This window comes from Luteimonas rhizosphaerae, assembly GCF_002849595.1.
In the GTDB taxonomy this organism is placed as follows: domain Bacteria; phylum Pseudomonadota; class Gammaproteobacteria; order Xanthomonadales; family Xanthomonadaceae; genus Luteimonas; species Luteimonas cellulosilyticus.
Window position 1 is genome coordinate 1 of sequence record NZ_NRQR01000024.1, and the last position, 109498, is coordinate 109498.

The window sequence follows — 109498 nt, forward strand, 5'->3', positions numbered from 1 at the left end:
TGTCGGCGGTCGCCATCGGCGGCGGCGGCGCGTCGACGGCGGCCGGCGGCGGGGCGGGCTCGGCGCAGGCCGCGAGCGCGGCGGCCAGGGCGAGGGTCAGGACGACTCGGGCAGGATCGAAACGACGCATCGGGACACTCCAGTCGATGGGGAAGGCGGCAGGCCGCGACAGCGCCGCAGCATAGACCCAAGCGCGCATCCGCGCGGCCTCGGCGACGGCCTGCCGCGTGCCACGGATGCCGCGCGCGCGGGGTTCCGGAGCGACGCGCTCGACGGCGGCGGCATGGGCCGCCGTGCGGAAGACAGGCCGCAACAGCTGCGCGACGCCGCCGACGGCGACCGCGGCAGACGCGTCACGCGCGCGAGCGACCCGCAGGCGCCACTCGACCCGCTGTTGCAGGCCGGGGTCGACACGGACAGCCGGGTGACGCTGCGCCGAGCGCGCGCCCCGCACGGGCTGCCGGCGCCGTGCGCCGTCCACGTCACTCCAGCGGTGTGTCGTCCAGATACGTGTAGCCGGTCAGTCCCGCTTCCAGCGCATCCTTGAGGCGCTGCGATTCGTCGCCCGGCAGCGCGGCGCGATCGACCAGCGCGGTGTAGCTGGCACGCAGGTCGCTCAGCGCATACCCGACGTAGTCGAGCATCACGTCGGTCGTGTCGCCGCGGCGCTGCTGCACGACCCGGTACCCGTCGCCGTCGACCTGGACCTCGATGGCATCGGTATCGCCGAACAGGTTGTGGATGTCGCCGAGGATCTCCTGGTAGGCGCCGACCATGAAGAAACCGAGCCGGTACTGCTCGCCCTTGCGCAACGCGTGCAGCGGCAGCGAGGTGTCGAGGTCCTCGTTCTCGACGTAGGTGTCGATCTTGCCGTCGGAGTCGCAGGTCAGATCGGCGATCACGCCGCGACGCTCGGGCACTTCGTCGAGGCGCTCGATCGGCACGATCGGGAACACCTGGTCGATCGCCCACACGTCGGGCATCGACTCGAACACGCTGAAGTTGACGAAGTACTTGTCGACGAGGCGCTCGTTGAGTTCGTCGAGCAGCGGGCGGTGGCTTTTCTCGTCGTAGGTCAGGCGCGCGCGCACGGCATGCGCGATCGCATAGAACAGATCGTCGATGCGCGCACGATGGACCAGGTCGATCTGCCCGAGCGCGTACAGCGCCAGGCCTTCGGCGTGGTGGTGCTGGGCCTCGTGGAACAGCTCGACCGCCGGCCGGGCGGTCAGCTCGTCGTGGATCTCGCGCAGGTTGCGCACGACGGCGGGCTCGTCGTCGTGGAGGTCCGGCACGCGGCCTTCGGGCGCGCGCTCGACTTCCGACACGTTGGCGACCAGCACCGCGTGGTGCGCGGTCATCGCGCGGCCGCATTCGGTGACGATGCGCGGCGGCGTGAGACCGTGCTCGGCGCAGGCCTGGGCCAGCGGCTGCACGATGGAACCGGCGTACTGGCGGATGCCGTAATTGACCGAGTTGTAGCTGCGCGAGCGCGTGCCCTCGTAGTCGACGCCGAGCCCGCCGCCGACATCGACGTGGCTGATCGTCGCGCCGAGCTTGGTCAGCTCGACGAAGTACCGCGTGGCCTCGCGCATGCCGTTGGCGATGTCGCGGACGTTGGAGATCTGCGAGCCCATGTGGAAGTGCAGCAACTGCAGGCAGTCGGTCATGTCCGCGTCGCGCAGCTTCTTCCACAGGTCCAGCAGCTGGCGCGGATTGAGGCCGAACTTGGCCTTGTCGCCGCCGCTGTTCTGCCACTTGCCGGCACCGAGCGAGGCCAGCCGCATGCGCACGCCCAGGCCCGGCTTGACGTCGAGCGCGGCGGCTTCCTCCATCACCAGCGCGAGCTCGGACGGCTTCTCGACGACGATGAAGGTCTGCAGGCCGAGCTTGCGGCCGATCAGCGCCAGACGGATGTATTCGCGGTCTTTGTAACCGTTGCAGACCACCAGGCCGCCCGGGCGCGACAGCGCCAGCACTGCCATCAGTTCCGGCTTGCTGCCCGCTTCCAGGCCGAAGCCGTCGCCGTGGTGCGAGGCCAGCGTGCCGGCGACGCCACGGTGCTGGTTGACCTTGATCGGGTACACGGCCGTGTAGCCGCCCGGGTACTCCCACTCGGCCTGCGCCTGGGCGAAGGCGTCCTGCAGGCGCGCGAGGCGGTCACCGAGGATGTCGGGGAAACGCACCAGCATCGGCAGCTGCGCGCCGGCCGCACGCGCGGCGTCGACCGCGTCGGGCAAGGGAATCGACGGGCCGTTCGTGCCACGCGGCGCGACCACGATGCGGCCGGCGTCGTCGACGTCGAAATACCCCTCGCTCCAGTGCGGGATCGAGTACGTCTTGCGGGCGAGGTCGGTGGACCAGGCGGTCATCGGCGGCATTCCGGTCGTGCGGGGGAGCCGCATAGTCTAGGGTCATCGGGCCAAACCGGCGGTGACACCGGCGGACGACGGCTCAGACGCGGCGGCCGCGCCCGCGCCGGTAGACCGGCTCGCCGCATGCGCGACGCACCTGTTTCGCCAGCGCCGCCGCGTCGCTGCCGGTGAACACGGTGTGGCTGCCGGGGAGCCGCAGCGCATCGGACAGCGCCTGCAGGCCGGCGCTTTCGCTGGCGACCGAGCCGCGCCAATCCAGCAGCAGGACGTAGTGCGCGGACTGCTCGGCCATCGCGACCTGCTTGCGCACCAGCCACGCGGCGGCGACCCGCGCGTGCGCGGCAAGGGTGTCGTCCAGGCGCCGCAACGTGGCGGCGTCGAGCGCATGGGGCTGCAGCGCATCGCCCGCTTCGATGCCGTCGCGATCGCGCAGGTCGTCGGCGCGCGGCGCCAGCTCGGCCTGCAGCGCGGCGACCGCGGCGGCGGTGTCGGCCTCGAGATCGGGATCGCGTGCCAGGCCCGCCAGCGCGTCGCCGACCGGGCCGATGGCACCGGCATCGCGCGCGACCGCGTCGCGCAAATGGGCCGCACCCGCCGGATCGCCGGCCTGCAGCAGGCGCACGCCGAGCCGGAACGCCAGCATCGCGCTGTCGGGCCGCGCCGTGCGCGCCCGGGCCAGTACGGGCAGCGGGTCGTGATCGATCTCGATCGACTCGAACAGGCGCGCGTGCTCCACCGCCTCGTCCACCGTCAGGCTGGTCTGCCCGTCGAGCGCATGGAACCGCGCGCGTTCGCCTGCCGCGGCCGCATGCTGCGCCTGCCACTCGGGCAGCAGTTGCGCGCGCCACTGCTGGTCCAGCGTCCGCTCGATCCGCGGCAACGCCTCGCCGAGCCAGTCCGCGGCCGGTGCGCCGCGCGGACGCAACGCCGGGGCGACACCGAGCGCCTCGAGGCGGCGCGCCAGCGGCGGATGGGTGTCGTCGGCATCGACGTCGCGTTCGGCGATCGCCAGCAGGCGGTCGATGCGCGGCAGGGGCTCCGCCTGCAGGCCGGCGACCAGCGGCGACAGCACGTGCGCCGGCAGGTGCGATTGCACCCGCGCACGCGCCAGCAGCCGCGGCCACAACGTGGACGTCCAGCGCGCGCTGCCGTGTTCGAGGCGCAGCAAGGCGCTGGCCATCGCGTCCGCCCCGACGACGCGCGCCGCGGCGGCGTCGGCGCGGAATTCGTGGGCGCGTGCCAGCACGAAACTCCAGGCATCGAACAGCGGTGCATACCACGCGTAGAAGCGCGCGATCGGCAGCGCGAGCAGGAAGCCGCTGCGCGACAGACCCTCGACGGCGCGATACCAGGTGAGGCGCACGCGATAGAGCCAGCCGGCGAGGCGGCCGTCCTCGGCGCCGAAGTGGCCGAACTCGTGCGCGATCACCGCGGCGGCTTCGTCGCGATCCAGCAGTTGCAGCAGCGGCAGGCCGAGCACGAGGTAGTGGCGGTGTCCCGCCAGGCCGAGCAGGCGCGGCAGGCTGGCCGCCGCGGCATTGAGCTGGGTATCGATGACGATGCCCGCCAGCGGCGGCGCGCCGGTCGCCTGGCGCAGGCGTTCCACTTCGGCGCGCAGCGCGGGCGCCTCGTCCGCCGCCAGCAGATGGCCCTGCGGCACCGCGAAGCGCACCCACATCGCGCGCAGCAGCACGGCGATCCCCATGCCGGCGACGATCAGCAGGAATCCGGCCTGCGGTTCCAGTCGCGCGCCCTGCACCAGCACCCGCCACGCGACCAGCGCCGGCAACGCGAGCAGCGCCAGCAGCAGGCCGACGAGAAACCCGTAGCCGGCCAGCGCCAGCAGTACGACGCGCACGAGGTAGGCCTGCGGGGACGCCGCGGCGCGCGCTTCCAGGCGCGCGACTCGCGCGCGACGTCGTGCAGTCGCGGCGTCGGCCGCGCGAAGAGGCGCCATGGGCTCGGGCTCGTGACGGAGGGACGCCGCGCAGTATCGCACCGGCCCGACATCGGGCCGACATCCGGACTTCGCTACAATTCCGGCCCCGCTGGCCGCCGCGATCGACGCGCCGACCGCCTGAATTCCCCCGCATTGCAGGAACCGACATGACCGCGCCCCACTGGCTCTACGAGAACTTCGAACCCGCCGGCTCGGCCATCGGCTTCCGCGTCAACAAGAAGCTCGATGAGGTGCAGTCGCCGTTCCAGAAGATCGAGCTCTACGAATCGACCGACTGGGGCAACGTCATGCTCATCGACGGCGCGATGATGGTGACCACGCGCGACAACTTCCTCTATCACGAGATGATGTCGCACCCGGCGCTGTTCACCCACGCCGCGCCGAAGACCGTCGTCATCATCGGCGGCGGCGACTGCGGCACGCTGCGCGAAGTGCTGCGCCACCCGGGCGTCGAGAAAGCCGTGCAGTGCGACATCGACGAGCAGGTCACGCGCATGGCGGAGACGTATTTCCCCGAGCTGTGCGAATCCAATGGCGACCCGCGCGCCGAGATCCTCTTCGACGACGGCATCGCCTACATGGCGAACTGCGCCCCCGGGAGCGTCGACATCGTCATCGTTGATTCGACCGATCCGGTCGGCCCGGCCGAAGGCCTGTTCAACAAGGCGTTCTTCGAAAGCTGCCACCGCGCGCTGAAGGACGACGGCATCCTCGTCCAGCAGTCCGAATCGCCGCTGGTGCTGCTGGAGCTGATCCAGGCCATGCGCGCCGAGATGGGCAAGGCCGGTTTCACCACCTTCCAGACCCTGCCGTTCCCGCAGCCGTGCTACCCGACCGGCTGGTGGAGCTGCACGCTGGCGCGCAAGGGCCAGGGCTTCGACTTCCGCGAAGCCGACGCACGCGCCAAGCCGTTCGAAACGCTGTACTACACCGCCGACATCCACAAGGGCGCGCAGTCGCTGCCGCCGTTCGTGGCGAAGGCGCTGGGCGAGGGCTGAGCGCTCAGCAGCCGCAACCGCCCGTCACCGGACGGGCCGTGCGCGCACCGTCCTCGCGGACGCCCGAGAGGCGTCCGCGGAACTCGACACACTCGCAGCCTTCTTTCCCGTCACAGGTGCGCGTGACGAAGCCGGCGCACCAGGCGACGTAAGGTCCGCCCGCGAAGCGGGCATTGACCGGCATCCCGCACGACGCGCCCCAGGCGCGCAGTGCACCGGTGAACATGGGTAGGACACGGTCCGCGCCGTCGAGCCGCAGGACGGGGGGCGATCCGTCGTCCAGGCCCTGCATCAGCAGGGCGGGATGAACGTCGACACCCGGGGTTGTTCGCCTCGTCAGCGAACAGCCGCGTTCGGGCTGTGAACCGGCTGCGGGTCGATCCGCAAAGGACCCTCGGCCGCGGTGCCCGCGCTCGCAGGCAACGCGAGCGACACTCCCGCCCCGGGGGTGCTAGATTGCGTCTCCATCGAGTTCACCGGTGCGGATGCGCACCGCGCGCTCCAGTTCATAGACGAAGATCTTGCCGTCGCCGATCTTGCCCATGCCGGCGGACTTGAGGATGGTCTCGACCACGCGGTCGGCGACATCGTCGGTGACGACGATTTCCAGCTTCACCTTCGGCAGGAAGTCGACGACGTATTCGGCACCGCGATAGAGCTCGGTGTGCCCCTTCTGCCGGCCGAAGCCCTTGACCTCGGTCACGGTGATGCCGCTGACCCCCACGTCGGCGAGCGCCTCGCGCACGTCATCGAGCTTGAAGGGCTTGATGATCGCCATGACCATTTTCATCTGCGTAGGACTCCCCGTTGGACTGGCGCACAAGGATACGCCACGCGTCCCGGGGCGCGTTCGACGACGCCGATCGCGCGTGCGCGCTTGCGGGCACCGGACCCGCATGCTCTAGTGCCGCGCGCCCGGCGCCGGCGCTTTCCTGACGGGGGAGCGCGGCCTGTGCCGACTGCACCCTCACGCGCCGCGCGCGACGCTGGCCGGACACCGAAGGAAGCCGCCATGATCGACCTGACCCACATCGACGAACTCGCCCGCCGCCTCAGCGGCCTGGTGCCCCCGGGCCTGCGCGGCGAGGCCTCGCAGGATCTCCGCGAGGAGCTGCAGGAAAACTTCAAGGCCGTGCTGCAGTCGGGCCTGGCGAAGCTCGACCTGGTGACGCGCGAGGAATTCGACGTGCAGCGCGCGGTGCTGCTGCGCACGCGCGAGAAGCTCGACGCGCTGGAAGCGCAGGTCCGCCAGCTGGAATCGGGCCGCGACGGCAGCGCACCCGCCGTCGGCGGTCCCACGCCTTCGGCCCACTGAGGCTCCGCCCATGGGGCTGGCGCTCGTGCACGGACGTGCGCGCGCAGGCGTTCGTGCACCCGCCGTCCAGGTCGAGGTGCATCTGGCGGGCGGTCTGCCGTCGATGTCGATCGTGGGCCTGCCGGAGGCCGCCGTACGCGAAGCCAAGGACCGGGTGCGTGCGGCGATCCAGTGCGCACAGTTCGAGTTCCCCGCGCGCCGCATCACCGTCAACCTCGCGCCCGCGGACCTGCCCAAGGGTGGCGGCCGCTTCGACCTGCCGATCGCCCTCGGCATCCTGGCCGCCAGCGGCCAGATTCCCCAGGACGCACTCCACGAATGGGAGTTCGTCGGCGAGCTCGGGCTCACCGGCGAGCTGCGCCCGGTCGACGGCGTGTTGCCGGCCGCACTGGCGGTCGCCGGCAGCGGCCGCAAGCTCGTGGTGCCCGCCGCCAATGGCGACGAAGCGGCGCTGGCAGCGGATGTCGAAGTCCGCACCGCGCGCACGCTGCTCGAGGTCTGTGGCCTGCTGACCGGCCAGCGCGCGCTGCCCCAGGCGATCGCGCCACCGCAGCGGACGGTGGGCGGTATCGACATGCGCGACGTCCGCGGCCAGAGCCAGGCACGACGCGCGCTCGAGATCGCCGCGGCCGGCGGTCATCACCTGCTGCTGGTCGGGCCACCGGGGTGCGGCAAGACCCTGCTCGCATCGCGGCTGCCCGGCCTGCTGCCGGACGCGAGCGAGGCCGACGCGCTCGAAACCGCCGCCGTGCGTTCGATCAGCGGCCACGGGCTCGATCCGACCTGCTGGCGCACGCGGCCCTTCCGCTCGCCGCACCACACGGCCAGCGCCGTCGCGCTGGTCGGCGGCGGTGCCGAGCCGCGTCCCGGCGAGATCTCGCTGGCGCACCACGGCGTGCTGTTCCTCGACGAACTGCCCGAGTGGGACCGCCGCGCGCTCGAAGTGCTGCGGGAACCGCTCGAGTCGGGCGTCGTGACGATCTCGCGCGCCGCGCGGCAGAGCGAGTTTCCAGCGCGCTTCCAGCTGGTCGCCGCAATGAACCCGTGCCCCTGCGGCTGGGCGGGTGATGTCTCCGGACGCTGTCGCTGCAGCGGGGACGCAATCCGACGCTACCGCGCACGCATTTCCGGCCCCCTGCTCGACCGCATCGATCTGCATGTCGATGTGCCCCGCCTGCCGCCTGCCGCCTTGCGACCGGACGCGCCGGAGGGTGAAGCCAGCGACCGGATCCGGTCGCGCGTCGACGCGGCCCGCGCGCGGCAACTCGCGCGCGGCGGCGCCATCAATGCACGCCTCGACCAGAGCGGCACGATGCGCGTGTGCCGCCTGCAAGCCCGTGACCAGGCCCTGCTCGAGCGCGCCATCGACGCCCTGCATCTCTCCGCGCGCTCCATGCACCGTATCCTGCGCGTCGCCCGTACCATCGCGGACCTCGACGAGAGCGAGACCATCGCATCGGGACATCTCACCGAAGCGCTGGGGTATCGCGGTGCCGACCGCTGCCTGGATTCAGAAAAGCGGGTCTGAACTTTGGGGGACCAACGGAGACTCTCGCGCTAGATTGCGTCGCCGCGCGGCGTGCCACGCCGGTGGCGCAGAGCATCGAGCGTATCCTCGCGCGCCTCTTCTCTCGATGCCGCAGTACGACATACCCGCGTGGACCGATTGCTGCCGATCTGCTTTTCGTTACGGCAGACCATCTTTTCTTCCGGCTGTGATTCCCTTACCTCGGCCGGCACGACAGGCGGCGTCGGAGTCGGCGAAACGACGGTGGCGGAGGCCTCGACCTCTTGCGCAGAGGAGATCGAAACCCCAGCCAGATTAAGGCCGATAAACAACATAGCAAGACCGATTGGGCGCATGGCATGCTCCTAAAGGTAGAGATCGCTGTCGACCCTACTTCTTTTTTTGCCGCTCTGCATCATCGACACGGACGCAGCACCGATCGCCGATCGTCCCCGGACACCCCTTTAGGATCCCTTCGATCACTCAGTCTCTAAAGCGTGATTTAGCATCCGCCAATGGCCCCGCGAGAGGACCTCAGATCTGGATATCAGGCACGGGTTGACTCTTTTTCCGACGCATCGCCTCTTCGGCTGCCCGCCTTTCAACGCGCGCTTCCTCCGCAGTCCTGCAAAGGCGCGTCACCCGGTTGCTGCCGGTCTGTCTCGTCCGCGTGCAGACCAGTGCTTCCTCCTCATTCGCGACGCGGGTTTCGGCAGGCGTCGCCGCGTCTCCGGACGCCTGAGGCGCCTGGGCGAAAGCCGTTAACGCCGCAGGTGCGAGCAAGAGGGCGGAAATTGCAACCGCAACGCGAAAACGAGTCATCCTGAACTCCTAGCAGTCAACGAAGCTCAACACTATCCCGGGAACGATCCGTGCGCTTTGCTTTTTTTGCCCGTAACCGGGAAACGCGCCCGCATCCGCCTCAGGCCGCTTTCGTTCCGTAGAACTGCGCTTCCTCCGTCGACCCCGTCAGCGCAGTCACGCTCGACACGCCGCCCTGGATCACCGTGGTCACGTCGTCGAAGTAGCCGGCGCCGACTTCCTGCTGGTGCGAGACGAAGGTGTAGCCCTTGTCGCGCGCGGCGAACTCGCGTTCCTGCACCTGCTCGACGTAGTGCTTCATGCCTTCGCCGCGGGCGTAGTCGTGGGCGAACTGGAAGCTGTTGAACCAGTTGATGTGGATGCCGGCCAGGGTGATGAACTGGAACCTGTAGCCCAGCGCGGCCAGGTCCTCCTGGAAGCTCGCGATCTGGCGGTCGTCGAGGTTCTTCTTCCAGTTGAAGCTCGGCGAGCAGTTGTAGCTCAGCAGCTTGCCGGGATGCCTGGCATGCACGGCCTGGGCGAATTCGCGGGCGAAACCGATGTCCGGCGTGCCGGTCTCGCACCACACCAGGTCCGCATAGGGCGCGTACGCCACGCCGCGGCTGATCGCCTGCTCCAGGCCGTTGCGCACCTTGTAAAAGCCTTCCGCGGTGCGCTCGCCGGTGACGAAGGACGCGTCGTTGGCGTCGAAGTCGGAGGTCAGCAGGTTCGCGGCTTCGGCATCGGTGCGCGCGAGCACGATCGCGGGCACGCCGAGCACGTCGGCGGCCAGGCGCGCGGCGACCAGCTTCTGCACGGCCTCCTGCGTGGGCACCAGCACCTTGCCGCCCATGTGGCCGCACTTCTTGACCGCGGCCAGCTGGTCCTCGAAATGCACGCCCGCAGCGCCGGCGACCAGCATGTTCTTCATCAGTTCGTAGGCGTTGAGCACGCCGCCGAAGCCGGCTTCGCCATCGGCGACGATCGGCAGGAAGAAGTCGATCGCCTCAGTCTCGTCGAGCTTGCCGTCGGCGATGTTCTTCCACTGGATCTCGTCGGCGCGCTGGAAGGTGTTGTTGATCCGGCGGACCATCGTCGGCACCGAGTCGTAGGCGTAGAGCGACTGGTCCGGATACATGGTCTCGGAGCTGTTGCCGTCGGCGGCGACCTGCCAGCCGGACAGGTACACCGCTTCCAGGCCGGCCTTGGCCTGCTGCATCGCCTGGCCCGCACTGATCGCGCCGAAGGCGTTGACGTAGCCCTTCTTCGCGTCGCCGTTGACGAGGTTCCACAGCTTTTCGGCGCCGCGCTTGGCGAGCGTGTGCTCCGGCTGCACGCTGCCGCGCAGGCGCACGACGTCAGCGGCGGAGTACGGCCGCTGGATGCCGTTCCAGCGCGGGTTGGTGGTCCAGTCGTGCTGCAGGGCGTCGATCTGTTGCGGGCGGGTGGTCATGGCGGGTCTCCGGAAGACAGCGTGTCGCGGTGGTTCGGAAGGGGTCGGTCGGCGTGCGGCGTCAGTCAGAGCCGCGCATAGGCCGGCAGGGTCAGGAAGTCGACGAGCGTGTCGCGCCAGGTCAGGTCTTCGAGCAGGGCGATCGCGTCCTGCACCCGGTCCGCGCCGGGCAGCGTCTGCCCGGCGAGGCGCGAGGGCAGGTTCAGCAGCGCGCGGTCGAACAGCGCGTCGTCGATCGCGGTGCCGTCGTGCAGCCGCAGGGGTTCGGCGCCGTCGTCGGTGAAGTGCAGCCACTGCCACAGCTGGGCGCGGGCGATCTCGGCGGTCGCGGCGTCTTCCATCATGCCGTGGATCGGCACGCAGCCGTTGCCCGAGAGCCAGGCGGCGAGATAGCGCACGCAGACTTCGACATTGCCGTCGAAACCGGGCCGGCTGATCGTGCCGAGCGGCGGCTCGATGAGATCGTCGCGCGTGACCACGACCTCGTCGCGACTCAGCGCGTGCTGGTGGGCGCCGGGCATGCGTTCGTCGAAGATCTGGCGTGCGAGCGGGATCAGCACCGGGTGCGCGACCCAGGTGCCGTCGTGGCCGGCGGTCACCTCGCGCAGCTTGTCGGCGCGCACGCGCGCCATCGCCGCATCGTTCGCCGCGTCGTCTCCGGCGATGGGAATCTGCGCCGCCATGCCGCCCATCGCATGCGCGCCGCGGCGATGGCAGGTCTGGATCAGCAGCTCCGAATACGCGCGCAGGAACGGCTGGGTCATCGTCACCTGGCCGCGCTCGGGCAGCACCCTGTCGCGGTGGCGGCGGAAGGTCTTGAGGTAGGAAAAGATGTAATCCCAGCGACCGCAGTTGAGGCCGGCGATGCGGGTCCGCAGCGCGTGCAGGATCTCGTCCATCTCGAACGCCGCCTGCAGGGTCTCGATGAGCACGGTGACCTTGATCTGCCCGTCTGGCAGGCCGAGCGCGCGCTCCAGATGGCCGAGCACCCGCTGCCACAACGCGGCCTCTTCCATCGATTCCAGCTTGGGCAGGTAGAGATACGGGCCGCGGTCCTGCGCCGCGAGCGCGTGCGCATTGTGGAACGCGAACACGCCGACATCGAACAGCGATGCCGACATCGGCTGGCCGTCGAGTTGCGCGTGCTTCTCGTCGAGATGCCAGCCGCGCGGGCGCACGATCAGCACCGCGCGCTCGGCGGCGGGCTTCAGCGTGTAGCGCTTGCCGCCCGGTCCGTCGAAGCGCAGCGTGCCGGCGACGGCGTCGCGCAGCGCGCGCTGGCCGGTGAGCAGGTTGTCCCAGGTCGGCGACGTCGAATCCTCGAAGTCCGCCATGTAGCAGTTCGCGCCCGAGTTCAGCGCGTTGATGACCATCTTGGGATCCACCGGCCCGGTGATCTCGACCCGACGGTCGCGCAGCGCCGCGGGCAGGGGCGCCACCCGCCAGTCGCCGTCGCGCAGGGCGCGGGTGTCGGCGCGGAAATCGGGCAACGCGCCGGCATCGAAGGCCATCTGACGCTCGCGGCGGGCCTGCAGTCGCTGCCGACGGTCGCCGTCGAAGCGGCGCTGCAGGTCGGTCAGCAGGGCCAGCAGCTCGGGCGGAAGGAGATCCGACGGCGTGTCGGCCGGAACCTGCAGGTCAGGGGCGGTGGGGCGGGGCTGGAGGACGGCGGACATCGGGCGGTTCCTGGCGGCAACGGCGTATTGCGTTGCAGCAGACCCTCCACCTGCATCGATTATTTGACAATACAGTTTTGGCAATGTTACCCATGATTTGAACTTATACAGTCTTCCCGATGGCACCCAAGTCCCCGCCCGAGCTGCGTTTTCCCTACAAGGCCGACCGCCTGAAGCCGCTCCGCGCGTTCTGCCAGACCACGCGACTGGGTTCAGTCTCGCGGGCGGCCGAGGCGCTCTATGTCAGCCAGCCGGCCATCACGCTGCAGTTGCAGGCGCTGGAACGTGAGCTGGGTGTCAGGCTGCTCGAGCGCAGCGGACGTCGCCTGGTCCCGACCCGAGAGGGCGAAGTGCTCTACGACCTGGCGGTGCCGCTGGTGGAGGCGCTCGACGGGCTTCCCGCCGCGTTCCGCCGCGGCCTCGACGGGCTTGATGCCGGCGAGCTCAACATCGCCGCCAACAGTTCGACGATCCTGTATCTGTTGCCGAAGATCGTCGAGAATTTCAGACGTTCGCACCCGGATGTGCGCCTGGTGCTGCACGATGCGATCACCGCGGACGGCACCGACCTGCTGCGCGCGGACGCCGTCGATCTGGTCGTCGGCTCGATGGTCGACGTGCCCGGCGACCTCGGCTATGCGCCGGTCTACCGCTTCGATCCGATCCTCATCACGCCGCGCGACCATCCGCTGACCCGGGTGCCGACGCTGACCCTGCAGGCGCTGGCCCAGTACGGCCTGATCCTGCCGCCGAAGCGCCAGATCACCTACCGCCTCGTCGACCAGGTCTTCCAGCAGGCGCGCGTGCCCTACACGGTGGCGCTGGAGGTCGGCGGCTGGGAGGTCATCAAGCGCTACGTCGCGATGGACATGGGCATCTCGATCGTCAGCTCGATCTGCCTGGATGCCAGCGATGCGTCGCGGCTGGCGACGCGGCCGGTGTCGGACTGGTTCCCGGCGCGCAGTTACGGCGTGGTGGTGCGCAAGGGCAAGGTGCTGTCGCCGCAGGCACGCGCCTTCATCGAGCTGATCCAGCCGGAACTGTTCGTCCGCCGCGACGACCAGAGCAGCGGCCATTCGGAACGCTGACCCGCGCACACGTAAGCGCGCCGTTGCCGGCGACACCCTCGCGAGGTCGACGTCGGGCGGCACGCCGTCCCCGCAACGGGCACGGCCGTCCGCCAAGGCGACTCAGCGGCGCGCGGGCACCGTCTCGTCCTCTTCGGACGCCGGCGCCGGGGTGTCGCGCCGCGAGGCCTTCTCCAGCTCCGCCAAGGCCACCACGCCGGCCGCTTTCGCCGCCATGGCCTTCTGCTGCACCGAGCACAGGGTCTGCATGTGGTCGGCGTCGAAATTCAGGCGCTCGATCAGGAAGTCGACGAAGGCGCGCACCTTGGGCGAGACCAGGCGGCCACCGGCGAACACGGCGTTGAAGTCCATCTCGGGCCCGGTCCAGCCGGCCAGCACGCGCTGCACCAGGCCCGCTTCGACCAGCGCCTTGGCCATCACGTCGCCGGTCAGCAGCAGCCCTTCGCCCTGCAGCACCGCCCAGTTCAGCGCGGAGGGATCGTTGGCGACCAGCTGCGGATTGACCGGGAACTCGCGCAGCGCCTCGCCATCGGTCAGCGACCAGACGTAGCGGTTCTGCGGATTGCGGCTCTTGCGCATCACGAGCGTGCGGTGGTGCTGCAGATCGTCGGGATGCAGCGGCTCGCCGTGCTGGGCGATGTAGCCGGGACTGGCGAAGATCTGCGTGCGCAGGCTGCCGAGCTTGCGCGCGACGAGGTTGGAATCGGGCAGCGTGCCGACGCGCAGCGCGAGGTCGGCCTCGCCGGCGATCAGGTCCAGCTTCTCGTTGCCCAGATGCATGTCCAGCGAGATTTCCGGGTACTGCGCCTGGAAATCGCCGAGCAGCGGCGCGATCCAGGTGATGCCTATCGAATACGGGACAGTGAAGCGCAGCCAGCCGCGCGGCCCCGACTGCAGCTGGCCGACGGCGCTCTCGGCCTCGTCCAGTTCTCGCGCGATGCGCTGGCAATGCTCGTGGTAGACGCTGCCGGCCTCGGTCAGGCCGAGGCGGCGCGTGGTCCGGTGCAGCAGCCGCGCGCCGAGGCGCTGTTCGAGCTCCTGCACCTTGCGGCTGACCGTGGTCTTCGGCAGACCCAGCGCGTTGGCCGCGGCGATGAAACTGCCCTGCTCGACGACCTTGACGAAGATCAGGGTGTCGTTGAGATCGTGTGCCATGAGGTGCCTCGGGGGATTGGACCGGTCGAGGGATAATTATTCCCTGGAAATCGGACTAATCAAGTCCTGTTCCCGCGCCTAAGGTAAGCGTCCTCCCCCCACAGGACGCTCCGCATGTCGCAGTCGCCCGTGCTGACCTACCGCCGCAACGCCGCCCCGTCCACCCCGGCGCGCAGCCGCGGCAAGGCGCTTGAAATTCCGCCGAATCAATCGTCTAGCGCCGCCGTAGGTGCCCGTCGGCAGGCGCGTGGCGGTGCGTTCGCATGGGGCTGGCTGACCGCCCTGTTGCCCCGCTCCACCCCCGCCACGACAGCCGGCGCCCGGTCCGGCCACGGGGTTTCGGGAAACAAAATCCCGAGGACGGGACAATGAGAGGCCCCTTGCTGGTGCTGGGTGCCACCGGTGCGATCGGCAGCGCCGTCGTGGCGAGCGCGCTGCAGGCCGGCGCTCCCGTGATTGCGGTGGCCCGCGACGCGGACCGGCTCGACGCCCTGCGCGACCGGCATCCGGGCGCCGCGTTGACCACGCTGGCCGCCACCGTGGCCAGCGATGCCGACGCCGCGACGCTCGCCGCGCAGCTGGCCGCGTTGCCGGGGCCCGCGTTGTCCGGCGCGATCGCGGCCATCCGCGGCAGCGCCGAGCGCGGCCGTCTGCTCGATGCGCCCGCCGACTTCCTGCGCCGGCGTCTCGACGAGGACCTGCTGCCGCATCTGTTCATCGCCCGCCACCTGCTGCCGCTGCTGGCCCCGCAGCCGCGCAGCGGTTACGTGCTGGTCGGCGGCCCGGGGGCCGACTATCCCTGGGCCGGCTACGGGCACCACTCGATCGGCGCCGCCGCGCTGCGCATGCTGGCGCGCGTGCTGCACGACGAAGCCCGCACCCTGCCGGTGCGCGTGCAGATGCTGGCCGTCGATGCGCCGGCGCGCACCACCGAGCACGCCCGCCATGCCTGCAGCCAGTGGCCGGCCGCCCATGCGATCGCGCAGGCCGCGCTCGACATGCTCGCGCGTCACGACCTGCCGGCCCAGCCGCTGGTCCGGTTTCCGATCGCCTCCGCGATGCCCGGGCTGACGCTGTCGGACGACATCGACATCGCCGAACGCCGCTGTACGCCGGTCCGCCAGACCCGGACCGCCGCCCCGTCCGCCGACGACCTTTCCGCCGCACGCACCTTGCTGCGCGGCCTCGCCACTTCCGCTTCCGCACAGGACCACCCGTGATGACCCGCTCCCCCCACCCGATGTCCCGCCGCGCGCCCCGTGCGTTGCTCCTGCTCACCCTGGCCGCGACGATCGCGGTCGTCGTCGCCGGCTGCGACAGCCGCGCCGACGATGCCGCCGCGCCGCCCCCGCCCGAGGTCAGCGTCGCCCCGGTGCTGACCGAACAGGTCCGCCAGTGGGACGACGCCACCGGTCGCATCTCCGCCGTCGATTCGGTCGAACTGCGGCCGCGCGTCAGCGGTTACGTGCAGCGCGTCGCGTTCGACGAAGGCGCCGAGGTCGACCAGGGCGACCTGCTGTTCGTCATCGATCCGCGGCCCTATCGCGCGGCACTCGACCAGGCCGAGGCGAACCTCGCCCGCGCCCGCGCCGAAGCGCAGCTCGCCGGGACCCAGGACGCGCGTGCCAAGGCCCTGGTCGACGCGCAGGCGATCTCGCGCGACGAGTTCGAAACCCGGCGCGCGGCGAGCGCACAGTCCGGCGCCAGCGTGCGCGCCGCGGAAGCGGCCGTCGCCGCGGCACGGCTCGACCTGCAGTTCACCGAAGTCCGCGCGCCGGTCGCCGGCCGTGCCGGCCGCGCGCTGGTGACCGCCGGCAACCTCGCCCAGGCCGACGCGACCCTGCTGACGACCGTCGTCTCGCAAGACCCGGTGCACGTGTACTTCGAGACCGACGAACGCGCCTTCCTCGGCTACCAGGCGCAGGCGCGCGCCGGCACCCGCGCCGACGACGGCAATGCGGTGCGCATCGGACTCGCCGACGAGACCGGTCATCCGCACGCCGGCATCGTCGACTTCATCGACAACCAGGTCGACCCCGCGACCGGCACGGTCCGCGCCCGCGCGGTGCTGCCGAATCCGGACCGCGTATTCACCCCGGGCATGTTCGCCCGCGTGCAGCTGGAAGGCGCGGCCGCGGCGCCGGCGATCCTGATCGACGACAAGGCCGTCATCACCGACCAGGACCGCAAGTACGTCTACGTCGTGGGCGAGGACAACACCGCGCAGCGCCGCGACGTCGTGCTGGGCCGCATGGTCGAGGACCTGCGTGTCGTGCAGTCGGGACTCGCGGCCGGCGACCGGGTGATCGTCAACGGCGTGCAGAAGGTCTTCATGCCGGGCATGCCGGTCGCGCCGAAGGCGGTGACCATGCGCGGTGATACGCCTGCCGACGCCGTGGCGAAGCGCTGATCGCCGCTGCGCCTCGTCACCCCCGCCACGTCATTCCCGCGCACGCGGGCCGCGCTTTTCGACCGCGCTTTCCGCGGGTCATCCAGGGACTTCGATTTCGTCTCACGCCCCTGGATGACCCGCCGCCCGGCTGCTGAAGGACGACGCCCGCCTGCGCGGGGATGACGCGTTCGTTTTCCCGTTCTCTCTGCGGCGCCCCGCCGCCCACAAGGAATTTCCCCGTGGACTTCTCCCGCTTCTTCATCGACCGGCCGATCTTCGCCGCGGTGCTGTCGATCCTGATCTTCGCCGGCGGCCTGATCGCCATCCCGCTGCTGCCGATCGGCGAATATCCCGAGGTCGTGCCGCCCTCGGTGGGCGTGCGCACCGTGTATCCCGGCGCCAACCCGAAGGTGATCGCCGAAACGGTGGCGACGCCGCTGGAGGAAGCCATCAACGGCGTCGAGGACATGATGTACATCAAGTCCGTCGCCGGCTCTGACGGCGTGCTGCAGCTCACCGCGACCTTCCGGCCCGGCACCGATGCCGACGAGGCCGCGGTGCGCGTGCAGAACCGCGTGGCCCAGGCGCTTGCGCGCCTGCCCGAGGACGTGCGACGGCAAGGCGTGACCACGCAGAAGCAGTCGCCGGTGTTCCTGATGGTCGTGCACCTGACCTCCGAGGACGGCCGCTACGATTCGTTGTACCTGCGCAACTACATGCGCCTGCACGTGCGGGACGAACTGGCCAAGATCACCGGCGTCGGCGATGCGCAGCTGTTCGGCGGCGGCGACTATGCGATGCGGCTGTGGCTCGATCCCGACCGCATCGCCGCACGCGGCATGACCGCCAGCGACGTGCTGCGTGCGGTGCGCGAGCAGAACGTGCAGGTCTCGGCCGGCCAGCTCGGCGCCGAGCCGATGCCCAACGGCAGCGACTTCCTGCTGCCGATCAATGCCAAGGGTCGCCTGGAGAGCGTCGAGGAGTTCGGCGACATCGTGCTGAAGTCCGGCGACGACGGCGAACTCGTGCGCCTCGCCGACGTCGCGCGCATCGAGCTCGCGGCCGGCGACTACACGCTGCGCGCGCGCCTCGACGGCAAGAACGCCGCGGCGATCGGCATCTTCCAGGCCCCGGGCGCGAACGCGCTCGAGATCCGCGACGGCGTCGTCGCGAAGATGGAGGAACTGCGTCCGTCGCTGCCGCCGGGCGTCGAGATCCAGTCGATCTACGACACCACCATCTTCGTGCGCGATTCGATCAAGTCGGTCGTCGTCACCCTGCTCGAAGCCACGCTGCTGGTGGTGCTGGTGGTGATCCTGTTCCTGCAGACCTGGCGTGCCTCGATCATCCCGCTGCTGGCGGTGCCGGTGTCGGTGGTCGGCACGTTCGCGGTGCTGTACCTGCTGGGCTATTCGATCAACACGCTGACCCTGTTCGGGCTGGTACTCGCGATCGGCATCGTCGTCGACGACGCGATCGTCGTGGTGGAGAACGTCGAGCGCCACATCGAACTCGGCGCATCGCCGCTCGAGGCGGCGCACCTGGCGATGAAGGAAGTCTCCGGGCCGATCATCGCGATCGCGCTGGTGCTGTGCGCGGTGTTCGTGCCGATGGCGTTCCTGACCGGCGTGACCGGCCAGTTCTACAAGCAGTTCGCGGTGACCATCGCGATCTCGACGGTGATCTCGGCGATCAACTCGCTGACCCTGTCGCCGGCGCTGGCGGCGATCCTGCTGAAGTCGCACGACGCGCCGAAGGATCGCGGCTCGCGCCTGATCGACCGTCTGTTCGGCTGGCTGTTCCGTCCGTTCAACCGCTTCTTCAACCGCAGCTCGGCGCGCTACGAGAGCGCGGTGTCGCGCTCGCTGGGCCGACGCGGCGCGGTGTTCCTGGTGTACGCGGTGCTGCTCGCCGGCGCGGGCCTGATGTTCAAGGCGGTGCCGGCCGGCTTCATCCCGGTGCAGGACAAGCTGTACGTGATCGCCGGCGTCAAGATGCCCGAAGGCGCGTCGATCGAACGCACCGACGCGACGCTGAAGAAGATGGCGGCGCTCGCGAGCGAGGTCGACGGCGTCGCCAGCGAGATCGCGTTCCCGGGCCTCAACCCGCTGCAGTTCACCAACACGCCCAACAACGGCGTGATCTTCTTCACCCTCGATCCCTTCAGCGAGCGCTCGCGCACCGCCGAAGAGATCACCGCCGAGCTCAACCAGAAGTTCTCGACCATCCAGGAGGGCTTCACCTTCGCCTTCATGCCGCCGCCGATCCAGGGCCTGGGCAACGGCTCGGGCTGGTCGCTGTTCGTCGAGGACCGTACGCGTCTGGGCTATGGCGAACTGCAGAACGCGGTGCAGGCCTTCCAGGGCGCGGCGTCGCAGACGCCCGGCATGGGCTTCCCGATCAGCAGCTACCAGGCGAACGTGCCGCAGCTCGACGCCGACGTCGACCGCGAGAAGGCCAAGGCCCAGGGCGTGCCGCTGACCGAGCTGTTCGACACGCTGCAGACCTATCTCGGCTCGGCCTACGTCAACGACTTCAACATGTTCGGCCGCACCTGGCAGGTCATCGCCCAGGCCGACGGGCAGTTCCGCGACGAGGTCTCCGACATCGCCAACCTGCGCACGCGCAACGACGCGGGCGAGATGGTGCCGGTGGGGTCGATGGTCAACGTGCGCCAGACCTACGGACCGGACCCGGTGATCCGCTTCAACGGCTACCCGGCCGCCGACCTGCTCGGCGAAGCCGACCCGCGCGTGCTGTCGTCGGGCGAGGCCATGGCCAAGGTCACCGAACTCGCCGAGCAGGCGCTGCCGGCCGGCATGGGCATCGGCTGGAGCGACCTGAGCTACCAGCAGTCGACCCAGAGCGGCGCGGCGGCGATCGTGTTCCCGCTGGCGGTGCTGCTGGCGTTCCTGGTGCTCGCGGCGCTGTACGAAAGCTGGACGCTGCCGCTGGCGGTGATCCTGATCGTGCCGATGACCCTGTTGTCGGCGCTGTTCGGCGTGTGGCTGGCGGGAGGCGACAACAACGTGTTCGTGCAGGTGGGTCTCGTCGTGCTGATGGGCCTGGCCTGCAAGAACGCGATCCTGATCGTCGAGTTCGCACGCGAGCTGGAACTGCAGGGCAAGGGCATCGTCGAGGCCGCGCTGGAAGCCAGCCGCCTGCGGTTGCGCCCGATCGTCATGACCTCGGTCGCGTTCATCGCCGGCACCGTGCCGCTGGTGCTCTCGTCCGGCGCCGGCGCGGAAGTCCGCTCGATCACCGGCATCACGGTGTTCGCGGGGATGCTGGGCGTCACGGTGTTCGGGCTGTTCCTGACGCCGGTGTTCTACGTCGCGCTGCGCAAGCTCGCCAACCGCAAGCTGGTCTCGCATGGCCCGGCGCACACCGCGCCGCATGACGCGCTGCCGACCACGCAGCAGTCCTGACCCTCCCGTTCTTCGACAGGAATTCCCCATGACCACCTCCCCCCGCGTCGCCCTCGTCACCGGCGCCACCCGTGGCATCGGCCTGGAAACCGTGCGCCAGCTGGCCGAAGCCGGCGTGCACACGCTGCTGGCCGGGCGCGATCGCGACCGCGCCGTCGCCGCCGCGTCGACGCTGCAGGCCGACGGCCTGCCGGTCGAGGCCATCACGCTCGACGTCACCGATGCCGCGAGCATCGCCGACGCCGCGCGCGACATCGAGCAGCGCCACGGTCGCCTCGACATCCTGGTCAACAACGCCGCCATCCTCGCCGACGATCCGCAGCTCGGCGTCGCCGGGCAGTCGCTCGAGGCCTGGCGCTCGACCTTCGACACCAACGTGTTCGGCCTGATCGCCACGACCCAGGCGCTGTTGCCGCTGCTGCGCAAATCCGAGGCCGGTCGCATCGTCAACGTGTCCAGCGCGCTGGGGTCGTTGACCCTGCACCAGGACCCCGCATCGCCGGCCTACGCCATCAAGGCCATCCCGTCGTACAACGTGTCCAAGAGCGCCGTGAATGCATGGACCGTGCACCTGGCGCATGCGCTGCAGGACACCGGCATCCAGGTCAATGCGATCCATCCCGGCGCGGTGAAGACCGACGGCAATCCCAACGGCGACCTGCCCGTTGCCGAGGGCGCGAAGACCGGCGTCGCGCTCGCACTTCTCGGCGCCGACGGTCCGACCGGCCGCTTCCTCCACTTCGGCGACGTGCTGCCGTGGTGACCCGGCGCGCGACGACAACTCCCCTCTCCGACTTCCCCACCAGGACCCCCTCCCCATGAACACGTCTTCTTCCCGCATCGCCCTCGTCACCGGCGCCACCCGTGGCATCGGCCTGGAAACCGTGCGCCAGCTGGCCGAAGCCGGCGTGCACACGCTGCTGGCCGGGCGCAACCGCGACCGCGCCGTCGCCGCCGCGTTGAAGCTGCAGGCCGAAGGCCTGCCGGTCGAAGCGATCGCGCTCGACGTCACCGATGCCGACAGCCTCGCCGAGGCCGCACGCAGCATCGAGCAGCGCCACGGTCGCCTCGACATCCTGGTCAACAACGCCGGCATCCAGATCGAGGATCCCCAGGCGGGCGTCGCCGGCCAGTCGATCGACACCTGGCGCACGACCTTCGACACCAACCTGTTCGGCCTGATCGCCACCACCCAGGCCCTGTTGCCGCTGCTGCACAAGTCCGCGGCCGGCCGCATCGTCAACGTCTCCAGCCTGCTGGGGTCGCTGGCGCAGCATCAGCAGCCCGGATCGCCCATCTACGACATGAAGGGCATTCCCGCCTACAACGTGTCCAAGACCGCGGTGAACGCATGGACCGTGCACCTGGCGCATGCGCTCCGGGACGACGGCATCAAGGTCAACACGATCCACCCGGGTTACGTCCGCACCGACATGAACAAGGCCGGCGACACGCAGAACGGCGAACTCGAGATCGCCGACGGCGCGCGCACCAGCGTGAAGCTGGCGCTGATCGCGGACGACGGCCCGACCGGCGGCTACTTCTACCTCGACGAGGTGCTGCCATGGTGAGCCGTCTCGCGATCACCGCGCTGGCGAGCGCCCTGCTCGCCGCCTGCGCGGTCGGCCCCGACCATGTGCGGCCTGCGATGCCGGTGCCGGCGACGTTCGCGTCGGAATCGACGGCCGCCACGTCGCAGGCCGGTGCGGACGGGCGATCCGCAGCTGACCGCGCTGGTGCAGACCGCACTGGTCGCCAACCACGACCTGCGCATCGCGTTGTCGCGCTACGACCAGGCGCGCGCGCTGCTGCGGCAGTCGCGCCTCGACGTGCTGCCGACCGTGACCGCACGCGGCGAGGGCGCGAGCACGCGCGCCAGCGCCGACCAGCTGCCCGGCGTGCCGCGCGCCGATCGCGACGGCGAGGGCTACAGCGCCGGCATCGACGCCAGCTGGGAACTCGACCTGTTCGGCCGCGTGCGCCGCGGCATCGAGGCCGATCGCGCCGATGCCGCCGCGACCGCGGATGCGTTGCGTGCGACCCAGGTCGCGATCGTCGGCGAGGTCGCGACCGGTTATCTGCAGTTGCGCGGCCTGCAGGAACGCCTGCGCGTCGCCGAGGACAACGCCCGCACCCAGCGCGACACCCTGCGCCTGGTCGAGGCGCGCGCCGCCGCCGGCCAGGACAGCGCGTTCGACACCGCGCGTGCGCGTGCCCAGGTGGCGTCGACGTCTGCGCGCATTCCCGCGCTGCAGGCCGAGGTCACGGCGACGATGCATCGCCTCGCCGTGCTCACCGGGCGCACGCCGGACGCGCTGCTCGCCGAGCTGTCGCCGGTGCGCGCACTGCCGACGGTGCCGGCGACGATCGATCCCGGGACGCCGGGCACGCTGCTGCGCCGTCGCCCGGACATCGCCGCGGCCGAGCAGCGGCTGCACGCCGCGACCGCGCGCGTCGGCGTCGCCACCGCCGACCTGTTCCCGCGTTTCACCCTCGGCGGACTGATCGGCAGCCAGGCGATCGACACCGGCGACCTGTTCTCGCGCGACAGCGAAACCCGCCTGGTCGCGCTCGGCATCGACTGGTCGTTCCTCGACATCGGCCGCGTCCGCGCCCGCATCGCCGCGCGCGACGCCGAAGCCGAAGGCGAGCTCGCGCGCTACCAGCAGACCGTGCTACTGGCGCTGGAGGATGCCGAGAACGCGCTGGTCCGCTTCGACCGTGCGCGCGAGGAGGACCGCCAGCTGGAAGACGCGGCGATCGCCAGCGCGCGCGCCGCCGAGCTCGCGCGGCTGCGCTTCGACGCCGGCGCGACCGGTCTGCTCGACGTGCTCGACGCCGAACGCACCCGCCTGCAGGCGCAGGACGCGTTCGCCGACGGCCGCACCCGCAGCGCGACCGGCGCCGTCGCGGTCTACCGCGCGCTCGCCGGCGGCTGGCCGCAGACCCTGCCACAGCGCGAGGCACTGGGCTCGGCGGTGTCGCAACGCTGACGCGGATCGCTCGTGTGCCGCCGCGCGCAGGCCCGTACCGGATCGCGCGGCGTCGGCGGCGTGACCGGTCGATGGCTGCAGGGATCCGAGGACGGGTCGATGGCCCGCGGCGTGACCGCGGCAGACATCGTCCAACGCGGGAGATCGTGGCTCGCGTGCCTTCCCGGATCGGGCGGTCTGCCGCCTGCTCCGGCAGACCGTGGGACCGCGCTGTGCCCTGAAGCGCGTCAACGCTCCAGCTGGGGGGCTGGCATCTCCTGCGCGGGGTCCGGCGTGCGCAGCGCCGGATCGAAGGCATGCGGCGCCAGGCCGGCCCGCCCGGAGTCCAGCCAGCGCTGCCCGGCGGGGCCTTGCAGGCGTTCCCGGGCGATCTCGAGGACCGACGCACCATCGCCGTCACGCGCGGCGCCCAGCAGTCGATCGACGAAGACCCCGTCGTTCGCACTCGCGCGGTTACCGGGCACGGGGCCGATCTCGACCCGTTGCCAGGTCAGCGACGCGGCCATGGCCTCGTTGCGCGGCATCGCATCGCGGCAGTCGAGCTGGCACAGGATGGGCGGGGCGAGCAGATCGATCTGCTCGCGCTCGCCGGCGCGCTCGAACTTCGACGTGCCATACAGGCCCGCCAGGTGCTGCTCGGAGCGATGGACCACGTAGGCCTCCGGGTCGTGCGGGATCGACCGCTTCTCCAATGGCGATGGCGAGATCTGAGCGGCAATGTAATCAATCGCCAGATTGCCGCTCTGCACGGCCAGACCATCGCGCTGATAACCACCACCGATGTCGCTATGCGCTCCTGCAACGACGACATTCAAGAAGCGGCCGTCCGCCGTCACGCCGGGATCGATGATCGACGTGCTCGGAAACGGGTTGCGGCGCTCGTCGGCCGCTGTAATCTGAAAACCGGAGACCACCGACGCCGCGAGACGCCGGTCGTGCTCGAGCGGCTTTCCCGTGCCAACCGGATCGAAGAGCACGACAGACTGGATCACGCGCCCAGGCGCCTGCAACGGCGGTTGCGGGTAGACGGCCTGCCCGATGATCTGGCCATCCTGATCGCGACGGACGTTGGCGCCTTCAGGATTCTGGATCCCCCGCGTTTCGACCATTCGCGTAAACCCAGCCGCTTGCTCGCCGCCGCGGCTGAAGCCCGTGACCAAGATGCGGATGTCCGCTGCAGGATCCTCCTTCAGCCAGCGATCGGCCCGGGTCACGAACTGCAGGTACATGTCTTCGAGCCGCGCTTGGTAACTTGCGCCTGTCGCCTTGTCGAGCGTGCGGCTCAGCCAGCGCTCCTGTGTGCCGGGCCCTTCGACGTAACCGGCTTCGATCGGCGTGTAGCCCAACTGATCGCTGTAACGGGCTGCTACTTCGCGCAACTGGTCATCGAGAAGCGCGACATTGGTCATCTTGCCGGGATCCTGCTTGCTGTTTCCGGTTCCATCGAACGAGGCAATGAACAACCTCTGTTCCGGGCGATCTAGATCCAGCAGCACCGGTGCCGAAAATGCAGCCAGCTGCTGCTCTGCAGCGGCATAACTCGCAAGTTGGGCCTCGGTCGCGACCTCGGCACGCACGCCATCTGGATTCCGATTGCCGCCCATGTCCAACCTCCTGTCAGACAACTTTCAGTCGATCAATAGGTCCTGCTCCAGACGAGCACCAGGTCGTCGCGATGGCCGCTGTAGACGTTGCCCGGAATCTGAAGTTCCTTGGTTGGAATGAAAGCTCGCATGTAGACACTGATCGTCCGGTCGTTCACTTCCATCACGATGTCCGGGTTTCCGATGGAAACGCCTTCCCGGATATCCTCGCGCGGCGTCTGGTGAACGATCAGCTCGTCCTTGAAGATCTCGCCAATATCGACTTCCGCCTGGAGTGGCGTCCCGTCGCGGCTGCGCCATTTCACTTCGGCGGGCGGGGGGAAGTTCCTGATCGAGATGTGACCGGCGCCGGTACTGGCGAATGCATTGGGGTGCACGTCTTCTCGTGCGGGTCTCGGGCCCCCTCGCGCACCGCCCCGCTCATGAAGACGCCCTGCGTAGAACACCGAGCATTCTTCAAGCGCGTACGTCGCGATGCCGAAATTGTGTCGCAGAAAACGCAGGGGCCAATCGGTCACGGTGTTGTGCGCGCCGGTGGGATTCGCCGGTGTCGGTTCGTTCGGTGTCATCGCCATCCCCTGGCATCCTGTGGCTGAGAGCGCGACTGCAACCGTCGCGAGTGCGAGCCGCCGCGCGGCGCCGCGAGGTCGACCGTTTTCCGTCCGCTGGACCATCGCATCGAACTCCATGTTCCGGGCATGTCGCAGGTGTCCGAGCATGACAGTTCGCGCCCGGCTGTCCATCAGAGTTTTCCCTTCGCTGTCGCGCCGCGTCCACTGGCGGAGGGACGATTGCGCTCGCGACGTGTCTTGCGCCGACCGCACGGCGTTCTGCTCGCGGCCTCGCGACATTGACCCCGGCCATACTCCCCGGCATCCCGCGCTGGAGGCCGCCACATGTCCCGATCCCTGGCTGCCGCGCTGCGCGACGGTCTTGCCCTGGCGCCTTTGCGCCGGGCGCGCATCGCCGGGCTGGCGTTCGTGTTCGTGTGGTTCTTCGTCGGTGGCCTCGCGCATTTCGTGCTGACCGAGGTCGAGATGCGGATCGTGCCGCCCTGGATGCCATGGCCGCGCGAGGCGGTGCTGGTCAGTGGCGTGTTCGAGCTGCTCGGTGCCGCCGGCCTGCTGTGGCATCGCACGCGACGCGCGGCCGGCGTAGGCCTGTGCCTGCTGACGCTGGCGGTGACGCCGGCGCATGTCCACATGCTGCAGCGGCCGGAGCTGTTCGACGTGCCGCTGTGGGCGTTGTGGCTGCGGTTACCGGTGCAGGTCGCGCTGCTGGCGCTGATCGTCTGGAGCACGCCGCCGCCGCGAGCCCGCGTCTGATTGCGAGGGGCGCGTATGCCGGTTGCGATGGTGTGGGCGACCACACGACGTGGCCAGGCGCGGCCGCACCTGCGCGAGCGCGAGGCCGGCGGCAGGAAAGCCCCACGTCCTTCGACGGGCAGGCATGACACGCGCGACCAGGGCAGATGGCCGGGCGCCCGACGCAGGTGGCCCGGGTCCGGTTCCCGGCAGCGCGCACGTCCATCGCACGCGCCGCGTCGACGCCAGTCTGGAACACCCTCGCCCGCCCGCAGGCGAGCGAGGACGTCCGCGCCTGTCGCGACGGCTCAGCCGGCGGCCAGCAGCCGGTTCATGCGCTGCACGAAGGCGGCCGGATCGGGCAACGGCGCACCGGCGGCGATCTCGGCCTGTTCCAGCAGCAGCGTCGCGAGATCGGTCGCCCGGGCGTCGTCGGTCTCGGCCGCCACGCGCTGCAGCAGGGCGTGCGCGGGATTGATCTCCAGCGTCGGCTTGCTCTCGGGCACGTCCTGCCCCGCTTCGCGCAGCAGGCGCGCGAGATGCCGGTCAGACGCGCGGAGACCCGCACGTCGCCGACGCGGTCGCCGAGCAGGGACTTGATCCGCTCGACCAGCGGCGCGGCATCCTTCGAGGCTTCCGCCTGTTTCGCCTTGTCGGCCTCGTCGAGCGGCAGCTCGCCCTTCGCGACGTTCTTCAGCGACTTGCCCGCGTACTCGTGCAGGCTGCCGAGCATCCACTCGTCGATGCGGTCCGACATCAGCAGCACTTCGATGTCCTTGGCGCGGAACGCCTCGAGCTGCGGGCTGCCGGCGGCGGCGTTGTAGCCGTCTGCGGTGATGTACCAGACGGTGTCCTGGCCGACGGCCATGCGGCCCACGTAATCGTCGAGCGACACGGTCTGCGCGGCGCCCTCGCCCTTCGTCGAGGCGAAACGCAGCAGCTTGGCGATGCGTTCGCGGTTCGACGGATCCTCGCCGATGCCTTCCTTCAGCGTGTTGCCGAACGCCTTGTAGAACGCGGCGAACTTCGCCGGCTCGTCGCGCGACAGCTTTTCGATGAGGTCGAGCACGCGCTTCACGCAGGCGCCCTTGATGCGGTCGAGCTGGCGGTTGTGCTGCAGCAGTTCGCGGCTGACGTTGAGCGGCAGGTCGTCGGCATCGACGACGCCGCGCACGAAGCGCAGGTAATTCGGCAGCAGTTCCTCGGCCGCGTCCATGACGAAGACGCGCTTGATGTAGAGCTTCAGGCCCTTGCGTTCGTCGCGGCCGCCCATCATCAGGTCGAACGGCGGCTTCTCGGGCAGGTACAGCAGCGTCGTGAAGCTCTGGCTGCCTTCGACGCGGTTGTGTGTCCACGCCGCGGCGTCGTTGAAGTCGTGGCCCAGCGCCTTGTAGAACGACTGGTATTCCGCGTCGCTGATCTCGGACTTCGGCCGCGTCCACAACGCGGACGCATCGTTGACGGTCTCCCACGCCGGCGCGGCATCGGCAGGCGCGTCGGTTTCGCTGTCGTCGGCAGGCGCCGGTGTGTCGGCGGGCATGCGGATCGGGAACGCGACGTGGTCGGAGTACTTGCCGATCAGCGAGCGCAGCGTCCAGTCGGCGAGGAACTCGTCCTCGTCGGGCTTGAGGTGCAGCACGACGGTGGTGCCGCGCTCGGGCAGTTCGACGGTGTCGAGCGAATACTCGCCGCGACCGTCGCTTTCCCACTTCACGCCCTCGGCGGCCGGCGCATCGGCGCGGCGCGTCAGCACGGTCACGCGCTCGGCGACGACGAAGGCCGAATAGAAGCCGACGCCGAACTGGCCGATCAGGCGCGCGTCGGCCTTCTGCTCGCCGCTCATCGCCTCGAGGAAGCGGCGCGTGCCGGAGCTGGCGATCGTGCCGATGTTGGCGACCACCTCGTCGCGGGTCATGCCGATGCCGGAATCGCGGATGGTGATGGTGCGCGCGTCCTTGTCGGCCGACACGTCGATCTGCAGCGCGCCGTCGCCGGCCAGCAGGTCCGGATTCGCGATCGCCTCGAAGCGCAGCTTGTCGCAGGCATCGGACGCATTGGAGATCAGCTCGCGCAGGAAGATCTCCTTGTGCGAGTACAGCGAGTGCGTGACCAGGTGCAGGACCTGGGCGACTTCGGCTTCGAACTTGCGGGTTTCGGCGGGTGCGGTCATTGCGTGCGGCTTCCGTGTGGATGTGGTGCGAGCCGGGGATATTGGTGTCGCCGGCCGGGAATCAAGGCGGCGGCCATGCGCCCGTATCGGGCCGCAAGTGGTCCCTCCCGGTAGGAGCGCGCTTGCGCGCGAGCGGGGCGTCTGGCGCACCGGGTGTCCGCGACCGTCGCGTCTCGCGCTTTGGGAATCCCTCGAACAACCCGCGCGCGCGAAGACGCTTCGACCAGGATCGCGTCGCGATCAGGATGCGGGGGCCTGCGCGCCGCGCAGCTGGCCGACGTCGCGGGCGGGCGGGGCGCCGAAGCAGCGCGCGTAGTCGCGGCTGAACTGCGAGGGGCTTTCGTAACCGACCCGGAAGCCCGCCGTCGCGGCATCGCAGCCTTCGCCGAGCATGAGGCTGCGCGCGGCCTGCAGGCGCAGCTGGTTGCGGTACTGCAGCGGCGACATCGTGGTGACGTCGCGGAAATGCTGGTGGAAGGTCGACGGGCTCATCCGCGCCGCGTCGGCCAGCGTGCGCACGCTGCAGGGCGACGCGTAATGGGTCTTCAGCCAGGCGATCGCATGGCCGACCCGCGCCAGCCGGCTGTCGCCGCTGGCGATGCGGCGCAGGGTCGCGGCCTGGTCGCCGCGCAGCAGCCGGTAGAGGATCTCGCGCTCGGCCAGCGGCGCCAGCGCGTCGATGTCCTCGGGCGTGTCGAGCAGGCGCAGCAGGCGCGTTGCGGCGTCGAGCAGGCCCGGTGTCATCCGCCCCAGCACCAGCCCGGGGCCCGCGTCCGGCGCGTCGGCCAGGCCCCCCATCTGCAGCAGCAGCTCGCCGAGCAGTCCGGGATCGAATACGAGCTGCATCGACAGATAGGGCGCCGCCTCGCTCGCGGTGACCACGGTGCCGATGACCGGCAGCTCGACGGCGCAGACCAGATAGGTCGCCGGCTCGTAGACGAGGGCGCGATCGCCGAGCACGACCTGCTTGCGGCCCTGCGCCACCAGGCACAGCGAGGCCTCGTAGACCGCGTGCACCGGCGTCGTCGGCGCGGCGGATCGTATCAGCGTGACCCGCGGCAGGCGGCTGGGCTGCAGCCCGTCGCCACGGGTGTGGCGGTCGATCAGGGACGCGAGTTCGGACGAATCGGCCATGGCCGCGTTGTCCCACGCCGGCGCCGGTGCCGCAAGGGCCGGCGGCCGGATCCGGAGGATCGTGCAAGGACCCCGGCCGCCTGTGCTACCGGCGGCGCTTCGCGCGGTGGGACCGTGACCCCACGCCGGATGTCGGCATGCCACCCCAGGAGACGCCCATGACTTCCCCCCTCGCAGACCGGATCGTCCTCATCACCGGCGCCAGCAGCGGCATCGGCGCCGCGGCCGCGCGCCTGCTCGCCGCGGCCGGCGCCACGGTCGTGCTCGGTGCGCGGCGCCGCGACCGGCTCGATGCGCTGGTCGCCGAGATCACCGCGGCCGGCGGCACCGCCCGGGCGCACACGCTCGACGTGACCCGCCGCGACGACGTGCAGGCCTTCGTCGATGCCGCGACCGCCGACTTCGGCCGCGTCGACGTCATCGTCAACAACGCCGGCGTCATGCCGCTGTCGGCGCTGTCGGCCGGCAAGGTCGACGAATGGGACCGGATGGTCGACGTCAACATCAAGGGCGTGCTGTACGGCATCGCCGCGGCGCTGCCCGGCATGCGGGCGCGCGGCAGCGGTCACGTCATCAACGTCGCCTCGACCGGCGGCCACGCGGTGTCGCCCACGGCGGCCGTCTACTGCGCGACCAAGTACGCGGTGCGGGCGATTTCCGAAGGCCTGCGCCAGGAAGAGGACCGGGTGCGGGTGACGATCATCTCGCCCGGCGTCACCGAATCCGAACTCGCCGACAGCATCACCGACCCGGCCGCGCGCGACGGCATGCAGACCTACCGGCGCACGGTCATCGGCGCCGACGCGGTGGCGCGCGCGATCCGTTTCGCGATCGAGCAGCCCGAGGACGTCGACACCAGCGAGATCATCATCCGGCCGACGGCGGTGGCGTGGTGAGCGGCGCGACGCGCACGCGCCCCGACGCGCCCGCCGCGCCGCAGGGCGCGGGCCTGTCGGCGCATCTGGTCGGCGCGCTCGGGATGACCGGGGCACTGCTGCTGCAGGCCGGGACCGGTGCGGCGCAGACGCCGCCGGCGTCGCCGGCCGCGGCGCAGGCCGCCCCGCCCGAGACGGCCTCGCACCCCTATGTGGGCATGTGGGTCACCGCCGACGGCAGGATCCGCCACGCGTTGTTGCCGAACGGGCGCTACGACGAAGCGCGCGGCCATCGCGAGAGCGCGTATCGCGGCCGCTACGTCGTCGACGGCAACGCGATCGATTACGTCGACGATACCGGCTTCACCGCCGACGGCGTGTTCGTCGACGAGAACACCCTGCACCACGGCGGCATGGTGCTGTTCCGCCGCTCGCCCTGACGGCACGCGCGCGGCCGGTCTCGTCCGATCGACGGCCGGCCGTGCGGTCGCTGCATACCGATCACCGGTTCCTGCGTCTCGCCCTGGAACCAGTTTCCTTCCCTTCGTCTCGATGGAGTTGTCCGATGCGTGTTCTCTCCGAACGTCCCTGGCGGACCGCCACTGCTACCGTCCTCGCGTTGCTGCTCGCCGCGCCTGTCCTCGCCGTCGCCCAGACGCGCGACGCGACCGAAACCCGCAACCACGCCTTGGTCCACGACGCGTTCGCCGCCTGGGCGCGGGGCGAGGGCCAGGTGTTCGACCTGCTCGCGCCCGACGTGACCTGGATGATCAAGGGCTCCGGTCCGTCGGCGCAGACCTACCGCAGCCGCCAGGCGTTTCTCGACGACGCCGTCGCGCCCTTCGCCGCCGAACTCGCGTCGCCGCTGGTGCCGACGGTGCGCCGCATCTGGAGCGACGGCGACGAGGTGCTGGTGTACTGGGACGGCGCGACGACGCTGCGCGACGGCACGCCCTACCGCAACAGCTACCTGTGGATCTTCACCCTGCGCGGCGCGCAGGTGGTCGAGGTCACCGCCTTCCTCGATCTGCCGGCCTACGACGCGGTGCTGCAGCGCGCGCAGACGCGGCGCTAGTCGACGCGCGCGGGAGTCCGCGGACGATCGACGGGGCGGTGCATGGGTCACCCGCGCGAACGCTCGCATCGACCGGTCGTCCCTGCAGCGCGGATACCGCGCACGACGACATCAGACGTAGGCGATCCACTGCCGCAGCAGTGCCTGCAGCGCATCCGCGCGCGCATCGACATCGGCACGGTCCGCGAATGCCACCCGCGCGCGGTCCGCGGCGAGCCAGGTCAGCAGGCGTGCCGGATCGGGAATGACGAGTCCACCTTCAGGCAGTGCACGCGCCTTCGCACCGAGATGCAGGATCAGTCCGATGCCCGAGGGCGCACGCAGGTGCGTCGTCGCGAAGTACTCGGTCGTGCGCCAGCTCGGCGCGTTCCACTTCACGCCTTCGGCGACCGCCGGATCGGCACCCGTCACGACGGCACGCAGGCGTTGCACCGCATCGAGATGCGGATGGACGAGCGTGGCGAGCAGCGCGTCGACGGCGGCCGCGGTGTCGGCCGGCGTGCGGTGTCGCGAGTGTGCGGCGTTCGCCATGACAACGCGCGACGGGGAACGACGCCGCGCGACTCAGGTGCCGCGCGTGTCGGGATGGGTGACGGGCGTAACCGCATCCGGTGCCTGCGGCCCATCGATGGGCGCTGCGCGCGATGCGCCGCGCGCCATCGCCTCGAACACGCCGTCGCGCCGCACCCAGGCATGGAACAGAGCCGCCGCCAGATGCGCGAGCACGGTCGCGAACAGCACCAGCGCCAGCCAGCCGTGTGCGGTGCGCAGCACGGTGTAGACGGTCGGGTCGTGCGGCGCGATCGGCGGTAGCGCGACACCGGACCACAGCACGACCGGATTGCCGGCCGCCGACACCATCGCCCAGCCGATCAGCGGCATCGCGAACAGCAACGCGTACAGCGCCCAGTGCGAGGCGTGCGCGGCGGCCACCTGCCAGCGCGGCAGGTCGGCCGGCAGCGGCGGCGGCCGATGCAGGCACCGGTTGACAAGGCGCACGACCGCCAGCAGCAGGATCGCAATGCCGAGCGGACGGTGCAGGTCCAGCAGCACCGGCCGCAGCGTCATCGACGCGACCATGCCCACGCCGACGAACAGCATCGTCAGCACCATCACCGACATGCTCCAGTGCAGCAGCCGGGCGAGTCCGTTGAAATGGCGTGGCGCGCTCATGGCGCGCCCTCCGTCACGGGTGTCTCGCCGGTCGTCGCCGCCTCGCCAGCGCCGGTCGCGATCTCGCGCTCGCGCCGGTCGAACGACGATGCGTAGACCGCCGCGCGTGCGGCGAGGATCGGATCGTCCGACACCGCCACGCCGGGCGGCAGCACGGTGGGATCGAAATTCAGATCGCGGCAGGGACCCGTGGCCTGCGGCTCGGCGCGTTCGATGACGACGGTGCCGATCACGACCTGTTCGCGGTCGTCGGGCCAGGCGGTCGACGGATCGGCGCTGTCGTCGCCCGGTCCGGCGATCGTGGCCACCATGTCCCAGCGCAGCGGTCCGTTCGCAAGGCGCGTCTGCAGTTCGCGCTGCAGGTAATCGTCGCCGGCGGCCTCGCGCTGCGCGGCGGGCAGTTCGACGAACGGCGCCTGCGGGCGCATCGACCAGCGCACCAGGCGACTGCCGCCGCCGGCATCGTCGAAGCGGAACGCGTGGATGCCGTTGTACTGCGTGTTGGCGAAGCTGTCCGACCACGGCGCGGACTTGGCCCACGCGGCGAACTTCGCACTTTCCGGATGGGCCTGGGCGAAGGCGGCCATGCGCGCGGGGTCCGGCTTGCCGGTCGCGGGGTCCGGCGCGGACGCGAGCGTCTGCGCGTGGAAGGCCTCGATCGAGGCGACGCCGAAGAACGGGAAACTGTTCATCGCCATGCGCCATTCCTGGCCGTCGTCACCGCGCAGCACCAGCGCCATGCTGCGCACGCGCGCCTGCGCGTCGAGGCCGTAGGGCGACCCGCCACCGATCGACATGCGGCCCAGCAGCGGCGTGCGTCCCGGCGCCAGCACGCGCGCCTTCGACAGGGCCGCGGCGGCCTCGCTGCCTTCGAAGTGGCCGGCCACGCAGACGCCCTTGGCGTGCGCGCGGCGGAACCCCGGATACGGCTGTGGCGACGTGCCTTCGATCGCGTCGGTCATGCGCGCCGGCGTCAGCCGTTGCGGCGTCAGCCAGCCCGCAGTCCAGGCGAAGAGCAGCGCCAGCGTGGCGACGATCGCGGCGATGGCGAGATAGGCCCCGACGGGGCGGGCGGCCGGCGTGCGCGGCGGCGGATCGACGGAGGGCATCGTGGCGTCCCGGAGGTGGCTGCGGCCGAGCATACGCCTGTCGCGCGGCGAATCGGCCCGCCTGCCGCGGCCCCGGACGCGCGCGCCCCGTTGCCGCGTCCCGAGTGGTCTACAGCGGCCACACCAGCAGCAGCATCGGCATGGCGACCGCGATCACCACGAGCTGCACCGGCAGGCCCAGACGCCAGTAATCGCCGAAGCGGAAGCCGCCCGGGCCGAGGATCAGGGTGTTGTTCTGGTGCCCGATCGGGGTCAGGAACGCGCACGACGCGCCGACCGCTACGGCCATCAGGAACGGATCCGCGCTGACGCCCAGCGTGGTCGCCGCACCGACCGCGATCGGGCACATCACCGCCGCGGTCGCCGCGTTGTTCATCAGGTCCGACAGCGTCATCGTCACCACCAGCACCAGCGCCAGGCCGATGACCGGATGGCCCTGGGCGACGGTGTCGAACAGGAAACGCGCGATCAGGTCCGCGGTGCCGGTCGCCTCCATCGCGCTCGCGACCGGCATCAAGGCGGCCAGCAGCACCACGACCGGCCAGTCGATCGCGGTGTAGACCTCGCGCGGCGGCACCGTGCGCAACACCATCGACGCGAGCACGCCGAGTGCGAACGCGATCGCGGCGGGCACCAGGCCGAACGCGGCGGCCGCGACCGACAGCGCGAGGATCGCCGCGGCGGTGATGGCCTTGCGGCGGTCGGGCATGCGCAGTTCACGCTCGGCCAGCGGCACGCCGCCGAACTGCGTGGCGAACGCGGCGATCGACGCCTGCGTGCCCTGCAGCAGCAGCAGGTCGCCGGCACGGAACATTCGAGAACGCAGCCGCGTCGTCGAGCGCTGGCCTTCGCGCGCGATCGCCAGCAGGTTGATGCTGTGCTGGGTGCGCAGCGCCAGGTCGGTCGCCGAGCGGCCGGCGAGACCGGAGCCCGGCAGCACGGCGATTTCCTGCAGCACGATGTCGCTACGCGGGGTGCGCGCGTCCTCGTCGGTGGCGTCTTCGTCGGCGGCGTCCGCGTCGTGCTCTTTGTCCTGCGACGGCTCCGCATCGGGGCCGGTCCCGGCCTGCGTGCGCGCTGTCTGGCGCGCAGGCTCGCGGGGCGCCGAGGCGTCGGCGCGTGCGTTGGCGTCGCGGGGCGCGTCTGTCGCCTGGGCCGCATCCGGCGCCGCGGTCTGCGCGGCCGCATCGTCACGCGCATCGCCGACCTCGCTCCCGTCTTCGTCGTCGTCGTCGCTGACCGCTTCCTCGAGCGCGAGGCCGAGGCTCGACAGGGCGCCCGCCAGCGCGTCGGCTTCCGCTTCCAGGACCAGGATGTCGCCGGCCCGCACCACGCGCGCGAGGTCGGGGGCGTGCACGCGGAACTCGGCCTGGACCATGCCGACGACCTGGGCGTCGTGTTCGTCGAGGATCGCCTCGATCTCGCGCACGGTCTTGCCGACGGCCTTCGCGCCCTCGGGCACGCGCGCCTCGGTGAGGTAGGCGCCGGTGTCGAAACTCTCCGCGCCCGCGTTCTTGCGCGCCGGCACCAGCTTCCAGCCGCCGAGCACGATCAGCAGCACGCCCGCGACCGCGACGGCGACACCGACCGGCGCGTAATCGAACATCGTGAACGCACCGGCGTCGGTCTGCTGCCGGAAGCCGGACACGATCAGGTTCGGCGGCGTGCCGATCAGCGTGGTCATGCCGCCGAGGATCGACCCGAAGGCCAGCGGCATCAGCACCTGGCCCGGCGCGAGTTCCTGCTTGCGCGCGATCTGGATCGCCACCGGCATCAGCAGCGCGAGCGCGCCGACGTTGTTCATGAAGGCCGACAGCACCGCGGCGAGACCGGTCAGGGCCGCGATCGCCAGCATCGGTCCCGCCTTCGCCGGCAGCACCACGCGGGTCAGCGCATCGACCGCGCCGGACGTCTGCAGGCCACGGCTGAGCACCAGCACGCAGGCGACGGTGATCACCGCCGGATGGCCGAAGCCCGCGAACGCGCCGCTCGCCGGCACCAGGCCCACCAGCACGCACAGCAGCAGCGCCGCGCCGGCCACCATGTCGTGGCGCCAGCGTCCCCACAGGAACATGCCGACGGTCGCGGCGAGGATGGCGAGGATCAGGATCTGGTCGGTCTGCATGGGACGCCGTGCGGGAGAAACGGGGGACAGCCTAGAGCACGCGCGCGTCCGTGGCAGGTGGCGGGCGTCGGATGCGCGCCGCGGGGGATGTCGACGCCGGCGCATGCGAGGCGCGGACGCCATGTCGGCGCGCTCGTCAGCGCGGAACCGTTCGGCGCTGCGCGAAGTCGGGTGTTTCGGCGCCATCGCATGAGACCGTGCGCAGGGCCGGCACCCGCCGCGCGTCGCGACGCAGGCATCGCACCCGCGCCGCGACTCACCGCGGACCGATGGCCTCGCCGTCGGGAATGTCGTAGTAGTCGCCTTTTTCGGCGGTGTAGATGTGCAATGCGATCCTGCAGCCGGTCGACGTGTCGAGCGCGCCCATCGCGATCGCGATCCAGGCATGTTTGGTGGTGTCCAGAGGATCGAAGAACAGCGTCGACCCGCAGGTGCCGCAGAAGCCGCGCCGCGCCTTTGCCGACGACGCGTACCAGCGCACATGCGCCGCACCCGTCACCGTCAGCGCCGTGCGTGGCACCTCGATATTGTCGAACACATGACCGGTCCACTTGCGGCATTGCACGCAGTGGCAGACCTCGACCGGACCCGCATCGGCGGTCGACCGGAACGACACCAGACCGCACAGGCAGCGTCCTTCGAGCATCGCGGGCACCTCGGACACGTCGCGACACGCACGCGATCACGGCCGCGCGGCATCGCCTGGAGTTGAGGACTGCCGCCGCGGTGCGACGGCAGTCCGGTCACGCCATCAGGGCTGGTAGCACGCGCCCGACGGATCGACCTCGATCTGGATCAGCTCGCCGCCGGCACCGCCCCAGACATTGCCACCGGTGAAGATCAGGCAACCCTCGTCGCGGAACAGCACCTGCATCCGCGTTGCGTCGTTGCCGAAGTAGAACGGGATCCAGCGCTTGCCTGATTCGTATGTGTGGGACCGGTCCGGCGCGCTGTCCATCAGCTCCTGCACGTCCTGCATGCTCATGCCGATCTGCAGCTGCGCGAATTTGCTGCCCTCGGCCGGCGTGCCGACGATCTCGCCGGTGAACGAGCCGTCCTGCGACTGCACTTCCCGCGTCTGTCCCTCGTTCGCCGCCGTCGTCCCGGCCGCCCCCAGTGCCAGCGCCAGTGCGGCGCCGATTGTCCATGCCTGCATTCCAGTCCCCTCCCCAACGTCGCCGGAATGGCGACGGCGGGGCGATGCTAGCAGGCGACCACGGCCCGGGCGATCCGGAAGCGGCGCCCGGCTCCGGCGTTGCGATGCGCGGTCGACGCGCTGGATTGTGTGCCCGTGGCGGACGACATCGGTCCGAGGATCGCGTCGCGGTCGTGCCGCCGCCGCGGCGACGCGCATCGGATGAGGCACGGCGACGGCGACCGTCGCGCCACAGGGTGATGCCGGACAGCACGCCGACAGCGACGTTCAACGCCGTGCGCGGCATGTCGACGACGTGAAACGGCGGCGTGCTCAGCTGCAGGTGGCGGTGCCCTGCGTCGCCCGGCCCAGCGCAAGCGCCAGCACGACAGGACGGACGAGCGCCCCGGGGTGTCATCGCGGCAGGGCAAAGGCTTGCGGGCGCGCTGCAGGATGCGGCGAGGCCGCGCCCGTCACGCGCGAGACCGCGGCGGTCTCGTGGCGAAGCACCGTCATCAGGAACTCCAGCACGCGCGCGCCGTGTCCGTCGCGGACGAGGTCCGCGGCCGTGCTGCCATCGAGCGCGGCGATGGGGTCGTCGTGGTACCAGCGCCGCGCTTCGGAGGCGTCGGTGACCATCGCGGCGGCCGACAGCACGCAGCGCTCGACGTCGTGGCCGCTCACGCCGCGTGCACCTGGTGCCGCGGAATCGCGACCACGAAGCGGGCACCACCGCCGTCGGCGACCTCCACCGTGATCGTCCACTGGTGCGCGAGGCAGATCTCGCTGACGATGGCCAGACCGAGCCCCGCGCCGTTCGTCGCGGTGGACGCACGCCAGAACCGCTCGAACAGATGCGCGCGGTCGCCGGGTGCGACGCCCGTGCCCTCGTCGGCCACGACGAAGCCGCGAGGCGCGACCTCGAGGGTCACGCGGTTGCCCGTCGGGGTGTGGCTGATCGCGTTCTCGAGCAGGTTCTTCAGCAGCACGAAGACCGCGCCGCCATCCGCGTCCACCCAGGCGTCGGGTTCCTGCCGTTCGACCTGCAGCCGCACGCCGTGCTGCTCGGCCACGCGCGCCATGTAGCCGCCCGCTTCCTGCGCGAGCGCCCACAACGACACGCGCGCGAAGCGGTAGTTGCGATCCTCGCTGACCTCGGCCAGGTGCAGCAGCTGGTTCACCTGCCGCGCCATCAGCTGGGTGTCGTGCAGCATCGCATCGCGGTCCATGCCCTCGCCGAGCTCGATCTCCGCACGCAGCAGCGTGAGCGGCGTCTTCAGTTCGTGCGCGGCCGTCGCCAGGAAATCCTGCTGGACGCGCAGGCCGTGTTCGAGCCGTTGCAGCGCGAGGTTCAACGCCTCGATGAGGGGGCGCATCTCCGACGGCATGCCGTCGGTGCGCAACCGCGCCGAGACCGTGCGCGGGTTGATCTGCGCGGCCAGTTCCGACGCCTGCTGCAGCGGGCCGACGGCGCGCCGGATGGTCAGGTAGATGACGATGGCGAACACGGTCAGGGCGCCCAGCGCCGCGACGATCGCCGATTCGCGGTAGAGGCCGTGGGCATGTTCGGCGAGGCGCTGCTCCATGCGCTGGCTGCGCGCGACCTGGATGCGGTAGTCCATGTCGCGGCCGGCCACGTGGCGTTCGGCCACCTGCAGGGCCACCGGCGGGCCGTCGCCGCGGACCTCCACGCGATCGCGACCGGGCGGCATGCGCTCGAGTGCGGCGAGCGCGGGGCCGCGCGGGCTGTGCACGACCACGCGGCCCGTCGCATCGGTCACGCGATAGGCGATATCGCGGCGCAGCGCATCGTAGTCGCCCGCGAACCAGGTGCCGCCGAGTGTCTCGCTGTCGAACCGGCCGGCGAGGATCTGCTGCTCGATGACCGACAGGTCGTCGTGGTTTTCCTGGCGCACCTCGTAGTCGGTGCCGCGCAGGTGCGCCAGCGCGGCAAAGATCGCGATCGCCACCGCGCCCGCGGCGAGCATGCCGACCAGCGCCGACAGCAGCAGCCGGCCGACCAGGCTAGGGGGCCACATCGCCGACGCCCAGTGAGAATCCGTGGCCGCGGCTGTTCACCAGGGCCAGCGCGGATCCGATGGCAGCGAGCTTGCGCCGCAGCCGATGCACGGCGACGTCGAGCGCATTCGGCGTCACCGCGTCGGTGAGGCCCCAGGCGGCCTGTTCGAGGCTGCTGCGCCGCACCGTGCGTCCTTCCGCCTGCAACAGGCACACCACGATCTGCAGCTCGGTGGGCGACAGGGTCACCACCTCGTCTCCGCAGCACAGGCAGCCGGCCTGGGGCAGCACGCGCAGGTCGCCGTAGCGCACCTCGTTGGGCTGCAGCGACGGCGCCCGGCGCAACAGCGCCCGCACGCGCGCCACCAGTTCTTCCATCGCGAACGGCTTGGGAAGATAGTCGTCGGCCCCCGCTTCCAGGCCGTCGACGCGGTCGCGCAACGCGTCCCGCGCGGTGAGCACCAGGCACGGCGTGGCCCGGCCCGCCGCGCGCAGGCGCCGTACGAGATCGAGGCCGTCGCCGCCGGGCAGGCCGCGATCGACGAGCAATGCGCCGTACTCGCGTTCGTTGAGCGGTCGCCACGCGGATTCGGCGGTGCCGAACACATCGGAGGGGATACCCGCGGCCAGCAGGCCGCGCGCGATCAGGCCGGCGATGCGGTCGTGGTCCTCGACGATGGCGACTCGGTTCATCGCAGGGTCCGGTCAGAAACCACGTGCCACAGCGATGAAGGCCTGCGCCACGCCGTCAGTATCGCGTTCCAGCAGCGGGCTGTCGGCGAGTTCGTCGGGCAGGTGCTGGTACTGCAGGCGGCCGATCACCTGCCACTTGCCGCCGAGCGGACGCTGGAACGTCACGCTGGCCGCGGGCACGACGGCGGCGCCGGGCGCGTACGCCGCGCCGTTGAAGGTTTCGGATGCCCGCACGCCGTAGTAGTAATCGGCCACGTCCTCGGAGAGCCACTTCACGCCGATGCCGGGAATGACCGTGGTCCTGCCCAGGCTCAGGCGATACGTGTAGTCCAGGGCCAGTTCGTATCCGTCGCTCGTGCCGGTGACGTCGGCGACGCCGCGCACGGCCAGTGCGTTGCGTCCGAGGCGCCACTGCGCGGCGAGGCCTGCGTCCGCCGCGTCGTCGCGGTCGACCAGTCGATCGAGATCCACGCCATTGCCAGCCAGGGCCGCGCGGCCCAGGTCGTCCCGGTCCACGCCGTCGAAGCGGCCGGACACGATGGCATCGAGCACGAAACCATCGGTCGCCAGCAGGTGGACGCCCACCGTGTCGGCGCGCCAGAACAGCCGGTCGCCTTCGTACGTCACATAGGGCAAGGGCCGCGTCCGCACGCCCTCGCCCGCGTAAGGGCTGTCGACGACCGACGCGCCGAGCCCCAGGGTCCAGCGATCGGGTTGCGGTGTCTGGCTGAGGGCGGGTTCCGCGCCCACGGGCGTCTGGGCCGCCACGGTGACGGGGAGAAGGAACAGCAGGGCAAGTGCGGCACGGGACATGGGGGAACGCCGGTCGGGGGGGTGCCGACCATGGTCGTGACCGCGACTTACACCGGACTTACGCATTGGCGGTCATGTCCGGAGCAGGGCCGGGGGCGCAGTCGCCGGCGCAACGGCGCTGCAGGTCGTGGCCGCGACGCGGCACCGACGCGCGGTACCCGCCGGTCAGGCGGCCGCCGCGGCGATGGCGCCGTGGAAGCGGCCGACGAAGTCGTCCATGCCCACCTCGCCGAGGTCCACCGCCTTGGCGCCGCCGGCCGCGACGACCGTGACGTCGTCGATGCCGATCACGCCGAGGACCAGGCGCAGGTACTGGACGGCGATGTCGCGGTCGCGGATCGGCGAGTCCCGGGTATAGACCCCGCCGGAGGCGACCAGCACCGTCGCCCGGGTCCCGGTCACGAGCCCGCGGCCGTCCATGCCGAGCGTCAGCCCCTTGCGGACGATGTGGTCGATCCAGGCCTTCAGCGAGGCCGGCACGTTGTAGTTGTAGACGGGCGTCGCGATGACGATGTGGTCGGCGGCGAGCACTTCGGCGACCAGCGTGTCCGAGCCCTGCATCCGCGCGCGCATGTCCGGCGTCCACTGGCCGGGCGGGGTGAAGTACGCCGTGAGCCACGGCGCATCGACGAACGGCAGCGGGGTGGCCGCGAGATCGCGGTGGACGATCTCGCCCTGCGGATGCGCCTGGCGCCAGCGGTCCACGAAGCGGCGGGTGAGGTGGCGGGAAATCGAACGATCGCCGCGCGGGCTGGTCTCGACGACGAGGAGTCTGGACATGGGGGTGCCTTCGTTGATGGGAGCGGCGCCCATGCTGGCCGCCGTAGTCCCCCTGCGGAAGCGATAAAATTCCGATCAATTCGATCGGTCGAGGTGATGGATGATCGGCAACTTCACCCTGGACCAGCTGCGCATCCTGGTCACGATCGCGGACACCGGCAGCTTCTCCGCTGCGGGGCGGGCGCTGGGACGAGTGCAGTCGGCGATCAGCCAGTCGATCGCGACGCTGGAGCACGTGCAGGGCGTGAGCCTGTTCGACCGCAGCACGCACCGGCCGCGCCTCACCGACGTGGGGCGTGCGCTCGTCGCCGAAGCGCGCACCGTGCTGGCCAGTGCCGCGCGCTTCGAGGCGCTCGCCGCGGGCACGCGCGCCGGCGTCGAACCGGAACTCGCCATCGCGGTCGATCCGCTGGTCCCGACGGAGGCGTTCATCGACAGCCTGCGCGCGCTGCGCGTGGCGTTCCCGTCGCTGCCGGTCAGCTTCTCGACCGAAGGCCTCGGCGGTGCGGAGCGCCGGCTGCGCCGAGGCGACGCCGCCATCGCGTTGTGCACGCTGCTCCCCACGGTGCCGCAGGACCTGGCGGCGTTGCCGCTGGTGGCGGTGGAACTGGTGCCGGTGGTCGCGCACGACCATCCGCTCGCGGCGCTCGGGCGCGCCGTGGACCGCACCGATCTCGATGCCCACGTCCAGCTGATCCTGTCCGACCCGTCGACGCCGGACGGCCCGAGTTACGGCGTGCTGAGCACGCGGACCTGGCGCTTCGTGGAGCTCGGGCGACGTCTCGACTTCCTGCTGGCAGGCCTCGGCTGGTGCCGGATGCCGGCCCTTCTGGTGGCACCCCTGATCGCCCAGGGCCGGCTCGTGCGGCTGGCGATCCACGACGACCCGGCCCCCGCCCCGGGTGCCCTGACGATCTACGCTGCCCACCTGCAGACCCGGCCGCCGGGACGGGCGGGACGCTGGCTGCTGGAGGATCTCCGGGCGCGCTTCGCGCCGGACCGGTAAGCGGCGCGCTGCCAGGTCACGATCGCGAGGTCGCGGATGGCGGCACCGGACCGCCGCCGGCGCGACACCATCCGGAGCGGGCAGGCGTCCACCGGATCCGGCCCGTCCGCGGAACGTCGCGGCCGGCGAGGCTGCGCGCGTCGGACGGGCGCGCTGCGCAGCGCCGTTCGTATCTCGAAAGCGCGACGAGCCCGTCGACCTGCCCGGCCCGTCCCACTAGAGTCGGGCGTGCGCACGCCCACCACGCGCGACGGGGTTCCACGGCGCTGCCAGGCGGGTGCGGACACGTCCCGCCCCCCGTTCCAACGTCCACAACGGAGACGACAACGATGCACGTCCTGATGGTGCTGACCTCGCATGACCGGCTCGGCAATACCGGCCGCAAGACCGGCTTCTGGCTCGAAGAGCTGGCCGCCCCCTACTACGTGTTCAAGGACGCCGGGTACGCGATCACCCTCGCCTCGCCCAAGGGCGGGCAGCCGCCACTCGACCCCAAGAGCAACGAGCCCGATTTCCAGACCGACGACACCCGTCGCTTCGAGGCCGACGCCGACGCGGGCCAGGCGCTGGCGACGACGGTGATGCTCGCCGATGTCTCGGCGGACGATTTCGACACGGTGTTCTACCCCGGTGGCCACGGCCCGATGTGGGACCTGGCCGAGAGCCCGGCGTCGGCGCGCCTGATCGAAGCGTTCCTCGCCGCCGACAAACCGGTCGCGCTGGTCTGCCACGCGCCGGGCGTGCTGCGCCACGTCCAGACCCCGGACGGCCGTCCGCTGGTCGAAGGAAAGCAGGTCACCGGCTTCACCAACACCGAGGAAGCAGCGGTGGGCCTGACCGAGGTCGTGCCGTTCCTGGTCGAGGACGAACTGCAGGCCAAGGGTGGCCTCTATTCGAGCGGCCCGGACTGGAGCCCGTACGTGGTGCAGGACGGCCTGCTGATCACCGGCCAGAACCCGGCCTCGTCGGCCCCCGCCGCGCAGCGCCTGGTCGCCGCCTTGCGTTGACCCCTGGCGGGAGGCTCACGCTGGTCGCGCGGCGTCGGCGTGGCGTGCGCGGGCGGGACGTGCGTCGCCCGCCGCCTGCGAGGCACGACCGGGCTGCGGGCGCCCGGCTGCACGGACCTGCGCGCATCCGGTCACGCCGAGGCCCGCGGCCCGCGCGCGCTGCGCGCCCTGAACGTCGCCGCCTTCTGCCGGTTGCCGCACTGGGCCATGCTGCACCACCGCCGCTTGTGCGACTTCGTGCGGTCGTAGAACCACAGAATGCAGTCCGGGTGTTCGCATTGCCGGACCAGGGCGAAGTCGCCCTCCACCAGCAGCTGTGCCGCGGCCTCGGCTACGGGGCCGAGCAGCGCGGGCACCGCGTCGCTGCACGCGGTCCGGGCGAGTGCGAAGCCGCCGTCCGACGTGCGCTTGACGGACGGTGCCGTCACGTAGCGGTGCAGGAACTCGTTGAGCACCGCGAGGTCCGGGTGGTCGCCCGCCTTGCGCGCAACGACCAGAGCACGCACCCGCGCCCGCAGGGTCCGGCCCTGGGCCAGCAGGCCCGACGGCGGCGGCGTGCCGGCCGCCTGCCCGATGCCGTGGCGCGCCAGCCAACGGACGACGTCCGCAGCCGTGGCCCAGTGGTCGATCAACCCGCCCTGGCTGCGCGCCTCGGTATTGAGCAGATCCAGCGCCAGGTGGTCGACATGCCCGGCGGCGTCTCGCGCTTCGGTCATCGACATAACCTCCAAAAATATATTTGACAGGTTACCACGCAGCGGCTAGCCTGCGGCATAGTAACCTTCAATATTTGATTTTTAAGGTTACGCGCAGTGCCCACTCCGAGGATCCCGCCATGCACATCGCCCCGCTCGTTCTCGCCGCCGCCACGCTCCTGGCCGGCGCCACGTCTGCCGCGGCGTCCGACCCCGCGGCCACGGTCCACTACCGCACCACGGACATCCGGGGCGTCAGCGTCTTCTATCGCGAAGCCGGCCCGGCGGATGCGCCCGTCGTGCTGCTGCTCCACGGCTTCGGCGCCTCGTCGCACATGTTCCGGGAGCTCATTCCGGCCCTGGCGACGCGGTATCGGGTGATCGCGCCCGACCTGCCCGGTTTCGGTCAGACCACGGTCGCGCCGGGCGTCGCGTTCGACTACACCTTCGACACGCTGACCTCGGTCATCGAGGCCTTTACCGTCGAGAAGGGCCTGAACCGCTACGCCCTCTACGTCTTCGATTACGGCGCGCCCGTCGGCTGGCGACTGGCCGTGGCGAATCCCGGGAAGATCACCGCGATCGTCAGCCAGAACGGCAACGGCTACGAGGAAGGCCTCAGCGACGGCTGGGCCGACATGCGCAAGGCGTGGGCATCCCCGACCGCCGACAACCGCGAGGCGCTGCGTCGCTTCAACACGCCCGAGATGATCCAGTGGCAGTACACCGAAGGGGTCGAGGACACGTCGCGGATCGCGCCGGAGAGTTACCAGCTGGCCTCGGCGGCGATCGCGCGGATCGGTGTCGAACCGCAGATGGACCTGCTGCTCGACTACGGCAGCAACGTCCGCCAGTACCCGCAGCTGCACGCGTTTTTCCGCCAGCACCAGCCGCCGACGCTGGCGATCTGGGGCCGGCGCGACCCGTTCTTCCTGCCGGCCGGCGCGGAGGCGTTCCAGCGCGACAACCCGAACGCCGAGGTCCGCTTCCTCGACGCCGGCCACTTCGCGCTCGAAACCCATGGCGGCGAGATCGCGGCGGCGATGCTCGAGTTCCTGGATCGCAGCATCGCACGTTGAACGCCGACGCGGCCTGCGATGCCCCACCGGCATCGCAGGCACGTTGCGCCGGCACCGCGCGGGGACCAGGTCGATCCCTCCAGGCCCGCGGGTCCTGGCGTCCCCGCGATCAGGCGTTGAAGCCCGCATCCACCGTGACCACGGATCCGGTCATGAACTGCGCCGCGGGACTGGCGAGAAAGCTCACCGCGGCGGCGATGTCGGCCGGCGCGCCGTAGCGGCCGAGCGCGGTCAGGCGCGTGTTGGCCTCCGACCACTCGCCATCGGCCGGATTCTGGTCGGTGTCGATCGGGCCGGGCTGGACCAGGTTCACGGTGATGTTCTGCGGCCCCAGCTCGCGCGCCAGTCCGCGGTTGAAGGCCAGCAACGCGGACTTCGACATGGAATAGACGGTCAGCCCCGGATAGGGAACGCGCTCGCCCAGGGCGGAGCCGATGGTGATGATGCGGCCGCCGCCGGCCAGGTGCGGAATCGCCGCCTGCGCAGCGAGCACCGCCGCACGCGCGTTGACGTCGAGGACGTCCTGGATGACCGCCAGGTCCATGTCGACCAGCGGGCCTGCGCGCGAGATGCCGACGTTGTTGACGAGGATGTCGAGCCCGCCGAGTGCCGTCACGGTCTCGGCGACCGAGCGCCGCACTGCGGCGGGATCGCCGCTGTCGGCCTGGATCGCGAGGCCGCGACGACCAGCCTGTTCGATGTCGCGCACGACGGCCGCGGCCTTGTCCGCGGACTGCAGATAGGTGATGGTGACATCGGCGCCGCGGCGCGCCAGGGCCAGCGCGATGCCGGCACCGATGCCGCGCGAGGCGCCGGTGACCAGCGCGCGTTTGCCGCGCAGGTCCTGCGGCGGCGTGTCGCCGTCATTGCCGCGGCCACGTGTCGCCGCGACGGCCAGTGCGGGTGCGCCGACTGCGGCCAGCCCCTTCGCCACGCCGAGCAGCAGGTTGCGCCTGCTGATGCCGTGATTGCCGATCTCTTGCATGTCGTTCTCCTGGAATCCGGCCATTGCCGGTCGTTGTGGGACGTGGTTGTGGTGGGCCGATCGCGTACCCGCTGCGATCACTTGGGGGAGGCGTTGGCCGCTGGCCGGTCTGCGCAGCGGGTTCAGACGCGAGGCCAGGCGGACGTTGCAGGCCCGGACCTCTGCGCTGACACGGCTGCAGACAGGAAGAAGACGGGTGACAGCGCAATCTGGAACATGGGAAAGCTGTGCGTGGTCTGGACGATGGTCTTTGTCACGACTTACGCAGGACTTACACGCGGTTGCCAGACGGCGAGTTGTGCATGCATCCGGGCTTGAATCTGCCGGCTATGTCCCGCGGGCGAGCGCGGCCCGGCGCAAGCACTCAACCGAGGCGTTGCCGCTGCCCGGTCTGCGCCGCGCGCTCGACCGCCGCGATCAGGCGGGCGTTGTGGCGCGCGTGCGCGAAGCCGGGCGTGTCGTACGTGCCGGCGGCGATGTCGCGCGCCAGGCTGGCGTAGACCTCGCCGACGTTGATGGCCGCGCCGTTCCAGACGTCCGCCGCCGTCGGGCCGACACCCGTCGCGACCGGTGCGTCGGGCGCGTCGAACGGCACGCTGGCCCACAGCGTCAGGTCGCCGACCTGCACGCCGGCCAGGTGGTCGCCGCGCAGGGTCAGCAAGCCCTGCGTGCCGCGGATTTCGAACACGAATCGCGGCGCATTCTCGACGCCGGCCAGCACCTGCACCGACACGGACGCGCCCGAGGCCGTGGCGCCGATCAGGTCGATGTGATCCGGGATCTCGCGCACCGATGTGTCGCCGGTATCGACCAGCGTGATCTGCGGCCACAACAGCGCGGTACGCGCGTCGACCTCCGTGAAATCGCCCAGCACGCTTTCGACGATGTCGAGGACGTGTGCAGTGGTGATCGTCAGGAAGCTCGCGCCGGACGCCGCTTTGTTGAAATAGTCGTAGGCGCTCGGCGAACTCGGGCCGAAACCGAACGTCGTCGCGCGCACGTTGGCCGACAGCAGCCGGCCGAGCGCGCCGGACGCGACGAGGTCCGCGGCGCGCCGCACCGACGGGTTGGCACGCCCCTGCAGGCCGATCGCGGTGTGCAGTGCACCTGCGGCGTCGGCCATCGCCTCGGTCTCGGCCAGCGTCGCGCCGAGCGGCGATTCGCAATAGACGGCCTTGCCCGCGGCCAGCGCCGCGCGCACCAGGTCGTGGTGCGCCGGCACTTTGACCGCGACGGTGACGATGTCGATCGTGTCGTCGGCGATCAGGGCATACGGATCGGCGTACCAGCGCTCGGCGCCGAACGCCGCGGCGGCAGCGCGCGCGCTGTCTTCGCGGCGCGTGGCGACCGCGGCCAGCACGAGATCGGGATGGGCCTCGATGGCAGGCACGTGCGAGGCGCCTGCCCAGCTCGCCCGGGTATCGGCGCCGATGATGCCGACGCGTAAGGGATGGATGGACACGGTGTGGCTCCAGAGGTTGGGGGAGGTGAAAGCGATGAGGCCGTGCGCGGCAGGGCGCGCGTGGATGTCGTCCCGCGCGCGACGGCATCAGCTGCGGCGGTCGTCCGACTGGGCCAGCAGCCAGCCGGGATACTCGGCCGGTAACCGGCTGGCGGCATCCAGTCGCGCCAGCGCGGCGGCATCCAGGCGCAGGTCGGTCGCCCGCACGTTGTCGGCGAGTTGCGCGACGCGTTTCGCGCCGAGCAGCACCGTGGTCACGACCGGCTGGTGCAGCAGCCAGGCGATGGCCACCTGGCCGGGCGTGGCATCGTGCTGCTGCGCGACGGTGCGCAGCACCTCGATCAGCGGTTCGCCACGCTGGCGGTCGATCGGCGGGAAATCGAGGTCCGTGCGCCGGCCATCGGCGCCGTCGCCACCGCTGGAATACTTGCCGGTCAGGTAGCCACCGGCCAGCGGGCTCCAGACCATCAGGCCGACGCGCTCGGAGGCCAGCATCGGCGCGATCTCGCGTTCCAGGTCGCGGCCGACCAGCGAGTAGTACGCCTGCAGCGAGACGATCGGCGCGAGTCCGCGCGCGCGGCCGATACCGAGCGCCTTCATGACCTGCCAGGCGGCCCAGTTCGACAGGCCGACGTAGCGCACGTCGCCGGCGCGCACCAGGGTGTCGAGCGCGTCGAGCGTTTCCTCGATCGGCGTGGCCGGATCGAAGGCGTGGATCTGGTAGAGGTCGATGTGGCCGACGCCGAGCCGCTGCAGGCTGGCCCGGCTCTGGCCCAGCACGTGCCGGCGCGAGCCGCCGCGCATGTTCGGTCCCTCGCCCATCGCCGATGCCACCTTGGTGGCGATCACCACGTCGTCGCGCGCGACGCCCAGGTTGCGCAGCGACTGGCCGAGCATCGTCTCGCTGCGGCCGTCGGCATAGGCGTTCGCCGTATCGAAGAAATTGATGCCGGCGTCGAGCGCCGCGCCGACCAGGGCATCGGCCTCGTCCTGGCCCAGCCGGCCCACCTGGCCCCAGATGCCGCCTTCGCCGCCGAGGGTCATCGCGCCGAAGCACAGCTCCGACACGAACAGTCCGCTGTCGCCCAATGTGCGCATCCGCATGACACGTCTCCTCATCCGATCGAGGTGGTCACCGTACGCAGCGGATTGGCTGTCCAGAAGACCGCAAACCGCACATCAGTCGTAAGCACGGCTTTACAATCCGCCGATGGATCCGTCGCAACTGCCGTCGCTCGCCTGGTTCGCCCACGTCGCCCGCCATGGCAGCTTCACGCGCGCGGCCGAGGAGATGAGCGTGTCGCGCGCGGCGCTGTCCCAGCACGTCAAGGCGCTGGAAGCACAGCTCGGCGTGCGCCTGCTCTATCGCACGACCCGGAACATGTCGCTGACCGAGGCCGGGCAGACACTGTTCGACGCGCTGGCACCGTCGCTGGGCGGCATCGAGAATGCGGTCCAGCGTCTGGGCGAGGTCCGCGACACGCCGTCTGGCGTGCTGCGGGTGAACACCTCGCGTCTCGCGGCACGCGCGCTGGTCGAACCGCACCTGGTCGAATTCCACGCGCGCTATCCGCAGGTCACGCTCGAACTCGCGATGGCCGACTCGCTGTCGAACATCATTGCCGACGGCTGCGATGCCGGCATCCGGCTCGGGCAGAGCCTGGCGCCGCACGTCGTCGCGGTGCCGATCAGCCCGCCGCTGTCGATGGCGGTCGCGGGCTCGCCGGATTACCTCGCGCGCCACGGCCTGCCGAAAACGCCTGACGACCTCGCCGCGCACCGCTGCATCAACTACCGCTTCGCGGGCACGGGCGCGCTGCACCACTGGGATTTCAAGGCGCGCGGCCGCCACGGACGCCACTTCACCCAGGCCGTCACCGGCCCGCTGATCTGCAACGACGACCAGGCCATGGTGCGCGCCGCACTGCAGGGCATCGGCCTGCTGCAGATCGTCGACCTGTCGATCCAGCCGCAGCTCGCCGACGGCAGCCTGGTCCGCGTGCTGCAGGACTGGACGCATCCCCTCGCCGGCTTCCATCTCTACGCGCCCTCGCGCGAGCACATGCCGTCGAAGGTGCGCGCGCTGATCGACTTCCTGGTCGAGAAGCGGGATGCGGTGGTGGTGCCCTGACCGCGACGCGGATCGCGCGCTCAGAACATCGTGTTGTCGTGTGCTGCCTGCACGGGCACCGGTTGCAGCACGTCCCAGTGTTCGACGATCTTCCCGTCCGCATCGAAGCGGAAGATGTCGATGCCGGCCCAGTCCGGGTGCGCGTCCGTCGGCCAGTGCTGGTGGCAGTGCAGGACGACGAGATCGCCCTCCGCGACGACGCGCTTGAACGTCACGTGTTTGCGCGGGTAGTCGCGTGCCATGCGTTCGAAGTACGCGATGAAGGCCTGTGCACCGTCCGCGACCTGCGGGTTGTGCTGGCGGTACGTCGCGCCGACATAGCGGGCCACCGCCTCGGCAGGGCGACCGTCGTTGAACATCAGGCGGTAGAACGCCATCGCGGTCGACTTGTTCTGCGCGGGGGTGGTCGGCATGGCGAGGGTCCGGTGCGTCGCAGTGGCCTGCGCGTAGTTCGTGTCGGGCGACGTCGGGGCGCCGGAGGATCGGGGCGTGGATCGGCGCGGGCGACGCGCGCTGATTCTGGTATCAGCCGCCCGATGCCCCGGAATGCGGCTGCGGCGCCGGACGCTGCGACGGTGGCGACCTGGCGCCCAGCGTGCGCGCCGTCGCCAGCGCCCACCAGCCGAGCAGACCGCTCATGACGATCCGTGCGGGAAAGTAGAGCAGCGCAGGCAGCGCGAACAGCCAGGCGACGACATGCGCCGGCAGCACATGGGCGGCCACGGCCTTCACCCAGAGCAGGGCCGGCAGATGCGCCTGCAGCAGCGCGCCGACCTGCAGGCCGGGGTCGTCCCAACCGGACGCGGCCACGACCCACAGCGCGTACAGACCGATCGCGCCGTCGCCGATGCTGCCGACGAACGAGGACCAGCCGAGGACCAACAGGAACATGCGCATCGGGTCGCCTTGTGCGATGGATCGGAGTCGTCGGGCGGGCGTATCGCGGCGCCCGCGCCGACGGACACGCGATCATGCCGCGCTCGCCGCGTTGGCGTCTCAGGTGACCTGTGTGCCGACCCACCACGTGGTGCCGCCGGCATCGGTGAATCCACCGCGGCGGTCCTCGTCGTCGCCCTGCGCCGGCGCTTTCACCGGCGTCGCGCCGGCGGCGATCGCACGCTGGTACGTGGCGTCGACATCGGCGACGTAGACGTGCACGTGCGCCGCGACCGCAGGCCACCCCGCGGTCGCCTCGCTCAGCATCAGCACGGTGTCGTCGATCCGCGCCTCGGCATGCAGCAGCGTCCCGTCGTCGCGCGCGTAGCGCCGCAGCGGCGTGGCGTCGAAGACCCGGACCAGGAAGTCGAGCGTCGCCTGCGCGCCGTCGACGACGAGGTACGGGGCGACCGAGGTGTAGGCGTCGGGCTTGAACGACATGGCGGCTCCTCGCGAACGGCGTGCTGGCGTGCATCCGGATGGCGCATGTACCGGCCATGCGGCGCCGCCCGATGCTAGCGCAGGGCCGCGGCGGATCCGCACGGATCCGCGACCGTCCGTCGGCGCGCGACGTCGAGATCCGCGCGACCGCACCCGTGTGGGGTCATGCGCCGGCTTCCGCCCGGTCGCGCCCGACACGCGCGACCGGCATCGACGCCAGGCAACGCGCTACGGCGCCCGCGTCGGCCCTTCGCCCTCGACGACACTCTGCGCCGCGCCATTGCTCTGGCCGATCGCACCGATGGTCGCGAGATCCACGCCCTCGATGCAGGCGAGATTGAAGCCGTACTCGGTCGGCACGCTGCGACGCTGGTGATGCGTGTAGATCCCGCAGACGCCGCAGAACCAGTGCTTCGCGATGCCGGTATTCCACTGGTAGAGACGCAGCGCGTCGGCGCCGCGGATCACGCGCAGGCGGTCGAGGGTGACCCCCGCCATGACCGCGCCCTTGCGACGGCACAGCGAACAGTTGCAGCGCCGCACGTTCTCGAAGCCGTCGATCAGATCGACTTCGAACGCGACGGCCCGGCAGTGGCAGGTCCCGGTGACGGTTGGCATGGCGTGGTCCGATCCTCGGTGGCGGCGGCCGGATGCTCCCATGCGGGGCGGTGCTGTCCGCACGCCATGGGCCGATGGTCGCGCGGCCCAAGCGAAACCCGCGCAGGATCGGCCCGACCGCGAGCTAAACTTCGGCGCTGCGGAGCCGATGGGGTGTTGCGGGCCGACCGCAACGGGGGAGACATGCGCTGGGGCGTGGGAGGGGCGCTGCTGCTGCTTCTGGCAGCTGTCGGGTGCGTGGAGGTCCCGGCGACCTCCGCGGCGACCTCGCTGCGGTCCGCGCGGCCGCGGGCTGGCAGGACGCGGGTGATGCCCTGCGCCGCCGCGACGACGCGCGCTGGTGGCGGGTGACGGTCGACGCCGGCCCGGCGCCCGACGCCGGCGAGTGGATCGTCTCGATCCGCGAGGCCTACGATGCGCGCCTCGTCGTCTATGCGCCGCCCGACTACCGGCCGCGTGCGCTGGCGACGTTCGACCCCGCGGCGACCCAGATCGGTTCACGCCAGCGCCTGACGATCCCGGTGCCGGACACGGCGCTCGACCGGCCCGTCTTCATCGAAGTCGTGTCCTCGCGCCATCAGCCGATGCGCGTCGAGGCGCAGCCGCTGCAGGCCTACCTCACCGCAGACTACTCGCGCGTGCGCTTCAGCAGCGCCGTCCTCAGCGCGCAGCTGCTGCTGGCCACGGTGGCGGCGATCTTCGCGTTCGCGCTGCGGCGCTGGATGCTGCTGCTGTTCTGCGTGTGGGTGCTCTCGGTCGCGGTGTATCTCGTGGTCATGCGCGGCGAAGTGGTGGCGCTCGCACCGTGGCTCCCGCCGGCACATGCCATGCGCGTCGCGGGCGTGGTCATCAGCCTGGGCCTGCTGTCGGTCTATGCATTCCTGTTCGCGCTACTGCAGGTCGGCGAGCGGTTTCCGCGGATCGCCCGCGCCTACAAGCTGACGCTCGCCGCGTGCGCACTGTTGGTGGTGCTGATTCCGTTCGCGCCAGCCTCGGCGATGACGACGGTGGCCCCGGCGGTCGTCAACCTGCTGCTGCTCGCACTCGGCCTCACCACCCTCGGCATCGGCCTGCGGCGCGCGATCGCCGGCGATCGCGAGGCGTTGTATTTCCTCATCGGTTGGGGCCTGGTCTCGGTCGTCGCGATGGTGCGCACCGTGTACTTCATGCGCTACGCCGGCACGCCCGACTGGCTGGAATACCTGCATCCCGCCGCCGATGCGACCGGCGCGCTGATCCTGGTGCTGGCCACCGCGCGCGCGGCCCGGTATGCGGAGCGCGAGATGGCGTCCGCGCGCCTCAGCGCAATGACCGATCCGCTGACCGGCCTGCCCAACCGCGCCCAGCTCGACGCCGGCGCCGCGCAGTTGCTCGACAGCTCGACCTCGGGCGCGCAGGCGCTGTCGGTGCTGTTCGTCGATCTCGATTACTTCAAGCAGGTCAACGACCGCTTCGGCCACGACGTGGGCGACGCCTGCCTGCAGGCGATGGCCGGCATCCTGCGCCGCCACGTGCGCGCCAGCGATCTGGTCGCGCGCTACGGCGGCGAGGAATTCGTGCTGGTGCTGGCCGGCGCGGACACAGCATCCGCACTGCGCGTCGCGGAATCGCTGCGCACGGTGGTGGAAACCGAAGGCCGCGAGGTCGGCGGGCGCGAGGTCGGCCTCACCGTATCGATCGGCGTGGCGACACGTCGCCCGGGCGACGACGTCGCCAGCCTGTTCAAACGCGCCGATGCCGTGCTCTACCGCGCCAAACACGCGGGCCGGAACCGCATCGTGCTCGACACCGACGCCCTCACCCTTCTCGACCCGGAGCCTGCATGACCCCGTCCATCGATCCCGCCACGCTGCGCCCGGGTGACGTGCTGCTGATGCGCGGCATCGGCCCCGTGTCCGACCTGATCGCGTGGTTCGGCGACTCCACCTACAGCCACGCCGCCGTGCTCGTCGACGACGGCATGCTGATCGAAGCCGCGGCGCCGGTGTCGCGTCGCGTGCCGCTGGCCACCCGGCTGGCGCAGGGCGCGTACTACGACTTCATCGACGTGCTGCGCCCGACGCGCGCGAGCGGCGAACCGCTCGACGACACCGAACGCGCGGCGATCGTGCAAGGCGCGGTCGACTGTCTCGACGTGCCCTACCCGCTGGACGCATTGCTGCAGATGGCCGTGTTCGCGACGCTGCGCAACCGCATTCCCGCCGACGCCGGCGTCCGCTGGCTGCTGCGCGAACTCGTCGAGCATCTGATCGCCGACGACCCGTCGCACATGGTCTGCAGCGAGCTGGTCTACCGCAGCTTCCTCGCCGCGGACCTGGCACCCGCGCTCATCGTCAGCGCGCAGCTGGACCTGCCCTTCCCGAAGATCGATGTCGCCGAACTGATCCGCGAATGGCGCGAGGCCAGCGGCAAGACGCACGCGGCGCTGGCCGCGCCGTCCCCCGACCCCACGATGGGCGCGAGCGAGGATGCACTGACCGAATCCTTCGCGCGCCTGCGCGCAAGCCGCACCACGGCCGTCGCCACGCTCGGCATGCCACCCGTGCTGCGCCCGAGCCCGCGCGACGTGATGCCGGTGGACCTGGAGACCAGCCCGCAGCTGCGGCGACTGGGGCGGTTGCCATTGACGGTGGCGGCCTAGCCAGCGATCCGGAGCGACCCGGATCCGTCGCCTCTGCGCGCGCGTCGAAGCATCATCACTTTTTGACGAGCACCACCGACGCCCACAGGTTCCGCTCTAGCGAGGCAAGGCCAGCAATACGTTGGAATCAGGAGTTTCAAATGCGTTTCCAAGGAAAGCGTCCAATACCTAGGTTTCTGCGTTTTTTTGCGACGCAGTCATGCGCCGCTGGGTATCAGCGACGGCCAGCCGATTCGCTCGGTTCCGCGCGTCGACTTTGCACGCGGAATCGAACTGCCGGAATGGTTGTCCTGTCGCTACTCGGATTGGTAGGCGCGCCAGCATTGGCTGCTCATCAGACATCCTCGCTTGATGCCAGCGCTGTCATTGCCGCCGGCGAGCGGTTCAGTACCATGGTCGCCAAATCTCGGCAGCGCAACGATATGCCGCGGCTTTCCGATCCGGCCGTGGCCAGTGTGTTCGATCGCATGGCCAGCCCGCGTCTTCTCGCTCAGGATCGGTACACAGCTGGCGATTTCGGCGCTGTTACCGCCATCTGTGACGTGGCGAACCGCATCAACTCCGCTTATCTGCTGTTCGGAGTGGAAACGCGCATTGGTCCGCAAACAGAGCCGACAGAGGCTGCGCGTCAGATGCAGGTACTGTCCTTGGAGAACGGCACGCGCTTCCACGACGAAACTGTGGCGATGGCGCCGTTTCTGATGCGCTGCGTCGCTGTCCAAGCACAGCTACTGACCGACGCCTTCGGAACATGGGCGACAGATGAGCTGACGCCAGTCCGCATCGGTGGGCTTCGGCAGGCTCAAGCAGGAGCAACCGCTGCAGTGTTGGGCGCTTTGAAGATCCTCGCGGACGCAAATGTGACGCCAGCGCATCACGCGCAATTACTGCGAGAGCTCGGCAGGGCAGCGGCGCCGGTGGCAAACATGCTGCCTTACCCAGCGCGGCACCAGGTGTCGGCGTTGGCGCTTCAGGTGGAGACAGCGGCAGCGCCGGAACTGCGCGCGGCGTTAGGGAGCATTCGACAGACCTTCGCAAGCGACGTCTGCGCCGGACTTTGCGCGCTTGCCGACGTTGATCGCTGACTAGAGCATCGCGGGCGCGTTCCACGTGGATGTCGCGGCCGGGAATGCGCCGCGCCGACCCGATCAACCAGCGCGTCGGCGGTCCAGCAGAATGCCCACGGCCATTCCGAGCGACAGTCCGACGATGCTCCAGGGCAGGGTCGACCCGGTCTGCCAGTAAGCCAGCGCGCCGCCCGTGAACAGCCCGGACAGCGCGCCGATGGTCAGCCATTTGATGGCGGGAAACCGCCGGCCCCGGACGGCGGCGAGTGCCGTCGCCCGGGCGCGCTGTGCCTCCTTCCGGTCGCGCAGTAGCGCGTCCGATGCGGCCTCGGCCTCTTCTGTCGTGCGCATCGTCTTTCTCCTCGTGTCGTGCGGTCCGCATGCCGGCGAGGCACGCGTCCGATCCTGGAGCGGAACGCCGTCCAGTTGCGGCAGGGTCGTCCCCGATGTGGCGCACCGACGCCCTGCTGCATCGGCGCGCCGGTGGCGTCAGCTGTCGACCTGGAACCCCGGGTTGAACACGACCTCCCAGACGTGCCCGTCCGGATCGGTGAAGTACCCGGCATAGCCGCCATAGAACGTGTCGGCCGGCGCTTTGACCGGCTCGGCGCCATGGGCCGTTGCCTGTTCGAACGCGGCGTCGACGTCCGCTTTCGAATCGACGTTGTAGGCGATGGTGATCGCGCCCGTGTGGGCCGACGGCACCGCAAGCGCGGTGTCGTGCGCAATGCTGGCCAGCGGCCACGCGGCGAGCTTCAATCCCGGGTGGATGTCGAAGAAGGCGACCGCTCCGTACTCGAGCTCCGCACCCACGATGCCGTCCGTGTTCAGGCCCAGGCCATCGCGATAGAACTGGACCGCCCGTTCGAGGTCACGGACACCCAGCGTCAAGACCGTAATTCCAAAGTTCATGTCGCTCTCCGAAGTGAGTAAGAGAACTCGGAACGACAACGGCGCCTTCTGAAGACTGCACACACACGACCTTCAGCCGACGCGAGTCGGTCCAAGGCCGCGGGGCCACAAGGGCGCAGAGCTCCACCAACGGAGCGGCTGGACTAACCATACCAGCCTGTCTTTTTCGGCCCGGTCAGCTTATGCAGCGCCGGAAGCGATTGCAACGCGGCTCGGCGGCGCCCGCGTTCCCGAGTCCGGCGCGCGCTCCCGACAGTACCGTTCGCGTCTGCGCGATCCTGCCTGCGCGTTGCAGATCGACGTCGGCAACAACCAGATGCCGCTTGACTGTCCCATGCGTGTCCGCTCGACTGGATCCGCGCCGCGCAGGCGTCGACAAGCAGACTGACTGACACGTCAGCCGGCGCGCGGCGCGAATGCCTCGAACAAACGCCTCTGTTCCGATGAGAAGACGCGATACGGCAGCGGCATCGCGCCGCCTTCCTCGAGTTCGATGAGATAGGCGCACGACAGACGATGCACGACGCCGACCTGGTCCCAGGTGCGGCTCGCAGTGTGGCCGCGGCTCGTGCGGGAGAGGCCGGACGCACTGAAGGTGAACGCACAATCGCCGACGCGCGCCATCTTCCAGCGGAAGACCACCGGCACGAACACGTCGAAGATCGCGATCTGCGAGACGGGCCAGTTCCACGGCCACCAGCGGTTCGGCGGCGTGACGGGCAGCGTGTGGCGCAACGCGATGGACTCGCGCAGCACCTGCTTGTATTCCCGCAGCTGGTACCTGACCGCCACGTCGATCTTCGGTGCCGTATGTTCCATGTGCTCCGCGTCCATGCACCCCGCCTAATCGTACTGCGCGATCTCGTCCGCGAGCCGCACCCAGCCGTGTTGCCGCATACCGTAGACCGACGTGGTCGGCGGTGGGAACGCCGGGTCGGCGAAGACGCCGAGCGGGATCGCGACCTGGCCGGGTTCCGCCTCCAGCCGGTACAGCACCGTGACGCCGCACACGGGGCAGAACGTGAACCGGGCCACGCGGCCCTCGTCGTTGACGCGCACGTACTCCCTGCCCGCGCCTTCGACAGTGACGTGCGCTGCAGGAAACCGCGCCTGCGCCGCGAACGCGCTGCCCGAGCGTGTCTGGCATGCGAGGCAGTGGCAGACCGACACGCGGACCGGTTCGCCTTCGGTGTGGACCGCGAGGCCACCGCAACTGCAACGGGCGTGACGGATGTGCATGGCATCTGGTGTCCGATTGGGCCGCTCCGCGGACGCGGCGCAGCGCTCTAGGCGCGACGCGGCGGTGCGCCCGCGCGCCTACTTCAGAATACGCCGCTGTCCGGCGCAGGCGTCGATGAGTTGCGCCAGGCGGCGGGCACGGGTCTCCGGGCGCTTGGCGCTGACGATCCAGTGGGTCATGAGGTTGCGGTAGCCCGGTGGCGATGCCACGAAGTACTGCCACGCCAAGCCGTCGCGCTGGAAGGTCCGCGTTTCGTCCGGCGCCAGCACTGCGGGCGCCGCGCGTTCGAACGCGTAGACCCCCGACCTGCTGTCGTCCCGCGCCGCGTATGCGGCAAGCCCGGCCGGCTGCATGCGCTGCTGCGCGATCAGCGCTTCGACCTTCGCGAGATTGACCCGGCTCCAGATCGAGCCGCGACGACGCGGCGTGAACCGGATCTGGTACGACGCATCGTCGATGCGCTTGCGCACGCCGTCGATCCAGCCGTAGCACAACGCCTCGTCCACCGAATCCGGCCACGTCATGCTGGGACGGCCGGACCCCACCTTGTGGAAGCCCACGATCAGCTCGGTCGCGGTGTCGTGGTGTTGCGCCAGCCAGGCGCGGAATTGCAGGGCGGTGTCGAAGAAGGTGGGCGACATGGGATTCGATCCGATGGGTGTCGCGCCCTTGGCGCACGGCGCGATGTGCAGCAGCTTGCGGCCAGCACGGCCGCTGGAGCAACGGGACCTGCACACCCGTTTCCCCATGTGACGCGGCGACCGTCCGTCGGATCGGCCCCGTGCAGGCGAGCAGGCCGCGGCGGCAGGTCTAGACTCGATGCCGCGGCCTGCGGGCGCGCGGCAACGGGAGGTGCGGGATGCGGACCTGGTGTCTTGCGGCAATGCTGGTGATCGGCGGTGTGGCACCGGCGTCGACGTTCGCCGCGGGCGACACGCCCCCCGAGCCGGCGCAGATCATGGCGATTCCACCGGAGCTGCACGACGCACTCCGCCAGGCGGTCGCCGAGCGCAGCACATCGCCGCAGGCCCGGCTCGAACTGCTGATGACCTTCCTGTTCGACCGCGAGCGCGGCCTCGGGATGGCCTACGACCACACGGCCACGTTGACCGTCGAAGAGGCCTATCGGACGCGCCGGGCCAACTGCCTCACCTTCACGATCCTCACGCTGGCGCTCGCCCGCGAACTCGGCCTCGACGCGCAGGCCCACCACCTCGACGAAGTGCTGTCCTGGCGGGAGGAGAACGCGAATCTCGTGCGCACCGACCACGTCAATACCGGCGTGCGCTTGCAACAGCGGCGGTACACGATCGATGTCGCGTCGAACGACATCCTGTCGCGGGCCTCGCCCAACCCGATCCGCGATGAGGTGCTGCTGGCGATGTACTTCAGCAACCGGGCCATGGAGCTCGTCATCGACGGCGACTACCTCGGCGCCGCGCCGTACATGGCGACGTCGCTGGCGCTCGATCCGGACTCGGCCGACAGCCTGAGCAACGCGGGCGTCGTGGCCCTGCGGACGGGCGACCTGCCGGCCGCGGAGCGGCACTACCGCGCCGCCCTCGCACGCAAGCCCGATCACCTCGGCGCACTCGCCAACCTGGCGCAGCTGTACGACCGGCAGGGGCAGGCCGACCGTGCGCAACAGCTGCGCACGCGCAGCGCCCGCGTGCTCGCGCGCGACCCCTTCCATCACTTCATGGCCGGCCATCAGGCCGAGGCGACCGGCGACTACGACACGGCCGTCGATCGCTACCGGCGTGCGGTCCGGCTCCATCCCGCCGAACACCGCTTCCACTTCGCGCTCGCCCGTGCGCTGCTGCAACAGGGCGACACGCGCCAGGCGATCCGGGTGCTGACGCAGGCGCGCAGGCGGGCCGACCAGGACAGCAGCACGCTTTACCAAGCGAAGCTCGATCTGTTGCGGTCAAAGGCGGCCAGATAGCACCGCATGGCGCATCTAGGTAAGTGAACCTGGCACCGTTATCTGCACCGTTATCTCCGCACGTCACAGACCTGATCGCATGAAGGGACCGCCGGCGTGGGGTGTGGTGTGTCGTCGGTCGCCTGTCCGAGGGCTGCACCGACACGTCACCACTTCAGTAGCCGGGTCAGAACAGCAGTGTGCCGATGACGAAGACGGCCGGAATCGACAGCAGACCGTACGTCACGAGGGTGGCGCGATAGGCCGGTGTGTCCGGGCTCAGTCGCCTACCCCAGGCCCGCATCGCCAATGCGACCCCCACTAGCGCCGGGAGAAAGAGCAGGGCCGACAGGTATCCGGAGCTCCCTTCGAACTTCGATGCGCCCGCGATGTAGGGGATGAGGAACGAAATCGCACCTGCCACTGTCACTGCGGCCAGCACTGAACAACATCGATGTAGGGCGCTTCTTTTCATGAGATTCCTGGGAATGACGTAGCGCCGCGCCCTTCGCAGTCGATGCCTTGCGAGACGCTCCCGCTAGAAATAAGTGAACCTGACCCCGTTATCTTCTGTCCGCTCACCCAGATGAAGCGGTTCTGCGAAGTCATTCAGAACGAAGGGCGCACTAGTTACCTAGCGCGACTGATGAAATTGGTGTGCCAATCGGGAGTTCTTTAACTTGCGACTGAATCTTACCGAGGCCACTAAAATGCACTATTAAGTCGCTCGCATAAAAGTTGTCAGGCTTGAAATCGCCACCGAGAGTCAGGGGAATCTTGTAGCTAAAACACTGACCAGAGCCAAGGCTGTGGCCAGCAGACAATAGGTCGCCCACAAGCTGAGGTGCAAACCATTGATCCGCTAGCTCCGGCTCCCGGCGCGAATCGTCGAATTTCTTTCTGCTGTCCGCTATGCGGGTTAGCTCTGCTCCACCAGTGTCGAGCCAGTAGATGGCGCCGGAGGCATCCTCCAAGAAGGCATCACCTAAAGCTGAAACCATCCGAAGCGACAAAGCTTCAGGGACGAGCCAGCGCCACTCCCTCATCAGGTCATCAGATGACTGACCTGACAGATCTACTGCCAGTTCCCGCCAAGTAATCTTCATGTACGGCCTGACACTTGAGTTAAGCCTAGCCACGGCGCGGTGTCGGCGTGAATGAATTCTCAGACGGATCACTTCGTGCAATAGACAACCGCAGTGCGGTCGTCTACCGGAGTACGCACCACCTTGCCCCTGGCGGCGTACTAACCCCAAAAAATTGAACTCTGACCCCTGTTTTCATCGATTACGCGAGTGCAATCAGTTGAGCGCCCTGCATGCCGAAACGGCATTGTTCGGGCCCGGGTCGTCCACGATACAGATCACGAACTTCGCGGACTTCTCAAGCGTGAACGTAAATCTGTTCCGGCTGTCCGACTCGTAGTTGGCACGCACGATAGCGCTCGACGTAATGCGCCAACCATCATTGAGTAGCGCTTCCATCGAGCTTTCCAGAGGCGCTCATCTCGTTGAAATAGCGTTCGATGCAAGAGCGCTGAATGCTGCTATGGAAGTAGCAAGGCCCACGGCGGCGACGAGTATATTCATTGCTTCAGCTCTCCAAAGATTAAGTTAACCTGACCCCGTTATCGTTACGCGACGCTTCGACCAGAATTGAGTGAACCCCGCACCGTTATCGCTTTTTAAGGGGATACGTCCTTCAACTCTCTTGATGTATCTAGCTTATCCAAGATGTGAAGAATCACGATTTCTCTTGCCTTGTCGGCCTTATCTCGCCGCTCCAACTCAGTCAGCGTCGTATCGGCCTCAATTGAGGCCACCTCGCTTTTTGCGCGCTCCAGCTCTTTCGAAATCCCAGCCAAAGATGCTGATAGATACGCTTGCTTTTTGGCATTGAGAATCTGCGCCCTCATGGATACAGCGGCTCCAATCATGCCGCCCGAAAAGGCACCGACAACGATGTTGAGCAAGCTCGATGCCATCTTAAGATCAGCCAAATGATCTTGGCCTGGTTGCAGCTTGGTGAGCGCATGCGAAACGTTCTCGACGGACACTTGGAAAAAGAAAGCTAGCGTTAGCGCGGTGATGGCCGGAACCAAGAAGCGCCAAGGCCTCGCTTGCATTTTTTCATTCACCGCAATGTGCATCGCGGCAGCGGCTCCAATCACTAAAACGACTGCCACTAGAAGGGTCGTCAGCATCGGATTTCCTCCCCCTAAAGATTGAAGTAAGTGTTAAGGCTCACCCGAGTAGCTTTCGCTTGCCTACTCGAACAAAATCTTCGTAAAGCGGCACGAACTCACGAGACTTTTGGTTCAAAACGCTCGCGTCCTCGAGGACAGAGGGAGGGCGCGGCCCCTCAGCCCGAAGCGCGTCGGGAAAGACCGAGGATTTATCCCCGTTTCCTACTGGCACCGTGCGCCTTGCGATTTCCATGCTCAGCTCCTGCGCTGCCTCGAAGAGTGCTTTGCGCTTTTTGTCCAGCGCACTATCTAAGAACTCTTTATCGACGTCACCCCATGTGGCCGCGAAGTTGAAGAATGGCCTTATTTGAGAAGACCAGAACGAGTTTCCGAAGTCGTGCTCTTTCAAAACGTTCAACGTGGGTTCGACCGGGAAATCTGTCAAGAATTTCTGGAAAAGCGCCCGGTCGTGATCCCGAGGGGGCTGGCCCACATTTAGCTGGTCTTTGACGTAGTCTTTCGCAAAGAAAGCGGCAATTGCCCCGACAAAGGCGATTGAAGCGTCCCAGCTTGGCTTGTTGTTAAAAGCGCCGTGTAAGAACCACGCTTCAGCGAGCATGAGTATGGTAACGGCAAGAATGTTCTCTACGCTGAGTCGCATGTCAGTGAGCCCTAACAGCCGAGTTAAGCCGCCCCGCGAAGCGGCGAGGACTTCCTTCGAAAAAGTGGACACCTTCTGGTTAGGCGCAAGTGCGTTCGTAGTCGGCAGGTGTGTGGTAATCGAGCGCCGAGTGTAGGCGCTGGTGGTTGTAGAAATCCGCGTAACCGCGAATGGCTGCCTGGAGCGAGTGGTCGCTGTTGAAGGTGTGCCGGTGATACAGATCGGACGCGGTGACGCCATGCAGGCGGCACAGCGACCTTACCGGGGCGGCTTCCGGATGGTGGGCGATGAAGGCGAAGATGTCGGCCTTGGATTGGAAGTGAACGCGATGGCTTTTTTAAAAGTTCATGCTCGACCTGCAACCGCTCGTACTTCCGCTTCACTTCGCGCAGCGCCTTGAGCTCTGCGGCCACCGTCTTGTCGAGTTCGATTCCCTTGGTCACGATCGCTCCCTCACGGGCCAGTTTTCGCCAACGAGACAGCATGAAGCGATGGATGTAAAGCGATTCGGCGATGTCGCGTACGGAGACGCCGGCGAGCTCGCTCAATCGCACGGCCGTCGCCTTGAAATGATCGCTGTAGCGATGGGTTGTTCTGGGGCCTGGTGCTGGCATGAAGACACTCCTAATCGTTAGGTCAGGGTGTCCACTAAACCGAAGGAACTACCGCATCGGCTTGGATGAATTGTTATGCGCTAGATGTGTACTAGGCGATGTTGTATGGCGTAGTGCTTCCCTTGTTCAGACAGGTAGAGATCACCGTCTTGATCCGTAGAGATGAGGTCCTGCTTGATTGCTTGGGCGATCAAAATGTCCAAGTAGATGCGCGAGATCCCGACCTGGCTGACGAGATTCTTGTAGATGGTGTACGTCGCCCCAGTCTCGAAGTCGGCTACCACTTGGCGCATGAGCAATTTGATTGGGTCGCCCGTCTTGTCGGGGCTAACTTCAGAAGCCGGCTGAAAAGGGTTGTTTCCAATTGGAGGCTTCTCAAACAGAGGTGCGCCATGAATTGTGCGCACAAGCTCATCAAATGAAAACTCCATTTGATCATCGCTCGAAAAGTCGATGTATAGCTTGCTCTTCAAGAAGGTAGGCACATCTGATGTGCCGAATTGCCTGATGATTGGAATGACCTTGCTCGAATCGATGTCACGCATCAGGTCTGACGTGACAATCATCTTCTCGTAGCCGACGCCACCCTTGCCAGAATTAGCCTTTTCTACATACGGGGCCGTGCACACCATCAAGACACGATCCGCCGTTCGGAGCTTGTTCTCCATGAAAGCAGGAAGATCGTCGCCGGGCCGTAGATCCCATTGGTCCAAGCTTGCATCCACGCCGCTGTTGCGGAGCTTGATGCCCAGATCGAGCACCCACTTTTTGTGCTCCAAGCTGTCGTGGGAGTAGGAAACGAATACCTTAGGGATGTCCATCGATGCTTCCATAGCGCATAACACTGAGTAGCGCCCAAAAAGCGCGTTATGCACATGGTGTTCCGGCCAAGCGCCGGCGGTCAATCGCTTCTCTCTCGGTTCTGAATTCAATCGCTAGCTGCCGATGCGTGAGCGATCGGTCGCGTTCGCTCCACGCGTTATCTCAGGATTCGCCTGATAACGCGGAGTACTTCGAGAAGTTCGATATGCACGCCTCCCAACGCAATCGGGGCGACCCGAAGGCCGCCCCGATGCGCAGACCGCATGACGCGCAGGGCGCGTCAGTCAGCTCACTTCAACCCACGATGCTCCAGCAGCGGCTCGACGCTCGGGTCCTGGCCGCGGAAGTCACGGTAGGCGGTCGGCAGGTCCTGCGAATGGCCGATCGACAGGATCTTGTCGCGGAAGGTCTGGCCGTTCTCGCGGGTCAAGCCGCCGTTCTCGCGGAACCACTGGAAGGCGTCGTGGTCGAGGACTTCGGCGCCGAAGTAGGCGTAGTAACCGGCCGCGTAACCGCCGCCCCAGATGTGGCTGAAATAGCTGGTGCGGTAGCGCGGCGGTACCGCCGGCAGGTCCACCTTGTACTGCGCCAGCGCCTGTTTCTCGAAGGTGTCGACGTCCTGCTTCGCGTCACCCGCGGGCAGGGTGTGCCAGGCGAGGTCGAGCAGCGCGGCCGACAGGTATTCCGTCGTCGCGTAGCCCTGGTTGAAGGTGCGGGCGGTGGCGATCTTGTTGACGAGGTCCTGCGGCATCGCCTCGCCGGTCTGGTAGTGCTTGGCGTAGTTGGCGAAGACGACGGGGTCGAGCGCCCAGTGCTCGTTGAACTGCGAGGGGAACTCGACGAAATCGCGCGGCACGTTGGTGCCGGCGAGGCTCGGGTATTTGGTGTCCGAGAAGAAGCCGTGCAGCGCGTGGCCGAATTCGTGGAACAGCGTGGTGACGTCGTCGAAGCTCAGCAGCGCGGGCTGGCCGGCGGCGGGTTTCGTGAAGTTCTCGACGTTGTAGACCACGGGGATGGTGCCGGTCAGGCCGTTCTGCTCGACGAAGTTGCCCATCCACGCGCCGCCCTGCTTGCTGTCGCGCTTGAACGGGTCGAGGTAGAACAGCGCGAGCTGGGTGCCGTCGGCGTCCATGATGTCGAACACGCGCACGTCGGGGTGGTAAACGGGAATGTCCTTCCGCTCCTTGGCGGTGATGCCGTAGAGCTGGTGGGCGGCGAAGAACACGCCATCAACGAGCACGCGGTCGAGCTCGAAGTACGGGCGGATCTGCGCCTCGTCGAGATCGAACTCGGCCTTGCGCACCTGCTCGGCGTAGAAATCCCAGTCGGCGGCGCCGGCGGTGAAGCCGCCGTTCTGCGCGTCGACAACGCCCTGGATCTTCGCCAGCTCGGCGCGCGCACGCGCGGTGGCCGCGGGCACGGTGTCGGTCAGCAGCTTCAGCGCGGTCTCGGGCGTCTTCGCCATCTGGTCGGCGATGCTGTAGGCGGCGTAGTTGGGGAAGCCCAGCAGCTGCGCCTTCTGCGCGCGCAGTTCGGCCAGGCGCTGGATGGTGGCGCGGGTGTCGTTGTCGTCGCCCTGCTCGGTGCGGGTCATCGACGCGTTCAACACGCGCTCGCGCAGCGCGCGGTTCTTCAGCGCGCCGAGCACCGGCTGCTGGGTGGTGTTCTGCAGGCTCAGCAGCCACTGGCCGTCCTTGCCGGCGGCCTTGGCGGCATCGGCCGCGGCGGCGATCGCGGCGTCGTCCAGGCCGTCGAGCTCGGCCACGTCGGTGACGAACACGCCGCCGGCGTTGCTGGCGGCCAGCAGCTTGTTGCCGAACGCGGTCGACAGCGTGCTTTCCTCGATGTTGAGCTTGCGCAGCGCGGGCTTGCCGTCCTCGCGCTCCGACAACTGGGCGCCGGCGCGGACGAAGCTGTCCTGGTAATGCTCGACGAGGCGCTTCTGCTGCGGATCGGTCAGCGTGTCGCGGGCCTCAAAGATCGTTTCGACGCGGGCGAACAGCGCGGGATCGAGATAGATCGCATCACTGTGCTCGGCGAGCTTGGGCGCCAGCGCTTCTTCGGCGGCCTGCAGCGTCGGGTTGGTGTGGGCGCCGGTCAGCATGAAGAACACGTTGGCCGCGCGCGTGAGCAGTTCGCCGCTGCGCTCCATCGCCTCGATGGTGTTCTCGAAGGTCGGCGGCTCGGGGTTGTCGGCGATCGCGCGGATCTCGGCGAGGTGCTGCTTCATGCCTTCTTCGATCGCCGGCTGGTAGTCGGCGTCTTTGAGCTTGTCGAACGCCGGCGCCTGGAACGGCAGCGTGCTGGCGGCGAAGAGGACGTTGTCGCCCGTGGCGGGGGCGGCGGTTTCGGTGGTGGGCATGGGGGCCTCGGGCGCGGGGCGGTCGCCGCAGGCGGCCAGCGCCAGCGCGATCGCGGAAGACAGGAGCAAGGTACGCAACATGGGAGGGAACTCCGGAAAGACAACACGGGGCTGACGTCTGCCGCGCAGCTGCGGCCCGCCAGCCGCGCAGCGTGCGCCGATGGCGCGCGGCTGGGAATGTGCCGTTGGTTGGTCGGTTCAGCGGGTGGCGGGCGCGCGGGTGCTGGCGGCGAAGCGGGTGTCGCTGCAGGCGCCGGGCTCGATGTCGTCGATGCCGCCGTCCACGCGGATCGCACCCGGCTCCAGGCTGTCTGCGTCCGGCACGACGACCGCCGCCGTCAGCTGCGCGGCGCGGGCGCTCTCCGACGCGGTGGCCGCGGCCTGCAGCGTGGCGAGCTGGCGCGCGACGTTGAGGGCAGTCGGGTGGTCCGGGGGCAGCGTGGTGATCGCCGGATGCCGCGCCAGCACCGAGAACCAGGCGAGCGACTGGGCGAGGTCCGGCGTGGTGGTCTGGGCGAGGAAGGGACGCCAGTGGCCGCCGTCGCTGTCGGCATAGGCCATCGCCAGCGCGTAGATGCTGGCCGCGTCGCCCTGCATGGCCGCGCGCCGGGCGATGGCTTCGGCCTCGCGCCGGTAGGTCTGCAATGCGGGCAGGGCATCCATCAGATCGTGCCAGCGGAAGGCGTTGCCGATGGCGTAGTGACGCATCGACGGCACGTGGCCGGCCAGCGCCGCCTGGCGCCAGTAGCGGGCCCGGGCGTCGGGCGACAGCGGCGCGATCTCGTCGCATTGCGCCACGAACTGCGCCTGTTCGCTGCGCGCCTGCAGCTGCTGCACGCGCATGGCCTCGACATGCGCACGCGCTTCGTCCGAGTCCGCAGTGCCCAGACGCCGCGTCTGCCACGCGGGGTCCTGCGCGTCGCGCGCGACCATCGAGCGCAGCCGGGTGCGTCCCGTTTCGCAGCGCTGGTGCTCGACCGCCAGACGGCAGGCCGCGCGGGCCTCGCCATTGGCGGCGCGGCGCACGAGATCGTCGTGGATCTGCGCGAGCGGCGTGTCGAGGTCCGGCAACGGGGCGGCGATGTCGACGGCGGCAGCGGCCACGCGCGCGGGACGCGGGCTGGCGGCTGGGGTGGCCTCGCGCTGGGCATCGGCTGCGGCGGTCCGGCTCGCGTCGGCGTCCGGCCCCGTCAGCAGCCCCGGACGGCCGAGCAGAAACCCGAGGCCGCCGGCCAGCAGCAGCGCGGCGACGATCAGCAGAAAGCGAGGAGCCATGCGGCGCGATCCCTGTGCCGGTGACGGGTCAGACGGTGCCGCGGTTCTTGCCCATCCACGGCGCGTACCACGCGCGGATCTCGGCCATGTCGGCATCGGGATCGTCGCCGGGATGGAACAGCGGACCGAAGCCGATGACCTTGTCGGGGTAGTGGAAGTACATGCGCAGGATCGGCACGTTGGCGGTCTTCGCGATCTTGAGGAAACCCGGCTTCCAGCGTTCGACGCGCTTGCGCGTGCCTTCCGGCGCCAGGCCGTACCAGAACGGTTGCGGACCGTTGATCGCGGCGGCGGCCTGCTGGACCACGCCGTAGGCCTTGCTGCGGTCGACCGGGATCACGCCGAGCTTGCGCAGCACCCAGCCGAGCACCGGGATGCGGAACAGCGAATCCTTGCCGAGCACGCGGATGTCGAGGCCCAGCGCAGCCTTCGCGGCGAAGCCCCAGACGCCGTCCCAGTTCGAGGAATGCGGCGCGCCGATCAGCACCAGACGCGGCTCGTCCGGCAGTTCGCCGATCAGGCGCCAGCCGCCGAGACGGAGGATGTTGCGGCCCACCCAGCGTGCGAGCCGGCTGGGTTTGACGCGTGGCGCGCGCGGCGGCACGGCAAGCAGATGATCGTGGGTCGGTGTCCTCATGCGTCCTCGGCGCTAATCCCAGTCGCGCACGGCGCGACCCTTCTTGATGGTACTGCGTTCGCGTTTCGCGCCCAGCCGCCGCTCCTTCGAGCCGCGCGTCGGCCGCGTGGCGATGCGCTTGCGCGGCGCCTGCAGGCCGCTGGCGATGAAAGCGTCCAGCCGCTCGCGCGCGTCCTGGCGGTTGCGTTCCTGGGTGCGGAAGCGCTGGGCGTTGATGACGAACACGCCGTCGTCGGTGAGCCGCCGGTCGCGCTTGGCCAACAGCCGCGCGCGCACGTCCTCGTGCAGCGTGGGCGAATTGGCGATGTCGAAGCGCAGCTCGACCGCGGTCGCGACCTTGTTGACGTTCTGCCCGCCCGGCCCGCTCGCGCGCACGAAGCGCTCGACGAGTTCCTGTTCCGGGATGGCGGGCGGCGTGGTCATCGGCGGCGATTGTAGTCGCTGCACGCAGCGCGCCGGTGAGCGCGGCAGTGCCGCCGGCCTGCGGCTAGAGTAGGCGCCCACCCTCGACATGGAGATGCCACATGGCACGTCGTTTTCAGCTGCTCGCCCTGCTCGCCCTCGTCCTGACCGCTCCCGCGGCCTTCGCCGCGCCGCCGAGCGCGGCGCAGATCGACCGGCTGCTGGAGGTCATGCGCGCCGAGCAGACCGTGACCACGATGATCCCGCAGGTCGCGGCCTCGCAGCAGCAGATGCTGGCGCAGCTCACGCAGGACGCCGACCCGCAGCAGCGCGAGGCCGCGGCGCGCGTGGCGAAGGCCTCGTTGCGTTCGATCGAGACCGCATTGTCGTGGGAGGCGCTGCAGCCGCTGTACCACGACATCTACGCCAAGACGTTCACCGCCGAGGACACCGAGGCGATGACCGCGTTCTACAGCAGCCCGGCGGGCCAGAACCTGCTCGACAAGATGCCGCTGCTGATGCAGAACACGATGGCCGCGGTGCAGACGCTGCTGCTGCCGATGCTGCAGCAGCTGGAGCAGGACCTGCGCGAGGAACTCGAGGCCACGGCGCCCGCCGCGGACTGAGGTCCTGCCGGCACGCCGCCCTCAGTCGGTCGGCGTGCCGGGAAACAGCAGCAGCGCCCGTGCGAATTCCGCGTCGGGCGCGGCGGCGACCGTCATGCGCGCGCTGGTCTGCGGATGCGTGAAGCCCAGGCGCTCGGCGTGCAGCAGCATGCGGTGCAGGCCGAGCATGCGGAAGTGGCGGTTGTGCCGGCCGTCGCCGTGGCTGGTGTCGCCGATCAGGTGATGCGACAGGTGCTTGAGATGGCGGCGGATCTGGCGGAAGCGCCCGGTCAGCGGTTCGGCGCGCAGCAGCGCGTAGCGCGAGGTCGCGAACCCCGACGACGGCAGCGCGAGCTCGGTCGTCGCCAGCCGGGTGAAGCGGGTCTGCGCAGGTTTCTTCAGCGGCTTGCCCGGGCCGCCGTCGAGCGGATGGTCGACCAGCAGATCGGCGTCCGGCCAGCCGCGGCAGATCGCGAGGTAGTGCTTGTCGACGCTGCGCGACATCAGCTGTTCGCCGAGCGCGGCCGCGGTGTCGCGATCGAAGGCGATCAGCAGCACGCCGCTTGTCGCGCGGTCGAGCCGGTGGGCGAGGAAGATCTGGCGACCGAACTGGTCCCGCAGGTGGTCGGCGAGGAATTCCTGTTCGCCGCGCGCCAGCTTGCTGTCGTGAACCATCATGCCGGCCGGCTTGTCGACCACGGCCAGCCAGCGGTCCTCGTACAACACCTCGATCATCGCGTGCATCCGTCGCGTGCACGCGGCGGGGCGCCGGATGCGGTCTGCTATTTTCGCCGATCTTCGTCGTCGGGCAGGGCTGTCATGGGAATCGCGTGTCGCTGGACTGTGGTGCTGCTGCTGGCGGGCCTCGTCACCGGGCCGGCGGGGGCCGCGCCGGCGCGCCTCGAGGCGCCGGTGCACAGCGCCGACGGCATCGACGAATACCGCTTCGACAACGGCCTGCGCGTCGTGCTGTTCCCCGACGCCAGCAAGCCGGTGACGACGGTCAATCTGGTCTATCGGGTCGGCTCGCGGCACGAGCACTACGGCGAGACCGGCATGGCCCACCTGCTCGAACACCTGGTGTTCAAGGGCACGCCGGCGCATCCCGACATCCCGGGCGAGATGCGCAAGCGCGGCATCCGCTTCAACGGCACCACGTGGCTGGACCGCACGAACTACTTCGCCAGTTTCAGTCGCGATCCCGACACCCTGGCCTGGCTGCTGCAGCTCGGTACGCAGCTGCGGCATGGTGATGCGCAAGGGCAAACTGCCGTCACCGCAGGCGCGCGCGTGCATGGACCTGATCCAGTCCGACCTGTTCGTGCGCCGCGACTACTACGACAGCGGGCATTCGGAGCGGTGATGTCGCTGGCTGAAGCGGCGGAGGCTACGCTGCCCACCGACGATCGCCCTGCGCTCCCGTCGCCGGTGCGAGGCCGGAGTTCCGCCCTCAACGGGTGATTTCGACGGGATCTTGCGTGCGTTGCGCCGCATCCGGTCCGTGGCGGGTCTGTTCCTGTTCCCGCAATCGTTGCTCCCCGGCCTGCAGCCACGCTTGACCGGCCTCGCCATCGAGATACTGCCGCGAGGTCACCTCGATCGCCCCGCCATTCCCCAGGCGCGCCTGTTCCAGCAGGCGTTCGACGAAGGCGCTCTGCCCGGACGCCGCCTGTTGCACGTCCGGGGCGACCGGCACGGGCGCGATGGCGACCGGCCGCCAGGCCAGGCCCGCCGCCAGGGCCTCGTTGCGCGGTTCGGCATCGCGGCAATCGATCCGGCACAGCGCTGGTGGGGCCAGGTCTTCCTGGTGGGCGCGCGTGCCCAGTCGATCGTAGATCGACGTCCTGTAGAACACCTGGTGGTCCTCGGACCGGTGGATGACGTTGCGCGCGGGATCCGACGGTTCCTCGCGTTTCTCGAGGAACGGCCGGTCGCTCAACGCATTGAGGTAGTCGACCATCAGGTTACCGCTGCGGATCGATAGTCCGTCGAGGGTATAGCTGCCGCCGATGTTGCTGTGCGCGCCGGCCACCTGGACGTTGAGGAAGCGCCCGTCCGCCGTTGCGCCCGGGTCCAGGATCCGCGTGCCCTGGAACAGGTTCCTGCGCTCGTCCTCGGCCGTGATCTGGAAGCCCGACACCACGGTCGCCGCGAGCCGCCGGTCATGGTCGCGAGGTGTTCCTGTTCCGACCGGATCGAACAGGCCGGCCGCCTGTACGACCGACCCGGGCTCGCGGAGCGGCGGGCGGGTTGGTTCGATGCGTTCGATCAACCCATCGCGTCCGCGCACGACTTCCGCGCCCTCCGGGTTCCAGATGCCACGTTCCTCGACCAGCTTGGTGAAGCCCGCGGTCTGCTCGGCTCCTCGACTGAAACCGATGGCCGCAACGCGGATGTCGGCGTCGGGGTTCTGCTTCAGCCAGGCATCCGCCTGCAGCATGAACCGCAAGTACATTTCCTCCAGCCGCGCCTCGTAGGTGTGTCCCGACGCGAGGTCCCGGGTTCCGCCGAGACCACCTTGGGTACCGACGCCTTCGACATAACCGGATCCAATATTGACGATGCCTTCTTTTCGCCGCTCCTCGACCTGCTGGTGAATGCGCGCCACATTCGTGTGGTTCTCCGGTGCATCGCGGAACATGCTGTTTCCGGTGCCATCGAAGGCCGCAACGAAGAGTCGATCATCCTGATTGCCACTATTGATCAGCAGTGGCGCGGAGAAGCCAGCCAGCTCGCGACTGGCACGTACGTAACTCTCGATGTCTTCAACCGTTGCGGGGTAGGTCGCTACGCCGTCAGGATGTCTATCAGCACCCATGGTTTCCCTCCATGATTTTCCACAGGATCAGTAGGTCCGAGTCCAGGCAAGAATCAACTCGTGTCGTGAATACCCCCTGCGCCCTTCAACGACTTGCTCTCCCTTGGTCGATACGAACGCCCGCATATAAACGTTGATGGTACGGTCGTTGACTTCGAGTACGACTTCGGCCGTTCCAGGGCTTCCATCGACCTCCTCGCGCGGGACGTTATGAAGGATGACCTGGTCCTTGAAGATTTCGCCGATATCTACTTCCGCTTGATGCGAAGTGCCATCCTTCGACCGCCAGCTCACATGTGCTGGAGGCGGAAAATTCATGATCCCCAAGTGTCCTGCGGAAAGGTTTTCAGGGTATTTTTCTCCCAACGAATCCGAAGATATCTGCAACTTGTCGTTTGGCTCGGTCCTGCGGTAACCCCCGTATGAGATCTGGCACGCGTAGGTTGAGTAGCAAAACGCACCGAAGCTATGCTGCACAAACTTCAGCGGCCAATCGGCGACGGAATTTTCCGCCTTGCGCGATCCGGAGGAAGACGCATCCTGTGTGGTTGTGGCCATGCCCTGGCACCCTGTGATTGAAAACACTGCTGCAACGATCGCGGCCGCGAGCGGGCGCGTCGATGCGCCGCCGGCCCGCGTCCTGGTCGATGGCTGCCCCATTTTCTGCTCCATTTCCTTCCGACCACGTGGCCGTTGGCGAAAATGACATTAGCGATTAGTGCAGCCGTGATCAAACCTTGCTTTGCAAGGCCGATGATCGCGACAACCTCGCACCATCGAACGTCCCAAGCGACGATGGCCGCATAACTGTGTCAGCGCCGGTCCGGCATCCGGACCAGAGGCTCAAACCGCGCCGCGATCCCTCCCCTGCCACGGCCGGTATCAGGCACGCAGCGCCGGCATGTCGCCCTTGATGTGGAACAGCGTGCCAATGCCGATAACCCGGTCCGGGTCATGAAAGTACGTCGGTAGGATCGGTACCTCCGCGCTTCGGGCGACTCAAGGGGCCGGTCTTCCGGAGGCGCACCTCGCGCGCCAACGACGGCGAACTGATCACGCTGGTGGCGGCGAATCTCTACCTCGACCGCACCCTCGCCTACTCCGCCGCATTCGAGGAACGCCTGCGCGCGCTGACGCCGGCCGACGTACAGGCCGCGATGGCGCGGCACCTGCGGCCGGAGGCGCTGACGGTCTTCATCGGCGGCGATGTGCAAGCGGACGCCGGTGCGGGCACTGGCGCCGGCGACGATTGAGGGCGCGATCGCGGCGCGGAATAGCGGCGTGGCTGCGAGGGTGGTTAGGGTCGCGTTGCGTCTACGACTACGTCGCTGCATTGTGCGCGCGGTCGAAGCTCCGACATGGGTGGCGAGCGTGCGCCCTCCATGCCCTGCAGGAGCGCGCTTGCGCGCGAACCATGTCACAGGTGGCGATGACTGCGGTTGCGTAAGAGGTCTGCGAATCCCGGCCAGGAGACGGTGCGCGTGGGCCGACTGTCGCGCGCGAGCGCGCTCCTACAAAAGATGCGCTGTCTCATTGCTGCAAGCCCTGCGGGCGCGGGCTCGCGTGCGAGCGCATGTTGCGGATGGCGAGCGCTGTGAACCGTGGTGTGGCGCGCGCCAGACCGTATGCCAGATACGGCTAATGCGCGTTTCCTATGCGGATGGTTGTCGCGCGCGAGCGCGCTCCTACAACAGGCGGCTCCTGTAGAAGCGCGCTTGCGCGCGACAGGAGGTTGCCGATTGCGACTCCTCGCGCATTCGACACGACAACTGCGACGAACGGCACTCACGGACCGATCGACACCCCGGCTGCCCAACAAAAAAACGGGCCGTCACCGGCCCGCTTCGTCATTGCGGTTGGGTGGCGGCTCAGCCGGCCGGCGGCTGCGCCGCCATCTGCGCGAGCTCGTCGCACATCTGCTGCTGCTGCGGCGCGGTCGCGCCTTCGAACTGCGCGCGGACCTTGTCGTAGGCCGAGGTGAACTCGGTTTCGAAGGTCGTCGCGTCGCCGCCCATCTGCTCGAAATTCTGGCGCTGCTGCTCTTTCGCGTCCGCGAGCTGCGCAGGGTCGTGCGTGGGCTCGCAGCTTTCGACGGCGGCGTGCATCGCGCCGCCGAGGCCGGCGAGCTGGGTCAGCATGGGATTGCCGCCGGCGACCGGATCGGCAGGATCGGCGGCGCCCGGCATGCCCGGCTGCGGCGCGGCATCGGCCGGCGGCGCCGCGGCTTCGGTCTCGGCCGGGGTCGGCGTGGCCGCGGCGTCGGGCGTGGGCTCGGCCGTGCCGCCACAGGCAGCCAGGGCGAGGGTGAGCGCGGTGGCCAGCAACGCCGGCGCAGTACGGTGGAAACGCGGAATGCGCATGTCGATCCTTCACATCGAAAGTGGAATCGAGCCTAGCAGACGCCTGCGTCACCGGGCGCGACCGCGCACGCGGTCACGGCGTGTCCGGCGTCGCGCGTCGCGACGTGTAGGCCTGCAGGTGGCACCACGCGGTCGCGAGCCGCGGCGCATCGATGCCTGCCGCCTGCGCGCGATGCCACAGGTCGCCGACGATGTGCGCGCCCTCGACGTCCTGCCCCGCTTCGAGGTCGCGCAGCATCGACGCGGTCGTCGTCGACTCGGCCTGCGTCAGCAGCTTGCGCGCGCCGGCGCGCACCTGGCCGGGCACCGGGTACCCGGCCGCCGCCGCAACCGCCAGGCATTCGTCGTGCAGCGCGGCAAGGAAGTCGGGTCCGCCTTCGCTGGCGACGATGCGGCCGATGCTCGCGCGCATCGTGCAGGTGGCGGCGGCCAGCGTGGTCAGGAACGCGAACTTGTTCCATGCCGCCTGCAGGAAGGTCTCGCTGCAGACGTGCTCGAAGCCTTCCGCGCGCGTGCACAGATCGGCCAGCGCGCGGGTGCGTGCGCTGCCGTTGCGCGCGGGATCGCGTTCGCCGAAGGTCATCGACGGCGGCGAAGGAAGATGCACGATCTCGCCGTCCGCGCCCTTCATCGCGCTGATGAAGCACAGGCCGCCGAGCACGCGTTCGGCGCCGAAGCGCGCGTCGAGCGTCGCGTAATGCAGCAGCCCGTTGAGGATCGGCATGACGGCCGTGTCCGCGCCGACGGCGGGCGCGATCGCGTCGATCGAACTGTCGAGGTCGTAGGCCTTGCAGCTCAGCAGCACCAGGTCGAAGGGACGCTCGGCGGCCAACGCCGGCAGCGCGTCGGCAGTGACGTGCGCGACGGCGAGGTCGGCGTCGCCGAGCGCGCTGCGGATGCGCAGGCCATCGCGCGCGAGCTGCGCCGCACGCGGCGGGCGCACGAGGAAGGTCACGTCGGCGCCGGATTGCGCGAGGCGACCGCCGAAGTAACCACCGGTGCCGCCGGCACCGAGAACGAGAATACGCATGAGCGGACCATTGAGCCGACGTGGGGCAGTCATGGTGACCAGACCGCGGCGCCAGAGCAATTGCATGGCCTGCGATTGGCACGGTGCAGATCATCCACTCCCGCCATCTCGACGTTTCTCGCCCTCGTCCGATCGCGCAGAGGCGCGCGCCGGGTCCCGAATCAGATCGGGGCTGCAACAGGTTGGACTACGGTCGCCGCACCAGCTCGACGCGACGGTTTGCAGCGCGACCCGTCTCATCGGCATTGTCTGCAACCGGGCGACTGTCCCCATGGCCCACGGCATCGAGGCGATCGCTGGCAATACCGGCTTCGGTCAGCGCCGCGACTACCGATGCGGCGCGCGCCTGGGACAGTGTGCGATTGCGAACAGGGTCACCGGTGTTGTCGGTATGGCCTTCGATCGACAGCGCCAACGCGTCGTCCGCCTGCAGCAGCTCAACGACCTGCACAATCTGCGGCTGCGAGTCAGCCAGGATCTCGGCGCGGTCGGTCGCGAAATGCACCTGCAGCGCGACGCGACCCGTATCGGTCAATGCCTGTTCCAGCGCGCTGGCGGGCAGCAGCGTCGAGGTCACCTGCAATGCCTGCTCCTGCACGACGATCAGGCCTGCGAAATTCCCGGCGCGGCAGGTGCGGACCCAGACGTTGCCGTCGTCACGGCGCAACACGAAGATCTGCTCCGGACTGAAGCCGTAACAGTTCGCCTCGGTGCGGTACTGCTTCATCACACGGGAGATCTCATCGCCCACCTCGCGCGGCGACTGACCGGCGAACACCTCGACGCCGCCGGCGGCGGTGACGACGCGCTCCAGATTGCGGACGACCTCCAGGTCGGAGAACTGCTTGTCCTTCGACTGGTCGCGATCGACGCCAATGCCGGTCGCATAGACGCGGCCCTCGACCCGGTGGACGCCCGATCCTGTCCAGAATGCAGCCTCGCCGAAATCCAGGCGTCGGGTCGAGTTGAACGCCTCGCCGTAGCCTTCGGGAATCGAGAAGAACGGGAATTCGCCCAACACCTGCGTCGACAATGGCAGCGCATCGATGTTGAATCCGGCCGGCGCGGCGTCGCGATCCGCATCCTGCACGGGGGCATCCACGGACGCCGAATCGTCGGCGTCGCCCTCGGCGGGCGCGGCCCGTTCGACCGGCGCATCACCCGGCAGGACCTCGGCCGGCGCGTCGGACGGCTGCGCGCAGCCTGCAATCAGTACGGCAAGACCCGCCGCCAGCACACGATGTGATCCCGACATTCCCTGTCTCCTCCATCCGGTTAGGACGGAGACCTTAGCAAATGCGCGGACGCTCAGCTGCGCAATCCGATCCCGCGCTTGAGCAGCCACAGCGCCAGCGCGCCGAGCCCGACGACGAAGCCGAGCATCAGCGCGAACGACACGCCGACCGACACGTCGCTGACGCCGAGCAGGCCGTAGCGGAACGCATTGACCATGTAGAAGATCGGATTCGCGTGCGTCGCGGTCTCGGCCCAGCCGGGCAGCAGCGAGACCGAATAGAACACGCCGCCCAGATACGTCAGCGGGGTCAGGATGAAGATCGGCACGATGGCGACGTCGTCGAACTTCTTCGCGTAGACCGCGTTGACGAAACCGGCCAGCGCGAAGATCGTCGCGCCCAGCAGCACGGTGGCGAAGGTCACCAGCGGATGCGGGATGCGCACGGTGGTGAAGAGCATCGCGATGCACAGCACGATGACGCCGACGGCGAGACCGCGCGTGACCGCGCCGATCACGTAGCCGCCGAGGATCACCCAGTTGGGCATCGGGCTGACCAGCAGTTCCTCGACGTGGCGGCCGAACTTCGCGCCGAAGAAGCTCGACGAGATGTTGCCGTAGCTGTTCTGGATCACGCTCATCATCACCAGGCCGGGGACGATGAAATCCATGTAGCGGATGCCGTCCATCTCGCCGACGCGCGCGCCGATGAGGCCGCCGAAGATCAGGAAGTACAGCGTCATCGTGATCGCCGGCGGCACCAGGGTCTGGCCCCAGATGCGCAGGATGCGGACAATCTCGCGGCGCGCGATGGTCACCAGCGCGACCCAGTGGCGCTGCGCGGTGCCCTCGACGGCGGCGACGTCGGTGTGGGTGGTCTTGGCGGTCATGCCGACGGCTCCTGTTGCGAGGCGGCGTTGGGGCCGGTCATGCGCACGAACAGTTCCTCGAGGCGGTTGGACTTGGTGCGCATCGAGCGCACGCGGATGCCGGCGGCGTCGAGCGTGGCGAACACGCGGTTGAGATCCATCGCGCGCGGCATGTCGATGTCGAGCGTGTGGTCGTCGGTGGCGACGAGGGTCGCACCCTCGATCGGCGGCAACGTCGCCGGGAGCGAGCCGTCGATGTCGAGCAGGAACCCCTCGACGTCGAGTTTCGACAGCAGCACGCGCATCGGGCCCTGCTCGACGATGCCGCCGCGATCGATGATCGCGAGGTTGCGGCACAGGCTTTCGGCTTCCTCGAGGTAGTGCGTGGTCAGGATGATCGTCGTGCCGGCGGCGTTGATCTCCTTGAGCGTCTGCCACATGCCGCGGCGGATCTCGATGTCGACCCCGGCGGTGGGCTCGTCGAGGATCAGCAGGCGCGGGCGCGTCATCATCGCGCGGGCGATCATCAGCCGGCGCTTCATGCCGCCCGACAGCGTGCGCGACATGGTCCGCGCCTTGTCCCACAACTGCGCGCGCTTGAGTTCCTCTTCGGCCCGCACCATCGCCTCGGCGCGCGGGATGCCGTAGAAGCCCGCGTAGTTGACGAGGATGTCGAAGGGCTTTTCGAACAGGTTGAAGTTCAGCTCCTGCGGCACCAGGCCGATCAGGCGCATCGCTTCGTCGCGGCGCGTGTGCAGGTCGGTGCCGAACAGGCGCACGTCGCCCGAGGTCTTGTTGACCAGCGAAGAGACGATGCCGATCAGGGTCGACTTGCCGGCGCCGTTGGGACCGAGCAGGGCGAAGAAATCGCCGGGCGCGACGTCGAGCGACACGCCCTTGAGCGCTTCCACGCCACCGGCGTAGGTCTTGCGCAGATCGCGCACCGACAAAGCCGGCACTGCGGCCGGCGTGGGAGTGGTTGGCATCATGGTCCAGTGCCTGTGCCGCGGAGCGCGCGGCGAAGGCGTTAGTATAGGCGCCCGGTCGCGCCCGACCCTGCGATGCAGTGTTGCGCGCGTTCCTCCGGGCGTTTCCGCCCGGCCCTCTCCCGCTTCGCTCCGGTTGACTTCGTGGCCATCCAGCAGTTCCCGCTCAAGCTCATCGGCCGTCGCATGATCGCGCCGACCGTCGCCCATCTGTCGTTCGTCCGCGACGACGGCCTGCCGCTGGATTTCATCCCCGGCCAGTTCATCCAGGTGCATTTCAGCTACGCCGACGGCACGGCGCCCAAGCGCTCGTATTCGATCTCGGTGACCACGTGCAGGCCAGCGGGCCGTTCGGCCGTTTCTGCCTGATGCCGCAGGACACCAACCGGCGTTACCTGCTGGTCGGTACCGGTACCGGTGTCACGCCATACCGCGCGATGCTGCCGCAACTGGAGAAGGCGATCGCCGAGCGCGGCGTCGAGGTCGTGCTGCTGATGGGCGCGCGCACGCCGGAAGAGCTGCTGTACGGGGACGATTTCCGCGCGTTCGCCGATCGCCACCCGGCGTTCCGTTTCGTGCCCTGCTTCTCGCGCGAGCTGCCGGAGGCGCCGCATGCCGACGTGCGTCATGGCTACGTGCAGCAGTTCCTGCCGGAGTTCGCACCGTCCGCCGAGGGCGACATCGCCTACCTGTGCGGCAATCCGAACATGGTCGACGCGACCTTCGATGCGTTGAAGGACGCGGGCCTGCCGATTCCGCTGATCCGCCGCGAGAAATATGTCAGCAGCAAGTGACGCTGTCGCCGACGCATCGCCTTCGGCACGCAGCACGCGCAGCGGGAAGTCCGGCGCCGGCACGTAAAGCTGGCGCATAGACGCGGCGTCACGCGCGCATGCGTGAACCCGCAGGCCCGTACCAGATGCCGGCGGACCGGGTGGCGGCACTGGACCACAGGACAGGAAGAACCGGCATGGACACCGCCGACGACCTCATCGACGCCCCGGACATCGCCGCGCTGATGCCGCCCGCGCCCGGCGCGCCTGTCGCGCGGCCGCCCCTGTGGCGTCGCCTGTTGCCCGTGGTCGGCGGGTTCCTCGGCGGTGGCCTCGTCGGCGCGGGTGTCGCGGCCATCGCACTGCCGATGCTCGACGCGTTGCCGGCGTCCGCCGGGATCGCACTGCTGGCCGGTGTCTTCCTCTCGCTGTGGCCGAACATCGTGCTCCACGAGGCCGGCCATGCGCTGGCCGGGCTGTCGCGCGGCATGTCCGCGATCGCGTTCGGCGTGGGGCCGCTGCGCTGCGAGCGCGGCAGCGATCACCGCTGGCGCGTTCGCCACGGCGGCGGCGTGCGTGGCATCGGCGGGTTCGCAGCGCTGTTGCCGCGTGGCGAGCGCGGCCTGTCGCGCGTCGACCAGATGGTGTTCCTGTCGGGCGGACCGCTGGCGAACCTGCTGACGACGGCGGTCCTCGTCGCACTCGTGGCGTGGGCGCCGTTGCCGGCGTGGCTGGCCGGCGCGCTGCTCGGCACGGCGTTGGGCGCGGCGACGCTCGGCCTCGGCAATCTGGTCCCGCTGCATCTGCACGGCTGGCGCTCCGACGGGCGCGGCCTGCTCGACCTGCTTCGGCGCACGCCCGATGCGGCGCTGCAACTGCAGATCAACCAGCTGATGGCATTGAGCCTGGCCGGCGTACGCCCGCGCGACTGGCCGGCCGCCGCGCTGCCCGCGAGCGAGGGCGCGATCGCCAGCACCGGCCTGCGGCAGTCGGCGCAGATGCTGCGGCTGTCGCACGCGATCGATGCCCGCGATGCGGCCCGCGCGCGGCCCGATGCGCTGGCGTTGACCGCCGCGTTCGCCGACGCGCCGCCGGTGTTCCAGAGCGCCATCGCCGTGTCGCTCGCCAGCCATGCGGCCCTGCTGGTCGGCGATCGCGGTCTGGTCTCGGCCTGGCGGCTGCGCTGCGAGGGCGGGCTGATGGACCTGTCGCCGTACCGCGCGTGGCTGGATGCGGAGATCGCACGCCTCGACGGCGACCGCGCTGCCGTCGCGTCGCATGTCGCGCGCGCACGCGCGCTGGTGGGACGGGTACCCGATGCGGCGAGCCGTCTGCTCGTCGACGAGCGGCTCGATGCGCTGCTCGACCCGGTCCCGTAGGCGCGTGCCGGCGCGCGCGAGGCATTCCCATGGCGGCCCGTCGCGCGCGAGCCCGCGCCTGCACACGTGCTCGTGTGTAAAGGCTGCTTGACACGCAAAGATCGAGCGACGATGCTCGCTGTCAAGCTCACTTGACACCCGGTGCCTTCATGACGTTCCGCTCCGCCACGCGTCCTCTGCTTGCGACCTCCCTGCTGCTGCTCGTGGCAGCGCTCGCCCTGCGGCTCGCGGTGCCCGCGGCGCCCGACTGGACCAGCGGGCTGCTCCTGCTGTCGGGCGCGGCGCTGGGCGGGCTGGTGCTGTCGCGCCGCGCGGGGAGCTGCGCGGCCGCGCCGCCGGCGCTGCAGCGGCGCTACACCCGCGACATGCTGATCGGCATGGGCGCTTACGTCGCGTTGCTGGTCTGCTCGCTGCTGCTGCTGCGCCATGTCGAGGCGCCGGCGCTGCGCGCGCTGGTCGCGCTGCTGCCGGTCGCGCCGATCGCCCTGGTGTTGCGGGCGATGGTGCGCTTCATCCGCGGCGTCGACGAGCTGCAGCAACGCATCGAGCTGGAGGCGGTCTGCATCGCCGCCGCCGTGGTCTCGTTCGCCTACATGACCGGCGGCTTCCTGCAGGCGGCGCGGGTCATCGACGTACCGGCGAGCGCGGCGATGCTGTGGGTCTTCCCGCTGGTCTGCGGCGGTTATGGCGTCGCCAAGGCCGTCGTCGCGCGGCGCTACCGTTGAGCACGCGGCGATGAAGAGCCGGGTCCGCGACCTGCGCGAGGCGCGCGGCTGGTCACAAGCGCAGCTGGGCGAACGTCTTGAGGTTTCGAGACAGACGATCAACGCGATCGAGACCGGCAAGTACGACCCCAGCCTGCCCCTGGCGTTCCGCATCGCACGCGAGTTCGCCGAACCCATCGAATCCATTTTCCTGTTCGAGGACGCTTCATGAGACAGACGACCTCCCTCCTGCTGGCCCTGGCCGCGACAGCCTGCGTCGCGGGCTGCGCCGACAGCGGTCCCGCGCCGGGCGCCGAGCCCGCCGCCGCGACGCGCCTGTTCGGCGACCTCCCCTTCCACGGCTGCACGCTCGACGGCGGCATCGCGTCGGCGCGCGTCGAGGCGCAATGCGCGACGTTCGAGGTACCCGAGGATCCGGACGCACCCGAGGGCCGCCGCATCGGCCTCAACATCGCCTGGCTGCCGGCGGGCGGCGATGGCGGCACGGGCGATCCGGTGTTCTTCCTCGCCGGCGGTCCCGGCCAGGCGGCCACCGAGCTCGCCGCGCACATCAACGGCGCCCTGCGCGAAGTGCGGCGCCAGCGCGACATCGTGCTGATCGACCAGCGCGGCACGGGCCGGTCGAATCCGCTGGACTGCGTCGATGCCGCGGGCGATCCGCTGCCGCTCGACGCGTTGACGGTGCCGACCGCCGCGGAGCTCGACGCCTACGTCGGCCGCTGCGTCGACGGGCTGGCCGGGCGCGCGGATCCGCGCTTCTACACCACCGGTCACGCGATCCGTGATCTCGACGCGGTGCGCGAAGCGCTCGGCGCGGAGACCGTCAACCTGATCGGCGGCTCCTACGGCACGCGCGTCGCGCAGCAGTACGCGGCCGAATACCCGGCGCGCACCCGCAGCCTGGTGCTCGACGGCGTGGCGCCGAATGATCTGGTCGTCGGCGGCGAGTTCGCGCACACGTTCGAGGACGCGCTGCGCCTGCAGTCGGCGCAGTGCCAGGCCGATGCGACCTGCCGCGCGCGCTATCCGGTCGACCTGCAGCGCCAGCTGCGCGGCCTGATGACCACCCTGGCGGCCGCACCGGCCGAGGCCGCGTTTCGCGATCCGACCAGCGGTGCGCAGCGCGCGGGCACGGTCACGCCGGACACGGTGACTGGCCTCGCGTTCCTGTTCTCGTATGCGCCGCAGACCGCGTCGCTTCTGCCGCTGATGCTCGACGAAGCCAGCCAGGGCCGCTACGGCCCGCTGCTGTCGCTGTCGCATCTGATGAACGACAACGTCGCCGGGCAGATGACGCGCGGCATGCAGTGGTCGGTGATCTGCGCCGAAGATGCGGGCCGCTATCGCGAGGACGCGCGCACCGCCGACACGATCCTCGGCCCGGAGGTCGCGCAGATGTTCTTCGGCGCCTGCCGCACCTGGCCCACCGGCACCCCGCGCGCCGACCACACGGCGCCGCTGCAGTCGGATGTGCCGGCGCTGTTGCTGTCGGGCGAACTCGACCCGGTGACGCCACCGGCCTACGCCGAACGCGTGCTCGCCACCCTGCCCAACGGTCGCCATCTGGTGCTGCAGGGCCAGGGCCACGGCACGCTGGCGCTGGGCTGCATGCCGAAGCTGCTGGCGCAGTTCATCGAGTCCACCGATGCCACGGCGCTCGACGCCGCCTGCCTCGACACGATGCGGCCGGTGCCGCCGTTCACCAGCTTCAACGGCTGGGAACCATGACCCGCGCGTCCGCCGCGGCGCGCGCGGCCCGCCCGCGCATCGCCTGCGCCTTCTTCCGATCTTCCATTGCGAGCGCCTGCCCATGATCACCGCACAGCAGCTGCACAAGACCTTCAAGACCAAGACCGGCCCGGTCGCGGCGGTCGACGGCGTCGACTTCATCGCCGAGGACGGTCGCATTACCGGCCTGCTCGGCCCCAACGGCGCCGGCAAGACGACGACGCTGCGCATGCTCTACACGCTGATGAAACCCGACAGCGGCCAGGTGCTGGTCGACGGCATCGACGCCGCGCAGGATCCGGCCGCGGTGCGCCGCGTGCTCGGCGTGCTGCCGGATGCGCGCGGCGTCTACAAGCGCCTGACCGCGCGCGAGAACATCCGCTACTTCGGCGAGCTGCACGGCCTGTCGAAGGCGGAGATCGCCGAGCGCACGCGGGTGCTGTCGGCGCAGCTCGACATGGACGACATCCTCGACCGCCAGACCGAAGGCTTCAGCCAGGGCCAGCGCACCAAGACCGCGATCGCGCGCGCGCTGGTGCACGATCCACGCAACGTGATCCTCGACGAGCCGACCAATGGCCTGGACGTGATGACCACCCGCGCGATGCGCGAGTTCCTGTTCCGCCTGCGCGACGACGGCCGTTGCGTGATCTTCTCCAGCCACATCATGCAGGAGGTCGCCGCGCTGTGTGACCGCATCGTCATCATCGCCAAGGGCCGCGTCGTTGCCGCCGGCACCGCCGACGAACTGCGTGCGCGCTTCGGCATGGAGAACCTGGAGGACGCGTTCGTGCGGGCCATCGGTTCCGAGGAGGGCCTGCTGGCATGAGCACCCATCGCAAGACCTCGAACCTGACCGCACTGTGGTGCGTGATGCGCAAGGAACTGCTCGACATCGGCCGCGACCGGCGCACGCTGTTCATGGCGCTGTTCCTCGGGCCACTGCTGTATCCCTTGATGATGTTCGGCATGAACTTCATGGCCGAGAAGCGCATGACCACCGGCCAGGACAGGATCCTCGAGGTGCCGGTGGTCGGCGCCGAGCACGCGCCGAACCTGGTCGCGCATCTCGCGACCCTCGGCATCCGCGCGATCGATCCGCCGGCCGATCTCGATGCGGCGATCGCGCGGCAGGATGTCGACGTGGCGATCGCGATCGACGCGGACTTCGCCGACGACTGGCACGCCGGACGCCCGGCGACGATCGAGATCCTCAGCGACAGTACGCGACGCAGTTCGGATGTGCCCACGGCGCGCGTACGCGCGGCGATCGGCGGCTACGGCGCCCATCCGTCGGTGATGCGGCCGATCGGCATCGGCACCCGCGACCTGGCGACCGAGGAAGCCAAGCGCGGCGTGCTGCTGGCGGTGCTGCTGCCCTACCTGCTGATCCTGTCGAGCTTCATCGGCGGCTCCTATCTGATCCTCGACGCGACCGCGGGCGAACGCGAGCGGCAGTCGCTGGAACCGCTGCTGGCGACGCCGGCGGCGCGTGGCGCGATCGTCAGCGGCAAGATCGCCGCGGCCTGCGCGATCGGTGTGCTGTCACTGCTGTTGACGCTGCTCGCCTTCAAGATCAGTGCGCAGATGGGCACGAGTGCGGCGCGGATGCTCGACGTCAGTTTCCTGGCGATCGGCAAGATGCTGGTCGTGCTGCTGCCGATGCTGTTGATCGGCACGTCGCTCCTGACCTTCCTGGCCGCGACCGCCAAGAGCATGAAGGAGGCGCAGAGCCACATGGTGTGGCTGATGCTGTTGCCGATGGTGCCGAGCTTCATGTTGATGATCAATCCGATCAAGACCGAGCTGTGGCAGTTCGCGGTGCCGTTCCTCGCGCAGAACCAGCTGCTGCTGAAGGTGATCCGCGCCGAGCAGATCCCGATGCAGGTCTGGGGGATCTACCTTACGGCCAGCGTCGCGCTCGCGGCGCTGCTGTGGTTCGCCGCAGTGCAACGCTACCGGCAGGAGCGCCTGGCCGTCGCCGGCTGACGTCGCAGGTCACGGCTCCGGCGCAGGAGGCGCCAACAAAAAAGCCCGGCACTGCCGGGCTTTTTTTGTCCACTCGCGCCGCCCTGCGGCGACGCGGCCAGCCTCAGTTGCCGCTGGGCGAGAACCCGATCGACCGGCGCGTGGTCACCGGTGCGGGCACCGGTTCGAAACGCCAGCGACGCACGGCATTGAGCGCTTCACGGTCGAAGGTGCGCGGCGGATCAGCGCGCACGACGCGGGCGTTGGTCACCGAGCCGTCGACACCGACGGTGAACTCGACCTGCACTTCGCCGGACGTGCCCGCGCGCAGCGCCTCGGGCGGATAACGCGGCGCAGGCGTGTTGACCGGACGCAGCTGCGCCGGGGTCGCGGCGGCGGGCGCGGCCGGCGTCGGTGCGGCCGCAGCCGGCGGTGGCGCGGCGGCCTGTTGGCGGGCGGCTTCCTGGCGGGCGGTTTCGGCGCGGGCCGCGGCCTCGCGGTTGGCTTCCTGCTCCGCAGCCTGCTGCTGGGCCAGGGCCTGCGCGGCGGTGGCCTGCGCCTGCTGCTGCTGCTGCGCGCGCTCGCGCTCCAGTTGTTCCTGCCGCTGCGTTTCCTGCTCGGCGGTGAGCTTCTGCTCCTCGGCGCGGCGGGCATTCTCTTCTTCGGCGGCGACGATGCTCGCGCGCAGTCGCTCGACCGCCGGATGCGCCGCGTCGGCGCGCTCGATCAACCCGAGCAGACGCCGCGCTTCGGCGAAGTCCCCGCGGTCGCGGCTCTGCTCGGTCGCAATGACCGTCATCGGCAACAGGTCGATCAGTGCGCTGGACGCGGCAGCGTCGCCGGCTTCCTTGTCGCGCAGCGCCAGGTAGTACTCCATCGCGCTTTCGCCGACCGGCGAGTACAGCCGGCTTTCCTGGTAGGCCTTGTTGGCCTCGGTGCGCAGCTGCTCGACCGACAGGCCGGCGAGCGAGGCGTCGGCCTGCTGCTGGGCCTTGGCCGCTTCTTCGACCGCCTGCGCCTGCACGGCACTCGCCGCCGCAGCCGGTGTGTCCGCCGGTGCGACCGGTTCCTCCTGCGAGCCACACGCGCCGAGTCCCGCCACCAGGCAGACTCCCCCCATGACGCGCAGCCAAGCCGCCCGCGAAGGCGTCGATTGCGATGGATACATGATCTTTCCCCAAGGATGCATGTCTGCAAGACTGCGTAGGACGCGACAGCGGGCGCGATTTGTCAACTGGCACGCGCGATCGGCGTGCGTGGGCTGTCGACACGATCACGGATTGTTGCCGGACGTTGGCCCCCGTTCCGTATGATTCCGACGCAGGTCGGCGCCGCGTGCGCGCTCACTTGCCGATGCAGAAACTCGAGAAGATGTGCCCCAGCAGGTCGTCGGGGAGCACCCGGCCGGTGATCTCGCCGGTCGCGTCGTGCGCCTCGCGCAGGGCCTCGGCGGTCAGCTCGAGCACGTCGGCGCGCAGCGTGACGCGGGCAGCGGCCACCGCGTCGCGCGCACGACGCAGGCCGTCGATGTGCCGACTGCGCGCGGTGAACGCGCCCTCGCCGGCGTCGTGCGTGCCGCCCGCGTGTGCATGCAGCGCCGCCCGCAGCGCGTCGAGACCGGCGCCGGTCCGCGCCGACACCGCCAGCACGCCTTCGCCCAGCGGCGCGGGGTCGTCGAGCAGGTCGCACTTGTTGTGCAGCCACAGCGTGGCCGGCACGCCGGCGATCGCGTCGGCGATGGCGGCCGTGCCCGCGGCCGGCGCGCGCGCGTCGAGCACGACGAGCGCCAGGTCCGCGCGCTGCAGTTCCCCGCGCGCGCGTCGCATGCCTTCACGTTCGATCGCATCGCCGTCCTCGCGCAGGCCGGCGGTGTCGACGAGGGTCAGCTCGATGCCGTCGATGCGCACGGTTTCCTGCAACAGGTCGCGCGTGGTGCCGGCGATGTCGGTGACGATCGCGCGGTCGCTGCCGGCCAGCGCGTTGAGCAGCGAACTCTTGCCGGCGTTCGGCGGGCCGACGATCACCGCGTGCACGCCGTCGCGCAGCTTGCGGCCCTGCTCGGCGTCGGCCAGCAGCGCGTCGAGCCGCTCGACCAGCGCATCGATGCGTGCGGCGACGACGTCGCCGCCGAGCGTGTCGATGGGCTCGTCGGAGAAATCGATCATCGCCTCGACGTGCACGCGCAGTTCGAGCAGCGCCGCGGCGATGGCATCGACCTGCGCCGAGAACACGCCATCGAGCGCGCGTCGCGCCGCGCGCGCCGCGCGCACGTCGCCGGCGGCGATCAGGTCGGCGACGGCTTCGGCCTGGGTCAGGTCGAGCCGTCCGTTGAGGAAGGCGCGTTCGCTGAACTCGCCGGCCCGCGCGAGCCGGGCGCCGAGCGCACGCGTGCACGCCAGCAACTGCTGCAGGACGACCGGGCTGCCGTGGGCCTGCAGCTCGACAACGTCCTCGCCGGTGTAACTGGCCGGGGCGACGAATGCGAGCGCCAGGCCGTCGTCGAGGACCTGGCCGTCGGCGTCGTGGAAACGCACGTAGTGGGCATGCCGCGGCGTCAGTGCGCGCGCGCAGATGGCCCGGGCGATGTCGCGCGCCGCTGGCCCCGAGAGCCGCACGATGCCGACGCCGCCGGCGCCGGCGGGCGTCGCGATCGCGGCGATGGTGTCGGTGTCGTGCATGGCGCGATTCTCGCAGAACGCACAAGCCCGCCGGGCGGCGGGCTTGTGGAAAGGACGGTGGCGGGTGCGGCCCGCCGCATGGGGTCAGGCCTTGGCCGGCGCCTCGCTGTAGCGCTTGATCATCCACCACTGCTGCAGCAGGCCGAGGCCGCCGTTGGTGACCCAGTACAGCACCAGGCCCGAGGGGAAGAAGACCATGATGACGCCGAAGATCAGCGGCATGAACTGCATGATCTTCTGCTGCATCGGATCCATGCCGACCATCGGCGTGAGCTTCTGGGTCGCCCACATGATCGCGATGTTGAGCACCGGCAGGATGAAGTAGGGATCGCGCGCGGTCAGGTCCTGGATCCACAGCATCCACGGCGTGTGGCGCAGTTCCACCGATTCCAGCAGCACCCAGTACAGCGCGAAGAACACCGGCATCTGCAGCAGCACCGGCAGGCAGCCGCCGACGGGATTGATCTTTTCCTTCTTGTAGAGCTCCATCATCGCCTGCTGGAACTTCTGCTTGTCGTCGCCGTAACGTTCCTTGAGCTGGGCGATGCGCGGCTGGAACTTGCGCATCTTGGCCATCGACTTGTACTGCGCGACCGACAGCGGATACAGCGCCAGCTTCACCAGCAGCACCAGGCCGATGATCGACCAGCCCCAGTTGCCGATCAGACCGTGCAGCTTGGCGAGGATCCAGAACAGGCCCTCGCCGAGCATCGCGAAGATCGAGAAGCGGCTGTAGTCGACGACGCGGTCGAGCCCGCGCACGCCTTCGGCGCGGATCAGGTCGACCTGCTTGGGTCCGACCCACAGGCGCGCCGTGGTGGCGACCTGCTGGCCGGCGGCGACCGAGACCGGCGGTCCCATTTCGCGGATCAGGTACCGCGGCGCACCGGTGCTGGCGTCGACCTGCATCGAGACCGTGCTGACGCCTTCGGGCTGCGGGATCCAGGCGCTGAAGAAATGGTGCTGGACCATCGCGACCCAGACCTGGCTGTCCTGAGCGTTGAGCGGGCCGTCGTCGGCGAAGTCGGCGAGCTGGCGGCGACCGTAGCCGATCTCGTCACCGAACCAGGTCGCGCCGACCAGGCTGTAGGACTCGGGATTGGTCATGCCGCGCTTCATCGCCGGCGCGGTGCGCGTCAGCTGGCGGTAGGCGAAGCCCTGCCACGGCGCGCCGCTGGCATTGACGACTTCGTCGCGCACTTCGATGGCGTACCCGCCACGGGTCAGGATGAAGCTGCGGCGGATGGTCACGCCGTCGCCGTCGGTCCAGACGAACGGCACGACCACGGTGTTCTCGCCGTCGACCAGGGCGACGGTCGCTTCCGGGCGTTCCGCCGCGAAGCCGGCCTCGTGCGTCGGCGCCGCATTCGCGCTGCTGACCCAGCCGCTCTGCGCGGCGTAATAGTGCAGCGGGTCGGGATCGAACATCCGCACCGGCGGGCTGCCGTCGTCGCGGGTCTGCGGATAGGCCAGCAGGTCGGCCTGGACCACGTTGCCGCCATCGAGCACGACGCGCAGCACGTCGGTCTGCACGACGACCTGGCGGTTGGCCGCGGGCGGCGCGGCGACTTCGGTCGGCGCGGCGCCGGGCACCGCGGGTGCGGCCGGGGCATTGGGGATCGCGGCGCTGCCGGCCGCGGCGGTCGCCGACGGCACGGTGGAGGACGCGGCCGTCTGGCTCGTGGCCTGCGCCTGCGGCGGCGCGGCCTGTTCCTTCCCCCACTCCATCCACAACAGCACGGCGACGGGTCTGGTTCATCAGGCGGGCACGCTCATGCGCCGGCGGACGCCGGCGGGGATGGGAGGATCGGGGCGGCCGGCATTGTGCCGCCCATGGCCACGGGCGGCAATGCGCGGGCACGGCGCAACGCGCCGACGAAGGCCTCGACGATCGAGGAATGGTCGGCCTGCGCGGCGGCCGGACGCGCCACGACGACATAGGCGCCGGGCGGCAGGTCCGCGCGGAGCTGGCGAAACTGCTCGCGCAGGATGCGTTTGATGCGGTTGCGGCCGACGGCGCGCTTGTCGACCTTGCGCGAGACCGCCAGACCCAGGCGCGCGCCGCCAGGCTCGCGCAGGATGTGCACGGCGAGCAACGGGGTCGCGGTGCGCTTCGCCTCGGCAAAGACGCGGTCGAATTCGGCGCGCAGGCGCACGCGCGCGCTCCGCGGGAAGCGGACGGCGGCGTTCATCGGATCAGGACAGCAGACCGGTGGGCGAGCACGCTCCCCCACCCGGCGGACTTCAGGCCGAGAGGACCTTGCGGCCCTTGGCGCGGCGGCGCGCGAGAATCTTGCGGCCATCGGCCGTCGCCATGCGGGCACGGAAACCGTGGTCGCGCTTGCGCTTGAGGTTGCTGGGCTGGTAGGTGCGCTTGGTAGCCATGGTGAGCCTTCTGGGGGCGACGCGACAAATAAGGAACCGGAAATTCTAGCGGCGCCCCACCACGACGGTCAAGCCGATGTGACGAATCACCCGCGCCGCCGGATGCGGCCCCTGCCGCGCGGGATGCCGGGGCCGGGAACCAGATGATAGTCTGCCTGCCCTTCCCCCGGTGCCCGGAACGCGCAGTGCGCGGCGGTGCCCGCTTTCCGAATCCCGCGCAATGATGGATGCCTGGCCCCGCTGCCTCCTACGTCTCGAAGCCGAATTTCCGGCCGAAGACGTCCACACCTGGCTCAAGCCGCTGCAGGCGCAGGCGCATGCCCAGACCACGGTGCTCTATGCGCCGAACGCCTTCGTCCGCGACGAGGTGCAGGCCCGCTACATGCCGCGGATCCGCGAGCTGCTGCAGCATTTCGGCGGGATCGAGGAGGTCAGCCTGCAGGTCGGCTCGCTGCCACGGATCGCGGTGCCGGCGCCGACGCCCGCGGCCGATGCGGCCCGCGCCGCCGCGCCGATGCCGATCGAGGCCTTCGCCGGCAATCTCGACAATCACTACACCTTCGACAACTTCGTCGAGGGGCGCAGCAACCAGATGGGCCGCGCCGCCGCCTGGCAGGCCGCGCTCAATCCGGGCGAGCGTGCGCACAACCCGCTGCTGCTCTACGGCGGCACCGGGCTGGGCAAGACCCACCTGATGTTCGCGGCCGGCAACGAGATGCGCCGGATCAATCCGCGGGCGCGGATCCTGTATCTGCGGTCGGAAGAGTTCTACAGCGCCTTCTTCCGCTCGATCCAGGAGAAGACCTCGGACCAGTTCAAGCGCCAGTTCCGCCAGATCGACGCGCTGCTGATCGACGACATCCAGTTCTTCGCCGGCAAGGACCGCACCCAGGAAGAGTTCTTCCACACGTTCAATACGCTGTTCGACAGCAAGCAGCAGATCATCATGACCTGCGACCGCTATCCGCGCGAAGTCGAGGGTCTGGAGCCCCGGCTCAAGTCGCGGCTGTCCTGGGGCCTGTCGGTGGCGATCGATCCGCCCGACTTCGAAACGCGTGCGGCGATCGTGCTGGCCAAGGCGCGCGAGCGCGGCACCCAGATGCCCGACGACGTGGCGTTCCTGCTGGCCAAGAAGATGCATTCCAACGTGCGCGACCTCGAGGGCGCGCTCAACACGCTGGCGGCGCGCGCGAACTTCATGGGCCGGGCCATCACCGTGGAGTTCGCCCAGGAGACCCTGCGCGACCTGTTGCGGGCCCAGCAGCAGGCCATCAGCATCGCCAATATCCAGAAGGTCGTGGCAGACTACTACGGCTTGCAGATCAAGGATTTGCTGTCGAAACGGCGCACCCGTTCGCTGGCGCGTCCGCGGCAGGTGGCGATGGCGTTGTCGAAGGAACTGACCGAACACAGCCTGCCGGAGATCGGCGAGGCGTTCGCCGGTCGCGACCACACGACGGTGCTGCACGCCTGCCGGCAGATCCGCACGCTGATCGCCAGCGACGGCAAACTGCGTGAGGACTGGGACAAGCTGATCCGAAAACTCAGTGAATGAGGCGGCGGATCCTGTGGAAAACGGCCGGTACACAAGCTGGCGGTGAGAGGTGGACAAGCTGTGGATGGTTTGGGCCCCTTGAAGTTGTCCACAGCTTCGTCCCCGGTTCCAGGGCGTACTGTCCACCGGGTTGTATCGCGAAATTTGTCTTTCAGATCAGTCGGTTATCGCAGATATCACCTGATTTTCCGGACTCCAAGCACCACCATTTTTAGATTTATCTCTCTGATTAAAGAAGCATTGGACTAGGGGATAACACCGACATGCGTTTCAGTCTGCAACGCGAAACCCTGCTCAAACCGTTGGCCCAGGTCGTCAACGTCGTCGAGCGGCGCCAGACCCTGCCCGTGCTGGCGAACCTGCTCGTGCAGGTCGTCGATGGCCAGCTGTCGCTGACCGGTACCGATCTCGAAGTCGAGATGGTGTCGCGTCGTGCGGTGGACGACGCCCAGGACGGCGAGACCACGATCCCCGCCCGGAAACTGTTCGACATCGTTCGCGCGCTCCCGGACGGCAGCAAGGTCGTCATCTCCCAGTCCGGCGACAAGATCACCGTGCAGGCCGGCCGCAGCCGCTTCACGCTGGCGACGTTGCCGGCAGGCGATTTCCCGTCGGTGGACGAGGTCGAGGCCACCGAGCGCATCCGGGTGCCGGAAGCGGCGCTGAAGGAGCTGATCGAGCGCACCGCCTTCGCGATGGCGCAGCAGGACGTCCGCTACTACCTCAACGGGCTTCTGTTCGATCTCGGCGACATGCGCCTGCGCTGCGTCGCGACGGACGGACACCGTCTCGCGCTGTGCGAGACGACCCTTGAAGAGACCGTGCAGACCAAGCGGCAGATCATCCTGCCCCGCAAGGGCGTGACCGAGCTGCAGCGCCTGCTGGAAGGCGGCGACAAGACCCTGGAGCTGGAGCTGGGTCGCAACCACCTGCGGGTCAAGCGCGACGATGTGACCTTCACCAGCAAGCTGATCGACGGCCGCTTCCCGGATTACGAAGCGGTGATCCCGATCGGTGCCGACCGGGAGGTCAAGATCGACCGCGAGGTGCTGCGCGCCGCGCTGCAGCGCGTGGCGATCCTGTCGAACGAGAAGTACCGCGGCGTGCGGCTGGAAGTCTCGCCGGGCACGGTCAAGATCAACGCGCACAACCCCGAACAGGAAGAGGCGCAGGAAGAAGTCGAAGCGGACACCAAGGTCGATGACCTGGCGGTGGGCTTCAACGTCAATTACCTTCTGGACGCGTTGACCGCGCTTCGCGGCGAGCAGGTGATCCTGAAGTTGCGCGATGCCAGTTCCTCGGCGCTGGTGCGCGAGGCCGCCGACGAACGCAGCCGTCACGTGGTGATGCCGCTCCGTCTCTGACCCGTCGCTATAGTGCGTGGCCCAGTGCCCGCGCCTGATGTTTCACGTGGAACATGACGCCCGGCCCGCGCCGGGCGTCTTCCGTTGTGCCGATCGCCTCTGCCAGGATCCGTCGTGCTGATCACCCGTTTGGACCTCCGCAATCTGCGCAATCTCGCAGACGTCACCCTGCAGCCGGGTCCAGGCATGAACCTGCTGCTGGGCGACAACGGCGCCGGCAAGACCAGCGTGCTGGAAGGTCTGCATCTGATGGCGTACGGGCGCAGCTTTCGCGGACGGGTCCGGGATGGTCTGGTCCGCCGCGGCGCCGATGCGCTCGAGGTGTACGCGGAGTGGCTGCCCGCCGCCGCCGAGGCCCGTCCACGTCGTGCCGGATTGCGGCATACCGGCAGCCAATGGGACGGACGGCTCGACGGCAATCCGGTGCCGCATCTCGGCGAGCTGTGCGCTGCGCTGATGGTCGTGAGCTTCGAACCGGGCAGCCATGCATTGATTTCGGGCAACAGCGAGGTCCGGCGCCGGTTTCTCGACTGGGGCCTGTTCCACGTGGAACACGAGTTCCTGCCGCAGTGGCGCCGCTACGCACGGGCGCTCAAGCAGCGCAATGCATTGCTGAAAGCGGGCGCCGGTGGCGCGCAGCTGGATGCCTGGGATGCCGAGCTCGCCGACGCCGGGGCTCCGTTGGACAGCCGACGGGAACGCTATCTCCAGCGTCTGCAACAGGGCCTGCAGCCGATCGCCGCCTTGCTCGCACCGTCGCTCGGTCCCCCGCAACTGACGTTCCAACCGGGCTGGCGCCGCGCGGACCTGTCGCTCGCCGACGCGCTACTGGTGGCGCGCGACCGGGACCGCAGCATGGGCTACACCTCCGTGGGGCCCCACCGTGCCGACTGGCGGATCGTGTTCGCGGACCGCCCCGAGCAGGCACTGTTGTCCCGCGGGCAAGCTAAACAGGCGGCGCTGTGCGCCCTGCTGGCGCAAGCTGCGGATTGCGCGGCACATGCCGCCGGCGCCTGGCCGGTGATCGCGCTGGATGATCTCGCTTCCGAACTGGATCGGCATCACCAGGCGCAGGTCCTCGCGTATCTGGCCGAGGTCGGTGCCCAGGCCTTCCTGACCGGGACCGAGATCCCGGCGCACTGGCCTGGCAGCATCACGCGGAACGCCGCATTGTTCCACGTGGAACACGGTCTCGTGACCCGCGCGCAGGACCGTTCGAAGGAGGAATAGAGACTCTGCCAGGCTTCGGAGTGTCGGGCGAAACGCGCACTGGGTTTCCCGCAACACAGCATTCGCGGCACACCTCGTTACCCGCATGTTCCACGTGGAACATGCGGGCCCATCCCTCCGGGCCGCGCCGGCCGCCGATGCTATAATTCGCGGTCTGCGGCCCAGCGATCCCGAGCCGCGCGCCGCCGCCTTGCGGGCCGGACGCGCCCGGGTCGACGCCGCGCTCCGGCAGACAGCGAACCGAATGAGCGACGAGATCATCCCCGGCGATATCCCCGCCAACACCGAGTACGACTCCAGCCGCATCACCGTGCTGCGCGGGCTCGAAGCCGTCCGCAAGCGCCCCGGCATGTACATCGGTGACGTCCACGATGGCACCGGTCTGCATCACATGGTGTTCGAGGTCGTCGACAACTCGATCGACGAAGCACTGGCGGGCCATGCCGACGATGTGATCGTCACGATCCACGAGGACGGCTCGGTCTCGGTGTCGGACAACGGCCGCGGTATTCCGGTCGACATCCACAAGGAAGAAGGCGTCTCGGCGGCGCAGGTCATCATGACCCAGCTGCATGCCGGCGGTAAGTTCGACGACAACAGCTACAAGGTGTCGGGCGGCCTGCACGGCGTGGGCGTGTCGGTCGTCAACGCGCTCAGCGAGAAGCTGACGCTCGACATCTGGCGCGACGGCCATCACCACCAGCAGGAATACGCGATGGGCGAACCCGTCGCGCCCGTCGCGACGCTGGAGCCGAGCACCAAGCGCGGCACCCTGCTGCGGTTCTGGCCAGCAGTGGAGACGTTCTCGGACGTGACCTTCCATTACGACATCCTGGCGCGCCGCCTGCGCGAGCTGTCGTTCCTGAACTCCGGTGTCCGCATCCACCTGATCGACCTGCGCGGCGACGGCCGCCAGGACCTGTTCCAGTACGAAGGTGGGATCCGCTCGTTCGTCGAGCATCTGGCGCAGCTGAAGACACCGCTGCATCCGAACGTGATTTCCGTGACCGGCGAGATGAACGGGATCACGGTCGACGTCGCGCTCCAGTGGACCGATGCCTACCAGGAAACGATGTTCTGCTTCACCAACAATATTCCGCAGAAGGACGGCGGTACCCACCTGATCGGATTCCGCGCGGCGCTGACGCGCACGCTGACGAACTACATCGAGCAGAACGGGATCGCCAAGCAGGCCAAGGTCGCGCTGTCGGGCGACGACATGCGCGAGGGCATGATCGCAGTGCTGTCGGTCAAGGTGCCGGACCCCAGCTTCTCGTCGCAGACCAAGGAAAAACTGGTCTCGTCCGAAGTCAGGCCGGTCGTTGAGAGCACGTTCGGTGCACGATTGCAGGAGTTCCTGCAGGAAAACCCCAACGAGGCCCGTGCGATCGCCGGCAAGATCGTCGATGCCGCCCGTGCACGCGAAGCGGCGCGCAAGGCGCGCGACCTGACCCGGCGCAAGGGTGCACTCGACATCGCCGGTCTCCCCGGCAAGCTGGCCGACTGTCAGGAAAAGGATCCGGCGCTGTCGGAACTCTTCATCGTCGAGGGTGACTCGGCGGGTGGCTCCGCCAAGCAGGGCCGCAACCGCAAGACGCAGGCGATCCTGCCGCTGAAGGGCAAGATCCTCAACGTCGAGCGCGCGCGCTTCGACCGCATGCTCGCCAGCGCCGAGGTCGGCACGCTGATCACCGCGCTCGGCACCGGCATCGGCAAGGACGAGTACAACCCGGACAAGCTGCGCTACCACCGCATCATCCTGATGACCGACGCCGACGTCGACGGCTCGCACATCCGCACGCTGCTGCTGACGTTCTTCTACCGGCAGATGCCGGAGCTGATCGAGCGCGGCCACGTCTACATCGGCCTGCCGCCGCTGTACAAGATCAAGCAGGGCAAGTCCGAGATCTATCTGAAGGACGACGCGGCGCTGGATGCCTACCTGGCCGGCAACGCGGTCGAAGGGGCGGCACTGACGCCGGCAGCCGGCGAACCGCCGATCGAGGGCGTCGCGCTCGAGAAGCTGCTGCTGATGTACGCCACCGCGCGCGATGCGATCACCCGCAATGCGCACCGCTACGATCCTGCCGTGCTGGAGCTGCTGATCGATGCCGCGCCGCTGGTCGGCGACGACGCGACGATCGACACCGCGCTGCGCGGACTCGAAGCGCGGTTGAACCAGAAGGGCCTGGGCCGTCCGCGCTACAAGTTCTCCGTGCAGCCGGCGACCGAAGCCCGCGGCGCGGTGCTGGCGATCGAGCGGCGGCACATGGGACTCGACCTGATCCAGCTGCTGCCACTGGCCTCGCTCGAGACCGGCGAACTGCGCACGCTGGGCGAGACCGCCCGCGAACTGCATGGTCTGATCCGAGACGGTGCGCAGATCGTCCGCGGCAACCGCGCGCAGCCGATCGAGCGTTTCGCCGATGCGCAGGCGTGGCTGATGGACGAAGCCAAGAAGGGCCGCCAGATCCAGCGCTTCAAGGGCCTGGGCGAGATGAATCCCGAACAGCTGTGGGACACCACGGTGAACCCGGAGACCCGGCGCCTGCTTCAGGTGCGGATCGAGGACGCGGTCGCCGCCGACGAGATCTTCAGCACCCTGATGGGCGATGTCGTCGAACCGCGCCGTGCCTTCATCGACGACAACGCGCTCAAGGTCGCGAACCTCGACATCTGAGCCGGGTGTGCGACCGTGCCGGCATTCGCCGGCGCGGTTTGACGGGACATTAATCTTTCCGGCCGTACAAGAGACGCTGGAACAGGGAGGACTGCCATGACACGACTGACCGCGGCGATCGCGACGACGCTGCTGCTCGCCGGTTGCGCGACGACCACCTCGCCGACCGGGCGTACCCAGTACGTCGGCGCGGTGACGGCCCAGCAGCTCAACCAGATGGGCGAGCAGGCGTTCGCCGAAACCAAGACCAAGATGCGGCAGTCACCGGACGCGAGACAGCAGGCCTATGTGCGCTGCATCGTGACCGACATCGTCCGCGAGCTACCGGCCGATGCGCAGCGTCTTAGCTGGGAATCGGTGGTCTTCGTCGACGACAACCCGAATGCGTTCGCGTTGCCGGGCGGCAAGGTTGGTGTCCACACCGGCATCCTCGGCGTCGCCAAGAACCAGGACCAGCTGGCGGCGGTGATCGCGCACGAGATCGGCCACGTCTACGCCAACCACCACGACGAGCGCATCACCCGCCAGATGGGCGCGCAGGGCGCGCTCGGCGTCGCCGGTGCCCTGCTCGGCTCGCGCTACGGCGAAGGCGCGACGCAGACGACGAACCAGCTCGGTGGCGCGGCGCTGCAGGCGACGTTCCTGCTGCCCGGCACCCGCACCCAGGAAACCGAAGCCGATGTCGTTGGCCAGGAACTGATGGCGAAGGCCGGCTTCGATCCGCGCGCGGCCGTCGGCCTGTGGCAGAACATGATCGCCGCCAGTGGCGGCAGCCAGTCGCCGCAATGGCTGTCGACCCACCCCAATCCCGAAAGCCGCATCAGCGAGCTGCAGGGACGCGCGACGACGCTGCTGCCGACCTACGAGCAGGCACGCGTGGCGGGTCGTCGTCCCAACTGCGGCTGACCGTCGCGTCCGCAACACGCCCGGTCGTGTCATGCGACTCGTTCCATCCAATTCCGATGACTCCGGCGTCCGCAGTGACGGGCGCCTTTCTGCCAATCGAGGTGATGAGATGTTGAAGTCCCGCGTATCCCATCAGGCGCTTGCCGCCGCCATTGCGACCGCCCTGCTGGTGTTTGCCGCACCGACGACATTCGCGCAGAGCGAGGGCGGCAGCCAGCGCAGCGGCACGCCGGCCGAGCGTCGTGCGGAACGCCGCGCTGCGCGTGAGCAGGCCGAGGCCGCCCCGCAGGACGAGGCCCGCTATCCGAATGCGACGCGCGCCGAGCCTGGCCTCGCCGCAAGCGAGCGCCTCGTCAAGCAGCTCAACGCGCTGTCGGAGGCGTACAACGAACAGGACGCCGCCAAGGGCCTGCCGCTGGCCGATGCGCTGATCGCGAACGAACGGGCCAATGCCTACGACAAGTCGATGGCGGCCCTACTCGCCGGCCAGCTGCTGCTCAACGACGACAACGCGCGCGCGACCACGTATCTGCAGCAGGCGATCGATTTCGGCGGTCTCAAGAACAACGATCATTTCCAGAGCATGCTGATCATCGCGCAGCTGCAGGCGCAGGAAGACCAGTACACCGAAGCACTGGCTTTGCTCGAGACCTATCTCGCCGAATCGGGATCGACCGATCCGGCCGACCAGGCGCTCAAGGGCAACATGCTCTATCGCCTCGAGCGCTATCCGGAGGCGGTCGCGACGCTCAAGCCGCTGGTCGATGCCGGCGGTGAGGTCAATCCGCAGTGGACCCAGATCCTGATGGCGTCCTACGCCGAGCAGGGACAGACCGCCGAGGCCGCGCAGCTGGCCGAACAGATCGCCGCCAGCGCACCGGGCGACAAGCAGTCGCAGATGAACCTCGCGGTGTCCTACCTGCAGACCGATCAGAACGACAAGGCGGCCGAGGTGCTGGAGCGCCTGCGCGCGAGCGGCCAGCTGACCGAAGAGGCGGAATACCGCAACCTCTACGCCGTCTACATCAACAGCGACAACAAGGAGCGCGAGGCGATCGCGGTCATCAACGAAGGCATGGAAAAGAACATCCTGCCGGCGGATTTCCGTACCCTGTCCGCACTCGCGCAGGCCTACTACTTCTCGGACCAGATCGCCCCGGCGATCGCGACCTACCAGAAGGCGGCGCCGCTCGCTGAGAACGGCGAGACCTATCTGAATCTCGCGAAGATCCTGCATCAGGAAGGTCGCACCGCCGAAGCGCAGGCTGCAGCGCGCCAGGCCATCGACAAGGGCCTGCGTTCGAACGTCGATGCGGAGCGCATCCTCTCAGCGCGTTAAGAAAAAGTTGTAAGTGCCACGGATGGCGTTTCGCAACTTGCTTGGTATAAGCTTTAGGGTTCCTGCCGCCCGCAAGGGTTGTAGTTCGACTTTTCCACCGGCGCATCTTTCGCTCCGGCCCCACTAGAGTTCTCCGCATGACGCAACGCTCGACGACCGACAGGAACGACGAAGACGAAGGTCTGAACTGGGCCCGTATCACCGGCTTCACGATGGTGGTGGCGTTCCACGCCGCCGCCGTGATGCTGCTGATGGCACCGGTTAACCCGCCGACCGAAGCGCCCCCGGAAGAAGCCGCGACGCGTGTGGTCATCATCGAACCGCCGCCGCCCCCGCCGCCGCCGCCGCCGCCGCCGCCGGAACCGCCGAAGCCGCAGCCGATCAAGGAGCTGTCGCCGCCGCGCCCGACGCCGATTCCGCCGCCGCCCGAGCAGCCGCCGGTCGTGTTCGACGAGCCGTCGCCGATGGACGTGCCGGCCCCGCCGCCGGCCCCGCCCGCACCGCCGGCCCCGGCGCCCGACATCGGCGCCAGCGTCGACATCTCGTCGAAGAACATGAACCCGCCGCGTTATCCGCCGGCCGCTGCGCGCGCGCAGATCGAAGGCACTGTGGTACTGGTCATCGACGTCGATGCCAACGGCAACGTGACCAACGTATCGGTCGAGAAGTCCAGCCGCAACCGTGACCTCGACCGCGCCGCGATCGAAGCCGCACGCAAGTGGTCGTTCGCGCCTGCGACCAAGAACGGACAGCCGGCCGCCGGTCGCGTCCGTGTCCCGGTCGACTTCAACCTCGGTTGACCGGTCGCGCTCCGCATCGAACCTGGCGTCCGCGTGGCGCCTGCTAGAACCGCTTCACCGTTTCAAACTCCAAACCACAACATCTAGAAGGTAAGCGTCATGCTGCAGGAATCTACCAACGCCCCTGTGTCCGGAGCCGCCAACAATGCTGCAGGTCTGCAGCAGATGGGCTTCGCCGACATGCTTCAGCACATGGATGCTGTCGGTTACGTCGTGCTCGCCACGATGGTCGTCATGTCCGCCATGTCGATCTACTGGATCATCTACAACGTCATCAAGAACATCCGCCTGCGCGGTAATTCGGATCGCGTGATCAACACGTTCTGGGAAACCCCGAACGCGCAGGACGCCATCCGTTACATGGAAGAGCAGCCGAAGAGCGATCCGTTCTCCAAGGTCGCCCTCGACGCCGCCCAGGCCGCCGCGCATCACCAGCGTCATGAAGGTTCGCGTCTGGTCGAGTCGCTGAACCGCTCGGAGTTCGTGGACCGCGCCCTGCGCCAGGCCGTGACCCGCGAGTCGCTGAAGCTCGAGAACGGCCTGACCGTGCTCGCGACCGTCGGTGCGACCGCGCCGTTCGTCGGTCTGCTCGGTACGGTCTGGGGCATCTACCGCGCCCTGATCCGCATCGGCGCCAGTGGCCAGGCCGACATCGGCGCGGTTGCCGGTCCCGTCGGCGAGGCGCTGATCATGACCGCGATCGGTCTGGGCGTCGCGATCCCGGCCGTGCTGGGCTACAACTTCTTCGTCCGTCTGAACCGCGGTACGAACAACAAGCTCGACACCTTCGCGCACGATCTGCACGACTTCTTCGCCACCGGTGCCCGCGTCGGTGACGCCGTGCCGCCGCCGGCCAAGGTCTGATCAGAACGTTAACGACGACGGAGTCCCGATATGGCTTTCAGCTCAGGTGGTGGCGGTAACGACAAGGTCAACGCCACGATCAACATCGTCCCGCTTGTCGACGTCATGCTGGTGCTGTTGATCATCTTCATGGTCACGGCACCTCTGATGGCGCACAAGGTCCAGGTCGAGTTGCCGCAGGCCAATCTGGACGAACGTCCGGAGACCGCGCCGCCGACACCGCCGATCACGATCGCGGTGTCGGAGAACGGCGAGATCTGCAGCCGCCGGTCAACATCCGTGGCGACTCGACGACCAAGTACCGCACGATCAACGAAGTGGTCAACGTTGCGCAGGCCCAGGGCATGCGCAAGGTCGGCTTCGTCGCGACGCGCGAAAACTAAAACCGGAGCAACACGCATGGCATTTTCATCCGGTGGCGAAGGCCCAATGGCCGACATCAACATCATTCCGCTCTGCGACGTGATGTTGGTGCTGCTGATCATCTTCATGGTGACGGCGCCGCAGCTGTCCTACCCGATCGACATCGATCTGCCGCAGCGTTCGGCGACTCCGCCGGATAACCCGGTGGAACCGCCGGAGCCGATCCGGCTCCGCATCGACGCGTCGGGCCAGACCTTCTGGAACGACAGCCCGACCCCGCTGTCCGCGTTGCGCAACATGATGGAATCGGAAGTCCAGCGCGATCCGACCAACCAGCCGACGCTGGAGATCGACACCAGTGAGGACGCCGATTACGGCGTGCTGGCCAAGGTGCTGGCGGAAGCCAAGAACGCGCAGATGCAGAAGATCGGTTTCGTCAGGCAGTAACCGCAATCCCGTCAGGGCGTGCCTGCAGCGCGTCCGGCGCTTACCAGATCCAGTTTCGACGCCGCCTTCGGGCGGCGTTTTTTTTGCCCTGTCTCCGTACGTTCGTCGGCCGACGCTGTTGCAAGCGGAGCCCCCGGGCGGCATGCAGCAGGTGAGCGGACTGATCTCCAATGCGAGCGGACGAGACACAAGAAGGCAGGGAAGGCGACGGCGGTCATGCGAAGCGTCTCTCGCTATACGGACTCGGGACGACCGCGCGCAGAAACTCAACGCGCACGTCAGCTGGATTCGATCGTGTTTCTACACGTGATCGCGGCACACTCGCGCCGCAGCAATGCGGATCCTTCGCAGGCGCGATCCGCCGCTCAATGACGGACCAACGCTGCGCGGAGCTGCCCGAGCGGCACGCGGACGGGCTAGCAGCCTGCTGGTCTCCAATGGAAGCGGACAGACCGGCAGCAATCCGCATCTGTGCGTGCTGCGATACAGGCGCAGGCTCAGGTCTACCGCGCCGCGTCGTGCAGGATGTCGAGGTAACGCGCCACGGTCGTCGACAAACCGTCGTAGAGCGCCTCGCCAATCAGGGCATGCCCGATCGAGACTTCGTCGACGGCGCCGAGACCCGCGACGAACGCGCCCAGGTTCTCCTGGCTGAGATCGTGTCCCGCATTGACGCCGAGGCCCGCCGCGCGTGCGGAGGCCGCCGTCGACGCGAACAGGGGCAATACACGCCCAATGTGGCCTTCGGCATGTGCCGCGGCGTAGGGGCCGGTGTAGAGCTCGATCCGGTCTGCGCCGATCGCCGCCGCGTCAGCGACATCGGCGCCGGGATCGGCGAACAGGCTGACGCGGCAGCCGAATCCACGCAGGGCATCGACCAGCGGCCGCAGCGCGGCCGCATCGCGGGTGAAGTCGAAACCGTGATCGGAAGTCAGCTGGCCGTCGCCATCGGGCACGAGAGTGACCTGCGCCGGTCGCGTGCGTTCGCACAATGCCAGCAGACCCGGATAGCCGGGGCGGGGCGGGGCAAAGGGATTCCCCTCGATGTTGAACTCGACGCCGCGCGCCGTCGTGAGGACCGACAGCCCCAGCACATCGTCTTCGCGGATGTGCCGCGCATCGGGCCGCGGGTGCACGGTGATGCCGTGCGCGCCGGCATCCAGGCACGCATGCGCGGCGCGCAGCACGTCGGGCTCGCGGCCGCCGCGCGAATTGCGCAGCACGGCGATCTTGTTGAGATTGACGCTGAGCCGCGTGCCAGCTCGCGCCGGACCACCGGTCATGATGTACGGGGCCGCATCGGCATGTCAGACACCGGTCTGCGGACCGGACGCGGGCGGCGGCTCGGCCGCGTTGCGGCGTGCATCGGCCTGCTCGCGCAGCCGCCGCAGTTCGGCCGGATCGACCATCATCGCCTCGCTGCGTGCCTGGTTGCCGACCCGCTGGGCCAGAAGGCCGAGCACGCCGAAGACCACCAATACGAGCGAGAGCAGCAGGGCGATCGCGGCGAGTGCGACCGAGGTTGTGGAGAACGCGAGTACCAGCGCGCCGAGCGCGAGCAACAGGAACAGCCAAGGCATGGACGGTCTCCGCCGGACGTGCGGACCAGTCTACCGGGTCGCTGCGCACGGCGGCAGCGCCGGCCGTCGCGTCGACGCCGCCGACGGTCGCCCGATGGCCGCCGCCGTCACAGCAACGGCGAGCACAGACGCGCCAGTGCTTCGGGCAGGCGCGCGGTCAACAGCGGACGATGGCGGCCGCGCTGCACCCGCGGCGCATTCGCGAACTCGCCGTTGATCAGCGACTCGAGGCCGGCGGCGACGTCGGCGTCGTCGAACAGCACCGAGACCTCGAAGTTGAGCCGGAAGCTGCGATGGTCGAAATTCGCACTGCCGATGATCGCGATGGTGTCGTCGACCAGCAGCGATTTGGTATGCAGCATCCGCGACCGGTATTCGTAGACCTTGACGCCCGCGACCAGCAGCTGGCCGAAATACGAACGCGCGGCGCAGGTGACCAGGCGCGAATCGCTGGTGTGCGGCACAACCAGGCGTACGTCGAGCCCGGCCAGCGCAGCCGACGTCAGTGCCATCATCGCCGCCTCGCCCGGCACGAAGTAAGGCGTCGTCATCCAGACGCGATGTTTCGCACCGTGGATCGCGCTGACGTGCGCGCGATGGATCGCTTCCCACGACGAATCCGGACCGGAGGTCAGCACCTGCGTGCGGATGGGGCCGGCGTCGACCGGCGGCGTCTGCCGCTCCACTTCGGCGAGGAAATCGCGACGACCGGTGGCATATGCCCAGTCCTCGGCGAACACCAGCTGCAGCACGCGCACCGATTTCCCGGTCAGCCGCAGGTGCAGGTCGCGGTACGCATCGGCGCGACGCGATTCGTCCTGCTCGTCGGTGACGTTCATGCCACCGGTGTACCCGATGCGGCCATCGATGACGACGATCTTGCGATGCGTGCGCAAGTTGGTCCACGGTCGCTTCCAGAACTGGCCGAAGCGCATCGGATGGAACCAGGCGAGCTCGCCGCCCGCCTCCAGCAGCGGCGCGAAGAACCGGCGCGCGGCCGACGACCCGACCGCATCGAGCAGCAGGCGGACCCGCACGCCATCGCGCGCGCGCGCGACCAGCGCGTCGCGCAGCGCTTCGCCCGTCGCGTCGGGTTCGTAGATGTAGTACTCGAGATGCACATGCTGGGTCGCCTGCGCGATGTCCTCGAGCAGGGCGCTGTACTTCGCATGGCCGTCGATCAACAGCCGCACGTCCGCGGACGATGTCACCGGCAGGCCGGTCGTCGCGGCCGACAGGCGGATCAGTTCGGCCGCTTCGCCTTCCTCCGCTTCGATCTGCGCCGGCGTCATCGTCGAGCGACTGCGCGCACGCCGCAGCCGGTTGCGGCGGATCTTCTGCGGGCCGAACACGTGGTAGATCAGGAAACCGAGATACGGCAACAGCGCGAGACCGAGCAGCCAGCTCAGCGTGGCGACCGGCTCGCGCTTCTGCAGCACGATCCAGCCACCCAGGACCACGAGGTAGGCCACCCAGCCCGCGGTCAGCAGCGCGATCAGATGCGGAGTGGTGACGAGCGTGTCCCAGCCCCGTTGGAGAACGTCGAACATGGTGGCCCTGTGCGATGACGCCGGATGCGCCGTGCGACAGGGTACTGGCGTCGTGGCATTCGCGGCGCTGTAACGCGTGACAGCCCGGTGTCACGACGGCGATACACCCCGCACCGATGCGCCGGGCCGCGATGCGGCGCGGTTCCCGGGCGTCCAGGCGTCGCCACCTGTAGCACCCGACCTGCATCGGCACCGCCCGCAGCCAGGCAAGCGTGTCAAGCAAGCTTCTGATTTTATTGAATAAGTAAGGATGGCACGGTGCGTGCGTTGTCTTCTCCGCCTGAGCTGGAGGGGACTCCCATGCACCACATCGTTCGCACCTGCGCCCTCGCGTTGCCGGGCCTGCTGCTGCTCGCCGCATCTCCGGCGCATGCGGCCGGCGCGCGCATCGGCGTGCAGGCCAACCACGGCGAGATGACCCTGCTGCGCGACGTCAACGCGCGGCACGCGGTGCGCCCGGTGCCGCCGAGCACGGCGCTGATCGTCGATCCGACGCCGACCCGCCAGCTGCAGCCGCTGATCGGCGGCGAACTCAGCGATGCCGACTTCATGTCGCTCGATACCGGCAACCGCATGACCGGTGCGGACCGGCCGGCAAGCGGCGCGATCGCCACCACGGTGACGTCGACCCTCGGTGGTGTCCTGCACGGCGGCAGCACCCGCGACGCCGGCGGCGGCGGTGTCCTCGGCACCGGCCCGGGCAGCGCGCTCGGCGGTTCGATGGGCGCGGTGACCGGCGCGACGCGCGGCATCGGCGCGCACGTCACCGGCGCACTGGCGCAGTTTCCCCTCGGCCAGCCGGCCAACGGCGGTGGGCCGTGAGGCGTCGCGCCGTCCGCCGCTGGCTCGCACTCGCGCCGCTGCTGGCATTCGCCGGCGTTGCGGCCGCGACGGACGACTACCCGGCGTTGCTGGCCTATCTCGCCGAGACGCGCATCGACGGCGAGGCCTTCGCGGGTGCCAGCGGTGCCATCGCGATCAACCTGGCCGCCGGCGACCCCAACCAGCAGACCAGCGCACGCAGCATCGCCATCGGCGATACCGCGCTGGCATCGACCGACCTGCGGCAGCAACGGCAGGCCGACGTCGCGACCGCGCCCGACCACGCGTCGGCGGTCATCGCCGGCGAGGCGCTGTCCGGCGCCACTGGCGTCGTGTCGATCAATCAGGCCAGCGGCAACGCGAACACCGCACTCAACGCGGTGGCGCTGTCGCTGGCGCAACAGGGCATACGTGAAGCCGACGACGACACCGCGTTGTCGTCGGCTTTCGCGTCGGCGGGGCAACAGCACGTCGTCGGGGCAGGGGGCGCGACCACGCTCCGCCGCACGGCGGCCGTGGAGGCCACTGCGTTGCAGGGCTTCGACGGCGTGCTGCAGCTCAATCAGATCGCGGGTTCGGGCAACGACGTCGGCAATGTCCTGTCGATGTCGGTCCAGGCCGGCCCGTGAATCACTCCAACGGGAACAGAAGACCTTAAGGCGAGAGAGAGCACATCATGAAGATCAATCCGAAATGGACGGTCCTGGCGCTGGCCGTCACCGCGGCGGCCACCGGCACCGCGCAGGCGCAGAGCGTCGACTGGCAGATCGTCGACTACGACATCACCATCGACGACACGCGCAACTACACGACCAACGTAGACGACACGCGCAACTACGAAACCAACATCACCAACACCAACACCGAGGTCAACCAGACCGTCGACTGGACCCAGACCGTCGACCAGAGTCTGTCGGAGTCCTACGACATCAGCGTCAGCGAGTCGTACAACGCCGAGGTCAACCAGACCATCGACCAGAGCCTCGACGAAGCGCACCGCATCCGCACCAACCAGGTCGTCGAGACCATCGACCGGACCGAGAACGTCGACTCCGACGTCCGCCGCGAGCGCAACGAACACGGCGTCGCGGTCAACCTGGAGAAGGACCTGTCGCTGAGCTCGGACATCAGCTTCAGCGGCGATCCGACGATCAGCGGCGACATCGATCTCGACTCGGCCGCCATCGCGGTCATCGACAACCGCCAGTCGGTCAGCGGCAACCTCGGCCTCAACGACAAGCTCGACAACGACGCGTCGATCGCCGACGACGTCGGTTCCGAAGCCTCGGGCAACCTGCTGTTCAACGTCGCCGCCGGCGACAACAACGTGCAGGACAACGCCGCGGCGCTGTCGGCCGCCGATGCGGGCTTCGCCTTCGGCCTTGCCGACGCGGAAGTGTTCGTCAACCAGGCGGGCAGCGGCAACGTCACGATGAACGAAGGCGTGACCAACAGCGCCAGCATGGGCGGCAACGCCTTCTCGGCGGCCAGCGGCAACATCGGCGTCAACATCGCGTCGGGCAACAACAATGCGCAGAAGAACGCGATGGCCGCCTCGGTCGCCACCGCCGCCTATGCGCAGGCCAGCGTCAGCTCCAACCAGGCCTCGTCGGGCAACATGACCCACAACGAAGGCAGCTACCGCGCCCTGACCGACACGACCCAGGTCAGCCTCAGCGGTCCGGTCAGCGGCTGGAGCCTGTCGGCAGGCGTGGGCGGATACGAGGGCACCACGTCGGGTGAAACGGCGTCGCGTGGCAACGCGTACCAGCAGAGCAACTTCTACGCCGACATGTGGGAAGGCGAACAACACCCCGAAGGTCCGGTCATCGGCCATGCCGATTTCGATGGCGAATCCCAGGGTGCGGTCGACAATCCCTACCGCGGTTCCGACGAGCATGGCCCGATCGGTGGCCTGGCGTTCGATACCGACGCCGAGGGCAGCTACGAGGGTTCCGAGTCGGGTGACCTGGCGTTCCTCGAACTGGGCTACAGCGAGCTCGAGGCCAGCCTCAGCGGTACGGTGACGACGACCCGTTGGGTGGCCGTCGCGGCGACCAACACCGCCAGCCTCTCTGGCAGCGCCTTCAGCCAGGCCTCGGGCAACATCGGCGTCAACGTGGCTGCCGGCACCGGCAATCTGCAGGCCAACAGCCTGGCGATGGCGGTGGCGCAGCCGAGCACGGCCGCTCCGCCTCCGGGCGGCGGCGGCGAGTAACCGCGCCGACCAGGTGTGACGCCCGGCCTGCCCCCTTGGCCGGGTTTCCCCGGAAGCCCCGCGCCACATGCCCCGTGGCGCGGGGCCTCCTTCTGCGGAGGTCCCATGTCGATCCGCCGTTCCCTCGCCGCCGCGCTCGCGGCCTGTCTGCTGCCGATGTGCGTGACCGCTTCTGCGGCCGACGTCCGCTTCGCCGGCATCCTGCCCGATGGCAGTCTGCACACGATGCCGGTCGAGAGCATGCGCGAAGCGCGCTTCCGCCACCTCGTGCGCCAGCACACCGATTACAGCTGCGGCGCTGCGGCGCTGGCGACGATCCTGAAGTTCGCCTACCGCCTCGATGTCGACGAGGCCACCGTCATCGAAGGAATGATGGGCCTGTCGGACCCGGCCGTCGTCCAGGAACGCGGCTTCTCGCTGCTGGACATCAAGCGCTACGTCGAATCGCTCGGCATGCGCGGCCGCGGCTACCGCGTCGATGCCGACAAGCTGCGCGCGCTGCGCGTGCCCGGCCTGGTGCTGATGGACGTCCGCGGTTTCCGCCACTTCGTCGTACTCAAGCAGGTGACCGGCGACATCGTCGAGGTCGCCGACCCGATCCTGGGCAACCGCAGCGTGCCGATGGCGGAGTTTCTCGACTCGTGGCCGTCGCGCGCCATTTTCATCGTCATAGCCAGTGATTTCGATCGCAACACGGTGCTGCTGCAGCCAGTCGCCCGGCCCAGTGCGAAAGCGCTGTTCGCCCGGCAGGGACCGGTGACGGATGCCGAGCTGCTGGACTTCGGATTCACCCATGCAGACCTGTTCTGACGGAGACGTGTGATGCGTGCCATTCCCCTTTCCCTGCTGGCGGCGTTGCTCGCCGTCGGCGCGGCGCTGCCGGTCCATGCGCAGGCGCCCCAGACCGCGCCGGCGGCCGGCAACGGCCTGCGCGAGATCCCCGATGCCGAACTCGGCGACATGCGCGGCCGCTACATCGTCGGCGACAACCGCATCGCCTGGTTCGGCGTGTCGATGGTGTCGACCTGGCTGACCGGCAGCGGCCAGGCCGTCCAGGGCGCGATGAAGATGGGCTTCGACGTGCGCGGCAACACGCCGGTCGTCAGCTTCACGCCCAGCGTCACGATCACCGAGGGCGCGCCTGCGCTGGCGGCGACCGGCGATCGCGCCATCGATTCGGCCGGCCTGGCGAACGTCGACGGCCTGGTGCAGAGCATCCAGGTCGCGGGCGACGCCAACGCCGCGCGCAACGGCACCACGCTGACCATCCGCGATGGCGATGCACCATCGGCGAGCGCGCAGGACATCGCTCCCGCGACCGCGTTCGCGCAGTCGGGCGGCGTCACCGCGCAGGCCGGCGTCGACAACGGCGCTGCCCGCGTGCTGCTGCAGATCGCCGGGCAGGGCGCCACCGAGCAGTGGATCGGCGCCAACGCCGTCGGCCAGAGCATCCGCATCGCCGGCGATGGCCAGTCGGTCAGCAACCAGCTGCAGCTCGACCTGGTCCGCCAGGCCCTGCCGAGCGGCCAGAGCATCCAGCAGAGCGTGGCGCAGGCCATCGTGATGTCGCGCGGCATCGGGCTCTGATCCGCGCCGTGCCGATCCAACACCGTCGATCCGGGAGGGGCACCTTGAACTCGACACCCACCATCGCGCACCGGCCGCTGGCCGTCGCGCTCGCACTGGCGTTCGCGCCGATCGCACCGCTGCTGGCGCAGGACGCGCCACCTCCCGCGGTCCCGCAGGCGATGACGGAGGCCGATCGCGAAGCGATGCGGCAGCTGCTGCAGGACCTGGCGTCGATGAAGCAGAGCTACGCGCAGGAAGTGCGGCGCCTGCGCGAACTGGACATGCAGATCCAGGCGCTGCAGGCACGGGTCGGCGGCCTCGCACCGATGCAGGCCACGGCCCAGGCGCAACCCGCGCGTGCGCTGGTCGTGCAGGCCGCGCCGCCTGCCGGCCTGCCGCCGGCGCCGCCCGCCGCCGCGCC

The 109498-nt window shown here is 69.1% G+C and carries 109 protein-coding genes and 5 pseudogenes; 48 read left to right on the forward strand and 66 right to left on the reverse strand.

Translation table 11 applies throughout. From position 1 onward, the window contains the following. The 3 genes from CJ022_RS11765 to CJ022_RS11775 form a co-directional block, all read right to left on the reverse strand. On the reverse strand, positions 1–481 hold a 481-nt coding region (locus CJ022_RS11765; RefSeq protein WP_199171533.1), incomplete at its 3' end, for a hypothetical protein. A gap of 1 nt (position 482) precedes the next feature. Further along, positions 483–2372 (reverse strand): arginine decarboxylase, encoded by a 1890-nt coding sequence (speA, locus tag CJ022_RS11770; protein WP_101926932.1) that lies wholly within the window; start codon positions 2370–2372, stop codon positions 483–485. 82 nt (positions 2373–2454) lie between these two features. Continuing rightward, positions 2455–4332, reverse strand: a complete 1878-nt coding sequence (locus CJ022_RS11775; RefSeq protein WP_101926844.1) for a M48 family metallopeptidase — start codon at positions 4330–4332, stop codon at positions 2455–2457. 149 nt (positions 4333–4481) lie between these two features. On the opposite strand from CJ022_RS11775, the gene speE reads away from it, so the two are divergent. Next, positions 4482–5333, forward strand: a complete 852-nt coding sequence (gene speE / locus CJ022_RS11780) for a polyamine aminopropyltransferase (protein ID WP_101926845.1) — start codon at positions 4482–4484, stop codon at positions 5331–5333. 4 nt (positions 5334–5337) lie between these two features. Here the strand turns inward: speE and CJ022_RS11785 are convergent, their stop codons facing one another. Together CJ022_RS11785 and CJ022_RS11790 are read right to left on the reverse strand one after the other, a co-directional pair. Continuing rightward, the gene (locus CJ022_RS11785) at positions 5338–5625 is read right to left on the reverse strand and encodes a hypothetical protein (RefSeq protein ID WP_101926846.1); all 288 of its coding nucleotides are present in this window, start codon (positions 5623–5625) and stop codon (positions 5338–5340) included. A 159-nt stretch (positions 5626–5784) separates the two neighbouring features. Further along, positions 5785–6123, reverse strand: coding sequence for a P-II family nitrogen regulator (locus tag CJ022_RS11790; protein ID WP_101926847.1), 339 nt, complete (start codon positions 6121–6123; stop codon positions 5785–5787). A 222-nt stretch (positions 6124–6345) separates the two neighbouring features. Here CJ022_RS11790 and ubiK point away from each other — a divergent pair, with 222 nt between their 5' ends. Further along, on the forward strand, positions 6346–6648 hold the full coding sequence (ubiK, locus tag CJ022_RS11795) for a ubiquinone biosynthesis accessory factor UbiK (protein ID WP_101926848.1): 303 nt from the start codon (positions 6346–6348) through the stop codon (positions 6646–6648). Between the two features lie 10 nt (positions 6649–6658). Next, the gene (locus tag CJ022_RS11800) at positions 6659–8176 is read left to right on the forward strand and encodes a YifB family Mg chelatase-like AAA ATPase (protein ID WP_101926849.1); all 1518 of its coding nucleotides are present in this window, start codon (positions 6659–6661) and stop codon (positions 8174–8176) included. A 29-nt stretch (positions 8177–8205) separates the two neighbouring features. On the opposite strand, the gene CJ022_RS16790 is transcribed toward CJ022_RS11800, so the two are convergent. From CJ022_RS16790 to aceB, 4 genes are all read right to left on the reverse strand, one after another. Further along, complete coding sequence (locus tag CJ022_RS16790) at positions 8206–8511, reverse strand: hypothetical protein (protein ID WP_143703949.1); 306 nt, start codon at positions 8509–8511, stop codon at positions 8206–8208. Between the two features lie 178 nt (positions 8512–8689). Then, positions 8690–8977, reverse strand: a complete 288-nt coding sequence (locus CJ022_RS16795) for a hypothetical protein (RefSeq protein ID WP_143703950.1) — start codon at positions 8975–8977, stop codon at positions 8690–8692. Between the two features lie 100 nt (positions 8978–9077). Further along, complete coding sequence (aceA, locus tag CJ022_RS11805) at positions 9078–10409, reverse strand: isocitrate lyase (RefSeq protein ID WP_101926850.1); 1332 nt, start codon at positions 10407–10409, stop codon at positions 9078–9080. A gap of 65 nt (positions 10410–10474) precedes the next feature. Then, positions 10475–12085 carry a malate synthase A gene (aceB, locus tag CJ022_RS11810; RefSeq protein WP_101926851.1) on the reverse strand — a complete coding sequence of 537 codons (1611 nt, stop codon included), beginning with the start codon at positions 12083–12085 and terminating at the stop codon, positions 10475–10477. A gap of 119 nt (positions 12086–12204) precedes the next feature. On the opposite strand from aceB, the gene CJ022_RS11815 reads away from it, so the two are divergent. Further along, positions 12205–13173, forward strand: coding sequence for a LysR family transcriptional regulator (locus tag CJ022_RS11815; RefSeq protein ID WP_101926852.1), 969 nt, complete (start codon positions 12205–12207; stop codon positions 13171–13173). Between the two features lie 102 nt (positions 13174–13275). Here the strand turns inward: CJ022_RS11815 and CJ022_RS11820 are convergent, their stop codons facing one another. After that, on the reverse strand, positions 13276–14328 hold the full coding sequence (locus CJ022_RS11820; RefSeq protein WP_101926853.1) for a LysR family transcriptional regulator: 1053 nt from the start codon (positions 14326–14328) through the stop codon (positions 13276–13278). A 368-nt stretch (positions 14329–14696) separates the two neighbouring features. Between CJ022_RS11820 and CJ022_RS11825 the strand changes: the two genes are divergently transcribed. The 6 genes from CJ022_RS11825 to CJ022_RS11850 all read left to right on the forward strand — a co-directional run bounded on the left by CJ022_RS11825 (position 14697) and on the right by CJ022_RS11850 (position 23141). After that, positions 14697–15548: an SDR family NAD(P)-dependent oxidoreductase gene (locus CJ022_RS11825; protein ID WP_158238408.1), complete on the forward strand. Its 852-nt coding sequence runs from the start codon at positions 14697–14699 to the stop codon at positions 15546–15548. A 20-nt stretch (positions 15549–15568) separates the two neighbouring features. Continuing rightward, a complete protein-coding gene (locus CJ022_RS11830; RefSeq protein WP_199171542.1) occupies positions 15569–16738 on the forward strand; it encodes an efflux RND transporter periplasmic adaptor subunit in 1170 nt (389 codons plus the stop codon). 221 nt (positions 16739–16959) lie between these two features. Continuing rightward, on the forward strand, positions 16960–20148 hold the full coding sequence (locus CJ022_RS11835) for an efflux RND transporter permease subunit (protein ID WP_101926856.1): 3189 nt from the start codon (positions 16960–16962) through the stop codon (positions 20146–20148). 28 nt (positions 20149–20176) lie between these two features. Continuing rightward, positions 20177–20911, forward strand: a complete 735-nt coding sequence (locus tag CJ022_RS11840; RefSeq protein ID WP_101926857.1) for an SDR family oxidoreductase — start codon at positions 20177–20179, stop codon at positions 20909–20911. A gap of 55 nt (positions 20912–20966) precedes the next feature. Further along, positions 20967–21719, forward strand: coding sequence for an SDR family oxidoreductase (locus tag CJ022_RS11845; RefSeq protein WP_101926858.1), 753 nt, complete (start codon positions 20967–20969; stop codon positions 21717–21719). A 132-nt stretch (positions 21720–21851) separates the two neighbouring features. After that, a complete protein-coding gene (locus tag CJ022_RS11850; protein WP_199171535.1) occupies positions 21852–23141 on the forward strand; it encodes an efflux transporter outer membrane subunit in 1290 nt (429 codons plus the stop codon). Positions 23142–23368: 227 nt separating this feature from the next. Here the strand turns inward: CJ022_RS11850 and CJ022_RS11855 are convergent, their stop codons facing one another. Next, a complete protein-coding gene (locus CJ022_RS11855; RefSeq protein WP_101926860.1) occupies positions 23369–24745 on the reverse strand; it encodes a phospholipase effector Tle1 domain-containing protein in 1377 nt (458 codons plus the stop codon). Between the two features lie 32 nt (positions 24746–24777). Continuing rightward, on the reverse strand, positions 24778–25488 hold the full coding sequence (locus CJ022_RS16800; protein ID WP_143703951.1) for a hypothetical protein: 711 nt from the start codon (positions 25486–25488) through the stop codon (positions 24778–24780). 153 nt (positions 25489–25641) lie between these two features. Between CJ022_RS16800 and CJ022_RS11865 the strand changes: the two genes are divergently transcribed. Continuing rightward, positions 25642–26070 carry a DoxX family protein gene (locus CJ022_RS11865; protein ID WP_199171536.1) on the forward strand — a complete coding sequence of 143 codons (429 nt, stop codon included), beginning with the start codon at positions 25642–25644 and terminating at the stop codon, positions 26068–26070. A 287-nt stretch (positions 26071–26357) separates the two neighbouring features. Here the strand turns inward: CJ022_RS11865 and htpG are convergent. Beyond that, positions 26358–28219 (reverse strand): annotated as a pseudogene (gene htpG, locus CJ022_RS11870) (molecular chaperone HtpG). Between the two features lie 240 nt (positions 28220–28459). Further along, positions 28460–29353: an AraC family transcriptional regulator gene (locus CJ022_RS11875; protein WP_101926862.1), complete on the reverse strand. Its 894-nt coding sequence runs from the start codon at positions 29351–29353 to the stop codon at positions 28460–28462. A gap of 158 nt (positions 29354–29511) precedes the next feature. Here CJ022_RS11875 and CJ022_RS11880 point away from each other — a divergent pair, with 158 nt between their 5' ends. From CJ022_RS11880 to CJ022_RS11890, 3 genes are all read left to right on the forward strand, one after another. Further along, positions 29512–30249, forward strand: coding sequence for an SDR family oxidoreductase (locus CJ022_RS11880; RefSeq protein WP_101926863.1), 738 nt, complete (start codon positions 29512–29514; stop codon positions 30247–30249). Between the two features lie 53 nt (positions 30250–30302). Then, on the forward strand, positions 30303–30668 hold the full coding sequence (locus CJ022_RS11885) for an Atu4866 domain-containing protein (RefSeq protein ID WP_425490857.1): 366 nt from the start codon (positions 30303–30305) through the stop codon (positions 30666–30668). A gap of 125 nt (positions 30669–30793) precedes the next feature. Next, positions 30794–31303: a nuclear transport factor 2 family protein gene (locus tag CJ022_RS11890; protein ID WP_101926864.1), complete on the forward strand. Its 510-nt coding sequence runs from the start codon at positions 30794–30796 to the stop codon at positions 31301–31303. Positions 31304–31414: 111 nt separating this feature from the next. On the opposite strand, the gene CJ022_RS11895 is transcribed toward CJ022_RS11890, so the two are convergent. From CJ022_RS11895 to CJ022_RS11945, 11 genes are all read right to left on the reverse strand, one after another. Then, complete coding sequence (locus tag CJ022_RS11895) at positions 31415–31834, reverse strand: DUF1801 domain-containing protein (RefSeq protein ID WP_101926865.1); 420 nt, start codon at positions 31832–31834, stop codon at positions 31415–31417. 33 nt (positions 31835–31867) lie between these two features. After that, entirely contained in the window at positions 31868–32476 is a 609-nt protein-coding gene (locus CJ022_RS11900) for a cytochrome b (RefSeq protein WP_101926866.1), read from the reverse strand. Further along, positions 32473–33585 (reverse strand): catalase family peroxidase, encoded by a 1113-nt coding sequence (locus CJ022_RS11905; protein WP_101926935.1) that lies wholly within the window; start codon positions 33583–33585, stop codon positions 32473–32475. The genes CJ022_RS11900 and CJ022_RS11905 overlap by 4 nt, the downstream gene beginning before the upstream one ends. Before the next feature lie 109 nt (positions 33586–33694). Next, positions 33695–35710 (reverse strand): SLC13 family permease, encoded by a 2016-nt coding sequence (locus CJ022_RS11910; RefSeq protein ID WP_101926867.1) that lies wholly within the window; start codon positions 35708–35710, stop codon positions 33695–33697. 256 nt (positions 35711–35966) lie between these two features. After that, the gene (locus tag CJ022_RS11915) at positions 35967–36356 is read right to left on the reverse strand and encodes a GFA family protein (RefSeq protein WP_101926936.1); all 390 of its coding nucleotides are present in this window, start codon (positions 36354–36356) and stop codon (positions 35967–35969) included. A gap of 105 nt (positions 36357–36461) precedes the next feature. Next, positions 36462–36866 carry a hypothetical protein gene (locus tag CJ022_RS11920; RefSeq protein ID WP_101926868.1) on the reverse strand — a complete coding sequence of 135 codons (405 nt, stop codon included), beginning with the start codon at positions 36864–36866 and terminating at the stop codon, positions 36462–36464. 393 nt (positions 36867–37259) lie between these two features. After that, on the reverse strand, positions 37260–37529 hold the full coding sequence (locus tag CJ022_RS11925; protein WP_101926869.1) for an antitoxin Xre/MbcA/ParS toxin-binding domain-containing protein: 270 nt from the start codon (positions 37527–37529) through the stop codon (positions 37260–37262). Then, positions 37526–38884 carry a sensor histidine kinase gene (locus tag CJ022_RS11930; protein ID WP_101926870.1) on the reverse strand — a complete coding sequence of 453 codons (1359 nt, stop codon included), beginning with the start codon at positions 38882–38884 and terminating at the stop codon, positions 37526–37528. Before CJ022_RS11930 ends, CJ022_RS11925 begins: the two co-directional genes overlap by 4 nt. Then, on the reverse strand, positions 38871–39557 hold the full coding sequence (locus CJ022_RS11935; RefSeq protein WP_101926871.1) for a response regulator transcription factor: 687 nt from the start codon (positions 39555–39557) through the stop codon (positions 38871–38873). Before CJ022_RS11935 ends, CJ022_RS11930 begins: the two co-directional genes overlap by 14 nt. 12 nt (positions 39558–39569) lie before the next feature. After that, complete coding sequence (locus CJ022_RS11940) at positions 39570–40370, reverse strand: MipA/OmpV family protein (protein ID WP_101926872.1); 801 nt, start codon at positions 40368–40370, stop codon at positions 39570–39572. A 165-nt stretch (positions 40371–40535) separates the two neighbouring features. After that, a complete protein-coding gene (locus CJ022_RS11945) occupies positions 40536–41150 on the reverse strand; it encodes an FMN-dependent NADH-azoreductase (protein ID WP_101926937.1) in 615 nt (204 codons plus the stop codon). A 100-nt stretch (positions 41151–41250) separates the two neighbouring features. Between CJ022_RS11945 and CJ022_RS11950 the strand changes: the two genes are divergently transcribed. Together CJ022_RS11950 and CJ022_RS11955 are read left to right on the forward strand one after the other, a co-directional pair. Next, positions 41251–42156 carry a LysR family transcriptional regulator gene (locus CJ022_RS11950; protein ID WP_101926873.1) on the forward strand — a complete coding sequence of 302 codons (906 nt, stop codon included), beginning with the start codon at positions 41251–41253 and terminating at the stop codon, positions 42154–42156. A gap of 329 nt (positions 42157–42485) precedes the next feature. Next, positions 42486–43163, forward strand: coding sequence for a type 1 glutamine amidotransferase domain-containing protein (locus CJ022_RS11955; RefSeq protein ID WP_101926874.1), 678 nt, complete (start codon positions 42486–42488; stop codon positions 43161–43163). Between the two features lie 131 nt (positions 43164–43294). Here the strand turns inward: CJ022_RS11955 and CJ022_RS11960 are convergent, their stop codons facing one another. Further along, a complete protein-coding gene (locus tag CJ022_RS11960; protein ID WP_199171537.1) occupies positions 43295–43879 on the reverse strand; it encodes a CGNR zinc finger domain-containing protein in 585 nt (194 codons plus the stop codon). A 119-nt stretch (positions 43880–43998) separates the two neighbouring features. Here CJ022_RS11960 and CJ022_RS11965 point away from each other — a divergent pair, with 119 nt between their 5' ends. Beyond that, positions 43999–44937: an alpha/beta fold hydrolase gene (locus CJ022_RS11965; RefSeq protein ID WP_101926876.1), complete on the forward strand. Its 939-nt coding sequence runs from the start codon at positions 43999–44001 to the stop codon at positions 44935–44937. 109 nt (positions 44938–45046) lie between these two features. Here the strand turns inward: CJ022_RS11965 and CJ022_RS11970 are convergent, their stop codons facing one another. The 3 genes from CJ022_RS11970 to CJ022_RS11980 all read right to left on the reverse strand — a co-directional run bounded on the left by CJ022_RS11970 (position 45047) and on the right by CJ022_RS11980 (position 48488). Further along, entirely contained in the window at positions 45047–45946 is a 900-nt protein-coding gene (locus tag CJ022_RS11970) for an SDR family NAD(P)-dependent oxidoreductase (RefSeq protein ID WP_199171538.1), read from the reverse strand. 340 nt (positions 45947–46286) lie between these two features. Next, positions 46287–47384 (reverse strand): Gfo/Idh/MocA family protein, encoded by a 1098-nt coding sequence (locus CJ022_RS11975; protein ID WP_101926877.1) that lies wholly within the window; start codon positions 47382–47384, stop codon positions 46287–46289. Positions 47385–47471: 87 nt separating this feature from the next. Continuing rightward, the gene (locus CJ022_RS11980) at positions 47472–48488 is read right to left on the reverse strand and encodes an aldo/keto reductase (protein ID WP_101926878.1); all 1017 of its coding nucleotides are present in this window, start codon (positions 48486–48488) and stop codon (positions 47472–47474) included. Between the two features lie 106 nt (positions 48489–48594). On the opposite strand from CJ022_RS11980, the gene CJ022_RS11985 reads away from it, so the two are divergent. Continuing rightward, a complete protein-coding gene (locus tag CJ022_RS11985) occupies positions 48595–49515 on the forward strand; it encodes a LysR family transcriptional regulator (protein WP_101926879.1) in 921 nt (306 codons plus the stop codon). Positions 49516–49535: 20 nt separating this feature from the next. On the opposite strand, the gene CJ022_RS11990 is transcribed toward CJ022_RS11985, so the two are convergent. The 4 genes from CJ022_RS11990 to CJ022_RS12005 all read right to left on the reverse strand — a co-directional run bounded on the left by CJ022_RS11990 (position 49536) and on the right by CJ022_RS12005 (position 51510). Continuing rightward, positions 49536–49928, reverse strand: coding sequence for a nuclear transport factor 2 family protein (locus tag CJ022_RS11990; RefSeq protein WP_101926880.1), 393 nt, complete (start codon positions 49926–49928; stop codon positions 49536–49538). A 112-nt stretch (positions 49929–50040) separates the two neighbouring features. Further along, the gene (locus CJ022_RS11995; protein ID WP_101926881.1) at positions 50041–50412 is read right to left on the reverse strand and encodes a hypothetical protein; all 372 of its coding nucleotides are present in this window, start codon (positions 50410–50412) and stop codon (positions 50041–50043) included. Between the two features lie 99 nt (positions 50413–50511). Next, positions 50512–50892, reverse strand: a complete 381-nt coding sequence (locus tag CJ022_RS12000) for a VOC family protein (protein WP_101926882.1) — start codon at positions 50890–50892, stop codon at positions 50512–50514. A 228-nt stretch (positions 50893–51120) separates the two neighbouring features. Beyond that, the gene (locus tag CJ022_RS12005) at positions 51121–51510 is read right to left on the reverse strand and encodes a GFA family protein (RefSeq protein WP_101926883.1); all 390 of its coding nucleotides are present in this window, start codon (positions 51508–51510) and stop codon (positions 51121–51123) included. A gap of 233 nt (positions 51511–51743) precedes the next feature. On the opposite strand from CJ022_RS12005, the gene CJ022_RS12010 reads away from it, so the two are divergent. The 3 genes from CJ022_RS12010 to CJ022_RS16805 all read left to right on the forward strand — a co-directional run bounded on the left by CJ022_RS12010 (position 51744) and on the right by CJ022_RS16805 (position 55236). After that, complete coding sequence (locus CJ022_RS12010) at positions 51744–53336, forward strand: GGDEF domain-containing protein (protein ID WP_101926884.1); 1593 nt, start codon at positions 51744–51746, stop codon at positions 53334–53336. Beyond that, the gene (locus tag CJ022_RS12015; RefSeq protein WP_101926885.1) at positions 53333–54151 is read left to right on the forward strand and encodes a C40 family peptidase; all 819 of its coding nucleotides are present in this window, start codon (positions 53333–53335) and stop codon (positions 54149–54151) included. The genes CJ022_RS12010 and CJ022_RS12015 overlap by 4 nt, the downstream gene beginning before the upstream one ends. A 281-nt stretch (positions 54152–54432) precedes the next feature. After that, a complete protein-coding gene (locus tag CJ022_RS16805) occupies positions 54433–55236 on the forward strand; it encodes a hypothetical protein (RefSeq protein ID WP_143703953.1) in 804 nt (267 codons plus the stop codon). A 63-nt stretch (positions 55237–55299) separates the two neighbouring features. On the opposite strand, the gene CJ022_RS12020 is transcribed toward CJ022_RS16805, so the two are convergent. From CJ022_RS12020 to CJ022_RS12040, 5 genes are all read right to left on the reverse strand, one after another. After that, positions 55300–55569, reverse strand: a complete 270-nt coding sequence (locus tag CJ022_RS12020) for a hypothetical protein (RefSeq protein WP_101926886.1) — start codon at positions 55567–55569, stop codon at positions 55300–55302. 138 nt (positions 55570–55707) lie between these two features. After that, a complete protein-coding gene (locus CJ022_RS12025; protein ID WP_101926887.1) occupies positions 55708–56130 on the reverse strand; it encodes a VOC family protein in 423 nt (140 codons plus the stop codon). Positions 56131–56526: 396 nt separating this feature from the next. Further along, a complete protein-coding gene (locus CJ022_RS12030; RefSeq protein ID WP_143703954.1) occupies positions 56527–56949 on the reverse strand; it encodes a YcxB family protein in 423 nt (140 codons plus the stop codon). 24 nt (positions 56950–56973) lie between these two features. Further along, positions 56974–57369, reverse strand: coding sequence for a GFA family protein (locus tag CJ022_RS12035; RefSeq protein WP_101926889.1), 396 nt, complete (start codon positions 57367–57369; stop codon positions 56974–56976). Between the two features lie 78 nt (positions 57370–57447). Beyond that, on the reverse strand, positions 57448–58011 hold the full coding sequence (locus CJ022_RS12040) for a YdeI/OmpD-associated family protein (RefSeq protein ID WP_101926890.1): 564 nt from the start codon (positions 58009–58011) through the stop codon (positions 57448–57450). Positions 58012–58415: 404 nt separating this feature from the next. On the opposite strand from CJ022_RS12040, the gene CJ022_RS12045 reads away from it, so the two are divergent. After that, positions 58416–59315, forward strand: a complete 900-nt coding sequence (locus CJ022_RS12045; protein ID WP_158238409.1) for a tetratricopeptide repeat protein — start codon at positions 58416–58418, stop codon at positions 59313–59315. Between the two features lie 166 nt (positions 59316–59481). Here CJ022_RS12045 and CJ022_RS12050 read toward each other — a convergent pair whose 3' ends face one another. From CJ022_RS12050 to arfB, 12 genes and pseudogenes are all read right to left on the reverse strand, one after another. Beyond that, a complete protein-coding gene (locus CJ022_RS12050; RefSeq protein ID WP_158238410.1) occupies positions 59482–59769 on the reverse strand; it encodes a hypothetical protein in 288 nt (95 codons plus the stop codon). Positions 59770–59920: 151 nt separating this feature from the next. Continuing rightward, positions 59921–60400 carry a T6SS immunity protein Tdi1 domain-containing protein gene (locus tag CJ022_RS12055; protein ID WP_101926893.1) on the reverse strand — a complete coding sequence of 160 codons (480 nt, stop codon included), beginning with the start codon at positions 60398–60400 and terminating at the stop codon, positions 59921–59923. Between the two features lie 195 nt (positions 60401–60595). Next, positions 60596–60778 (reverse strand): hypothetical protein, encoded by a 183-nt coding sequence (locus CJ022_RS16810; protein ID WP_143703956.1) that lies wholly within the window; start codon positions 60776–60778, stop codon positions 60596–60598. A 200-nt stretch (positions 60779–60978) separates the two neighbouring features. After that, positions 60979–61497, reverse strand: coding sequence for a hypothetical protein (locus CJ022_RS16815; RefSeq protein ID WP_143703957.1), 519 nt, complete (start codon positions 61495–61497; stop codon positions 60979–60981). Between the two features lie 40 nt (positions 61498–61537). Further along, positions 61538–62212 carry a hypothetical protein gene (locus CJ022_RS16820; RefSeq protein WP_159744536.1) on the reverse strand — a complete coding sequence of 225 codons (675 nt, stop codon included), beginning with the start codon at positions 62210–62212 and terminating at the stop codon, positions 61538–61540. Positions 62213–62219: 7 nt separating this feature from the next. After that, positions 62220–62441, reverse strand: a complete 222-nt coding sequence (locus CJ022_RS17785) for an IS3 family transposase (protein WP_425490858.1) — start codon at positions 62439–62441, stop codon at positions 62220–62222. A 139-nt stretch (positions 62442–62580) separates the two neighbouring features. After that, a pseudogene (locus tag CJ022_RS17790) lies at positions 62581–62754 on the reverse strand (transposase); the annotation flags it as partial. A gap of 80 nt (positions 62755–62834) precedes the next feature. Then, a complete protein-coding gene (locus CJ022_RS12065; protein ID WP_101926895.1) occupies positions 62835–63575 on the reverse strand; it encodes a toll/interleukin-1 receptor domain-containing protein in 741 nt (246 codons plus the stop codon). 290 nt (positions 63576–63865) lie between these two features. Beyond that, a complete protein-coding gene (gene dcp, locus CJ022_RS12070) occupies positions 63866–66019 on the reverse strand; it encodes a peptidyl-dipeptidase Dcp (protein ID WP_101926896.1) in 2154 nt (717 codons plus the stop codon). 117 nt (positions 66020–66136) lie between these two features. After that, a complete protein-coding gene (locus CJ022_RS12075; RefSeq protein WP_101926897.1) occupies positions 66137–67213 on the reverse strand; it encodes a hypothetical protein in 1077 nt (358 codons plus the stop codon). Positions 67214–67241: 28 nt separating this feature from the next. Further along, positions 67242–67850, reverse strand: a complete 609-nt coding sequence (locus CJ022_RS12080; protein ID WP_101926898.1) for a lysophospholipid acyltransferase family protein — start codon at positions 67848–67850, stop codon at positions 67242–67244. Positions 67851–67862: 12 nt separating this feature from the next. Further along, positions 67863–68273, reverse strand: coding sequence for an alternative ribosome rescue aminoacyl-tRNA hydrolase ArfB (arfB, locus tag CJ022_RS12085; RefSeq protein ID WP_101926899.1), 411 nt, complete (start codon positions 68271–68273; stop codon positions 67863–67865). Between the two features lie 101 nt (positions 68274–68374). On the opposite strand from arfB, the gene CJ022_RS12090 reads away from it, so the two are divergent. Then, the gene (locus CJ022_RS12090) at positions 68375–68878 is read left to right on the forward strand and encodes a DUF2059 domain-containing protein (protein ID WP_101926900.1); all 504 of its coding nucleotides are present in this window, start codon (positions 68375–68377) and stop codon (positions 68876–68878) included. Positions 68879–68899: 21 nt separating this feature from the next. Here CJ022_RS12090 and CJ022_RS12095 read toward each other — a convergent pair whose 3' ends face one another. After that, the gene (locus tag CJ022_RS12095; RefSeq protein ID WP_101926901.1) at positions 68900–69601 is read right to left on the reverse strand and encodes a pseudouridine synthase; all 702 of its coding nucleotides are present in this window, start codon (positions 69599–69601) and stop codon (positions 68900–68902) included. Between the two features lie 75 nt (positions 69602–69676). Between CJ022_RS12095 and CJ022_RS17795 the strand changes: the two genes are divergently transcribed. After that, on the forward strand, positions 69677–70318 hold the full coding sequence (locus CJ022_RS17795) for a M16 family metallopeptidase (RefSeq protein ID WP_425490852.1): 642 nt from the start codon (positions 69677–69679) through the stop codon (positions 70316–70318). On the opposite strand, the gene CJ022_RS12110 is transcribed toward CJ022_RS17795, so the two are convergent. Beyond that, the gene (locus CJ022_RS12110; protein ID WP_101926902.1) at positions 70308–71675 is read right to left on the reverse strand and encodes a T6SS phospholipase effector Tle1-like catalytic domain-containing protein; all 1368 of its coding nucleotides are present in this window, start codon (positions 71673–71675) and stop codon (positions 70308–70310) included. The genes CJ022_RS17795 and CJ022_RS12110 overlap by 11 nt on opposite strands. Before the next feature lie 27 nt (positions 71676–71702). Continuing rightward, a complete protein-coding gene (locus CJ022_RS16825; protein ID WP_143703959.1) occupies positions 71703–72347 on the reverse strand; it encodes a hypothetical protein in 645 nt (214 codons plus the stop codon). 389 nt (positions 72348–72736) lie between these two features. Here CJ022_RS16825 and CJ022_RS12115 point away from each other — a divergent pair, with 389 nt between their 5' ends. Continuing rightward, entirely contained in the window at positions 72737–72928 is a 192-nt protein-coding gene (locus tag CJ022_RS12115) for a hypothetical protein (RefSeq protein WP_101926903.1), read from the forward strand. Between the two features lie 615 nt (positions 72929–73543). Here CJ022_RS12115 and CJ022_RS12120 read toward each other — a convergent pair. The 5 genes from CJ022_RS12120 to CJ022_RS12140 all read right to left on the reverse strand — a co-directional run bounded on the left by CJ022_RS12120 (position 73544) and on the right by CJ022_RS12140 (position 78154). Continuing rightward, positions 73544–74035, reverse strand: a complete 492-nt coding sequence (locus CJ022_RS12120; RefSeq protein WP_101926904.1) for a hypothetical protein — start codon at positions 74033–74035, stop codon at positions 73544–73546. 73 nt (positions 74036–74108) lie between these two features. After that, the gene (gene panE, locus CJ022_RS12125; RefSeq protein WP_101926905.1) at positions 74109–75065 is read right to left on the reverse strand and encodes a 2-dehydropantoate 2-reductase; all 957 of its coding nucleotides are present in this window, start codon (positions 75063–75065) and stop codon (positions 74109–74111) included. A 187-nt stretch (positions 75066–75252) separates the two neighbouring features. After that, complete coding sequence (locus CJ022_RS12130) at positions 75253–76302, reverse strand: OmpA family protein (protein ID WP_101926906.1); 1050 nt, start codon at positions 76300–76302, stop codon at positions 75253–75255. A 71-nt stretch (positions 76303–76373) separates the two neighbouring features. Continuing rightward, entirely contained in the window at positions 76374–77189 is an 816-nt protein-coding gene (locus tag CJ022_RS12135) for an ABC transporter permease (protein WP_101926907.1), read from the reverse strand. Beyond that, the gene (locus CJ022_RS12140) at positions 77186–78154 is read right to left on the reverse strand and encodes an ABC transporter ATP-binding protein (RefSeq protein ID WP_425490853.1); all 969 of its coding nucleotides are present in this window, start codon (positions 78152–78154) and stop codon (positions 77186–77188) included. Before CJ022_RS12140 ends, CJ022_RS12135 begins: the two co-directional genes overlap by 4 nt. 186 nt (positions 78155–78340) lie before the next feature. Here CJ022_RS12140 and CJ022_RS12145 point away from each other — a divergent pair. The 7 genes and pseudogenes from CJ022_RS12145 (at position 78341) to CJ022_RS12175 (ending at position 84748) form a co-directional block, all read left to right on the forward strand. Beyond that, positions 78341–78948: pseudogene (locus CJ022_RS12145) on the forward strand (ferredoxin--NADP reductase). A gap of 176 nt (positions 78949–79124) precedes the next feature. Continuing rightward, positions 79125–80306, forward strand: a complete 1182-nt coding sequence (locus CJ022_RS12150) for a hypothetical protein (protein WP_101926909.1) — start codon at positions 79125–79127, stop codon at positions 80304–80306. Positions 80307–80455: 149 nt separating this feature from the next. Beyond that, positions 80456–81031: a hypothetical protein gene (locus tag CJ022_RS12155; protein ID WP_233198743.1), complete on the forward strand. Its 576-nt coding sequence runs from the start codon at positions 80456–80458 to the stop codon at positions 81029–81031. Between the two features lie 10 nt (positions 81032–81041). Next, on the forward strand, positions 81042–81242 hold the full coding sequence (locus tag CJ022_RS12160) for a helix-turn-helix transcriptional regulator (protein WP_101926910.1): 201 nt from the start codon (positions 81042–81044) through the stop codon (positions 81240–81242). Continuing rightward, on the forward strand, positions 81239–82759 hold the full coding sequence (locus CJ022_RS12165; protein WP_101926911.1) for an alpha/beta hydrolase: 1521 nt from the start codon (positions 81239–81241) through the stop codon (positions 82757–82759). Before CJ022_RS12160 ends, CJ022_RS12165 begins: the two co-directional genes overlap by 4 nt. 82 nt (positions 82760–82841) lie before the next feature. Beyond that, positions 82842–83588, forward strand: a complete 747-nt coding sequence (locus tag CJ022_RS12170; protein ID WP_101926912.1) for an ABC transporter ATP-binding protein — start codon at positions 82842–82844, stop codon at positions 83586–83588. Beyond that, positions 83585–84748 carry an ABC transporter permease gene (locus tag CJ022_RS12175; protein ID WP_101926913.1) on the forward strand — a complete coding sequence of 388 codons (1164 nt, stop codon included), beginning with the start codon at positions 83585–83587 and terminating at the stop codon, positions 84746–84748. The genes CJ022_RS12170 and CJ022_RS12175 overlap by 4 nt, the downstream gene beginning before the upstream one ends. Positions 84749–84851: 103 nt before the next feature. On the opposite strand, the gene CJ022_RS12180 is transcribed toward CJ022_RS12175, so the two are convergent. From CJ022_RS12180 to rpmH, 5 genes are all read right to left on the reverse strand, one after another. Then, positions 84852–85895 carry an energy transducer TonB gene (locus tag CJ022_RS12180; protein WP_101926914.1) on the reverse strand — a complete coding sequence of 348 codons (1044 nt, stop codon included), beginning with the start codon at positions 85893–85895 and terminating at the stop codon, positions 84852–84854. 175 nt (positions 85896–86070) lie between these two features. Beyond that, on the reverse strand, positions 86071–87405 hold the full coding sequence (mnmE, locus tag CJ022_RS12185) for a tRNA uridine-5-carboxymethylaminomethyl(34) synthesis GTPase MnmE (protein ID WP_101926915.1): 1335 nt from the start codon (positions 87403–87405) through the stop codon (positions 86071–86073). Between the two features lie 84 nt (positions 87406–87489). Beyond that, positions 87490–89145, reverse strand: coding sequence for a membrane protein insertase YidC (gene yidC / locus CJ022_RS12190; protein ID WP_255407570.1), 1656 nt, complete (start codon positions 89143–89145; stop codon positions 87490–87492). A 32-nt stretch (positions 89146–89177) separates the two neighbouring features. Further along, entirely contained in the window at positions 89178–89597 is a 420-nt protein-coding gene (gene rnpA / locus CJ022_RS12195; RefSeq protein ID WP_101926917.1) for a ribonuclease P protein component, read from the reverse strand. 52 nt (positions 89598–89649) lie between these two features. Next, positions 89650–89790 carry a 50S ribosomal protein L34 gene (gene rpmH, locus CJ022_RS12200; protein WP_047138036.1) on the reverse strand — a complete coding sequence of 47 codons (141 nt, stop codon included), beginning with the start codon at positions 89788–89790 and terminating at the stop codon, positions 89650–89652. 223 nt (positions 89791–90013) lie between these two features. Between rpmH and dnaA the strand changes: the two genes are divergently transcribed. From dnaA to CJ022_RS12250, 10 genes and pseudogenes are all read left to right on the forward strand, one after another. Continuing rightward, positions 90014–91345 (forward strand): chromosomal replication initiator protein DnaA, encoded by a 1332-nt coding sequence (gene dnaA, locus CJ022_RS12205; protein ID WP_101926940.1) that lies wholly within the window; start codon positions 90014–90016, stop codon positions 91343–91345. A 263-nt stretch (positions 91346–91608) separates the two neighbouring features. After that, positions 91609–92709 (forward strand): DNA polymerase III subunit beta, encoded by a 1101-nt coding sequence (dnaN, locus tag CJ022_RS12210; protein WP_101926918.1) that lies wholly within the window; start codon positions 91609–91611, stop codon positions 92707–92709. Positions 92710–92823: 114 nt separating this feature from the next. After that, a complete protein-coding gene (recF, locus tag CJ022_RS12215; protein WP_101926919.1) occupies positions 92824–93939 on the forward strand; it encodes a DNA replication/repair protein RecF in 1116 nt (371 codons plus the stop codon). Positions 93940–94183: 244 nt separating this feature from the next. Next, complete coding sequence (gene gyrB, locus CJ022_RS12220; protein WP_101926920.1) at positions 94184–96619, forward strand: DNA topoisomerase (ATP-hydrolyzing) subunit B; 2436 nt, start codon at positions 94184–94186, stop codon at positions 96617–96619. A 96-nt stretch (positions 96620–96715) separates the two neighbouring features. Next, the gene (locus tag CJ022_RS12225; RefSeq protein WP_101926921.1) at positions 96716–97525 is read left to right on the forward strand and encodes a M48 family metallopeptidase; all 810 of its coding nucleotides are present in this window, start codon (positions 96716–96718) and stop codon (positions 97523–97525) included. Positions 97526–97637: 112 nt separating this feature from the next. Beyond that, the gene (locus CJ022_RS12230) at positions 97638–98864 is read left to right on the forward strand and encodes a tetratricopeptide repeat protein (RefSeq protein ID WP_101926941.1); all 1227 of its coding nucleotides are present in this window, start codon (positions 97638–97640) and stop codon (positions 98862–98864) included. 137 nt (positions 98865–99001) lie between these two features. Beyond that, entirely contained in the window at positions 99002–99664 is a 663-nt protein-coding gene (locus CJ022_RS12235) for an energy transducer TonB (RefSeq protein WP_101926922.1), read from the forward strand. 99 nt (positions 99665–99763) lie between these two features. After that, positions 99764–100528: a MotA/TolQ/ExbB proton channel family protein gene (locus CJ022_RS12240; RefSeq protein ID WP_101926923.1), complete on the forward strand. Its 765-nt coding sequence runs from the start codon at positions 99764–99766 to the stop codon at positions 100526–100528. A 30-nt stretch (positions 100529–100558) separates the two neighbouring features. After that, positions 100559–100911 (forward strand): annotated as a pseudogene (locus tag CJ022_RS12245) (ExbD/TolR family protein). 16 nt (positions 100912–100927) lie between these two features. Next, complete coding sequence (locus CJ022_RS12250; protein ID WP_101926924.1) at positions 100928–101338, forward strand: ExbD/TolR family protein; 411 nt, start codon at positions 100928–100930, stop codon at positions 101336–101338. A 503-nt stretch (positions 101339–101841) separates the two neighbouring features. Here the strand turns inward: CJ022_RS12250 and CJ022_RS12255 are convergent. The 3 genes from CJ022_RS12255 to cls form a co-directional block, all read right to left on the reverse strand. Further along, a complete protein-coding gene (locus CJ022_RS12255) occupies positions 101842–102621 on the reverse strand; it encodes a pyridoxine 5'-phosphate synthase (RefSeq protein ID WP_101926925.1) in 780 nt (259 codons plus the stop codon). Positions 102622–102645: 24 nt separating this feature from the next. Beyond that, positions 102646–102918 carry a hypothetical protein gene (locus CJ022_RS12260; RefSeq protein ID WP_101926926.1) on the reverse strand — a complete coding sequence of 91 codons (273 nt, stop codon included), beginning with the start codon at positions 102916–102918 and terminating at the stop codon, positions 102646–102648. Between the two features lie 107 nt (positions 102919–103025). After that, positions 103026–104468: a cardiolipin synthase gene (gene cls / locus CJ022_RS12265; protein WP_101926927.1), complete on the reverse strand. Its 1443-nt coding sequence runs from the start codon at positions 104466–104468 to the stop codon at positions 103026–103028. A gap of 300 nt (positions 104469–104768) precedes the next feature. Here cls and CJ022_RS12270 point away from each other — a divergent pair, with 300 nt between their 5' ends. The 6 genes and pseudogenes from CJ022_RS12270 to CJ022_RS12295 form a co-directional block, all read left to right on the forward strand. After that, entirely contained in the window at positions 104769–105290 is a 522-nt protein-coding gene (locus CJ022_RS12270; protein WP_101926928.1) for a hypothetical protein, read from the forward strand. Continuing rightward, complete coding sequence (locus CJ022_RS12275; RefSeq protein ID WP_425490855.1) at positions 105287–105919, forward strand: hypothetical protein; 633 nt, start codon at positions 105287–105289, stop codon at positions 105917–105919. Before CJ022_RS12270 ends, CJ022_RS12275 begins: the two co-directional genes overlap by 4 nt. 47 nt (positions 105920–105966) lie before the next feature. Beyond that, positions 105967–107508, forward strand: a complete 1542-nt coding sequence (locus CJ022_RS12280) for an adhesin (protein WP_101926929.1) — start codon at positions 105967–105969, stop codon at positions 107506–107508. 105 nt (positions 107509–107613) lie between these two features. Beyond that, positions 107614–108318, forward strand: a complete 705-nt coding sequence (locus CJ022_RS12285; RefSeq protein ID WP_101926930.1) for a C39 family peptidase — start codon at positions 107614–107616, stop codon at positions 108316–108318. Positions 108319–108330: 12 nt separating this feature from the next. Further along, on the forward strand, positions 108331–109095 hold the full coding sequence (locus CJ022_RS12290) for a hypothetical protein (RefSeq protein ID WP_101926931.1): 765 nt from the start codon (positions 108331–108333) through the stop codon (positions 109093–109095). A gap of 44 nt (positions 109096–109139) precedes the next feature. After that, positions 109140–109498: pseudogene (locus tag CJ022_RS12295) on the forward strand (hypothetical protein); the annotation flags it as partial.

Coding starts and splice junctions, on each gene's coding strand:
- speA (WP_101926932.1), bottom strand. CDS start 2,372: ATGACCGCCTGGTCCACCGACCTCGCCCGCAAGACGTACTCGATCCCG.
- CJ022_RS11775 (WP_101926844.1), bottom strand. CDS start 4,332: ATGGCGCCTCTTCGCGCGGCCGACGCCGCGACTGCACGACGTCGCGCG.
- speE (WP_101926845.1), top strand. CDS start 4,482: ATGACCGCGCCCCACTGGCTCTACGAGAACTTCGAACCCGCCGGCTCG.
- CJ022_RS11785 (WP_101926846.1), bottom strand. CDS start 5,625: ATGCAGGGCCTGGACGACGGATCGCCCCCCGTCCTGCGGCTCGACGGC.
- CJ022_RS11790 (WP_101926847.1), bottom strand. CDS start 6,123: ATGAAAATGGTCATGGCGATCATCAAGCCCTTCAAGCTCGATGACGTG.
- ubiK (WP_101926848.1), top strand. CDS start 6,346: ATGATCGACCTGACCCACATCGACGAACTCGCCCGCCGCCTCAGCGGC.
- CJ022_RS11800 (WP_101926849.1), top strand. CDS start 6,659: ATGGGGCTGGCGCTCGTGCACGGACGTGCGCGCGCAGGCGTTCGTGCA.
- CJ022_RS16790 (WP_143703949.1), bottom strand. CDS start 8,511: ATGCGCCCAATCGGTCTTGCTATGTTGTTTATCGGCCTTAATCTGGCT.
- CJ022_RS16795 (WP_143703950.1), bottom strand. CDS start 8,977: ATGACTCGTTTTCGCGTTGCGGTTGCAATTTCCGCCCTCTTGCTCGCA.
- aceA (WP_101926850.1), bottom strand. CDS start 10,409: ATGACCACCCGCCCGCAACAGATCGACGCCCTGCAGCACGACTGGACC.
- aceB (WP_101926851.1), bottom strand. CDS start 12,085: ATGTCCGCCGTCCTCCAGCCCCGCCCCACCGCCCCTGACCTGCAGGTT.
- CJ022_RS11815 (WP_101926852.1), top strand. CDS start 12,205: ATGGCACCCAAGTCCCCGCCCGAGCTGCGTTTTCCCTACAAGGCCGAC.
- CJ022_RS11820 (WP_101926853.1), bottom strand. CDS start 14,328: ATGGCACACGATCTCAACGACACCCTGATCTTCGTCAAGGTCGTCGAG.
- CJ022_RS11825 (WP_158238408.1), top strand. CDS start 14,697: ATGAGAGGCCCCTTGCTGGTGCTGGGTGCCACCGGTGCGATCGGCAGC.
- CJ022_RS11830 (WP_199171542.1), top strand. CDS start 15,569: ATGTCCCGCCGCGCGCCCCGTGCGTTGCTCCTGCTCACCCTGGCCGCG.
- CJ022_RS11840 (WP_101926857.1), top strand. CDS start 20,177: ATGACCACCTCCCCCCGCGTCGCCCTCGTCACCGGCGCCACCCGTGGC.
- CJ022_RS11845 (WP_101926858.1), top strand. CDS start 20,967: ATGAACACGTCTTCTTCCCGCATCGCCCTCGTCACCGGCGCCACCCGT.
- CJ022_RS11855 (WP_101926860.1), bottom strand. CDS start 24,745: ATGGGCGGCAATCGGAATCCAGATGGCGTGCGTGCCGAGGTCGCGACC.
- CJ022_RS16800 (WP_143703951.1), bottom strand. CDS start 25,488: ATGGACAGCCGGGCGCGAACTGTCATGCTCGGACACCTGCGACATGCC.
- CJ022_RS11865 (WP_199171536.1), top strand. CDS start 25,642: ATGTCCCGATCCCTGGCTGCCGCGCTGCGCGACGGTCTTGCCCTGGCG.
- CJ022_RS11875 (WP_101926862.1), bottom strand. CDS start 29,353: ATGGCCGATTCGTCCGAACTCGCGTCCCTGATCGACCGCCACACCCGT.
- CJ022_RS11880 (WP_101926863.1), top strand. CDS start 29,512: ATGACTTCCCCCCTCGCAGACCGGATCGTCCTCATCACCGGCGCCAGC.
- CJ022_RS11890 (WP_101926864.1), top strand. CDS start 30,794: ATGCGTGTTCTCTCCGAACGTCCCTGGCGGACCGCCACTGCTACCGTC.
- CJ022_RS11895 (WP_101926865.1), bottom strand. CDS start 31,834: ATGGCGAACGCCGCACACTCGCGACACCGCACGCCGGCCGACACCGCG.
- CJ022_RS11900 (WP_101926866.1), bottom strand. CDS start 32,476: ATGAGCGCGCCACGCCATTTCAACGGACTCGCCCGGCTGCTGCACTGG.
- CJ022_RS11905 (WP_101926935.1), bottom strand. CDS start 33,585: ATGCCCTCCGTCGATCCGCCGCCGCGCACGCCGGCCGCCCGCCCCGTC.
- CJ022_RS11910 (WP_101926867.1), bottom strand. CDS start 35,710: ATGCAGACCGACCAGATCCTGATCCTCGCCATCCTCGCCGCGACCGTC.
- CJ022_RS11915 (WP_101926936.1), bottom strand. CDS start 36,356: ATGCTCGAAGGACGCTGCCTGTGCGGTCTGGTGTCGTTCCGGTCGACC.
- CJ022_RS11920 (WP_101926868.1), bottom strand. CDS start 36,866: ATGCAGGCATGGACAATCGGCGCCGCACTGGCGCTGGCACTGGGGGCG.
- CJ022_RS11930 (WP_101926870.1), bottom strand. CDS start 38,884: ATGTGGCCCCCTAGCCTGGTCGGCCGGCTGCTGCTGTCGGCGCTGGTC.
- CJ022_RS11935 (WP_101926871.1), bottom strand. CDS start 39,557: ATGAACCGAGTCGCCATCGTCGAGGACCACGACCGCATCGCCGGCCTG.
- CJ022_RS11940 (WP_101926872.1), bottom strand. CDS start 40,370: ATGTCCCGTGCCGCACTTGCCCTGCTGTTCCTTCTCCCCGTCACCGTG.
- CJ022_RS11945 (WP_101926937.1), bottom strand. CDS start 41,150: ATGTCCAGACTCCTCGTCGTCGAGACCAGCCCGCGCGGCGATCGTTCG.
- CJ022_RS11950 (WP_101926873.1), top strand. CDS start 41,251: ATGATCGGCAACTTCACCCTGGACCAGCTGCGCATCCTGGTCACGATC.
- CJ022_RS11955 (WP_101926874.1), top strand. CDS start 42,486: ATGCACGTCCTGATGGTGCTGACCTCGCATGACCGGCTCGGCAATACC.
- CJ022_RS11960 (WP_199171537.1), bottom strand. CDS start 43,879: ATGACCGAAGCGCGAGACGCCGCCGGGCATGTCGACCACCTGGCGCTG.
- CJ022_RS11965 (WP_101926876.1), top strand. CDS start 43,999: ATGCACATCGCCCCGCTCGTTCTCGCCGCCGCCACGCTCCTGGCCGGC.
- CJ022_RS11970 (WP_199171538.1), bottom strand. CDS start 45,946: ATGGCCGGATTCCAGGAGAACGACATGCAAGAGATCGGCAATCACGGC.
- CJ022_RS11980 (WP_101926878.1), bottom strand. CDS start 48,488: ATGCGGATGCGCACATTGGGCGACAGCGGACTGTTCGTGTCGGAGCTG.
- CJ022_RS11985 (WP_101926879.1), top strand. CDS start 48,595: ATGGATCCGTCGCAACTGCCGTCGCTCGCCTGGTTCGCCCACGTCGCC.
- CJ022_RS11990 (WP_101926880.1), bottom strand. CDS start 49,928: ATGCCGACCACCCCCGCGCAGAACAAGTCGACCGCGATGGCGTTCTAC.
- CJ022_RS11995 (WP_101926881.1), bottom strand. CDS start 50,412: ATGCGCATGTTCCTGTTGGTCCTCGGCTGGTCCTCGTTCGTCGGCAGC.
- CJ022_RS12000 (WP_101926882.1), bottom strand. CDS start 50,892: ATGTCGTTCAAGCCCGACGCCTACACCTCGGTCGCCCCGTACCTCGTC.
- CJ022_RS12005 (WP_101926883.1), bottom strand. CDS start 51,510: ATGCCAACCGTCACCGGGACCTGCCACTGCCGGGCCGTCGCGTTCGAA.
- CJ022_RS12015 (WP_101926885.1), top strand. CDS start 53,333: ATGACCCCGTCCATCGATCCCGCCACGCTGCGCCCGGGTGACGTGCTG.
- CJ022_RS16805 (WP_143703953.1), top strand. CDS start 54,433: ATGGTTGTCCTGTCGCTACTCGGATTGGTAGGCGCGCCAGCATTGGCT.
- CJ022_RS12020 (WP_101926886.1), bottom strand. CDS start 55,569: ATGCGCACGACAGAAGAGGCCGAGGCCGCATCGGACGCGCTACTGCGC.
- CJ022_RS12025 (WP_101926887.1), bottom strand. CDS start 56,130: ATGAACTTTGGAATTACGGTCTTGACGCTGGGTGTCCGTGACCTCGAA.
- CJ022_RS12030 (WP_143703954.1), bottom strand. CDS start 56,949: ATGGAACATACGGCACCGAAGATCGACGTGGCGGTCAGGTACCAGCTG.
- CJ022_RS12035 (WP_101926889.1), bottom strand. CDS start 57,369: ATGCACATCCGTCACGCCCGTTGCAGTTGCGGTGGCCTCGCGGTCCAC.
- CJ022_RS12040 (WP_101926890.1), bottom strand. CDS start 58,011: ATGTCGCCCACCTTCTTCGACACCGCCCTGCAATTCCGCGCCTGGCTG.
- CJ022_RS12045 (WP_158238409.1), top strand. CDS start 58,416: ATGACCTTCCTGTTCGACCGCGAGCGCGGCCTCGGGATGGCCTACGAC.
- CJ022_RS12050 (WP_158238410.1), bottom strand. CDS start 59,769: ATGAAAAGAAGCGCCCTACATCGATGTTGTTCAGTGCTGGCCGCAGTG.
- CJ022_RS12055 (WP_101926893.1), bottom strand. CDS start 60,400: ATGAAGATTACTTGGCGGGAACTGGCAGTAGATCTGTCAGGTCAGTCA.
- CJ022_RS16810 (WP_143703956.1), bottom strand. CDS start 60,778: ATGGAAGCGCTACTCAATGATGGTTGGCGCATTACGTCGAGCGCTATC.
- CJ022_RS16815 (WP_143703957.1), bottom strand. CDS start 61,497: ATGCTGACGACCCTTCTAGTGGCAGTCGTTTTAGTGATTGGAGCCGCT.
- CJ022_RS12065 (WP_101926895.1), bottom strand. CDS start 63,575: ATGGACATCCCTAAGGTATTCGTTTCCTACTCCCACGACAGCTTGGAG.
- dcp (WP_101926896.1), bottom strand. CDS start 66,019: ATGTTGCGTACCTTGCTCCTGTCTTCCGCGATCGCGCTGGCGCTGGCC.
- CJ022_RS12075 (WP_101926897.1), bottom strand. CDS start 67,213: ATGGCTCCTCGCTTTCTGCTGATCGTCGCCGCGCTGCTGCTGGCCGGC.
- CJ022_RS12080 (WP_101926898.1), bottom strand. CDS start 67,850: ATGAGGACACCGACCCACGATCATCTGCTTGCCGTGCCGCCGCGCGCG.
- arfB (WP_101926899.1), bottom strand. CDS start 68,273: ATGACCACGCCGCCCGCCATCCCGGAACAGGAACTCGTCGAGCGCTTC.
- CJ022_RS12090 (WP_101926900.1), top strand. CDS start 68,375: ATGGCACGTCGTTTTCAGCTGCTCGCCCTGCTCGCCCTCGTCCTGACC.
- CJ022_RS12095 (WP_101926901.1), bottom strand. CDS start 69,601: ATGCACGCGATGATCGAGGTGTTGTACGAGGACCGCTGGCTGGCCGTG.
- CJ022_RS17795 (WP_425490852.1), top strand. CDS start 69,677: ATGGGAATCGCGTGTCGCTGGACTGTGGTGCTGCTGCTGGCGGGCCTC.
- CJ022_RS12110 (WP_101926902.1), bottom strand. CDS start 71,675: ATGGGTGCTGATAGACATCCTGACGGCGTAGCGACCTACCCCGCAACG.
- CJ022_RS16825 (WP_143703959.1), bottom strand. CDS start 72,347: ATGGAGCAGAAAATGGGGCAGCCATCGACCAGGACGCGGGCCGGCGGC.
- CJ022_RS12120 (WP_101926904.1), bottom strand. CDS start 74,035: ATGCGCATTCCGCGTTTCCACCGTACTGCGCCGGCGTTGCTGGCCACC.
- panE (WP_101926905.1), bottom strand. CDS start 75,065: ATGCGTATTCTCGTTCTCGGTGCCGGCGGCACCGGTGGTTACTTCGGC.
- CJ022_RS12135 (WP_101926907.1), bottom strand. CDS start 77,189: ATGACCGCCAAGACCACCCACACCGACGTCGCCGCCGTCGAGGGCACC.
- CJ022_RS12140 (WP_425490853.1), bottom strand. CDS start 78,154: ATGCCAACCACTCCCACGCCGGCCGCAGTGCCGGCTTTGTCGGTGCGC.
- CJ022_RS12150 (WP_101926909.1), top strand. CDS start 79,125: ATGGACACCGCCGACGACCTCATCGACGCCCCGGACATCGCCGCGCTG.
- CJ022_RS12155 (WP_233198743.1), top strand. CDS start 80,456: ATGACGTTCCGCTCCGCCACGCGTCCTCTGCTTGCGACCTCCCTGCTG.
- CJ022_RS12160 (WP_101926910.1), top strand. CDS start 81,042: ATGAAGAGCCGGGTCCGCGACCTGCGCGAGGCGCGCGGCTGGTCACAA.
- CJ022_RS12165 (WP_101926911.1), top strand. CDS start 81,239: ATGAGACAGACGACCTCCCTCCTGCTGGCCCTGGCCGCGACAGCCTGC.
- CJ022_RS12170 (WP_101926912.1), top strand. CDS start 82,842: ATGATCACCGCACAGCAGCTGCACAAGACCTTCAAGACCAAGACCGGC.
- CJ022_RS12175 (WP_101926913.1), top strand. CDS start 83,585: ATGAGCACCCATCGCAAGACCTCGAACCTGACCGCACTGTGGTGCGTG.
- CJ022_RS12180 (WP_101926914.1), bottom strand. CDS start 85,895: ATGTATCCATCGCAATCGACGCCTTCGCGGGCGGCTTGGCTGCGCGTC.
- mnmE (WP_101926915.1), bottom strand. CDS start 87,405: ATGCACGACACCGACACCATCGCCGCGATCGCGACGCCCGCCGGCGCC.
- rnpA (WP_101926917.1), bottom strand. CDS start 89,597: ATGAACGCCGCCGTCCGCTTCCCGCGGAGCGCGCGCGTGCGCCTGCGC.
- rpmH (WP_047138036.1), bottom strand. CDS start 89,790: ATGGCTACCAAGCGCACCTACCAGCCCAGCAACCTCAAGCGCAAGCGC.
- dnaA (WP_101926940.1), top strand. CDS start 90,014: ATGGATGCCTGGCCCCGCTGCCTCCTACGTCTCGAAGCCGAATTTCCG.
- dnaN (WP_101926918.1), top strand. CDS start 91,609: ATGCGTTTCAGTCTGCAACGCGAAACCCTGCTCAAACCGTTGGCCCAG.
- gyrB (WP_101926920.1), top strand. CDS start 94,184: ATGAGCGACGAGATCATCCCCGGCGATATCCCCGCCAACACCGAGTAC.
- CJ022_RS12225 (WP_101926921.1), top strand. CDS start 96,716: ATGACACGACTGACCGCGGCGATCGCGACGACGCTGCTGCTCGCCGGT.
- CJ022_RS12235 (WP_101926922.1), top strand. CDS start 99,002: ATGACGCAACGCTCGACGACCGACAGGAACGACGAAGACGAAGGTCTG.
- CJ022_RS12240 (WP_101926923.1), top strand. CDS start 99,764: ATGCTGCAGGAATCTACCAACGCCCCTGTGTCCGGAGCCGCCAACAAT.
- CJ022_RS12250 (WP_101926924.1), top strand. CDS start 100,928: ATGGCATTTTCATCCGGTGGCGAAGGCCCAATGGCCGACATCAACATC.
- CJ022_RS12255 (WP_101926925.1), bottom strand. CDS start 102,621: ATGACCGGTGGTCCGGCGCGAGCTGGCACGCGGCTCAGCGTCAATCTC.
- CJ022_RS12260 (WP_101926926.1), bottom strand. CDS start 102,918: ATGCCTTGGCTGTTCCTGTTGCTCGCGCTCGGCGCGCTGGTACTCGCG.
- cls (WP_101926927.1), bottom strand. CDS start 104,468: ATGTTCGACGTTCTCCAACGGGGCTGGGACACGCTCGTCACCACTCCG.
- CJ022_RS12270 (WP_101926928.1), top strand. CDS start 104,769: ATGCACCACATCGTTCGCACCTGCGCCCTCGCGTTGCCGGGCCTGCTG.
- CJ022_RS12280 (WP_101926929.1), top strand. CDS start 105,967: ATGAAGATCAATCCGAAATGGACGGTCCTGGCGCTGGCCGTCACCGCG.
- CJ022_RS12285 (WP_101926930.1), top strand. CDS start 107,614: ATGTCGATCCGCCGTTCCCTCGCCGCCGCGCTCGCGGCCTGTCTGCTG.
- CJ022_RS12290 (WP_101926931.1), top strand. CDS start 108,331: ATGCGTGCCATTCCCCTTTCCCTGCTGGCGGCGTTGCTCGCCGTCGGC.